Below are 115,343 nucleotides of genomic sequence, written 5' to 3'. Positions count from 1 at the left end.
TGCGCACCGATCCAAGGATCGGCAGGACGCGAACAGGCAGCGACTCACGGGCAATGCGCTGCTCCAGCTCGGAGAGAATGCTGTACAGGTTGAATTCACTGTGCTCGAACAGCAACAACGTTTTCGGGCCGAGCTGCAGGATCTGCCGGCAGAGCTCCGAACCGATCGACCCTCCCGCCCCGGTCACCATGACCGACTGACCAGCAATGCAACGCTCGAGCAGATCATCCTGCGCAGGAACAGCATCGCGCCCCAGCAAGTCTGCGATGTCGACTTCCTGGATATCGTCTACCTTCACTCGCCCACTGGCCAGGTCCATGAAACCCGGAACACTGCGCACGTGCAGGGGGAACCCCTCGAGGAATCCGAGAATTTCGCGCCGACGCGCCCGACTGGCCGAAGGGATGGCCAGCAGGACCTCCTGGGCTCCGGTCATATCGATGATGCGCTGGATGTGACGAGGCTTGTACACCTGCAGCCCGGAGATCACCCGGTCAGCGATGCTGCTGTCGTCGTCGATGAAAGCCACCGGGCGCATCACCTTGCCCAGGCGCAAAGCTGCGACCAATTGATTGCCTGCCGCCCCTGCGCCGTAAATAGCGACTTTGGGCAAACCGTCATCACGACTGGTGAATGGAACATGTTGCGAAGCGGCGTACCAGTCACCCAGAAAGTATTGGCGCATTGCCAGGCGCAGTCCGCCCACCATGATCAGGCTCAACCACCAGAAGTTGAAAATGATCGAACGAGGGACGACATGCTGGTGCCCGCTGTACCAATACACGACAAAACCGAGGATCAAGGAAGCCAGGGTAACCGCCTTGATGATCACGATCAGGGCGTCATTGCCAAAATAGCGCATCACCGCCCGGTACATGCCAAAGCGAATGAACAGAGGAATGCAGATCACCGGAGCACTCATGAACAGCCACAAATGATCCCTGATAGGGTTGGCTACCTCATCGATCCCCAGACGCACGACAAAGGCGAGCCACAATGCCGCCCAAACCAGCACTACGTCGGTCAAGACCTGGACCAGCCGCTTCTTGCCGCGCGGCAATCCCAGCAGTGATGCCCGCACCCTATCCATAAACCTCTCGAACACCTTTACCGCTCCCCTTCTGAACCTGACTTTCTACTTTGAGGTGGCTGCGGCAGACTGCCTGTGCACTGCGCAAGCCCTCGACGGCACCACCCTGGCGCCTGTCGGGAGTGCCTTCGGCAGCATGACTCACCGACTTTCATGAAACAACCATAAACGTGGGGAGGCGACCTTCCGCTCGCTGCGCGCACGGCCGATCCAGCCACGGGCCCTCAGCCCCTGTAACTCTGTGCAACCTGCTTCAAGGCGTCCGCCACCGAGATGGGAGGGGTCCACCCAAGCAATGACCGGGTCTTGCCGATATCCACCTGAAGCGAACCGCACAATCGCTGGGACAACGAGCGCTTGCCGACCGCCGAGGCGGCGAACTGCAACAGCACCGAGGGCACCGGCAGCAACCTTGCCGGCTTGCCAAGCGCTTCAGCCATTTTGCGCAGCAGGCCGGTTGTCGAAAGGTCGTCACCATCACTGACCAGGAATGTCTGGTTGGCCGCTGCCGGGTGATCCATGCAAGTGATGATCAGATCCACCAGGTTCCCGAGCGCCACCAGGCTGCGACGATTGTCAATTGCTCCAAATGGCAGCGGTACGCCTTTGTCCAGCCAGCGCATCATTGCCAGGAAGTTGGCTTTAACGCCCGGACCATAGACGAGGACGGGGCGGATGATCACTACTTCCAGAGAAGATCGCGCTGCCAGCGCACGCAACCCCTGCTCTGCTTCCATCTTGGAAATGCCATAGGGATCGACCGGAGCCGGCACGTCATCAGCATGATACGGTACGCCCTCGACAGTCCCTTCCCCGTTGACCTTTATCGAGCTGATGAAAATGAAGCGCTTGGCGCCTGCAGCCTCTGCCTGTCGGGCCAGATTCAACGTCCCTTCGACGTTGACCCTGCGAAAGGCCGCCAAGGGGTCCGCTTCGGTATCGTTCATCACATGCACCCGGGCAGCGGAATGAATAACCGTCTCAACCCCATGGAGGCAGTCCTGCCACTGGGTGTGCTCATCCAGCGATTCGATCCGCTTGACCATGCCCCCCGGCGCTTCGATCGCCGTTGAACTCCCTCGCAGCGCGGCCACGACGTTATCTCCACGCTCACGGAGCGCGTCAAGAACGGCCTTGCCGACAAAACCGGTTGCCCCGGTCAGTAGAACTGAAGCATTCACTGATTCTTGTCCTTGTACCTGATGGCATCGCAAAACTGTTGCGCTGCGTCAATTACTGCCCAGTTTGAGTTTCCCCGCCCTGGCCATGGCTAGCGCATTAACGCTCCAGCTGACCGGCATTGAACTTGATGGCCAACAGCACCAAGGGTGCATAGGCAAGCACAAGGCCGACGACGCCATCAAGCCCTCCCAGTCCAACCCACAGCGCGATAGGCAGCAACCAGGCCAGGTTGATGGTCAGCAGCGCCAAGGTTACCGGCAGATGCTTGCCGTAGCGACGCGACGCGTACTGGTAGCCATGGCTGCGATGGGCTTCATAGACCTTGTCGCCACGGAGCAGGCGACGCAGCAAGGTCCAGGTGGCATCGACAACGAATACCCCGAGCAGAATCAGCCAGCTCCACAGCCATTGTGCGGAAACTGCGGCAGCCTGCAAGGACAGGATACCCAGCGTTATGCCGAGGAAGCCGCTTCCGGCGTCCCCCATGAAAATGCGCGCAGGCGGGAAGTTCCAGGCCAGAAATCCTGCCACGGCCATGGCCAGCACCAGCGGCAGCATGGCTGACGCCGCATGCCCGTCCAGCCAGTAGAGCAAGCACCCACCGAGGCAAGCCGTGATGGCCTGGACGCTGGCAAATCCGTCGATACCGTCCATGAAATTGTAGAGATTCAACATCCAGACCAGATAAAAAGCGCCCAGGATGTAGCCAATCACTCCCAGCTCGAAGGTGCTGCCAAACAGCTCGACAGGCGGCAACCCACCCAACCAGTACAACGCCCAGGCTGCTGCGAAAAAGTGACCGAGTAGACGCCAACGCGCCGCGATATGGCCATGATCATCGAGAAAACCAATGATGGCGACCGCCAACCCCGCACCGAGCAGAGCGAGGCCTTGAACGACCTCGACAGCCCCATCAAGCATCATCCACAAGAGCGCCGCGAGGAAACCGACAACAATGGCGACTCCGCCCCCTCGTGGCGTCGGCACGGAGTGCGAGCTTCGCGCATTGGGCACATCCATCAGGCTGCGAGCCAATGCATAACGCCTTAGTACCCAAGTCAACGTAAACGCTGCCAACAACACCACAATCGAACACAGAAGCCAACTGATCATCTTTGCGACGCACTCCGATAAATTACTGAACCACGAGACTTCTCATAAACACCTTCCCTCACTGTTCAATCAGCAAAGCGCGATGTGCCTCCTGGCAATGGATCACTCGTTGAATGCAGCAGCTGCATCCCGACTGGGTAAACTTGTGTAAGAAAAATCTGATTTCCGGAACAGGACGCAGCCTGAACGGTGGATCGATCGCCGCCTTTACGGTTGACGACAGCAACCTAGGCGGACGACGAGGTGACTGTACAGTGTACTTCATCACACTGGGCAAGCGCACCTTCAAACCCGCAGGATACCTAGCCAACCTAGAAGAAGAGCGCGCATCCGGACAGCACCCGTCGGGCCAGCCGCAAGCGTAGGCCAGAGGATGCTGCAGCGCCGCTGCCGAAGGCCGATGTATGTCTTCTAGGTTACAGGCACATCCGCTTGGTCTTATAATGCGCGCCTTAAAGGCGCAATGCCGACCTGCGCGATCGCTCAGGCTCACGGCACCGCAGGGCACCAGGCCGCAAAGACACATTCGACATGCACATTGGCAAGATCCAACCAGAGGTCCACCGCATTGCAATGCACGCCGACAACCACCCGCTCGACCTGCCGGGTACTTTGCAAGGTAGCCGATTGAACGTTTAGCCGCCATGCACATTCCATCCGCCACAAAACCGCAGCACTCAGTGCTTGAAGTCTTCCCGTGAAAGACAGCCATTTGATATCACGCCACCCCACGGGTTAGGGACAGGGCAACCTCCACGCCGCTCAGTGACGCGCACATCAAGACAAGGGCAAAGCAGGCCCACCCTTGATTGAAAGTCAACGCTGATTGTTAATTCACCAACCAGATAAATTTAAAGGACCTAAATATGCACATCCCGTTTCTTGACCTCAAGGCTATCAATCAGGATTGCCGCGAACAATTGATTGAAGCAATGACGCAGGTGCTGGATTCGGGTTGGTATATTCAAGGCAAGCAACTCGAACATTTTGAGGAGCGTTTCGCTGGCTACTGCGGCAGCCGGTTCTGCCTGGGTGTTGCCAACGGCCTGGATGCACTGACCCTGACGCTGCGCGCCTGGAAGCTGATGGGGAAATTGCAGGCGGGTGACGAAGTGATCGTTCCAGCCAACACTTATATCGCCAGCATCCTGTCCATTACTGAGAATGGCCTGGTACCTGTGCTGGTCGAACCCGACCCCCAGACTTTCAACCTGTGCCCGAAAAACGTCGAGCAGGCCTTGACCGCGAAAACCCGAGTATTGCTGCCTGTCCACTTGTATGGGCAGCTTGCGGACATGCCCGCGCTCCTGGAGATCGCAGCCAAGCACCAACTCCTGGTCCTTGAAGATTCGGCACAATCGCACGGCGCAACCCTCAATGGCAGGAAAGCCGGGAACTGGGGTGATGCATCCGGCTTCAGTTTCTACCCTGGCAAGAACCTCGGCGCCCTGGGCGATGCCGGCGCTATCACAACCAGCGACCCCGAACTGTTCCAGGTGCTGAAAGCGCTGCGCAATTACGGCTCCCATGAAAAGTACAAGAATATTTATCAAGGCGTTAACAGCCGCCTGGATGAGCTGCAAGCCGCAGTACTCAGTGTCAAGCTTGATTATCTCGACCAGCAAACAACCCAGCGCCGCAATATCGCCAACCTCTACCTGAACAACATCACCTGCAGCGACATCACCCTGCCATCGGTTACCAGCGCCGAACAGCACGTATGGCATCTTTTCGTCATCCGCACCCAGCATCGAGAAGCCCTGCAACAACACCTGGCATCACAAGGCGTGCAGACCCTCATTCATTACCCGATCCCGCCTCACAAGCAACAGGCTTACCCTTCACTACAGCACCTTCAGTTGCCGATCACCGAGCAGATGCACGAACAAGTGCTCAGCCTGCCAATGGGGCCGACCATGACCGAAGAGCAAGCCATGCATGTTGTTCAAGCATGCAACAGCTTCGCACCCGGGGCCTGATCTTTCCCCATGAACCTGATCAAGACAAGCGCGCTCAATGCTATAGCCGTTATCATAAAGATGCTGACCCTGCTGGGCATCAACAAAGTACTGGCCGTCTATGTCGGGCCCGCGGGCTATGCCGCATTGGGTCAGTTCCAGAATGCCGTACAGATGATAACAACCTTCGCCAGCGCTTCGATCAATACCGGTGTGACGAAGTACACCGCCGAGCATCACGATGATGAGCCGAAGCAACACGCAATCTGGCGCACTGCTGGCACCCTTGCGCTTGCAGGCTCGTTATTTTTCGGCTTGCTGGTTGCTCTGTTCAACAAGCCACTGGCTGCATGGTTTCTGAAAGATTCCGCGCTGGGCGGCGTTTTCGTGTGGTTCTCCGTTGGGCTGGTATTTTTCAGCTTCAACACCTTGCTGCTAGCGGTCCTGAACGGCAAAAAGGAGATTCCCCGCTACGTCGCCGCCAACATTGCAGGCAGTCTCTTTGCCCTGATTGCAACCACACTCATGGCCATGCAGTTCGGCCTGTATGGTGCCCTTGTTGCGTTGGCCATCTACCAGTCACTGGCTTTCTTCGTCACCTTGGCAATGTGCTGGAAACTGCACTGGTTCGATGTTCACCATTTCATCGGTCGCATCGACAAGGCCTCGGCGCTGAACCTGTCAAAGTACGCAGCCATGGCACTGACCTCCGCGACCTGCGTACCGGTCAGCCTCATCCTGGTTCGAGACCATCTCGGCATCACCTTTGGCTGGTCGGCAGCAGGCTACTGGGAGGCCATATGGCGACTGAGCGCGGCCTACCTCATGCTGATCACGACCACGCTCAGTGTCTACTACCTGCCGAGGCTATCAGAACTCAAAGACAAGCAGGAAACATGGCGCGAGCTGTCGCACGGCTACAAGGTCATCATGCCAGTCACCATGGCGGGAGGCCTTGTCCTGTACTTCATGCGGGACATTGTGATCGGCCTGCTCTTCACCCGCGAGTTTGCGCCGATGCGCGAGCTTTTCGCATGGCAAATGCTCGGCGACACACTGAAGATTGGCGGCTGGATCCTGGCCTACCTGGTCCTGAGCAAGGCAATGTATAAATTCTACATCGCCGCTGAAATCATTTTTTCCTTCAGTTTCGTCGGGCTTACCTGGTGGTTGACCGGCCTCTTCGGCATGCAGGGCGTTGTCATGGCTTACGCCATCAACTACGCACTTTACTGGCTGATAATGGCCATCTACTGCACGAAATTTCTAAAGAACTAGGACACGGTTATGTTGAAGACCCTATGCGTTTTTGGTACTCGACCGGAAGCAATCAAGATGGCGCCTGTCGCCATTGCCCTGGCTGACGATGTCGAAATCGAAGCGAAAATCTGTGTTACCGGACAGCACCGGGAAATGCTGGACCAGGTGCTTGGGCTTTTCCAGCTGACGCCGGATTTCGATCTGAACATCATGAAGCCTGGCCAGGACCTGACGGATGTCACCGTCAGAATTCTCGAGGGACTGAGGGGGGTGTTCTGCGAATTCAAACCCGACGTGCTGCTCGTTCACGGCGACACCGCCACGACCTTCGCCGCAAGCCTTGCCGCCTATTACCATCGAATCCCAGTAGCCCATGTGGAAGCCGGACTTCGGACCTGGGATATCTATTCTCCCTGGCCAGAGGAAGGCAACAGGAAGTTGACTGGCGCGCTGGCCAACCTGCACTTCGCCCCCACCTCCACCTCCCAGGATAATTTGCTCAAGGAAGGTGTAACACCCAGCACCATCATGATCACTGGCAACACCGTGATCGACGCCCTGATCTCGATCACCGAGCGCCTGAGATCTGACCCAGCGCTACGGGCAGAAGCCGCCCGGCCGTCTTCCTTCATCTCACCTGATCGCCGCATCATCTTGGTGACCGGACACCGCCGGGAAAGCTTTGGCGATGGATTCGAACGCATCTGCGAAGCACTGGCCCACATTGCCAAGACGCACCCGGATGTCGATATCATCTACCCCATGCATCTGAACCCAAATGTTCGGGAACCGGTCAACCGCGTGCTCAAGGGTATCGGCAATATTCACCTGATCGAGCCCTTGGACTATCTGCCGTTCGTTTACCTCATGGAGCAGTCGTACCTGATCCTCACCGACTCCGGCGGTATCCAGGAAGAAGCCCCATCCCTGGGCAAGCCTGTGCTGGTAATGCGCGATACCACGGAGCGGCCTGAGGCGCTGCAGGCAGGCACGGTAAAACTGGTAGGCACCAATGTAGATGTCATGATTGCAGAGGTGGAAGAACTGCTGAACAGCCAAGCCGCTTACGATAAGATGTCCTTCGCACACAACCCCTATGGTGATGGCCAAGCCTCCCATCGGATCACCAAGGCATTGAAGCAGTTCTTCGACAAGTAAACTGACAGGGACGTTTTTTACCTGCAACGAAAACCTAAACCGCATGGTTTAGGTTTTTTCTTTACAAGAAGGTGAGCAGTGGATTCAAAAGCCTTGAACCTGGCCAGCCAGGAAAATACTTGGATACAAAATCTATTTTTACTGGCTATCACGCTAATTTTTTTTCCTATTCTCCCGGGACTTTCCGAGACACAACCGATTCTACTACTGGGCCTGGGCGGGCTGTGCTTGCTATCCGGTCGCCTGAGTCTCAACACTTACACCGTCATTTTTTTTTACTTTTTCGCACTATTCATTACCGCCCTGTTTATTTCGAACTTTAACAATGAATACCTCTCCGAGCTCTCCAAGCTTCTCCTCGTACTACTGTTAGTCGTATTGGCGTACCCCTGGATTGGTTACGGCAGCCGAGGCTTCTACAAGTTTTTCATAGCAATTCACCTGTCGATTGCAATCCTCGCCACGATGGGCTGGACCTCCTGGTTATCCAGCTATTTTGGCCGCTACACCACACTAGAAGGCGGAAGAGGCATCTCCTACCTCGCCAGCGAGCCCTCTTACGCGGCAACCTATATTTTCTATATCGCACTCGTCTATACGCTAGGCTTGAACAAGGGCGTATTCAGTTCACGCCTGACCCAGGCCATCCTGCTGCTGCTGCTGCTCAGCACGTACTCGCTGATGGGGTTTCTCTTCTTCATCCTGGTACTTGCAATAGACATCTCACTGGGCAGAGTCTACAAAAAGATCATGATGGGCATTCTGACCCTCTTGGGTGGCGCGCTCTTCATCATCACTGTCGAGCGGGTCACAACAGAACTCATTCCATTGATGACTGCCCTGATATCGAACGACGAAGATATACTGAAACTCGCCTTAAATTATCCAAGTGCCAGCACCCGTTTCATCTTGAACGGGGTAGCAATGCTCGACGGACTCGAACGGATTTTAAGCTTCCCCGGGCAGCCTTTTCATGTCGCGCTCCCCGAGATCCTTGCAAAATTTGGGCTTAGTCCGATTCTCGAGCGACACGAGGTTATTGGCACCCTATACAAAGCCGGTGTCGAACTAAAACCCCAGGCACTGTTCCCCTATGTGGTTTATATGTTCGGACTCCTGGCATTTCCATTGCTGTTACAACCGACACGCGTCACACTGGGTGTATTGGCAGCTAGGAAGTACCTCTTCTTCATGGCCTGCCTGGCATTGATGTTCATCTTTTTCTTCTATCAATCCCAGTACGTCAACCCTGTACAGTTTTTCACATTCATCATCATTCATAAATTTTTCAGCCACACGGAGGGAACCCGGTGAAGGTCGCCTTTTACAATCCAAGCCGGATAATAGGCGGTGCAGAGCATCTGTTTTTCAGGCTCTATACGCTCTACAGGCAGCAAGGCCACACGTGTAAAGTAGTTGATTACGCAGAGGGTGCACTCTCACAACTGGGTGCAGCTGCAAGTGATATCATACCGATTACATCCGTTCGCCGGACATTCTCGGTTGATTGCGACCTTTTCATACTGCCTCCCAACATGGCCTATGAAGCGCTTTACAACAGTGACCTCAAAGGCAGCACAAAAATTGTCTTCTGGTCGCTCCACCCCTACAACTGTGTACCTATTCTGCCACTGGCTTTTTATAAGAAGCTCAATGCCTCCAGCTTTGTGAAAGCACTGATCGACTACACCTTCCTGGCCCCGCAGATCCGCTACGCTCGCACATTATTCAAAGACGCCTCGACGCGAAACGCCTTGCTGTTCATGGATGGCGAAAATTATAGTTTCGCCCAAAAATTCATCCACTCTCCCTTGAATAGAACATTTCTCCCCATCCCCTCACCGACAATTACCGAAACCAGAACCCCGCGTGATCCCGAGCAGCGATCGGTGAATTTTTTCTGGGTCGGGAGATTGGTGGATTTCAAGATCGGCGCACTGAACAGACTGATTGTCGATCTCGACGCATGGGCAATCACTCAAAAGTTCACCGTTACCCTCCACGTCGTCGGCAGCGGCGAAGCGGAAGGGCAAATGCATTCAGCCACGCATCTGAAAATCGAAAAACATGGACACCTGAATAATCAGCTGCTGCACAAGAAATTGGCTGCCGAAGCAGATGCTGTATTCAGCATGGGAACCTCCGTGCTGGAGAGCGCGGCAATAGGAGTACCATCGTTCATTACAATGCCCACCTACGCCAACCTCGGCGATGAACGCTCCTACCTCCCCTTGCCTGAAACCAAGAGCTTTGACTTGGGAAGCTTCTCCATCAGTGAAGGTCTTCTGAACTTTGATAAACTGGCCAATGGAGCGTTTTTCAACGAGCACTTCGGCGAGACCTGCAAGCAATATGTGCTCGAGCATCACGACCTGACGGAAATCGCTGCACACCTGCTGGAATTCGGCCAGCGTTCAACACTTCTCTTCAGCGATGTTCGAACTGCATATCGGAAACGCTTCGCCTCCCGTTATTTATTCGCAGCCTTGACAGGTAAATGAGTTTCAGCATGCGCATCTTATTTATTGGTACCGAAGTATCCTTGAAAAACAGCCCTGAGGGCATCGTGTCCCGAGCCTTGGTAGAAGGCTTCATCAAGAACGGATGCACGGTAGACCTTGTCTCTCCCGTGCTGCCCGACAGCATCGCCGGTGTCTCTGAATATTTCACATACGACGCCAAGGAAAACTTTTTTGTAAACAAACTACACAAAAAAATTACAGGATTTGAAGGGGGTGGGTTCTATGATTATTGCTGCAATTTAATCGACAGTATCAACCTCGAAAATTACAATCTTGTCTTCATCAGAAGCGACCCGGTCTCCCTGCACAAAATCGCACTTCACGTCAACGAAAAATCCAGCATCCAATGTGTATGCTCCTTCGGCGATGTGGGCTCGGTCAATCCGTACTACAAGGGCGGACTGTTAACTCAGTTGCGCAAGAAGAATCTCGTTGATCTTGAGCAAAAGATTATCGGGCGCGGAAATATCATCACCCAAACCAACCAGCGAAGCATCGACCTTTACCAGGAAGCAGGCTTCGATATATCACGCTTTCAGGTACTGCCAAATCCTATCGTTAGCACCGTAGACAGAAGCCAGCCACTACTGAGCGCAGAGGCGTTAAGCGGGTATTCGCCTGCGATTGCCGAATGCTACAACGAGGTCAGTAACGCATCGCTTAAGCACACTCATAATGTCGCGTTTATCGGCTCCTTCTATGGAGAGCGCAAACCAGATCGCATGCTCGACTACTTCGCTGATCGGGAAGACGTTGCACTACATGTATTTGGTGGCGTGAGGAATATTCTTTTCGAAAAGAAAGGAATGCTCTACCAATGGATGAAAGAGAAAGGACTCAAGGAATTGAGAGATAACGCCAAGAAGCGTGGCGTCAAGAATTTCTATATCTGGCCATTTATGCCAATCGCGTTGATCAACAGCTTGATCACCAATCGATTCGATGGCCTGATCAATGTCGATGCGGACTTCAACCCCAATCCATTCCTGTCATCAAAAGTCGTACAGTACCTTAGCTATGGGAAATCAGTTTTCAACTTCAGCAATGAGGGCGCCACAGTCGATCTGTTGAGAGAATCTGGTATAGACTACTTTATCGACTATTCATCACCGGCAAAAGACAGCCGTTCCTACGAGGCTCTCTCAGCGCTTACCCGCCCGAAGGTTGACTTGGCAGACTACTATTCTCGTGAAGCTGTGACTCGACGCTTCCTTAATCATCTGGCGGTGAAGTAGGCAGATGCAGGGCCGTGGTGCCAATGGATTGAAAATCGATCAACGTCTGATCGAGTGCACTGCGGCTCTTCAATCTAGTGTCCCGCCTCGGAAATGCGTTCCCTTTTGGTGCGTGGCCTGGGTGTCCGGCCAAGGCGGTGCCATAAAGAGAACGTATTTCCGAGACGGGGCACGAGTACTCGACAGATACCATTGATAAACCGCTGCCGACCAATGAGATCATTCACGTGCTGAACGCGAGCCTAACTGCAGACTGAGTAAATTTTTTACTCAGAGCGGATTCGCCAACCTCAAAAACTCATCATAGTTCCGAATATAGTCTTGCTCGTCATAGAAGTCACTTGCCAACACCAAGAGCACACAGTCCTCAGTAAAATCATGCATCTCATGCCACATCATTTTACCGATGAACAGCGCCTTGTCAGGTGAGTCGAGTACAACCTCCTCCACCTGGCTACCATCGTTCATCAACATGCGGCACCCTCCAGACACACACACAGCCACCTGCTCCAACGCCTTATGAGCGTGGAATCCGCGGGAAACACCCATTTGCGTAGCCGTCAGGTAATAAACACGCCGGATGTCAAACGGGATGTTCTTGCATGCCTCCAGGACATTCAGGCGCCCCCGCTCATCACCCAGTACCTGCACATTCATAAAACTGATCAAGCTCATTCTACCCATCCTGTTTCTCTCAGCACCTGATTGCTGAGGATTGTCCGATAAACTGCGAAAACCCGACAAGGAGAATCCGCCAAAACACTAATAGCGAGGTCGAGCCTGGCATTAGCCAATACGAACGGATTCGCCTTGGGAGAGACTCGCTGGCACTTGAACATCGAGGATCTTGCTTCTGAGATAATGGGAACGGGCCTTCATTACCGAGAACTGGTAGCGAATAAAGGCCACCAATATCCCAGCAACCAAACCGAATACCACCCCCAGCATCACGACCAATAGTCTCTTAGGCTTGAGGGGCGAATCAGGTGGAATCGCTCGCTGATCAACGGAAACCAACTGCACGCGACTGTAGTCGGTTCCCAGACTACTTAACCGCGCTTCTTCCGCTCGCAGCCCTTGAACATCACGCAGGAACAGGTCCTCGTTCGAACGCCGACGCAGAATCTCTACTTCCCGGTTTGCCTGAAGCAATTGCAGCTCCTTGGCGATCTCGGCAATTCGACCACCGGTAAAATCGTCATTCACCCGTTTCTGCAATGTGGACAGCTCCGCCTCCAGGGCATCCGTACCCAGGAAATAGAGAGGCGTCTGTTGGCTATTGACCTCGGTTCGGATCACGTTGGCAGCGCCTGACAAACCGCTATCGGCAAGTGCAGATGGGCTTGAGGGCTTCTTTATGCCAAGACTGCGTGCGATAGCAATGGCTTCGTTCAACTGACTGATTCGGTCTCCCCGCAAAATCTTCAACTGCAATCGCAATGCCTTGAGTTCATCCTGAAGTCTTGCACGCTTCAGGTTGTCAGCCTCTTGCAAGGTGGCAACCCTTGTCTCTTTCTCAATTTGATAGGTAGAACGAGCGAAGTCAATTTTTCCTTTGATTTCGGAGATTCGGTTTTTGATAAGCACGTTCAAATCAGCTGCAATATTCTGCCGCTCGACCTCAATGGCATAATCTACGAAACCATTAAGAATACGCACACCATCGACACCCTGGGGATAGTTTACCTTCAACTCTACCGTGCGATTAAAGTCTTCTGCAGTACCCGTATCAATCAGCTCGAAAGCGGGCACCGCCTTATTGAAGGCTTCAAAATTCTCTTCAAGCGGACGACCCGGCTCAATATAGTTCCCGAAAAGCGCCTCATTATCCCGAAAAAAATTAAGACGCATCTCGTAAGAGCTGAGCGAGGCTGCCACTTTTGACAGTGCGGCGCCAGGTGGAAGATTATAGATCTTGGTTCGATTCAACGCATCCAATTCATTCACTGCCGCCGGACGCAGGGTACTGGTTACTTGGTAAACAGGCGTGGCGAAAAGTGCATAACCCAAGGCACAAGCGGTTACGATGGAGGCAACAGCTGCAATAAGCCGCTTTTGCCGAAGAATGCCTTGAAAAGAGGCGTAGATATCAATATCACTGCCAGCAGATTGCACCGGCACATCAAAATAACCGCTCAATGTCGTATCCATCATGGAAAATGTGACTGCCTGGCATGCTTACCTCTGCTCCTGAGCTCATGCGGGCAATCAGGCCAGACATCTACTCAGATTCCACGCCGGCCTCCATGCGCTCAGGGCGTTGCGCACCCCGTACTCTTGGCAGTCTGACATCAATCGTGTTCAGCCACAACTCATGCAACCTAGGGAAACTCATCAGATGAGCGTCCCTTTCCCCAAGGACCAGTATCGAGCAGCATTCGCGAACGGTACGCCCCACTCAGTTCACTACTCGATCGACCGTAACCTGGACGTCTGATCTGTTTCAGTCGCAAATGCCTCACGCCAGATCATCAGCGCGCACACCATCCCCCCCCCAAGGAGCAAGCCACCCAGAAGACCGAAAACAAGTACCAGGGGCTTGTTTGGCTTGATGGGTTGGTCGGGCAGCTCAATTCCACCATCTGGGCGGAATACCTGAATGTCTTCCGCCTTGAAACTCAGGCCACGATAGAATTCGAGGTCTGCCTGCTTTTTTCTCAAGTTCTTTATATAGGGATCGTTGGAGGTGCGTTTTTCAAGATTGTCGATCTCGGAGAGTATCGCCCGACTACCCCGCATGTAGGTCAGCGACCCCGTCATATCGGCAGAAAGCTCGGCAACCAATCCTTTGGAAACCAGGGGTGGCTGCTCAAGACCAATGGACTTGGCAATTTCCAGCGCCTCCTTGAGTTGGGCAATTCTATCCTCACGGCTTTTCTGAGCACTTTCCTGAGCGATAGCAATCTGCTGCTCTATATTTCTCGCAATAGCAAGTGCGTCGCTCCGAACATCATTCAAGATATCTTTTTTGGCCAGGTCACCCGCCATCCCGGCATAGCGCCCAGCCCAATCAACCGCCACAGAAGGGTCGCTAGCCTTGACACTTATGGAGTAAACATCTTGAAAACTCTTGCTTGCCTGCGTCACTTCTATAACTTTCAAGAACTTAGCATATTGCTCATCCCTGGAGTAGGAGCTGCTGTGTTCTTCTGTAATTGCTGGCAAATAGACATCATTAAAGAAAACTCGCCGCAATGATTCTGACTGCAACGCCCGCAAATAAACATCATAAATATCTTTAGACGTAAGTAGCGAAAGCCCAGACTCGCCACCTCTTCCGTAATTCAAGACAGTTATATCATTTTGAGTAGGTGGACGAACAAACGTCTTGACTTCATAAACAGGTTTCGCGATGAGAATATAAACAATGGAAAGCACTAAAAAAAATAGCGTTATAGACACTAAAAAAACACGTCGCTTCCACAACTCCCCAACAACCTTTCTCAACTCAATCTCTTCAACATTCTTCAGGTAACCGCGATCACTACGCATTTAACAATTTTTTCCTTAAGTCCAGGCTTATATATAATTTTATGCCTTAAGGTTTACTAACTCTATCCACCCCGCACGGGTGTGGTTAGCCAAGCTATCACACAAGCTTCAGACGACACCTTGCGCTACCAAGAAAGCGTAGTGGACCGTGCGGAGACGATGCAGAGCAATTATTATACCAAATAGTCATATAAAATCGATTAAACAGGCCAATTCATGACTTAGAGACACCCTGGCGCGCTGAGTTCCGCTCCCCCCCCTCCTCTCGTCGCATTATTCAGACAATGGTGCTCAAACCCACGGATGCTGATCCAGCAGTCTGCGTCAAGACACTATTTTAGGAGTTGTGGATGACATGGATTCGTTGACAGATTGGGAGTCTGCGCTACCCCTCAACTCACTCGATAACCTTTGACAGAAGTCACCCTACTGCCATTTCAGATCACACCCTGAGTATATTGGCTCGCTATGTGACGGCAGGGCGCCAGGAAGCCTGACCGGGTGCTGTGACCGAACACCACTTACCTGAGCAAAAACGAAAACAGCCTAACTGGTGGACAGTGTAGCCTCGCGGGCCTTTGAGGGAATCCTGCGCCTTGCGCGCAACAGCCCGTAAGCCCCCAACAACGGCCCCACCGCCAGGCCGATGACCAACGCGGCCAGTATCCATACCGAGACCGGTATCGCGGGTGCCGACCAGCCAAACAAGACCAGAGGGACTGTCGCCTGGTTCTCCAGTACAAAAAACATCACCACAGTCACCAACAGCAGTACGAACAGCGCCACAAGGACGCGCTTGAGGTTACGCATCAGACTGCTCCTTCACTCACAGGGGCTCATGCTCATCTTCATTGACCCGATCACGCAGCTCCTTGCCGGGCTTGAAGTGCGGCACGTACTTGCCTTCGAGGCTGACCGACTGGCCGGTCTTGGGATTGCGCCCTACCCGCGGTGCACGGTAGTGCAGGGAAAAGCTGCCAAAGCCACGGATCTCGATACGATCCCCTGTCGCCAGGCACTGCGACATCTGCTCAAGCATGGTCTTGATGGCCAGCTCGACGTCCTTGGACGAGAGCAGCCCCTGATGGGTGACAATACGTTCGATCAGCTCCGACTTCGTCATATTTTTCCCTTCGTTATCAAGCAGCTAGATCATTGCTTAATCAGTTTGTAGCACGCTCCGGCGGATTTGAACAGGGTGGTTCTTGACTAAACAAAAAAATTCAAGATAAGGCGCAGCGCGGGCGATCGCCACCCCACATGAGCGCGAGAGCACTGCGGCACGACTTTGCAGGCGAGCGGGAAAGCCTACCGCCCACACACCGCGCACGATCTCAGAAATAGCTACAAACCCTGTAGGAACAAGCTGCATTGACCCAAACAAGCAAATCGCAGGCATAAAAAAGGGCGACCCGAGGGTCGCCCTTTTTACCGATCAAACAGAACTCAGTTCTGCTTGGCCATTGCTTCGCGCAGCAGCGCAGCCATGGTGGTGTCGGCAGCCGCTTCCGGAGCGTTTTTCAGGCTCTGGATGGCTTCGCGCTCTTCAGCGTCGTCCTTCGACTTGATGGACAGGCTGATGACGCGGGACTTGCGGTCGACGCTGATGATCTTGGCTTCGATCTCTTCGCCTTCCTTCAGCACGTTACGGGCGTCTTCAACGCGGTCACGGCTGATTTCGGAAGCTTTCAGAGTAGCTTCGATGTCGTCGGCCAGGGTCACGATAGCGCCCTTGGCGTCAACTTCCTTGACGATACCCTTGACGATAGCGCCCTTGTCGTTGACAGCAACGAAGTTGGAGAACGGATCGTCTTCCAGCTGCTTGATGCCCAGGGAGATGCGCTCGCGCTCTGGGTCAACCGACAGGATGACGGTTTCCAGCTCGTCGCCCTTCTTGAAGCGACGCACGGCTTCTTCGCCGGCTTCGTTCCAGGAGATGTCGGACAGGTGAACCAGACCGTCGATGCCGCCGTCCAGGCCGATGAAGATACCGAAGTCGGTGATCGACTTGATGGTACCGGTGATCTTGTCACCCTTGTTGAACTGGCCGGAGAAGTCTTCCCATGGGTTCGATTTGCACTGCTTGATACCCAGGGAGATACGACGACGCTCTTCGTCGATGTCCAGAACCATGACTTCCACTTCGTCGCCAACCTGAACGACTTTCGACGGGTGGATGTTCTTGTTGGTCCAGTCCATTTCGGAAACGTGCACCAGACCTTCAACGCCTTCTTCCAGCTCAGCGAAGCAGCCGTAGTCGGTCAGGTTGGTGACGCGAGCAGTCACGCGAGTGCTCTCTGGGTAACGGGCTTTGATAGCAACCCATGGGTCTTCGCCCAGTTGCTTCAGGCCCAGCGAAACGCGGTTGCGCTCGCGATCGTACTTCAGGACCTTGACGTCGATCTCGTCACCAACGTTGACGATTTCCGACGGGTGCTTGATACGCTTCCAGGCCATGTCGGTGATGTGCAGCAGACCATCGACACCGCCCAGGTCAACGAACGCACCGTAGTCGGTGAGGTTCTTGACGATACCTTTGACCTGCTGGCCTTCCTGCAGCGATTCCAGCAGAGCTTCGCGCTCGGCGCTGTTTTCGGCTTCCAGGACGCTGCGACGGGAAACGACAACGTTGTTGCGCTTCTGGTCCAGCTTGATGACCTTGAATTCCAGCTCTTTGCCTTCGAGGTGGGTGGTGTCGCGCACTGGGCGGACATCAACCAGGGAGCCCGGCAGGAACGCACGGATGCCGTTAACGTCGACAGTGAAGCCGCCTTTAACCTTACCGTTGATAACGCCCTTGACCACTTCTTCAGCAGCGAAAGCAGCTTCCAGAACAATCCAGCACTCGGCGCGCTTGGCTTTCTCACGGGACAGCTTGGTTTCGCCGAAGCCGTCTTCGACCGCGTCCAGCGCAACGTGAACTTCGTCACCGACCTTGATGGTCAGTTCGCCAGTTTCGTTGTAGAACTGCTCGAGCGGGATGACACCCTCGGACTTCAGGCCAGCGTGTACGGTAACCCAGTCGCCGTCGATGTCGACAACGATACCGGTGATGATTGCACCCGGCTGAAGATTGAGGGTTTTCAGGCTTTCTTCAAAGAGTTCTGCAAAGCTTTCGCTCATTTTAATTCCTGTAGATTCGGGCGAAAAAGACGCCCATAGCCACATTCCAGACAATGTGGGTTTCGTTAAGTTAAGAAGCGCTGGCAGGACGTTGACTGGTGCCCCTGCCCGCTCTCCTCTCCATCAGGCCAGGTCGCGCAGGGCGAGCTCGCTTCTGATGCGTTGCAGCACCTGCTCGATGGACAACTCCGTGGAATCCAGCTGAATGGCATCGGCCGCCGGCTTGAGCGGGGCCACTGCGCGCTGGGTGTCACGCTCATCGCGCGCACGGATCTCATCTAGCAGACTTGACAGACTAACATCTTCACCCTTGCCCTTCAACTGCAGGTAACGGCGACGAGCACGCTCCTCGGCACTGGCGGTGAGGAACACCTTGAGCGGCGCGTCGGGGAACACCACGGTGCCCATGTCACGACCGTCGGCGATCAAACCTGGGGCTTCGCGGAAGGCGCGCTGGCGCTGCAGCAGCGCTTCGCGCACGGCCGGCAACGAGGCGACCATCGAGGCGCCAGCGCCGACGGTCTCGGTACGGATGACGTGGCTGACATCCTCGCCCTCGAGAATGATCTGCTGCAGCTTGCCCGGCTCGGCGGCGATGAACTGCACATCCAGATGGGCGGCCAGGGCCTTGAGCAGCTCTTCGTTGGTCAGGTCGACGCCATGGTTGCTGGCGTTGAACGCCAGCAGGCGGTACAGGGCGCCGGAATCAAGCAGGCGCCAGCCCAGCTCGCGGGCCAGCAGGCCCGCCACGGTACCCTTGCCCGAGCCGCTGGGCCCGTCGATGGTAATGACCGGTGCTTGCGAATTCACGACTTGCCCTCTTCGGCGACGCGGATGCCGACTTCCTTGCACAGCGCCAGGAAGTTGGGGAACGAGGTGGCGACGTTGGCGCAGTCATGGATCACGATCGGCGCGCTGGCACGCAGCGAGGCGATGCTGAAGGCCATGGCGATACGGTGGTCGCCGTGGCCGTGCACTTCGCCGCCGCCGATCTGGCCGCCGTCGATGATGATGCCGTCCGGGGTCGGCTCGCACTTAACGCCCAGGGCGATCAGGCCGTCGGCCATCACCTGGATGCGGTCCGACTCCTTGACCCGCAGTTCTTCGGCACCGCGCAGCACGGTGCGCCCTTCGGCGCAGGCGGCGGCGACGAACAGTACCGGGAACTCGTCGATGGCCAGCGGCACGAGGTGCTCGGGGATATCAATGCCCTTGAGCTTGGCGCCACGCACGCGCAGGTCAGCCACCGGTTCGCCGCCGACTTCACGCTGGTTTTCCAGGGTGATGTCGCCACCCATCAGGCGCAGGATGTCGATCACGCCGGTGCGGGTCGGGTTGATGCCGACGTGCTCCAGGACCAGCTCGGAACCCTCGGCGATGGACGCTGCCACCAGGAAGAACGCCGAGGAGGAAATGTCCGCCGGCACTTCGATGCGGGTAGCGGTGAGCTTGCCACCGGACTGCAGGGAGGCCACCGGACCGTTCGACTCGACCGCGTAGCCGAAGCCGCGCAGCATGCGCTCGGTGTGGTCACGGGTCGGCGCAGGCTCGGTAACGGTGGTGGTGCCTTCGGCGTACAAGCCAGCCAGCAGCAGGCAGGATTTGACCTGGGCGCTGGCCATCGGCAGCGTGTAGTTCAGCGCCTTGAGCTTGTGGCCACCACGGATGGTCAGCGGCGGACGGCCTTCAGGGCCGGTCTCGACCACAGCGCCCATTTCGCGCAGCGGATTGGCCACGCGATTCATCGGGCGCTTGGACAGCGAGGCGTCGCCGGTCATGGTGGTGTCGAACGGCTGCGCCGCCAGCAGGCCGGACAGCAGGCGCATCGAGGTACCGGAGTTACCGACATACAGCGGCCCGGGTGGCGGCTTGAGGCCGTGCAGGCCAACGCCATGGATGGTCACGCGGCCATGGTGCGGGCCTTCGATGACCACGCCCATGTCACGGAAGGCCTGCAAGGTGGCCAGGGCGTCCTCGCCCTCGAGGAAACCTTCCACCTCGGTGGTGCCTTCGGCCAGCGAGCCGAGCATGATCGAGCGGTGGGAAATCGACTTGTCGCCAGGTACGCGGATCCGTCCGGACACGCGGCCACCCGGTTGGGCCAGGAAAATCAGATCGTTGGCGTTCATAGCGTCCACATAGGCCCGGCGGGCCAGGATTTTACTGAAATGCTCGCGGGCAACCCGGGCGCGGGTGAACACACCCAGCAGTTGGTGCCCGTCCCCAGCATCGACCGCGTCGCGCAAGGCATCGAGGTCGCTGCGAAATGTATCGAGAGTGCGCAGGACCGCCTCGCGGTTGGCGAGGAAGATGTCGTGCCACATGATCGGGTCGCTGCCGGCGATTCTCGTGAAATCGCGAAAGCCCCCCGCAGCGTACCGGAAGATCTCCAGGTTTTCATTGCGCTTGGCCAGCGAATCGACCAGGCCGAAGGCCAGCAGGTGCGGCAGGTGGCTGGTGGCGGCCAGGACTTCGTCATGGCGCTCCACCGGCATGTGCTCGACATCGGCGTCCAGCGCGCGCCAGAGGCGGTCGACCAGGAGCAGCGCTTGCGGGTCGGTTTCCGGCAGCGGTGTAAGGATGACCTTGTGGCGACGGAACAGCGCGGCATTGGAGGCTTCCACGCCGCTTTGCTCGGAACCGGCGATCGGGTGCCCGGGCACGAAGCGCGGCAGGCGCTCGGCGAACGCTTCGCGCGCTGCGCGCACGACGTTGCCCTTGGCACTGCCCACGTCGGTGATCACCGCGTCACCCAGGTCGAGCTGGGCCAGCCGGGCCAGGACTTTCTCCATGGCCAGGATCGGCACCGCCAGCTGGATGACATCGGCGCCGACACAGGCGGCGGCGAGATCTGCCTCGCAACGATCGACCACGCCCAACGCCACGGCCTGCTTACGCGACTCGGCATCCAGGTCGACACCGACCACTTCGCGGCACAGGCCGCTTTCACGCAGGCCCTTGGCGAAGGAGCCGCCGATCAGGCCGAGACCGACCACGACCAGGCGACCGACAATCGGTGCGGATTTGTTTGTTACAGCATCAACCACGAGTGCGAACCCTGTTCAGAAATCAAGACAGCCTGTAAGCCCATCGCGGGACAAGCCCGCTCCCACGAGGCCCGCGATGAACCTTGAAACATACGTCAGAGCACCGCCTTCGGATACGAACCCAGCACCTTCAGCGCCACAGCCTCCTGGCTGATCTGCTCCAGCACCGCCTTGATCAGCGGATCGCGGTGATGGCCGACGAAGTCGATGAAGAACACGTAGGTCCACTTGCCGCTGCGCGACGGACGGGTCTCGATGCGCGTCAGGTCGATGCCGTTCTCGTGGAACGGTACCAGCAGTTCATGCAGCGCGCCCGGCTTGTTGCTCATGGAGACGATGATCGAAGTCTTGTCGTCGCCGGTCGGCGGTACTTCCTGGCTGCCGATCATGAGGAAGCGCGTGGAGTTGTCCGGGCGGTCCTCGATCTTCTCGGCCAGGCGGGTCAGCCCGTACAGGTTGGCCGCCATGTCGCCGGCGATCGCCGCCGAATTCCACTCGCCCTTGACCCGCTTGGCCGCCTCGGCGTTGCTGGAGACAGCCACGCGCTCGACGTTCGGGTAATGGGCGTCCAGCCACTTGCGGCACTGGGCCAGCGACTGGGCATGGGAATAGATGCGGGTGATGCTGTCGGTCTTGGTGTTCTCGCCCACCAGCAGGTGGTGGTGGATACGCAGCTCCACCTCGCCGCAGATGACCATGTCGTGCTCGAGGAAGCTGTCCAGCGTGTGGCTGACCGCGCCCTCGGTGGAGTTTTCCACCGGCACCACGCCGAAGTTGACGGCACCGGCCGCCACTTCGCGGAACACCTCGTCGATGGCCGCCATCGGGCGGCTGACCACGGCGTGACCGAAGTGCTTCATGGCCGCCGCCTGGGTGAAGGTGCCTTCCGGACCGAGGTAGGCGACTTTCAGCGGCTCTTCCAGGGCCAGGCACGAGGACATGATCTCGCGGAACAGCCGCGCCATCTCTTCGTTGTCCAGCGGCCCCTTGTTGCGCTCCATGACGCGCTTGAGCACTGCGGCTTCACGCTCGGGGCGATAGAACACCGGCGCCTCGCCTTCGGCCAGCGACGCGGTCTTGACCTTGGCCACTTCCTGGGCGCAACGGGCGCGCTCACTGATCAGCTCGAGGATCTTCTCGTCGAGGCTGTCGATGCGCACGCGCAGGGCCTTGAGTTCCTGGTCGGACATCAGCCGTGCTCCTTCTCGAATTCAGCCATGTACTGCACCAGCGCCTCGACAGCCTCCAGGCCCAGGGCGTTGTAGATCGAGGCGCGCATGCCACCGACCGAACGGTGCCCCTTGAGGTTGAGCAGGCCACGGGCGTCGGCGCCGGCCAGGAAGGCCTTGTCCAGGCGCTCGTCGGCCAGGCGGAACGGCACGTTCATCCACGAACGGGCGTTGTGGCTGATCGGGTTGGTGTAGAACGCGCTGCTGTCGATGAAGCCGTACAGGCGGTCCTTCTTGGCGCGGTTGCGCTGCTCCATGGCCTCGACGCCACCCTGCTCCTTGAGCCATTCGAACACCAGGCCCGAGAGGTACCAGGAATAGGTGGCCGGGGTGTTGTACATCGAGCCGTTGTCGGCCGCGATCTTGTAGTCGAGCATGGTCGGGCAGCTGCTGCGGGCGTGGCCCAGCAGGTCTTCACGAACGATCACCACCACCAGGCCGCTGGGGCCGATGTTCTTCTGCGCGCCGGCGTAGATCATGCCGAACTGCGACACGTCGATCGGACGCGAGAGGATGTCGGAGGACATGTCGACCACCAGCGGCACGTCGCCGGTCTCGGGCACCCAGTCGAACTGCAGGCCACCAATGGTCTCGTTGGACGCATAGTGCACATAGGCTGCGTTCTTGGTCAGCTGCCACTCGTTCTGGCCCGGGATGGCCAGGTAGTCGTAAGGCTTGGCGCTGGCGGCGACATTGACGCTGCCGAAGCGACGCGCTTCCTCGATGGCCTTCTTCGACCAGATGCCGGTCTCGATGTAGTCGGCGGTGCCGTTCTCCGGCAGCAGGTTCAGCGGGATCTCGGCGAACTGCTGGCTGGCGCCGCCCTGCAGGAACAACACCTTGTAGTTGGAGGGGACGGACAGCAGGTCGCGCAGGTCCTGCTCGGCCTTTTCGGCAATGGCCACGTAGTCGTCGCTGCGATGGCTCATTTCCATCACCGACAGGCCCTTGCCGCGCCAGTCCAGCATTTCGGCCTGGGCACGCTGCAGGACAGCATCGGGAAGCGCGGCGGGGCCGGCGCAGAAGTTAAAGGCTCGTTTGCTCACATCCACTCTCGCTCTGCCAAATAGAACAAATCGTAACTCACAGACCCCGCCAACCCGGTGTAGGAGCGGCCTCGTGTCGCGATAGGGCTGCGCAGCAGCCCCCGACATTTTGCAGCGCCGCTGAAACCTCGGGGCAGCTTCGCGCGCCTTTCGCGACACAAGGCCGCCCCTACAGGAAGCGGGCGTTGCCTGTTCCAATCAGTCAAACGGGGCGACCTTGGTCGCCCCGTTCGGGTTGTTGCTTCGGTTATTCCTGAGGTGCCTCTTCGGCGCCTGCGTTGCCCTCGTCCACCGCATCGAGCGGGGTGCCCTCCTCGTCCGTCTCGACCAGGTCGTCGAGTTCTTCCTCGGATGGCTCCTGGACACGCTCCAGGCCTACCAGCGTTTCGTCGGTGGCCAGCTTGATCAGCGTAACACCCTGGGTGTTACGGCTCAGGCTGGACACTTCGCCGACCCGCGTGCGCACCAAGGTGCCCTGGTCGGAAATCAGCATGATCTCCTCGCCTTCCTGCACCTGGATGGCGCCGATCAGCAAGCCGTTGCGCCCCTTGGTACCCATGGCGATCACGCCCTGGCCACCACGGCCGCGACGCGGGAACTTGGACAGCGGGGTGCGCTTGCCGAAGCCACGCTCGGAGGCGGTGAGGATCTGCGCGCCGGACTCGGGAATCAGCATGGAGATGATCTGCTGGCCCTTGCCCAGTTTCATGCCGCGTACGCCACGGGCGGTACGACCCATTTCGCGCACCACGCTCTCGGCGAAGCGAATCACCTTGCCGGCGTCGGAGAACATCATGACTTCCTTGGCGCCGTCGGTGATGGCCGCGGCGATCAGGGTGTCACCCTCCTTGAGCTTCAGGGCGATCAGGCCGTTGGAGCGCGGACGGGCGAACTGCACCAGCGGGGTCTTCTTCACGGTGCCGGAGGCGGTGGCCATGAAGATGTAGGCGCCAGTCGGTTCGGCGACCCACTCAGGGGTGTCGCCGTCTTCCTCGTCGATCTCTTCGACTTCCACCAGCTCGCCTTCGATCACGCTGTCGTCGCTGTCTTCCAGCTCCTCGTCGGGATCTGCGTGCTGTTGCAACGCCTCCAGGTCGACCTGCAGCATGGCGGTGATGCGCTCACCCTCCTCCAGCGGCAGCAGGTTGACCAGCGGACGACCGCGGGCGGCGCGGGAGGCCTCGGGGATTTCGTAGGTTTTCTTCCAGTACACCTTGCCCTTGCTGGAGAACAGCAGAAGGGTGGCGTGGCTGTTGGCGACCAGCAGGTGCTCGATGTAGTCCTCGTCCTTGACGCCGGTAGCCGACTTGCCCTTGCCGCCGCGGCGCTGGGCCTGGTAGGCGGACAATGGCTGGGTCTTGGCGTAACCACCGTGGGAGATGGTCACCACGCGCTCTTCTTCCGGGATCATGTCGCCGTAGTTGAGGTCGTGGCTGGCGTTGAGGATCTCGGTGCGGCGGGCATCGCCGTACTCGGCACGGATCGCTTCGAGTTCTTCGCGGATCACTTCCATCAGGCGCTCGGCGCTGCTGAGGATGCGGATCAGCTCACCGATCTGCTCGAGGATCTCCTGGTACTCGGCCAGCAGCTTCTCGTGCTCCAGGCCGGTCAGGCGGTGCAGGCGCAGCTCGAGGATGGCCTGGGCCTGCTCCGGCGACAAGTAGTACTTGCCTTCACGCAGGCCGTACTGCTCCGGCAGGTCTTCCGGACGGCAGGACTCGGCGCCGGCGCGCTCGACCATGACCTGCACCGCGCTGGACTCCCAGGCGGTGCTGATCAGTGCTTCCTTGGCTTCGGACGGGGTCGGCGAAGCCTTGATCAGGGCGATGACCGGATCGATGTTGGACAGCGCGACCGCCTGGCCTTCAAGGATGTGGCCACGCTCGCGGGCCTTGCGCAGCTCGAACACGGTGCGGCGGGTAACCACTTCGCGACGGTGGCGAACGAACGCCTCGAGCAGGTCCTTGAGGTTCAGCAGGCGCGGGCGACCGTCGATCAGGGCGACGATGTTGATGCCGAACACGCTCTGCAGCTGGGTCTGCTGGTAGAGGTTGTTGAGCACCACCTCCGGCACCTCGCCGCGACGCAGCTCGATGACGATGCGCATGCCGTCCTTGTCGGACTCGTCGCGCAGCTCGGTGATGCCTTCGATCTTCTTCTCTTTGACCAGCTCGGCGATCTTCTCGATCAGACGCGCCTTGTTCAGCTGGTACGGCAGCTCGGTGACGACGATCTGCTGGCGGCCACCGACCTTGTCGATGTCCTCGATCTCGGAACGGGCACGCATATAGATGCGGCCACGGCCGGTGCGATAGGCCTCGATGATGCCCTGGCGACCGTTGATCAGGCCGGCGGTAGGGAAGTCCGGACCCGGGATGAACTGCATCAGTTCATCGACCGTGATGTCGGAGTTGTCGATCAGCGCCAGGCAGCCATCGATCACTTCGCCGAGGTTGTGCGGCGGGATGTTGGTGGCCATGCCCACGGCGATACCGCTGGAACCGTTGACCAGCAGGTTGGGAATCTTGGTCGGCATGACCGCCGGGATCTGCTCGGTGCCGTCGTAGTTGGGCACCCAGTCGACGGTTTCCTTGTGCAGGTCGGCCAGCAGCTCGTGGGCCAGCTTGGCCATGCGCACTTCGGTGTATCGCATGGCCGCGGCGTTGTCGCCGTCCACCGAACCGAAGTTGCCCTGGCCATCGACCAGCAGGTAGCGCAGCGAGAAAGGCTGGGCCATGCGCACGATGGTGTCGTACACGGCTGTGTCGCCGTGCGGGTGGTACTTACCGATCACGTCACCGACCACACGGGCGGATTTCTTGTACGGCTTGTTCCAGTCGTTGCCCAGTTCGCTCATCGCATACAGAACGCGACGATGCACGGGCTTCAAGCCGTCACGCGCATCGGGCAGCGCTCGCCCGACAATAACGCTCATCGCGTAGTCGAGGTAAGACTGTCTCAGTTCGTCTTCGATATTGACCGGGAGGATTTCTTTGGCCAGTTCGCCCATGAGAAGCCTGATTCCTTTTTCTGGTGAAACTTCGCCTGATCCCTCGAAGGACGAACGAAGCTCGCCGCCGCAGCGCATATAGGGTGCGACGACTTACGACAAATCAATGAGTTGTGCCATGGATCTGCGCAATGAAGGCCACCGCAAAGAGCAGCCTTGGAAACTGCCGGATGGTATCACAAACACGGGACGCATGGGAGATGTGGCAGGTTGCCTTGCAGCGCCATCCAAACGGGTGAAAAAACGCCTCAATGGAGGCGTTTTCGGCACATCAACTGGGCGATTTTCGCTGTGTCCGGGCGTTCGACCACGCCCTTCTCGGTGACGATCACGTCGATCAGGTCCGCCGGGGTGACATCGACCACCGGGTTGTAGGCCTCGACGTCGGCCGTCACCTGGATGCCCGCCACTTCCAGCAGCTCTTCTTCGCCACGGGTCTCCAGCGGGATATCCTCGCCGGTGGCCAGGTTCAGGTCGATGCTGGTGCTCGGCGCCACCACCATGAAGCGCAGACCGTGGTGCATGGCAGTCACCGCCATCTGGTAGGTGCCGATCTTCGCCGCCACGTCGCCATTGGCGGCGATGCAGTCGGCGCCGACCACCACCCAGGTGATGCCCTTGGTCTTCATCAGGTGACCCATGGCCGCGTCGGCGACCACGGTCACCGGCACGCCGTCGGCGGCCAGCTCCCAGGCGGTCAGGCGCGAGCCCTGCAGCCAGGGCCGCGACTCGCAGGCGTAGACCTGCTCGACCATGCCTTCCAGGGTGGCGGCGCGGATCACCCCCAGGGCGGTGCCGAAGCCGCCGGTGGCCAGGGCTCCGGCGTTGCCATGAGTGAGCAGGGCCTGCTCGCTGCCCTGGTGGCGGCGGATCTGCTCGACGCCAAACTGGGCCATGGTCAGGTTGGCCTCGCGGTCGCTTTCGTGGATGGCCACCGCCTCGGCCTCCATCACCGCCAGCACGTCCTCACCAGGGCGCAGGCGCTGCAGGCGTTCGCGCATGCGGTTGAGCGCCCAGAACAGGTTGGCCGGGGTCGGGCGCGCCTCGCCCAACAGCATGAAGTCTTCTTCGAGGGATTCCTCCCAGCCGTCGCCCTCAGCCAGCCGCCGGCGCAACGCCAGCACCAGGCCATAGGCGGCGCAGATGCCGATCGCCGGGGCGCCGCGCACGGCCATGTCGCTGATCGCCTCGGCCACCTCGGACGCCTCGGCGCAAGCCAGCCAGCACTGTTCCAGCGGCAGCAGGCGCTGGTCGAGCAGGTACAGCACGCCGTCGCGCCACTCGATGCCCGTCACCGTCTCCGCCGCCATCAGTTGCTCGCGCATCGCCTCTCCCCGTCGCCCTGGCATCAAAAGCCGGCGATTATAGCGACCCTCAGCCGCAGACGCTCGGGTATACTGCGCGTTTAGCCGAACCGACCCAGGTAAATGCCGAGCATGCCCACCGCCACTCCCCTTCTCGACCTGCTGCTTGTACCGGACTGGCTGGTCCCCGTGGAGCCGGCCGGCGTGGTCCTCGAAGGCCATGCGCTGGGTGTGCTGGACGGCCGGATCGCCTGGCTCGGCCCCCGCGAGCGGGCGCCCCGGGCCCGGGAGGTGCGCGAACTGCCCGACTGCGTGCTGACGCCCGGGTTGGTCAACGCCCATGGTCACGCCGCCATGGCCCTGTTCCGCGGCCTGGCCGACGACCTGCCGCTGATGACCTGGCTACAGGAGCACATCTGGCCGGCCGAGGGCCGCTGGGTGGACGAGGCCTTCGTGCGTGACGGCACCGACCTGGCCATCGCCGAGCAGCTCAAGGGCGGCATCACCTGCTTCGCCGACATGTACTTCTTCCCCCGCGAGGCCTGCGACCGGGTGCACCAGAGCGGCATCCGCGCGCAGATCGCCGTGCCCCTGCTGGACTTTCCGATCCCCGGCGCGCGCACCCCGGACGAGGGCCTGCACCTGGCCATCGAGCTGTTCGGCGAGCAGCGCCACCACCCGCGCATCACCGTTGCCCTCGGCCCGCACGCGCCGTACACGGTCAGCGATGCAACCCTGGAGAAGATCCGGGTAATCGCCGACCAGCTCGACGCGCCGCTGCACATGCATATCCACGAGACTGCCGGCGAAGTCGAGCAGGCGCTCAAGGACAACGGCGAGCGCCCGCTGGCCCGCCTCGCCCGCCTGGGCCTGCTGGGACCGAACCTGCAGGCGGTGCACATGACCCAGGTCAGCGACGAGGATCTGGCCCTGCTGGTAGAAAGCAACACCAGCGTGGTCCACTGCCCCGAGTCCAACCTCAAGCTGGCCAGCGGCTTCTGCCCGGTGGAGCGCCTGTGGCAGGCCGGGGTGAACGTGGCGGTAGGCACCGACGGCGCCGCCAGCAACAACGACCTCGACTTGCTCGGCGAAACCCGTACCGCCGCGCTGCTGGCCAAGGCCGTCGCCGGCTCGGCCACCGCCCTGGACGCCCACCGGGCGCTGCGCATGGCCACGCTCAATGGCGCCCGGGCACTGGGGCTGGAGGCGACGACCGGCTCGCTCGAGGTGGGCAAGGCCGCCGACCTGGTCGCCTTCGACCTGTCGGGGCTGGCGCAGCAACCGGTGCACGACCTGGTCTCGCAACTGATCTACGCCACCGGCCGCGATTGCGTGAAGGACGTCTGGGTCGCCGGCCACGCCCTGGTGCTGGACCGCCGCCTGACACGGATGGACGAGCAGGCCCTGGCCGCCAATGCCCGCGCCTGGGGAGCCCGCATCGGCGGGCGCAACGAATAACCGGGCGCCAGCCATGGCTGGCGCCCCGTGACACTTTCATAGAAGCTTCAGAGGACTGTTCAGATGAGCAACGTCGACCACGCCGAAATCGCCAAGTTCGAAGCCCTGGCCCACCGCTGGTGGGACCGCGAGAGCGAATTCAAGCCACTGCACGACATCAACCCGCTGCGGGTCAACTGGATCGACGAGCGCGTCGCCCTTGCCGGCAAGAAGGTGCTGGACGTCGGCTGCGGCGGCGGCATCCTCAGCGAGGCGATGGCCCAGCGCGGCGCCACCGTGACCGGCATCGACATGGGCGAGGCGCCACTGGCGGTGGCCCAGCTGCATCAGCTGGAGTCCGGCGTGGCAGTGGAATACCGGCAGATCACCGCCGAGGCCCTGGCCGAGGAGATGCCCGAACAGTTCGACGTGGTCACCTGCCTGGAGATGCTCGAACACGTGCCCGACCCTTCGTCGGTGATCCGCGCCTGCTACCGCATGGTCAAGCCGGGCGGCCAGGTGTTCTTCTCGACCATCAACCGCAACCCCAAGGCCTACCTGCTGGCGATCATCGGCGCCGAGTACATCCTCAAGATGCTGCCGCGCGGCACCCATGACTTCAAGAAGTTCATTCGCCCCTCCGAGCTGGGCGCCTGGAGCCGCGCCGCGGGTCTCGAGGTCAAGGACATCATCGGCCTGACCTACAACCCGCTGACCAAGCACTACAAGCTGAACAACGACGTCGACGTCAACTACATGATCCAGACCCTGCGCGAGGAATGAGCATGCGCCTGCGAGCAGTACTCTTCGACATGGACGGCACCCTGCTGGACACGGCGCCCGACTTCATCGCCATCTGCCAGGCGATGCTCGCCGACCGCGGCCTGCCGGCCATCGACGACGCGCGCATCCGCGAAGTGATCTCCGGCGGCGCCCGCGCCATGGTCGCCGCGACCTTCGCCATGGACCCCGAGGCCGACGGCTTCGAGGCCCTGCGCCTGGAGTTCCTCGAGCGCTACCAACGCGACTGCGCGGTGCACAGCAAGCTGTTCGACGGCATGCCGGAGCTGCTGGCCGACATCGAGAAAGGCAACCTGCTGTGGGGCGTGGTCACCAACAAGCCGGTGCGTTTCGCCGAGCCGATCATGCAGCGCCTGGGCCTGGCCGAGCGCTCGGCCCTGCTGATCTGCCCGGACCACGTGAAGAACAGCAAGCCCGACCCCGAGCCGTTGATCCTGGCGTGCAAGACCCTGGACCTGGACCCGGCCAGCGTGCTGTTCGTCGGCGACGACCTGCGCGACATCGAGTCCGGCCGCGACGCCGGCACCCGCACCGCGGCGGTGCGCTACGGCTATATTCATCCAGAGGACAACCCCAACAACTGGGGCGCCGACGTGGTGGTGGACCACCCGCTGGAACTGCGCAAGGTGATCGACAGCGCGCTGTGCGGCTGCTGAAGAACCAACAGTCATAGACGCCCGTGGGAGCGGGCTTGCCCCGCGAGGCTGCCCGCCCCAGGCAATGATGGTGTCCGCCCTGACGCCATCGCGGGGCAAGCCCGCTCCCACGGAGCTATGCCATCAACAGGGAACCCGTTATGTTCGACTACACCGCCCGCCCCAACCTCCTTCAGGGCCGGATCATCCTGGTCACCGGCGCCGGCCGCGGCATCGGCGCCGCCGCCGCCAAGGCCTACGCCGCTTTGGGCGCCACCGTGCTGCTGCTGGGCAAGACCGAGGCCAACCTCAACGAGGTCTACGACCAGATCGAGGCCGCCGGCCATCCGCAGCCGGTGGTGATCCCGTTCAACCTGGAAACCGCCCTGCCCCACCAGTACGACGAACTGGCGGTGATGATCGAGGAGCAGTTCGGCCGCCTCGACGGCCTGCTCAACAACGCCTCGATCATCGGCCCGCGCACGCCGCTGGAGCAGCTGTCGGGCGACAACTTCATGCGCGTGATGCACATCAACGTCGACGCCACCTTCATGCTGACCAGCACCCTGCTGCCGCTGCTGAAACTGTCGGAGGACGCCTCGGTGGTGTTCACCTCCAGCAGCGTCGGGCGCAAGGGCCGGGCCTACTGGGGCGCCTATGGCGTGTCGAAGTTCGCCACCGAGGGGCTGATGCAGACCCTGGCCGACGAGCTGGAAGGGGTGGCACCGGTGCGCTCGAACAGCATCAACCCGGGCGCCACGCGCACGGCGATGCGCGCCCAGGCCTACCCGAGCGAAAACCCGCAGAACAACCCGCTGCCCGAGGACATCATGCCGGTGTACCTGTACCTGATGGGGCCGGACAGCAAGGATGTGAACGGGCAGGCGCTGAACGCGCAGTAAGCCTTGCGTCGACTGATCCGGCCTTTTCGCGGGTAAACCCGCTCCCACAGGACCGCATATCCCTCAAGGGCAATGACAATCCTGTGGGAGCGGGTTTACCCGCGAAAGGCCGGCATGGTCAAACAAGCGCCTCAGCCCGCCGCCAACGCCGGGCGCATACGCCCCTGCTGACGCCCTTCGAGCTGCATGCAACGCTCCAGGAACAGGAACATGCAGTCGTAGCTCTTGCAGATCGCCCGACGCAGCTCGGTGCGCAGTCCCAGCGTCGGGCTCTCGCCTGCCAGGGTGCAGATGATCTCAAGCGCCTCCCACGGATGCGCGTCATCGTACTGCGCATGCATCTTCAGCCACTTCATCGCGCGCTTGCGGGTGTCCTCGGGGAAGCCCTGGGCGTAGGTATCCTCGGCGCAGACCACCGCCGACCACTCGCCAGTAGCGCCTTCGATGGCGTAGTTGGTGGCCGCCATGGCGATGGCCAGCGACTCGGTGGCGCACACTCGCCAGCACCAGTCATTGAGGCCGTTGAGCTCCGGCGGCACCTCCTGGGACTGCAGTTCATGCAAGTGGATACCGTGCGCCTGGCACCAGTTCACCCAGTAGTCGGCATGGTTGAGCTCGACCCGGATGTTGCGCATCAGCCAGCGGCGCGCCATGTCTTCGCCGGGGTGTCGGGCGTAGCGGGTCTTGGTGAGGTTGTGGGCCATGTAGAGGGAGAACTGCTCGACCACCGGCCAGCCGCCGATCAGGTACTGGCGGATGGTCGACTGCTTGAGCTGGCCATCGCGCAGTCGCTGGTAGAACTCATGCTCCACTACCCGGCGCTTGCTTTCGCGGCAATCCTCTATCAGTTGTTGGGCCCACTGCGGATAACTGGCCGGATCCATCAATGGTCCGATCCTTACGAACGCGTCGATCACTGTCAGCTCCTTGATTCCCTGTGATTTCCGGGCGTTGTTCAGCGAAAGGTCCCCGGCGCCCGGTGCAGAAGGGGCCTCGCGGCAATCCGTTGGCGCTGCAGGCTGTCGCAGGTGAAGACCTGCGGGCGTTCGATGAGGTATCCCTGGGCGTAGTCCACGCCGATCTCCTGCAAAGCCTGCTCGATCAGCGGCGTCTCGACGAACTCGGCAATGGTCCGCTTGCCCATGACGTGGCCGATGTGATTGATCACTTCGACCATCGCCCGGTTGATCGGGTCATCGAGCATGTCCTTGACGAAACTTCCGTCGATCTTCAGGAAGTCTACAGGCAAATGCTTCAAATAGGCGAATGACGACATTCCGGCGCAGAAGTCGTCGAGGGAGAATTTGCAGCCCAGTCCTTTCAATTCATTGATGAATCGGATCGCGCTGCCCAGATTGGCGATGGCGCTGGTTTCAGTAATTTCAAAACAGATCAGCCGTGGCGGGATGTCGAACTCGCCGAACAGCCGTTGCAGGTACTCGAGGAACTTGTCATCGCCAATGCTCGAGCCCGATAAATTGATGGCACACATCGCCAGGGGGCCCTCGCGACCTTCATCCAGGCACTGGCGGATCACTTGGAACACGCTGCGCACCACCCAGCGGTCGAGCGCGGTCATCAGGCCATAGCGCTCCGCCGCGGGAATGAAGCTGTCGGGCAGGATGGTGCGCCCGCTTTCGTCGTGCAGGCGCAGGAGGATCTCGATATGACCGGGGCCCTCGTGGGGGTGCAGGGGCGCGATCTCCTGGGCGTAGAGGCAGAAGCGGTTCTCTTCCAGCGCCACGTGCAATCGCTGGATCCAGGCCATCTCACCAAAGCGCATGGACAGCTCGCTGTCGTCGGCGTGATACACCTGGACCCGGTTGCGGCCCTTCTCCTTGGCCATGTAGCAGGCCATGTCCGCCGCGCGCAACGATGCCTCCAGGGTGCTGGGCACCTGGGCGATGTGTACCAGGCCGAGGCTGACCGTGGTCACGAAGGGCCGCCCCTTCCACACGAAATGCAGGCTCTGCACGGCCTGGCGCAACTGCTCGGCAATCCGCTCGGCCTGCTCCGGCGGGCAGTTCTCCAGAAGCACGCCGAACTCGTCGCCACCCAGGCGCGCCAGGGTGTCGCCCTCGCGCAGGCCCGACTGCAGCACCGCGCAGATATGCCGCAGCAGCTCGTCGCCTGCGGCATGGCCACAGGTATCGTTGACCAGCTTGAATTGGTCGAGGTCGAGGAACATCAGCGAATGGCGCCCAGCCTGGCGGGCCAGGCCGTTGAGCGCCTGCTCCAGGCGATACTCGAACTCCCGGCGGTTGGCCAGCCCGGTCAGTGCATCGTGGGTCGCCTGCCAGGACAGGTTGGCGATGTACTGGCGCTCCTGGGTCATGTCGTGCAGCACCACGACGATGCCACTGACTTGCCCTTCGGTGAGGATGGGCGAGCCCACCAGGTTGACCGACACCGTGCTGCCGTCCAGGCGCTGGATCAGCCGGGCATGCTCGGCGCCGCCCTTGAGGCTGCCGCTGAGCACCTGCTCGACCAGCGTCAGGCTGTCGCCCTCGGCGTTCTCGTCGACCAGGCTGAACAGCGCCGCCAGCGGCAGGCCCTGGGCCTGCACCGCCTGCCAGTGGGTCAACTGCTCGGCGGCCGGGTTCATGTAGCTGATGCAACCGTCGACATCGGCGGTGATCACCGCGTCACCAATCGACTCAAGGGTGATCTGCGCCCGCTCCTTCTCCTCCTGCAGCGCACTGGCAAACGCCTGGCGCTGGGCCAGCAGCTTGCTCGAACGGCGCCAGGCCATGGCGATCAGGAACAGCGCGGTGGCCAGGTTGGTGAGCATCAGCACCTTGAGCAGCATCCGCGAGCCTTCGCCCAGGGCATCGCTGAACGCCTTGGCGGCGGGGGTCACACCGTCATTGATGGCGACGATGCGCGCCTTCCAGTTGGCTACTTGGTGCGGGTCGATCACGCCGCCGGCGAAACCTTCGCGCATCTGCTGGGCCAGCACGTCGAGCTGGCGCAGGTAATCGTCACCGATGTCCCAGTAATCGATGGCGGTTTCCATATAGCTGATATGACGGAAATTGCGGTAGAACCAGATGATCCGGGCGACGTCCTCGGGGTGGTTGCCACCCTGCAGCACCCCCTGGCGCGCCGCCTCCAGGTCCGGCTCGGGTCGGTCCAGGGCCAGGCGCAGGTTGTGGTCGCCCTGGGGCACCAGGATCGCCCGGCGGTAGCGGGCGTAGGTCAGCGGATCGCGGTCGTCGGCATAGAGATTGAGATAATAGATGGCGTCCTTCTGCGCCTTGGACCACAGGCTCTCGCCCGCCACGTAGGCGCGCACGGCGGACAATGCATAAAGGCTCAGACTGCCCAGCAGTACCTGGAAAACCACAACCGCGACGAAGGGCCAGATGATGCCCAGCAGCCTTGGCGCTTCGAGAGTCCGATTTCCCTTCATGTAATCCCTGTCATGGCGGCAGATAAGGCACGAATCGACCTAGACAAGCACAGCGTAGGCCATTTGCCATGCCTGTGGCGTGGTTTTTGATGACAGGGAATAGGTGGTGAAGCCCTTTCGCGGCACAAGGCCGCTCTCATGGAACAAACACAACTCTTTGATTTGACTGGGGCAGCGTGGGAGCGGGCTTGCCCCGCGATGCGGCGTTTGGCACCGGCTTCGCCGGTGATCGCGGGGCTAGCCCGCTCCCACGCTGAAACTCTGCTCCCTGCGCGACAGCGTAGCCCGAAAGGCTGGGCGATCACCTACACGGACGTAGGTGGCTCAGATCTGCTGCAGATGGCCGTAGAGCTTGGCGTACAGGCCGCCCTCGGCGATCAGCTGCTGGTGGCCGCCGTCCTCGGCCACATGGCCGCCGTCGAATACCAGCACGCGGTCGGCCTGCTTCACCGCCGACAGGCGGTGGGCGATGATCAGCGTGGTGCGGCCGCTGAGGAACCGCGCCAGGGCCTGGTGCAGGTTGTACTCGGTGGCGGCGTCCAGCGCCGAGGTGGCCTCGTCGAGAATGACCACCTTGGGCTCGGCCAGCACCATGCGGGCGATCGCCAGGCGCTGGCGCTGGCCGCCGGACAGGCGCACGCCGGAGCGCCCGACGATGCTGTCCAGGCCCTGGGGGAGCGCGGCGATGGTGGCGTCCAGCTGGGCGATGCGCAGCGCCTGCCAGCAGGCATCGTCGCTGCAATCGCGGCCCATGGTCAGGTTGGCGCGCACGCTGTCGTTGAACAGCGACGGGTGCTGCAGCACCACCGCGACGTTCTCGCGCAGGGTCTCCAGGCCGATCTCCTGCAGGCTGGCACCGCCGAAGCGAATAGTCCCGGCCTGGGCGCTGTACAGCCCCAGCAGCAACTGCACCAGGGTGCTCTTGCCGCCGCCGCTGGCGCCGACGATGGCCACTTTCTCGCCCGGGGCGATGGCCAGGTTCAGCTGGTCGAGCACCGGCTCGTCGGCGTAGGCGAAGCGCAGGTCGCGCACCTCGATGCCGACCGTGTCGCGCCCGGCGAACGGGTCGCTGGCCGCCGGGTACTGCGGCTCGTCGGCCCGTGCCAGCAACTCGTTCAAGCGGCTCAACGCGCCGCCCGCGGCGTAGTAGGCGTATTGCAAGTTCAGCAACTGCTCCACCGGGCCGATCATGAACCACAGGTAGCTGAACACCGCCAGCATCTGGCCGATCGACAGGTCGGAGAACAGCACGGTGAGCATCGCCGCGGCACGGAAGATGTCGATGCCGAACTGGAACAACAGGCCGCTGGCCCGGCCACTGGCGTCGCTCTTCCACTGCGAGGCCACCGCGTAGTCGCGCACCTCGCGGGCACGCAGCCCCAGACGACCGAGAAAGTAGCCCTGGCGGTTGCCGGCACGGATCTCCTGGATCGCATCGAGGGTCTCGGTCAGCGCCTGGGTGAAGCGCGCGGTGCTGTCGTTCTCGAGTTTCTTCAGGTGCTTGACGCGCTTGCCCAACTGCACGGTAAAGAAGATCACCAGCGGGTTGAACAGCAGGATCAGCAGCGCCAGCTGCCAGTGCATCCAGATCAAGATGGCGGCGGTGCCGGTCAGCGTCAGCACCGCCACCAGGAAACGGCTGAGGGTTTCACCGACGAACTTGTCGAGGGTATCCAGGTCGGTGACCAGATGGGTGGTGACCGTACCGCTGCCCAGGCTTTCGTATTCCTTGAGCGAAATACGCTTGAGCCGCTCGATCAGGCGGATGCGCAGGCGGTAGACGATGTCCTTGGCCAGGCCGGCGAACAGCTTGGCCTGGACCACGTTGAACGCCAGCGCCGCCAGGCGCAGGCCCAAGGTGGCGCAGAGCATAAGGCCGATGTAGCCCGCGGCCACCTGCCAGCCCGCAGGCAGGAAGTTGTTCATCCACTTCAGTGCGGCGTCGCCATGGCCCAGCAGCACTTCGTCCACCAGCAGCGGCAGCAGCAAGGGAATGGGCACGCTGCACAGGGCGGCGAGCACGGCCACCAGGTTGGCGGTCCACAAAGCCTTCTTGTGGTGCAGGGCCAGGCGGCGGATTTCCGACCAGCTCAGGCGATCGGGCACAGCGGGGGACTTCCCTGGCACAGGGTCTGGCGACCCTGGCAGGTCAAGCACAGGCGGCCTGCTGCAGCCAGCGGCCGAGCAGCGGCTGCAGGCTGTCCAGCGACTGGTAGCCGTTGGTCAGCAACGCCAGCTGGCCATTGCGCTCGGCCAGCAGCGTGGGAAAACCAGCGATGCCCAGGTCCTGTACCCAGCCGAAGTCGGCGCTGGTGGCGGTGCGGGTATCGGCACTGGTGAATCGCTGCGAGAACGACTCGCGGTCGAAACCGGCCTGTTCGGCCAGCTCCACCAGCTGCGGGGCGCGGGTGACATCCAGCCCCTGCTCGTAGAACGAGCGCTGGATCAGCGTGAGCAGCGTCCAGGCCCGTTCATCGTCCAGCTCGCGCGCCGCGACCAGCGCGCGGCACGCAGGCTCGGTGTCGTAGACGAAGCCGTCGGGCATCGCGCCGTCGAAGCGGAACGGCTGCCCGGTGGCGTCATGCACCGCCTGCCAGTGCTCGAGGATGTACTTGCGGGTCGAGGCATCCAGGGCGCTGCCGCCGCTGCGCAGGCCACCGGGCACCAGGCGGGTGACGACACCCGCCTCACGGGCCTGGGCGATCAGCGCCTCGGCCACCGGGGCGAAGCCCCAGCACCAGGAGCACATCGGGTCCATCACATAGAGCAGGCGTGCGGACATGCATCAAGCCTCGGCTTTGTAGTTGTAGCCGATCGGGTGTGGCTGGTTGCGCGCCTTGGCCAGTTCGATCTGCTTCTGGCGGTCGATGGCGCTGCGCCGGGTCTTCTCGCTCAGGCTGTCCCAGCAATGCGGGCAGCTCACGCCTGGCGAATAATGCTCCGACTCCCGGTCCTTCACATCGATCGGGTGGCGGCAGGCATGGCACTGGTCGTACTCGCCCTCGCTCAGGTCGTGACGCACCGTGACCCGGTTGTCGAAGACGAAGCAGTCGCCGTCCCAGAGGCTTTCTTCCTGGGCTACTTCCTCGAAGTATTTCAGGATGCCGCCCTTAAGATGATAGACGGCTTCGAAGCCCTCACCGAGCATGTAGCTGGAGGCCTTCTCGCAGCGGATGCCTCCGGTGCAGAACATGGCGACCTTCTTGTGCTTGCTCGGGTCGAAGTTGGCCTTGATGTAGTCGGGAAACTCGCGGAAGGTCTCGGTCTTCGGGTCGATGGCGCCCTTGAAGGTGCCGATGGCCACTTCGTAGTCGTTGCGGGTGTCGATCAGCAGCACTTCCGGATCGCTGATCAAGGCGTTCCAGTCTTTCGGATCGACGTAGGTGCCGACCGCCTTGTTCGGGTCCACGCCCGGCACGCCGAGGGTGACGATCTCTTTCTTGAGCTTGACCTTGGTGCGGTAGAACGGCTGCTCGTCGCAGTACGATTCTTTATGGTCGACATCCACCAGGCGTGGGTCGCTGCGCAGCCAGGCCAGCAGCGCGTCGATGCCTTCGCGGGTGGCCGAGACGGTGCCGTTGATGCCTTCGTTGGCCAGCAGCAGGGTGCCTTTGACGCCGTTGTCGGCCATGGCCTTGAGCAGCGGCTCGCGCAGTTCGACGTAGTCTTCCAGGGTGACGAACTTGTACAGCGCCGCCACGACGATCGGTTGGGTCATTGCGTTGAATCTCCAGGTGGTCACCCTCGTAAGGGGCGGACCGGAATGACAAATGCAATCATGGCGACGCCATCGCGGGGCAAGCCCGCTCCCACGCTGCGCTCAGTGGCTGGCGTGGGAGCGGGCTTGCCCCGCGATGGCGTCGACAGGATGTCTGTGAGGCGTGCAGTCTACCAGAATCCCGGAAAGGATTCAGTGCCCGCCGCCGGCGCACACCGGCGAGGCAGGCGCCGCGCCGACCGCCGCCCATTCCTCGGGCGTGTAGGTGTGGATCGCCAGGGCGTGGATCTCGCCCATCAGATCACCCATGGTGGCGTAGACCTTCTGGTGGCGCTTGACGCTGTTCAGCCCGGCGAACTGCTCGCTGACCAGCACCGCCTTGTAGTGCGTCTCCTGGCCACGGCTGTGCATGTGGCTTTCGTTGCGCACTTCGAGGTGGTCGGTGCCCAGCGGCGCCAGCTGCTGTTCGATGCGTTGCTGCATGTTCATCGCGTCAGGCTCACTTCTTCGCCGGAGCGGCTGCCTTGCCGGCGCTCGGGTCGAGTTCCTTGGTCATGTCGTCGAGCAGCTTGTTGACCACCGGCACCGCCGGTTCCAGGCTCTGCTGGGTCAGCTGGGCCGACTGCTGGGTGACCTTGGGCATCTCGCGCAGGACTTTCTTGCCCAGCGGCGACTCGTAGAACTTGACCAGGTCGTTCAGCTCGGCCTCGGTGAAGGTCGCGGTGTACAGGTCGACCATCTTCGGCTTGAGCTTCTTCCAGCCGATGGCGTTGTCCAGGGCAGCGTTGGCCTTGGCCTGGTAGCTGTCGAGCACGGTTTTCTTGGCGGCCGGTGCCTTGGTCTGTTCGAAACGCTGGGCGAACATCTGCTGGACCTGCATGTACACCGGGGTGCCCAGCTTGTCGGCATTGGCCAGGGTCAGGAATTTCTCGGCGGCGGCATTGTGGCTCGCGGTGGCGGCGAGTACCTGACCGCTGGCACAGGCCAGGGCAACGGCGGCAAAGAGGACACGAAGACGGGTCATTGCATTTCCTTCAAGAAAGGGAGGCGAGTACCTCAGGGTAGAGCATTCTGCGCCGTGATGGCGAAGTGCTCAAGTGGCACGACGAGCGACTGAACCGCTGTGTCGAATCAGGGCCTAAACTGCGATTTCGGACTACAAAGGAGTGAGCGCAGCATGAGCCGTATCGAGACAGACAGCCTGGGCCCGGTCGAAGTTCCAGAGGACGCCTACTGGGGTGCGCAGACCCAGCGTTCGCTGATCAACTTCGCCATCGGCAAGGAGCGCATGCCGCTCGCGGTGCTACACGCCCTGGCACTGGTCAAGAAAGCCGCTGCCCGGGTCAACGACCGCAACGGCGACCTGCCCGCCGACATCGCCCGGCTGATCGAGCAGGCCGCCGACGAAGTGCTTGCCGGCGACCACGATGACCAGTTCCCGCTGGTGGTGTGGCAGACCGGCAGCGGCACCCAGAGCAACATGAACGTCAACGAAGTGATCGCCGGGCGCGCCAACGAGCTGGCCGGCAAGGGTCGCGGCGGCAAGCTGCCGGTGCACCCCAACGATCACGTCAACCGCTCGCAGAGCTCCAACGACTGCTTCCCCACCGCCATGCACATCGCCGCGGCCCAGGCCGTGCACGACAAGCTGCTGCCGGCGATCGCCGAGCTGTCGGCGGGGCTGGCCGAGCTGTCGGCGCGCCACACGCACCTGGTCAAGACCGGGCGCACGCACATGATGGACGCCACGCCCATCACCTTCGGCCAGGAGGTCTCGGCCTTCGTCGCCCAGCTCGACTACGCCCAGCGCGCCATCCGCGCGACGCTGCCGGCGGTCTGCGAGCTGGCCCAGGGCGGCACCGCCGTGGGCACCGGCCTCAACGCCCCGCACGGTTTCGCCGAAGCCATCGCCGCGGAGCTGGCGGCGCTGTCCGGCCTGCCGTTCGTCACCGCGCCGAACAAGTTCGCCGCCCTCGCCGGCCACGAGCCGCTGACCAGCCTGGCTGGCGCGCTGAAGACCCTGGCCGTGGCCCTGATGAAGATCGCCAACGACCTGCGCCTGCTGGGCTCCGGCCCGCGCGCGGGGCTTGCCGAGGTACGCCTGCCGGCCAACGAGCCGGGCAGCTCGATCATGCCTGGCAAGGTCAACCCGACCCAGTGCGAGGCGTTGTCGATGCTGGCCTGCCAGGTGCTGGGCAACGACGCGGCGATCGGCTTTGCCGCAAGCCAGGGCCACCTGCAGTTGAACGTGTTCAAGCCGGTGATCATCCACAACCTGCTGCAGTCGATCGAGCTGCTGGCCGATGGCTGTCGCAACTTCCAGCAGCACTGCGTGGCCGGTATCGAGCCGGATGCCGGGCAGATGGCCGCGCACCTGGAGCGCGGGCTGATGCTGGTGACGGCGTTGAACCCGCACATCGGCTATGACAAGGCGGCGGAAATCGCCAAGAAGGCCTACAGCGAGGGCAAGACCCTGCGCGAGGCGGCGCTGGAGCTGAAGTACCTGACCAACGAGCAGTTCGACCAGTGGGTAAGGCCGGAAAACATGCTGGCGCCTGGCGGCAAGGGCTGATCCGGTGGCCTCATCGCGGGGCAAGCCCGCTCCCACGCCAGCCACCAAACGCAGCGTGGGAGCGGGCTTGCCCCGCGATGAAATTATCAATCAACCCGCACCCGACGTATCTTCCACCCAGCGATCAGCGACGGCCCCAACGCCACCAACGCCGACCCCAGCACCACCGTCACCGCCCCGACATAGCCCAGGCCATTGATCTGCTCGGCATGCACGTAATCCGGCCACAGCCAGGCCGCCAGCGCCACCGCGACGAATGTCACCAGCGGCGTCAGCGCCAGGGTCGCGCTGACCCGCGAGGCCTCCCAATGCGCCAGCGCCTCGGCGAACGCGCCATAGGCCACCAACGTGTTCAGGCAGCAGGCCAGCAGCAACCAGCCCTGCAACGGGCTGAGCTGCAACGCCTCAAGCGGATGCACCCAGGGCGTGAGCAGCAGCGCGCAGCACAGGTAGATCACCATCATCACCTGCTGCGAGTTCCACACCGTCAGCAGCTGCTTCTGGCTCAGGGCATAGAATACCCAGATGCTAGTCGCCAGGATGATGGTCAGCACGCCGGTGGTGTAGGTGCCGAGCGAAGTGAGCAGCTCTTCCAGGCGCTGGTTGAAGAACAGCCCGAAGCCCATCAGCAGCACCAGCAGGCCCAGGCCCTGCCCCAGGCTGAAACGCTCCTTGAACACGAACACGCTGGCCACCAGCAACAGCACCGGCCCCAGCTGCACCACCAGTTGCGCGGTGCCAGGGCTGAGCAGGTTGAGGCCGACCAGGTACAGCACATAGTTGCCGACCAGGCCGGCCACCGCGACGGCCACCAGGCCCTTGCCCTTCATCCCGAGACGGCTGAACGAAGGCAGCCGCCGATTGGCCGCCAGCCAGGCGAACAACAGGCCGCCGGAAACGCTCAGGCGGTACCAGGTGACGGTCACCGGATCCATCACCTGCAGCACCTGCTTGAGCTTGATCGGCAGGATGCCCCAGAGAAAGGCAGTCAACAGCGCCAGCAGAAGGCCCTGGACCCAGCGTCCGGAAGAAATGTGCATGGTGTCCTCGAGTCGGGCCTTGGTGGGGGAAGGTGCAGTCTAAAGGCTTGCCGGGGAGGATGTGGCGGGAAAAGATTTCATCAGGTCATTCCCTGGATGCATGCTCAACGCGTGGGCGGGTTCTCGTGGAAGCGGCGGTGCGCCGCTCCCACGAACTCGCTTACTTCTTGTCCTTGGCGAACGCTGCCTCCAGCGCCTGGTTGATGGTGCGCAACACCTTCACCCGCGCCCAGCGCTTGTCGTTGGCCTCCACCAGGGTCCACGGCGCGATCTCGGTGCTGGTGCGGTCGACCATGTCGCCCACCGCCTCGGAATAGACGTCCCACTTGTCACGGTTGCGCCAGTCTTCCTCGGTGATCTTGTAGCGCTTGAACGGGATCTGCTCGCGCTCCTCGAAACGCTCCAGCTGGGTCTGCTGGTCGATGGCCAGCCAGAACTTGACCACCACCACCCCGGCGTTGCTCAGTTGCTCCTCGAAATCATTGATCTCGCCATAGGCGCGCATCCAGTCCGCCGGGCTGCAGAAACCCTCGACCCGCTCCACCAGCACCCGGCCATACCAGGAGCGGTCGAAGATGGTGAACTTGCCCCGCGCCGGAATGTGCCGCCAGAACCGCCACAGGTACGGCTGCGCACGCTCTTCCTCGGTGGGCGCGGCAATCGGCACGATGCGGTACTGGCGCGGGTCCAGCGCCGCCGCCACGCGACGGATCGCCCCGCCCTTGCCGGCTGCGTCGTTGCCTTCGAACACCGCCACCAGGGCATGGCGGCGCATGCGCTTGTCGCGCAGCAGGCCGGCCAGGCGCGCCTGTTCGGTGACCAGCTGTTCCTGGTAGTCGTGCTTGTCCAGGCGCAGGGTCATGTCCAGGGCGCCGAGCAGGCTCTTCTGGTCGATGCTACGCCCCAGTGGCGCGACGTTGCCCTGATGCTTGCCCTTGGGGTTGTTGGCCAGGGCCGCCTGCAGGCTCTCCAGCAGGATGCGCCCCACCGCCAGGCTGCGGTAATGCGGGTCGACGCCCTCGATCACATGCCAGGGCGCGTAGTCGCGGCTGGTGCGGCGCAGCACCCGTTCGCCGAAACGCACGAAGCGGTCGTAGGTTTCCGACTGCTGCCAGTCTAGCGGGCTGATGCGCCAGTTGTGCAGCGGGTCTTCCTTGAGCGCCTTGAGCCGCGCCTTCATCTGTTTCTTGGACAGGTGGAACCAGAACTTGATGATCAGCGCGCCTTCGTCGCAGAGCATCTGCTCCAGGCGCTCGGCGCCGGCGATGGCCTGGTCGAGCACGGCATCCTTGAACTGGCCATGCACGCGGCCTTCGAGCATCTGGCTGTACCAGTTGCCGAAGAACACGCCCATGCGCCCCTTCGGCGGCAGCGCCCGCCAGTAGCGCCAGGCCGGTGGCCGGGCCAGTTCCTCGTCGGTCTGCTGGTCGAAGGTGCGCACTTCGATCAGCCGCGGATCCATCCACTCGTTGAGCAGCTTGACCGTCTCGCCCTTGCCGGCACCCTCGATGCCGTTGATCAGCACGATCACCGGGAAGCGCGCCTGCTGCTTGAGTTCGTACTGGGCTTCGAGCAGCGCCTCGCGCAGGGCGGGGACTTCCGCTTCGTAGGTGTCCTTGTCGATGCTGTGACCGATTTCGGCGGATTCGAACATGGAGGGCTCCTTCAATGGATAAGCAAGATTAGCGGATTTGCGCCATCCGTATCGATCCTGTCGCGCCGTGCGATAAGGCCGACACTTGCCGCGCGGATCGCTTAAAATCCGTGATCCGCTGCAACCGAGCCGACCATGTCCGACACCACCCTCCCCCAGCACGCCCAGATCGACTGGGACGACCAGGGCCGCCCCCACTCCCGGCAATACGACGATGTCTATTTCGCCGTCAACGAAGGCATCGACGAGACCCTGCACGTGTTCATCGAGCAGAACCACCTGCGCCAGCGCTTCGCCGAGCTGGCGCCGCGAGACTGCCTGGTGATCGGGGAAACGGGCTTTGGCACCGGCATGAACTTCTTCTGCGCCTGGCAGCTGTTCGCCGAGCTGGCCCACGCCGAGGCGCGCCTGCACTTCGTCAGCGTGGAAAAGTACCCACTGAGCCGCGACGACCTGGAGCGCGCCATGCAACTGTGGCCGGCGCTGACGGCGTTCACCCGGCCCCTGCTCGATCAGTACGTGGCGATCCATCCGGGTTTCCAGCAACTGAGCCTCGATGATGGCCGCGTCACCCTCACCCTGATGATCGGCGATGCGCTGGAGCAACTGCCGCAACTGGACGCGCGCATCGACGCCTGGTTCCTCGACGGCTTCGCCCCGGCGAAGAACCCCGACATGTGGACGCCGGAGCTGTTCGCCCAGCTGGCGCGGCTGTCGTATCCCGGCACCACCCTCGGCACCTTCACCACCACCGGCTGGGTCCGCAGGTCGCTGATCGAGGCCGGTTTCACCATGAAGAAGGTGCCCGGTATCGGCAAGAAGTGGGAGGTGATGCACGGCGTCTACAGCGGCGCGCCAGCCGCCCCCGCGGCGCCCTGGTACGCACGCCCGGCGCCCTTGCCGGGGCCACGCGAGGCGCTGGTGATCGGTGCCGGCCTGGCGGGCAGCGCCACGGCGCGCAGCCTGGCGGCCCGGGGTTGGCAGGTCAGCGTGCTGGAGCGTCACCACGGGCCGGCCCAGGAGGCCTCGGGCAACCCACAGGGCGTGCTTTACCTCAAGCTGTCCGCCCACGGCACCGCCCTGTCGCAGATGATCCTTTCCGGCTTCGGCTACACCCGTCGCTGGCTTGAGCACCTGCAACGCGGCCAGGACTGGGACGCCTGCGGCGTGCTGCAACTGGCCTTCGACGACAAGGAAGGCGAACGCCAGGCCAAGCTGGCGAGCGCCTTCGACAATAGCCTGCTGCGCCAGCTCGACCGCGTGCAGGCCGAAGCCGTGGCGGGCGTGGCGCTGGCCAGCGGCGGCCTGTTCTACCCCGAGGGTGGCTGGGTGCACCCACCCGCGCTGTGCCAGGCTCAGCTGGACCATCCGCGCATCCGCCTGCTCGGCCATGCCAACGTCATCGCGCTGCGCAAGGCCGACGGCCTGTGGCAGGCCTGGGACGGCGAGCACCTGTTGGCCAGCGCGCCGCTGGTGGTGCTGGCCGGAGCTGCCGAAGTCCGTGATTTCCCGGCCTGCGCCGGGCTGCCGCTCAAGCGCATTCGCGGGCAGATCACCCGCCTGCCGGCCACCGTGGCCAGCCGGGAACTGCGCACGGTGGTGTGCGCCGAAGGCTATGTGGCGCCGCCCCGTGGCGATGAGCACACCTTGGGCGCCAGCTTCGACTTCCACAGCCAGGACACCACACCGACCGTAGCCGAGCACCAGGGCAACCTGGCAATGCTGGACGAGATATCCACGGACCTGGCCGAGCGATTGGCCGTCGGCAAGCTCGATGTCGAGCAACTGGAAGGTCGCGCGGCGTTCCGTTGCACCAGCCCCGACTACCTGCCCATCGTCGGGCCGCTGGCCGATGCCGAGGCGTTCAACCAGGCCTACGCCATGTTGGCCAAGGATGCGCGGCAGGTACCCGAGGTGGCCTGCCCGTGGCTGGATGGGCTGTATGTGAACAGCGGGCATGGCTCGCGGGGGTTGATCACCGCGCCATTGTCGGGCGAACTGATCGCCGCATGGGCCAGCGGCGAACCCTTGCCGCTGCCCAGGGCGGTGGCCGAGGCCTGCCACCCCAACCGTTTCGCGCTGCGCCGGCTGATTCGCGGCAAGTAGCAATATCGCCGGGGGCGCGTTGCGCCCCTTTCGCCGGCAAGCCGGCTCCCACAGGAACATCACGAGCGTCTGTGGGAGCCGGCTTGCCGGCGAAAGGACCGCAACGCGGTCCCGAGGGCCATTCGCCCTATATAACAGATCGATCTAAAACTCTCTCAACCCACCCCGGTCCCTACCTAAGTGCCCACCTTCGCGGCACACCTCCCCAACGGCAAAACCGGTAAGGACTTATGTGCGGATTAGCAGGAGAGTTACGTTTCACCCCCATCAACCAAGCCCCACGCCCGGCGGACCTCGCCGCGGTGGAGCGCATTACCCACCACCTGGCGCCCCGCGGCCCCGACGCCTGGGGCTTCCATAGCCAGGGCCCGATCGCCCTCGGCCACCGGCGTCTGAAGATCATGGACCTGTCCGACGGCTCGGCCCAGCCCATGGTCGACAGCACCCTGGGCCTGGCGCTGGCCTTCAACGGCGCCATCTACAACTTCCCCGAGCTGCGCGAGGAGCTGCAGGCCCTGGGCTACAGCTTCTGGTCCGACGGCGACACCGAGGTACTGCTCAAGGGCTACCACGCCTGGGGCGCGGCGTTGCTGCCCAAGCTCAATGGCATGTTCGCCCTGGCCATCTGGGAGCGCGACAGCCAGCGCCTGTTCCTGGCCCGCGACCGTCTGGGGGTCAAGCCCCTGTACCTGTCGCGCAACGGCGAGCGCCTGCGCTTCGCCTCGACCTTGCCGGCGCTGCTCAACGGCGGTGATATCGACCCGATGATCGACCCGGTGGCACTGAACCACTACCTGAATTTCCACGCTGTGGTACCGGCGCCGCGCACCCTGCTTGCCAATGTGCAGAAGCTCGAGCCTGGCACCTGGATGCGCATCGACCGCCATGGCGAGGTCGAGCGCCAGACCTGGTGGCAACTGCACTACGGCCCGAACCCGGACGAGCGCGAGCTCGACCTGGAAGGCTGGACCAGCCGCGTGCTCGACGCCACCCGCGACGCCGTGGCGATCCGCCAGCGCGCTGCGGTGGATGTCGGCGTGCTGCTCTCCGGCGGCGTCGACTCCAGCCTGCTGGTCGGCCTGCTGCGCGAGGCCGGGGTGGACGACCTGTCGACCTTCTCCATCGGCTTCGAGGACGCTGGCGGCGAGCGCGGTGACGAGTTCCAGTATTCCGACCTGATCGCCAGGCACTACCACACCCGCCACCACAAGCTGCGCATTGCCGAGCACGAGATCATCGAGCAGTTGCCAGCGGCCTTCCGCGCCATGAGCGAGCCGATGGTCAGCCATGACTGCATCGCCTTCTACCTGCTCTCGCGGGAGGTGGCCAAGCACTGCAAGGGTGTGCAGAGCGGCCAGGGCGCCGACGAGCTGTTCGCCGGCTACCACTGGTACCCGCAGGTGAACGGCGCCGAGGATGCCTTCGCTGCCTATCGCGAGGCGTTCTTCGACCGCAGCCACGCCGAATACCGCGACACCGTGCAGACGCCGTGGCGCCTGGACAACGACGCGGCCGGCGACTTCGTCCGCGAGCACTTCGCCCGCCCCGGCGCGCCGGACGCGGTGGACAAGGCCTTGCGCCTGGACAGCACGGTGATGCTGGTGGACGACCCGGTCAAGCGGGTAGACAACATGACCATGGCCTGGGGCCTGGAGGCGCGCACGCCGTTCCTCGACTACCGCCTGGTGGAGCTGTCGGCGCGCATCCCGGCGCGCTTCAAGCTGCCCGACGGCGGCAAGCAGGTGCTCAAGCAGGCGGCGCGCCGGGTCATCCCACACGAGGTGATCGACCGCAAGAAGGGCTACTTCCCGGTGCCCGGCCTCAAGCACCTGCAAGGCGCCACCCTGGACTGGGTGCGCGAGCTGCTGACCGACCCCAGCCAGGATCGCGGGCTGTTCGACCCGGCCATGCTCGACCGCCTGCTGAGCACCCCCCACGGCCAGCTCACCCCGCTGCGCGGCTCCAAGCTGTGGCAGCTGGCAGCCCTGAACCTGTGGCTCAGCGAACAAGGAATCTGACCGATGAAAGCCCACGAGATCGCCTATGGCCAGCGCCTGCTGCGCGGCCAGGCGCCATCCTACGAGCGTCTGCAGGCACGCCTGGCCGGCGACGGCAGCGAGCCCCACGACCAGCCGAGGGCCGTGCATTGTGGCTGGGGACGGCTGCTGATTGGGCATACCTACCCCGATCCGCTCAGCCTGGCCGACGCGCTGCTGCAAGAACAGGCCGGCGAGCGCGACATCGCCCTGTACGTTGCCGCGCCGCAGCAGGTACTGGCCCAGGCGCCGCAGCAACTGTTCCTCGATCCGTCGGACACCCTGCGCCTGTGGTTCACCGACTACCGGCCGGCGCAGCGCGTGTTCCGCGGATTTCGCATTCGCCGGGCGCAAGGTGCGGCGGACTGGCAGGCGATCAATGCGCTGTACCAGGCCCGCGGCATGCTGCCGGTCGATCCCGAGCTGCTCACCCCGCGCCACCTCGGCGGGCCGGTGTACTGGCTGGCCGAGGACGAAGACAGCCACGCGGTGATCGGCAGTGTCATGGGCCTGGACCACGGCAAGGCCTTCGACGACCCCGAGCACGGTTGCAGCCTGTGGTGCCTGGCGGTGGACCCGCACTGCACCCGCCCGGGCGTCGGCGAAGTGCTGGTGCGCCACCTGATCGAACACTTCATGAGCCGTGGCCTGGCCTGCCTCGACCTGTCGGTGCTGCACGACAACCGCCAGGCCAAGCGGCTGTACAAGAAGCTTGGGTTCCGCACCCTGCCGACCTTCGCCATCAAGCGCAAGAACGGCATCAACCAGCCGTTGTTCCTCGGCCCCGGCCCCGAGGCAGGGCTCAATCCCTATGCGCGGATCATCGTCGACGAAGCGCTGCGCCGAGGCATCGAGGTCCAGGTGGATGACGCCGATGCCGGGCTGTTCACCCTGAGCCTGGGCGGACGGCGCATCCGCTGTCGCGAATCGTTGAGCGACCTGACCAGCGCAGTGACCATGACCCTCTGCCAGGACAAGCGCCTGACCCGCCAGGCCCTGCACAACGCTGGCCTGCAGGTACCGGCGCAGCAACTGGCGGGGAGCCTCGATGACAACCAGGCGTTCCTCGACGAGCATGGCGCGGTAGTGGTCAAGCCGGTGGATGGCGAGCAGGGTCAGGGGGTGGCGGTCAACATCACCACCCTCGAAGCGCTGAGCCATGCCGTGGAGCAAGCCCGCGCCTTCGACAGCCGCGTGCTGCTGGAGAGCTTCCATGCAGGCGTCGACCTGCGCATCGTGGTGATCGGCTACGAGGTGGTGGCCGCGGCGATCCGTCATCCAGCTCAGGTGATCGGCGACGGCAGGCACAGCCTGCGCGCACTGATCGAGGCCCAGAGCCGGCGCCGCCAGCTGGCCACGGGCGGCGAGAGCCGTATCCCGCTGGACGAAGAAACCGAGCGCACGCTCAAGGACGCGGGGCTGGGCTACGACGACATACTGCCCGCCGGGCAGCGGCTGGCCGTGCGCCGCACCGCCAACCTGCACACTGGCGGCACCCTGGAGGATGTCACCGCGCGCCTGCACCCGGTGCTGGCCGATGCCGCCGTGCGCGCCGCCCGCGCCCTGGAGATCCCGGTGGTGGGCCTGGATTTGATGGTCCGCGATGCCGAGCACCCGGACTACGTGATCATCGAGGCCAACGAGCGTGCGGGGTTGGCCAATCATGAACCGCAGCCTACGGCCGAGCGCTTCGTCGACCTGCTGTTCCCGCATAGCCGGGCTTTGGCCTGAAATCTATCGCGGGGCAAGCCCGCTCCCACGCAACCACGTGGGAGCGGGCTTGCCCCGCGATGAGGCCCTCGAATCAAAGGAGTAATCCTGATGTCTGCGAAACACCCCGAACCCGATCTCGACTACCTCAAACGTGTACTGCTGGAGATGCTCGCCATCCCCAGCCCCACCGGTTTCACCGACACTATCGTGCGCTATGTCGCCGAGCGCCTGGACGAACTGGGCATCCCCTTCGAGCTGACCCGTCGCGGCACCATCCGCGCCACCCTCAAGGGCCGCCAGAGCTCGCCCGACCGCGCCGTCTCGGCGCACCTGGACACCATCGGCGCTAGCGTGCGCCAGTTGCAGGACAACGGTCGCCTGGCCCTGGCGCCGGTGGGTTGCTGGTCGAGCCGTTTCGCCGAGGGCAGCCGGGTCAGCGTGTTCACCGATACCGGCGTGTACCGCGGCAGCGTGCTGCCGCTGATGGCCAGCGGGCACGCCTTCAACACCGCCATCGACCAGATGCCGATCAGCTGGGAACACGTGGAAGTGCGCCTGGACGCCTACTGCGCCACCCGCGCCGACTGCGAGGCGCTGGGGATCGCCATCGGTGATTGCGTCGCCTTCGACCCGTTGCCGGAGTTCACCGAAAGCGGCCATATCAGCGCCCGCCACCTGGACGACAAGGCCGGCGTGGCGGCCTTGCTGGCGGCGCTCAAGGCCGTGGTGGAAAGCGGCCGCCAGCCACTGATCGACTGCCACCCCTTGTTTACCATCACCGAGGAGACCGGCTCGGGCGCTGCGGCCGCCCTGCCCTGGGACGTGAGTGAGTTCGTCGGCATCGACATCGCCCCGGTGGCGCCGGGGCAGGCATCCAGCGAGCACGCGGTGAGCGTGGCCATGCAGGATTCCTCCGGCCCCTACGACTATCACCTGTCGCGCCACTTGCTGAAGCTGGCTGGCGATGCTGATTTGCCGGTACGCCGCGACCTGTTCCGCTACTACTTCAGCGACGCCCATTCGGCGGTGACCGCCGGGCACGATATCCGCACCGCCCTGGTGGCCTTCGGCTGCGATGCCACCCATGGCTACGAGCGCACCCATATCGACAGCCTGGCGGCGCTCAGCCGGCTGCTCGGCGCCTACCTGCTCAGCCCGCCGGTGTTCGCCAGCGACTCGCAGCCGGCCAATGCCTCACTGGAGCGCTTCAGCCACCAGCTGGAACACGACGCGCAGATGGAAAGCGACACCCGTGTGCCGGCGGTGGACAGCTTGGTGGGCAACAAAGGCTAAGCTCATACGCCTACTCCTGTAGGAGCGGCCTTGTGTCGCGAACGGGTCGCAGAGCGGCCCCAGGATTTCAGCGTTCACGCAAAGATTGCCGGGGCCGCTTTGCGGCCCGTTCGCGACACAAGGCCGCTCCTACAGGGGAGTGGGCGCATCGCACCGCAAATTCACGTAGCATGCCCCCATTCCCACAACCGCCGCCCATACCATGCTGATCCCCTACGACCAACTCGAAGCCGAAACCCTGACCCGCCTGATCGAAGACTTCGTCACCCGCGACGGCACCGACAACGGCGATGACACGCCGCTGGAAACCCGCGTGTTGCGGGTGCGCCAGGCCCTGGCCAAGGGGCAGGCGTTCATCCTGTTCGACATGGACAGCCAGCAGTGCCAGTTGCTGGCCAAGCATGAGGTTCCGCAGGAGTTGTTCGAGTAGCAGGCCTTCAAGCTTGTTGCTTCTCCAGCTCCAGTGCCTTGATGCGCTTGTACACCTCGACCCGGTGCACCTCCACCTCGCGCGGCGCGCAAATACCGAAACGGACCTGGCCGTTCTCCACGGACATCACCTGGATCCTGATGTTTTCGGCAATGACGATAACCTCGCCCACTTCTCGTCCGATTACCAGCATGCTCCGATCCTCCCGCTCAATGGAAAATCGGAGACTGCCCCGCCAGCTTTGGCCTACTCAATCCTTCTTCGGATAAATAGACATAACCTACCGGCGAGGGTAAAAAAACCTACAGAAACTTCCCTCAATGTGCGGTTTTGCGTGCCTTCGCCCGCATTTTCACCGCCATGTCCGCCATCTCGTCGTACAGCCGCTGAGGCGCCTGGCATTTGAGCTGCCAGGCCTGGCGCCCGGCTTCATGGGGCAGGATCAGGAACTCGCCGGCGGCGACCCGTTGATAGATGTGCTCGGCGATATCGGCGGCATTGATCGGAGAGCCTTCCAGCAGTTTGCCTACCTGCGCCTTCATCGCCGGATCCGGCCCGCGGAACGAGTCGAGCAGGTTGGTCTGGAAGAACGACGGGCACACCACGTGCACCGCCACCTCGACCTGACGCAGCTCCACCAGCAGACTCTCGGACAAGGCCAGCACCCCGGCCTTGGCCACGTTGTAGTTGCTCATGCCCGGCCCCTGCATCAGGGCGGCCATGGAGGCAATGTTGATGATCCGCCCGCGGCTGCGCTCGAGCAGCGGCAGGAAGGCCTTGCAGCCCTTGACCACGCCCATCAGGTTGACCGCGATCTGCCAGTCCCAGTCCTCCAGGGACAAATCGGCGAAGAATCCGCCGGAAGCCACCCCGGCATTGTTGACGATCACATCGATGCCGCCGAACTTCTCCTCGCAGGCCTGGGCCAGGGCGGTGAGCTGGCTGTAGTCGCGCACGTCGCAGCGCTGGATGAAGCCTTCACCGCCAGCACCGCGCACCAGCTCCAGGGTCTCGCGCAGGCCCGCTTCATTGACATCGGCCAAGGCCAGGCGCCAGCCATCACGGGCCCAGCGCAGGGCGATCTCGCGGCCGAGGCCGGAGCCTGCGCCAGTGATCATCATTCGGTTGTGCATGGTCAGCTGCCTTGAACAGTGGGATTGGCCTGGAGTCTAGCCAGAACGCGGGCCACAGCGGTGCAGCATCAGAATGCTGAATGAGGATCCATCCACCCGGGGCCGGCACAGCCGATGGAATCTTTGCCCACCGCCCACAGTCGGAACAGTAAGCGCCCAGCATTCCGAGGCCCTTGACCCTCAACCACGCAAGGACTCCACCATGACCACGATCCTCATCATCATCCTGATCCTGCTGCTGATCGGTGGCTTGCCGGTCTTCCCGCACTCGCGCAGCTGGGGCTACGGTCCTTCCGGCATCATCGGCGTGGTGCTGGTAGTGTTGTTGATCCTGTTGCTGCTCGGTCGGATATGAGCCAGCCATTGCAGCTGACTCCCTGTTGAACGAAAACGCCCCGGCAAGCCGGGGCGTCGTTCAGACAGCAACCAGGATCAGTGGGAAACCGCCCCGCTGGCGCCAAGGCCGGTCTGCGAACGGACGAACTGCGGGAAGAACAGCGCGCGCTCGTTCTCGGCAGCCTTGGACTTGTCGGTGACCGAGAAGAACCAGATGCCGGCGAAGGCGATGATCATCGAGAACAGCGCCGGGTACTCGTACGGGTAGATGGCTTTCTCGTGACCGAGGATCTGCACCCAGATGGTCGGGCCGAGGATCATCAGGCCCACCGCGCTGACCAGGCCCATCCAGCCGCCGATCATGGCGCCGCGGGTGGTCAGTTTCTTCCAGTACATCGAGAGCAGCAGCACCGGGAAGTTGCAGCTGGCGGCAATGGAGAAGGCCAGGCCGACCATGAAGGCGATGTTCTGCTTCTCGAACAGAATCCCTAAGCCGATCGCCAGCACGCCCAGGGCGATGGTGGTGATCTTCGACACGCGGATCTCGTCCTTGTCGTTGGCCTTGCCCTTGCGCCAGACGCTGGCATACAGGTCATGGGACACCGCCGAGGCACCGGCCAGGGTCAGGCCGGCGACCACCGCCAGGATGGTGGCGAAGGCCACCGCCGAGATGAAGCCGAGGAACACGCTGCCACCCACGGCATCGGCCAGGTGCACCGCCGCCATGTTGTTGCCGCCGATCAGGGCGCCGGCGGCGTCCTTGAAGTCGGGGTTGGTGCTGACCAGCAGGATCGCGCCGAAGCCGATGATGAAGGTCAGGATGTAGAAGTAACCGATGAAGCCGGTGGCGTACAGCACGCTCTTGCGCGCTTCCTTGGCGTCGCTGACGGTGAAGAAGCGCATCAGGATGTGCGGCAGGCCCGCGGTGCCGAACATCAGTGCCAGACCCAGTGAGAACGCCGAGATCGGGTCCTTGACCAGGCCGCCCGGGCTCATGATCGCCTCGCCCTTGGCGTGCACCTTGATCGCCTCGGAGAACAGGGTGTTGAAGTCGAAGCCCACGTGCTTCATCACCATCAGCGCCATGAAGCTGGCACCGGACAGCAGCAGCACCGCCTTGATGATCTGCACCCAGGTGGTGGCCAGCATGCCGCCGAACAGCACGTACAGGCACATCAGGATGCCCACCAGGATCACCGCCACGTGGTAGTCCAGGCCGAACAGCAGCTCGATGAGCTTGCCGGCACCGACCATCTGCGCGATCAGGTAGAACGCCACTACCACCAGCGAACCCGAGGCCGACAGGGTGCGGATTTCCTTCTGCCCGAGGCGATACGAGGCCACGTCGGCAAAGGTGTACTTGCCCAGGTTGCGCAGGCGCTCGGCGATCAGGAACAGGATGATCGGCCAGCCGACCAGGAAGCCGATGGAGTAGATCAGGCCGTCGTAGCCCGAGGTGAACACCAGCGCGGAAATACCCAGGAACGAGGCCGCCGACATGTAGTCGCCGGCGATCGCCAGGCCGTTCTGGAAGCCGGTGATCTTGCCGCCGGCGGCGTAGTAGTCGGCCGCCGACTTGTTGCGTTTGGAGGCCCAGTAGGTAATGCCCAGGGTGAAGGCGACGAAGGCCACGAACATGGCGATCGCCGAGACGTTCAGCGGCTGTTTCTGCACCTCGCCGGTCAGGGCATCGGCGGCCCACACGGCGGGTGCGAAGGCACCGCAGGCCAGGACGGCCAGGGTTTTGGCGTGACGGATCATTGCTTGGCCTCCTCGAGAATGGCCTTGTTCAGTTCATCGAACTCGCCGTTGGCGCGACGCACGTAGAGCGCGGTGAGCACGAAGGCCGAGACGATCAGGCCGACGCCCAGGGGAATGCCCCAGGTGATCGACGAGTCGGGGCTGAGCTTGGCGCCCAGCACGTGCGGGCCATAGGCGATGAGGAGGATGAAGGCGCAGTAGAGGCCGAGCATGATCGCCGAGAGAATCCAGGCGAAGCGCTCGCGCTTGGTGACCAGTTCCTTGAAGCGCGGACTGTTCTGTATCGATTGGTAAATGCTGTCGTTCATTGTTTTTGTCCTAGCAGCACAGAGTAGGGATAACCCGACTCCAACTTTATGCTGCCGCTGGACGCCAACCAGACGACCTTAGTCTTAGATGCAACGGTGTTTTGCAAGATCGGTAACAAATCCTGGGGACGCTGCGCGCCCTTTTCGCCGGCAAGCCGGCTCCCACAGGGGATCTGCGCCGACACTGTGGGAGCCGGCTTGCCGGCGAAAGGGCTGCACAGCAGCCCCATTTCAAACCATCACTTGCCAGTCCACTCCTTGACCCGCTCCGGATGCTTGGCCACCCAGTCCTTGGCCGCAGCCTCCGGCTTGGCGCCTTCCTGGATCGCCAGCATCACCTCGCCGATCTCGTCCTTGGACTGCCACTGGAACTTCTTCAGGAACTCGGCCACTTCCGGCGCCTTGCTCGCCAGCTCCTTGCTGCCGATGCTGTTGACCGTTTCGGCGGCGCCGTACACGCCCTTGGGATCCTCGAGGAACTTGAGCTTCCACTTGGCGAACATCCAGTGCGGCACCCAGCCGGTCACGGCGATCGATTGATTCTTGGCGTAGGAGCGACCCAGCTCGGCGGTCATCGCCGCGCCGGAGCTGGCGGTCAGTTTGTAGCCGGTCAGGTCGTAGTCCTTGATGGCCTGCTCGGTCTTGAGCATGACCCCGGAGCCGGCATCGATGCCGACGATCTTGTTCTTGAAGCTGGTATCAGTCTTGAGGTCGGTAATGCTGTTGGCCTTGACGTACTCGGGAACGATCAGGCCGATCTTGGCGTCCTTGAAGTTCGGCCCGTAGTCGACGACGTTGTCCTTGTTCTTGGCCCAGTACTCGCCATGGGTCACCGGCAGCCAGGCCGAGAGCATGGCGTCGAGCTTGCCGGTGGCCACGCCCTGCCACATGATCCCGGTGGCCACGGCCTGCAGCTTCACGTCGTAGCCAAGCTTCTGCCTGATCACCTCGGCGGCCACGTTGGTGGTGGCCACGCTGTCCGACCAGCCATCCACGTAACCGATGCTCACTTCCTTGGCCATGGCCTGCGCAGTGCTCATGGTCAATACCAGGGCGGCGCCCACACTCAGGAAACGTCGTACTCTTGTAAAAGTCGCCATCAAAGCATCCCCTCGTCAGGTCTTGGAGAGAGCATCATCGACCTGCCCCCGCGCACGACCTGCTCTGTCAGCGACCTCCAGCGAACGATCAGCGACAGCACTGTGCCATTAACGTCACGCCACCCGAGCGGCCTGCGCGATCCTTGCATGCCAAAGGCTTGGCGCCGGTCATTTGCGGCTATCATCTAGCCCTTTGTGCTTGCCGACGGACCGCCCGATGCCCAGTAACACCCGACTGTTCCTGCCTGCGTACCTGCTCGCCTGCCTGCTCGCCCTCATCGGGCTGTGGGCGCTCTGGTACGGCCTCGGCAAGCCGGTGCAGCTGCCCGATGCGGCGAGCCCGACACACAAGTTGCAGTGCGCGTCCTACACCCCGTTCGACAAGGACCAGTCGCCGCTCGACCAGCCGTTTCGCCTGCGCCCGGCGCGCATGGACGCCGACCTGGCGCTGCTGAGCGAGCGATTCCAGTGCATCCGCACCTATTCGATGACCGGCCTCGAGGCCATCCCGGCGCTGGCCCGCAAACACGGCCTGAAAGTGATGCTCGGCGCCTGGGTCAATGCAAGCCCCGTGGACACCGACAAGGAAATCGAACTGCTTATCGCCGCAGCCAACGCCAACCCCGACGTGGTCAGCGCGGTGATCGTCGGCAACGAGGCGCTGCTGCGCAAGGAAGTCACCGGCGAGCGCCTGGCCGGGCTGATCGAGAAAGTGAAAAGCCAGGTGAAAGTGCCGGTGACCTACGCCGACGTCTGGGAGTTCTGGCTGCAACACCCGCAGATCGCACCGGCGGTGGACTTCCTCACCATCCATCTGTTGCCCTACTGGGAAGACGACCCGCGTGGCATCGATGCGGCGCTGGCGCATGTGGCCGAGGTGCGCCAGGTGTTCGGCAACCGCTTCGCGCCCAAGGACGTCCTGATCGGCGAGACCGGCTGGCCCAGCGAAGGACGCCAGCGCGAGACGGCGGAACCGAGCCGGGTCAACGAGGCGCGTTTCATCCGTGGCTTCGTCGCCCTGGCCGAGGCCAACGGCTGGCGCTACAACCTGATCGAGGCCTTCGACCAGCCCTGGAAGCGCGCCAGTGAAGGCGCCGTGGGCGGCTACTGGGGGCTGTACGATGCCGACCGCCAGGACAAGGGCGTGCTCGAAGGGCCGGTGAGCAACCTGGCGCTGTGGCCGCAGTGGTTGCTGGCCAGCGTGTTGCTGATGCTGGCGACCCTGGCCCTGGCCGGGCGCCCGGCGAGCCGCCGCGCCGCCCTGCTGCTGCCGTTGCTGGCGGCCCTGGGTGCCGGCAGCCTGGCGCTGTGGGGGGAACTGATGCGCACCAATGCCCGCTTTGCCGGGGAATGGTTGTGGGCGGTTGCACTGGCCGGCTTGAACCTGTTGGTGCTGGCCCATGGCGCGCTGGCCCTGGCCCGTCGAGACGGCTGGCGCCAGCGGTTGTTCGCCTGGCTGGAAAAGCATGCCGGCACATGGCTGCTGGCGGCCGGATTCGCAGCGGCGGTGAGCATGCTGGCGATGGTGTTCGACCCGCGCTATCGCAGCTTCCCCTGCGCGGCGTTGCTGCTGCCGGCGGTGGTCTATCTGCTGCGGCCGGTGCCGGCGCGGCGGGCGGAGGTGGCGTTGCTGGCCTTTATCGTGGGGGCCGGGGTGGCGCCGCAGTTGTTCCAGGAAGGGTTGGCGAATCGACAGGCCTGGGGTTGGGCGGTGGTCAGCGTGTTGATGGTTGGCGCGTTGTGGCGCAGCTTGCGCAAAGCCTGATGGCCCTATCGCGGGGCAAGCCCGCTCCCACGTTGAAGCTAACGCCTTGTGTAAGCGTGGGAGCGGGCCCCCACGTCGAGGCCAACGCCTTGTGTGAGCGTGGGAGCGGGCTTGCCCCGCGATACGGCCTCAAGCCGTACGCCGTACCAGCCGCAACCCCGCCAGTACCACGGCAAACACCGCGATGCTGGCGGTATACAGCACCAACGCCGGGATCCCGAACAGCAGCGCCAGCGCCGCCAGCCACCACCCACCTCGGCCAGGCACGAATTGGCAAAGCAACGCCAACCCCAATGCCCCCCATGCAATGATCTGGAAATGTATCCCCAGGCCCAGCAGCGATCGCGCCTGGCATTGCCAAACCTCCCCCGGCACGCTGCACAGCCCGACCCACCGGGCATCTTCCATCAGCCCATAACGCACGCCATAACTGGCCGCGAGCCACAGCGGCAGGAACAGCAACAGGGCAACGACCGGCCACCAACGCGTCATGCGGATCTCCAATAGCGGTAATCGAAACGTTGCATGATCGCCCAGGGGCCGAGACAAGGCAAAATCATGGCCCTGCAGCTATGTTGCACAAGACAAACGTTGTCCGGCGCGGCAACATCTTGTGCGACGAACGACAGGGCAACGGGCAACTTTGTCCGACATGCCGTGGTCCTAGCCTGCGTATTGCACGACCTTGCGTTTTCCCTGGGGGACATAAATGCTTCGATCTTTGCGCCTCGCCGCCCTGCTCGGCGGCCTGCTCCTGGCTGCGGCCGCATCGGCGCGGGATATCGACGCGGCGAGCTACGGCTATCCGTTGACCAACCCGTTCGAGGCGACCATCGCCACCACGCCGCCGGAACAGCGCCCGACGCTGCCCAGCGACGACGACATCGACCAGGCCGACTACAGCCTTACCCTGCGCCCGGAGCGCGAGTTCACCCTGCCCGACAACTTCTGGTCGGTGAAGAAACTGCGCTACCGCCTGGCCAAGCAGGACCACGAAGCGCCGTTGATCTTCCTGATCGCCGGTACCGGCGCGCCCTATTCCAGCAGCATCAACGAGTACCTGAAGAAGCTGTTCTACCAGGCCGGCTACCACGTGGTGCAGCTGTCATCGCCGACCAGCTGGGACTTCATGAGCGCCGCCTCGCGCTTCGCCACCCCCGGGGTGACCAGCGAGGACGCCAAGGACCTGTACCGGGTCATGCAGGCGGTACGCGCCCAGCAGGCACACCTGCCGGTCAGCGAGTACTACCTCACCGGCTACAGTCTAGGTGCGCTGGACGCCGCGTTCGTCAGCAAGCTCGACGAGACCCGAAAGAGCTTCAACTTCAAGCGCGTGCTGCTGCTCAACCCGCCGGTCAACCTGTATACCTCGATCACCAACCTGGACAAGCTGGTGCAGACCCGGGTCAAGGGCATCGACCGCAGCACCACGTTCTACGAGTTGATGCTGGAAAAACTCACCCGTTACTTCCAGGACAAGGGCTACATCGACCTCAACGAAGCACTGCTGTATGACTTCCAGAAGTCGCGCCAGCACCTGTCCAACGAACAGATGGCCATGCTCATCGGTACCTCGTTCCGTTTCTCGGCCGCCGACATTGCCTTCACCTCCGACCTGATCAACCGCCGCGGCCTGATCATTCCGCCGAAATTCCCGATCACCGAGGGCAGCAGCCTGGAGCCCTTCTTCAAACGGGCGCTGCAATGCGACTTCGACTGCTACCTGACCGAGCAGGTGATCCCCATGTGGCGGGCGCGTACCGACGGCAACAGCCTGCTGCAACTGGTCGACCAGGTGAGCCTGTACGCGCTGGAGGACTACCTGCGCGCCAGCCCCAAGATCGCCGTGATGCACAACGCCGACGACGTGATCCTCGGCCCTGGCGACATCGGTTTCCTGCGCCGGGTGTTCGGCGAACGGCTGACGCTCTACCCCCATGGCGGCCATTGCGGCAACCTCAACTACCGCGTCAACAGCGACGCCATGCTGGAGTTCTTCCGTGGTTAACAGACTGCTGCTCGTCACCGCCCTGCTCGCCAGCGGCTGCGCCCTGGCCGAGGAAGTCGCGCCGCGTGCCAGCGTGGTCGAGGCCGACAAGACCGAAACACTCACCGTGGAGGCCGACGGTTTCGTCGATCCGCTGCGCGAACTCAAGTTCAACCCCGGCCTGGACCAGCGCGAGTTCGAACGCTCGACCCTGGCCGCGCTGAACATCTACGACCCGCTGGAATCGCTGAACCGGCGCATCTACCACTTCAACTACCGCTTCGACCAATGGGTGTTCCTGCCGGTGGTCGATGGCTACCGCTACGTCACCCCCGGTTTCGTGCGTACCGGAGTAAGCAACTTCTTCAACAACCTGGGCGACGTGCCCAACCTGTTCAACAGCGTGCTGCAGCTCAAGCCCAAGCGTTCAGCGGAAATCACTGCGCGGCTGATGTTCAACACCATCATCGGTGTCGGCGGCCTGTGGGACCCGGCGACCAAGATGGGCCTGCCCCGGCAGAGCGAGGACTTCGGCCAGACCCTGGGCTTCTACGGGGTGCCGGACGGGCCATACCTGATGCTGCCGATCCTCGGGCCGTCGAACCTGCGCGACACCACCGGGCTGGTGGTCGACTACGTGGGGGAGAAGGAGATCAACTACCTGAACGTGCCCGACACCGCCAGCGACCATCCGGAGCTCACCGTGCTGCGGGCGGTGGACAAGCGCTACACCACCAACTTCCGCTACGGGCAGACCAACTCGCCGTTCGAGTACGAGAAGTTGCGGTACGTGTATACCCAGGCGCGCAAGTTGCAGATTGCCGAGTAAATGCAACCCTGATCCCTGTAGGAGCGGCCTTGTGTCGCGAAAGGGCTGCGAAGCAGCCCCAGCGATATCAGTGGTATGGCATAAATCTTGGGGCTGCCCTGCAGCCCTTTCGCGGCACAAGGCCGCTCTCATGGAACAAAACACAACTCTTTGATTTGACTGGGGCAACGTGGGAGCGGGCTTGCCCCGCGATGCGGCGTTTGGCACCGGCTACGCCGGTGATCGCGGGGCAAGCCCGCTCCCACGCTGGAGCCCGAAGGGCTGGGCGATCTCCTACAGGGTCAGCCAGGCAGTCCCAGGAACTGGCACAGCTCCCGCTTCTTGGCCAGCGCATCCTTGCGCCCCAGTTCGATCAGCTCACTGCAATAGCTCGCCTCGAACAATAGGTAGCTCAACACCCCCGCGCCGCTGGTCTTGGTAGCGCCAGGCCCACGCAAGAACAGCCTCAACGCCGCCGGCAGCTCGCGCCGATGACGGGCGGCGATCTCGTCCAGCGGCTGGCTGGGCGCCACCACCAGCACCTCGATCGGCGCCAGCCCCAGGCGCCGGGCGTCCAGGTGCGCCGGCATCAGGTGGCTGAGGTGGTTGAGCCGCTGCAGCAGTTCGATATCGTCCTCGAGGCTGTCGATGAAGGTGCTGTTGAGCATGTGCCCGCCGATCTGCGCAAGGCTCGGCTGCTGGCCGCTGAACACGCGCTGGGTCGGCAAGGGCGGCGCCGGTCGCTGGGGGTTGCCACTGACGCCGACCACCAGCACGCGGCTGGCGCCCAGGTGCAGCGCCGGGCTGATCGGCGCCGATTGGCGCACCGCGCCATCGCCGAAGAACTCATCGCCCAAGCGCACCGGTGCGAACAGCAGCGGAATTGCCGAGCTGGCCAGCAGGTGGTCGATGGTCAGCGGCGTGGGCATGCCGATGCGCCGGTGACGCAGCCAGGGTTCGATGGTGTCGCGGCCCTGGTAGAAGGTCACCGCCTGGCCGGACTCGTAGCCGAAGGCGGTCACGGCGATGGCGCGCAGCTGATTGGCCGCCAGGGAATGGGCGATGCCGTCCAGGTCCAGGTGTTCATGCAGCAGGCGGCGCAGCGGGCGGCTGTCGAGCAGTGCCACCGGCACCTGGCCGCCGAGCCCCAGCAGGCTGTGGCCAACGAAGCGGCTGGCCTGGCGGATCACCCCGGGCCAGTCGCTGCGCAGCACCAGGTGGCTGCGAAAGTTCTGCCAGAAGGCAGTCAGGTGCTGCACCGATTCGGCGAAGCGGGTGGCGCCGCTGGCCAGCTTGACGGCGTTAATGGCGCCAGCGGAGGTGCCGACGATCACCGGGAAGGGGTTCGCGGCGCCAGGGGGCAGCAGTTCAGCGATGCCGGCCAGCACGCCAACCTGGTAGGCGGCGCGGGCACCGCCGCCGGAGAGGATCAGGCCGGTGGTTGAGGTCATTGCTCCTCCCTGGAATCAGTGCTTGCCAGTGACCGCCCTATCGCGGAGCCAGCCCGCTACCACGCGGCCCCAGCGTCATTTTTTCTTCTTGTCGTACAGCCGTGGCTCGCCTTCGGGCCGCGACTTGAAGCGTCGGTGCGCCCACAGGTACTGCTCCGGGCACTCGCGCAGCACGCCCTCTACCCACTGGTTGATGCGCAGGCAGTCGGCCTCCTCGGTTTCGCCGGGGAAGTCCTCGAGCGGCGGATGCACCACCAGACGATAGCCACTGCCGTCCTCCAGGCGCCGCTGGGTGAACGGAATCACCCGGGCCTTGCCCAGCCGGGCGAACTTGGTGGTGGCGGTAACGGTGGCCGCCGGGATACCGAACAGCGGCACGAAGATGCTTTGCTTGATGCCGTAGTCCTGGTCCGGCGCATACCAGATCGCCCGGCCCTTGCGCAGCAGCTTGAGCATGCCGCGCACGTCATCGCGCTCCACGGCCAGCGAATCGGGGTTGTGGCGCTCGCGGCCGCGGCGCTGGATGAAGTCGAATACCGCGTTGCCGTGCTCGCGGTACATGCCGTCGATGGTATGGGCCTGGCCCAGCAGCGCGGCGCCGATCTCCAGGGTGGTGAAGTGCACGGCCATGAGGATGGCGCCCTCGCCTTCGCGCTGGGCGGCCTGCAGGTGCTCGATACCCTCGATATGGGCCAGGCGCGCCAGCCGGGCCTTTGGCCACCACCAGCTCATGGCCATCTCGAAGAAGGCGATGCCGGTGGAGGCGAAGTTTTCTTTGAGCAGATGTTGCCGTTCGTCGCCGGACAGTTCGGGGAAACACAGTTCGAGGTTGCGCGCGGCGATGCGCCGGCGCTCACCGGCGACCCCGTACATCACCGCGCCCAGGGCGCGGCCCAGGCCCAGCAGGGCGCGGTACGGCAGCTGGGCGACCAGCCACAGCAGCCCCAGGCCCAGCCACAGGCCCCAGAATCGCGGGTGGAGGAAAGAGGATCGAAAACGCGGGCGTTCCATTGAAGCTTCCGGCAAGACATGAGCCCGGCATTCTACATCGGTTGCGGGCAATCGGTCTTATCGCTATAAGTCAGGGCACTTTTTTCGCAACAAGCCGTCTATGCAGACCATGAGCCCCAACCAGACACCCGACAACGCCCCCGTGTTCCAGCTCAAGGGCAGCATGCTTGCCATCACCGTGCTGGAACTGGCGCGCAACGACCTCGAATCCCTCGACCGCCAGCTGGCGGCGAAGGTGGCGCAGGCGCCGAATTTCTTCAGCAACACCCCGCTGGTGCTGGCCCTGGACAAGCTGCCCCATGACTCGGGCGCCATCGACCTGCCCGGGCTGATGCGCATCTGCCGTCATCATGGCCTGCGCACCCTGGCGATCCGCGCCAGCCGCATCGAGGACATCGCCGCGGCGATCGCCATCGACCTGCCGGTGCTGCCGCCGTCCGGCGCCCGCGAACGCCCGCTGGAACCCGAGCCGGAAGTGAAGACGCCCGAGCCTGCACCCGCTCCACCAGCGGCGCCGGCCGAACCCGAGGTGCGCCCGACCCGCATCATCACCTCGCCGGTGCGCGGCGGCCAGCAGATCTACGCCCAGGGCGGCGACCTGGTGGTGACAGGCTCGGTCAGCCCCGGCGCGGAACTTCTCGCCGATGGCAACATCCATGTGTACGGCGCCATGCGCGGCCGCGCCCTGGCCGGTATCAAGGGCAACACCAAGGCGCGCATCTTCTGCCAGCAGATGACCGCGGAAATGGTCTCCATCGCCGGCCAGTACAAGGTCTGCGAGGACCTGCGCCGCGACCCGCTGTGGGGCTCGGGCGTGCAGGTCAGCCTGTCCGGTGACGTGTTGAACATCACCCGTCTTTAACGGATACTTGCCGGCATTTTTAGCGCAACTTTTTTCCCGTTGCCGTTTTTTGTATTTGCAGGGACCCGCGTCCCGTTTATTTAGGGGTGAAACACCTTGGCCAAGATTCTCGTCGTCACTTCCGGCAAGGGGGGTGTGGGCAAGACCACCACCAGCGCCGCCATCGGTACCGGCCTCGCTCTGCGCGGCTACAAGACTGTCATCGTCGACTTCGACGTCGGCCTGCGTAACCTCGACCTGATCATGGGCTGCGAGCGCCGCGTGGTGTACGACTTCGTCAACGTGGTCAACGGCGAGGCCAACCTGCAGCAGGCCCTGATCAAGGACAAGCGCCTGGAGAACCTGTTCGTGCTGGCCGCCAGCCAGACCCGCGACAAGGACGCCCTGACCCAGGAAGGCGTGGAAAAGGTCCTGATGGAGCTGAAGGAAACCTTCGACTACGTCATCTGCGACTCGCCGGCCGGTATCGAGAAAGGCGCGCACCTGGCGATGTACTTCGCCGACGAAGCCATCGTCGTGACCAACCCCGAGGTCTCCTCGGTACGCGACTCCGACCGCATGCTGGGCATCCTGTCGAGCAAGTCGCGCCGCTCCGAGAACGGCGAGGAGCCGATCAAGGAACACCTGCTGATCACCCGTTACCACCCCGAGCGCGTCGAGAAGGGCGAAATGCTCAGCATCGCCGACGTCGAAGAGATCCTGGCGATCAAGCTCAAAGGTGTGATTCCCGAGTCGCAAGCCGTTCTCAAGGCCTCCAACCAGGGCATCCCGGTCATCCTTGACGACCAGAGCGATGCCGGCCAGGCGTACAGTGACACCGTCGACCGTCTGCTGGGCAAAGAGAAGCCCCTGCGGTTCATCGACGTGCAGAAGCAAGGATTCTTCGCGCGTCTGTTTGGAGGCAAGTAAACCATGAACCTTTTTGACTTCTTTCGTGGCAGACAGAAACAGACCAGCGCGTCGGTAGCGAAAGAGCGTCTACAGATCATCGTGGCGCACGAGCGCGGCCAGCGCAGCACCCCGGACTACCTGCCCGCCCTGCAGAAGGAGCTGGTCGAGGTGATCCGCAAGTACGTCAACATCGGCAACGACGATGTGCAGGTGGCGCTGGAGAACCAGGGCAGCTGCTCGATCCTGGAGCTGAACATCACCCTGCCCGAGCGCTGATCTTTCAGTAGCTCAGGGTTACCTTGTGGGAGCGGGCTTGCCCCGCGATGGCCATTGAAGGCCATCGCGGGGCAAGCCCGCTCCCACAATGCTTTGCAGAGAACACCTGAACATGCCGCTGTCGAACATCCAGATCCTTCACGAAGACGCCGCCATCCTGGTGATCAACAAACCGACCCTGCTGCTGTCGGTGCCGGGCCGCGCCGAGGACAACAAGGACTGCCTGATCACCCGCCTGCAGGAAAACGGCTACCCCGACGCCCTGATCGTCCACCGCCTGGACTGGGAAACCTCGGGGATCATCCTGCTCGCCCGCGACGCCGACAGCCACCGCGAACTGTCGCGCCAGTTCCACGACCGCGAGACGGAAAAGGCCTATACCGCGCTGTGCTGGGGCCAACCGACCCTGGACAGCGGCAGCATCGACCTGCCGCTGCGCTACGACCCGCCGACCAAGCCGCGCCATGTGGTCGACCACGAACAGGGCAAGCACGCCCTGACCTTCTGGCGCATCGTCGAACGCTGCGGTGATCATTGCCGGGTCGAGCTGACACCGATCACCGGACGCTCGCACCAGTTGCGCGTGCACATGCTGTCGATCGGCCACCCGCTGCTGGGCGACCGGCTTTACGCCAACCCCGAGGCGCTGGCGGCCCATGAACGGCTGTGCCTGCATGCGTCGATGCTGAGCTTTACCCATCCGGTGTCTGGCGAACGCCTGAAATTCGAGTGCCCGGCACCGTTTTAAGGCCAAAGGGCCATCGCGGGACAAGCCCGCTCCCACGCAGTAATCGATATGGCGTGGGAGCGGGCTTGCCCCGCGATAGCGCCGACACAAATTTTTGAGTATTTACGCTAAACTCGCGCCACTGCTGTCTGGAGTGACTTATGCGCGATGCCCTGAATGCCGGCCTGATCGAATTCCTCAAGGCCTCCCCGACGCCCTTCCATGCCACCGCCAGCCTCGCGCAGCGCCTCGAGGCTGCCGGCTACCAGCGCCTGGACGAACGTGACAGCTGGGCCACCGTGCCCGGTGGTCGCTACTACGTGACCCGCAACGATTCCTCGATCATCGCCATCAAGCTCGGCAAGCTCCCGCCGCTGCTGGGCGGCATCCGCATGGTCGGCGCCCACACCGACAGCCCGTGCCTGCGGGTCAAGCCGCAGCCCGAGCTGCAACGCCAGGGTTTCCTGCAACTGGGCGTGGAAGTGTACGGCGGCGCCCTGCTCGCCCCATGGTTCGACCGCGACCTGTCGCTGGCCGGTCGGGTCACCTTCCGCCGTGATGGCAAGGTGGAGAGCCAGCTGATCGACTTCAAGCTGCCGATCGCGGTGATCCCGAACCTGGCGATCCACCTCAACCGCACCGCCAACGAAGGCTGGCAGATCAACCCGCAGACCGAGCTGCCGCCGATCCTGGCCCAGGTGGCCGGCGACGAGCGCGTCGACTTCCGCGCCCTGCTCACCGAGCAGCTGGCCCGCGAGCACGACCTCAACGCCGACGTGGTGCTGGACTACGAGCTGAGCTTCTACGACACCCAGGACGCCGCGCTGATCGGCCTGAACGGCGACTTCATTGCCGCCGCCCGCCTGGACAACCTGCTGTCGTGCTATGCCGGCCTGCAGGCGCTGCTGGGCGCCGACAGCGACGAGACCTGCGTGCTGGTGTGCAACGACCACGAGGAAGTCGGCTCGTGCTCGGCCTGCGGCGCCGACGGCCCGATGCTGGAGCAGACCCTGCAGCGCCTGCTGCCCGAGGGCGACGACTACGTGCGCACCATCCAGCGCTCGCTGATGGTCTCGGCCGACAACGCCCACGGCGTGCACCCCAACTACGCCGACAAGCACGACGGCAACCACGGGCCCAAGCTCAACGCAGGCCCGGTGATCAAAGTCAACAACAACCAGCGCTACGCCACCAACAGCGAAACCGCCGGGTTCTTCCGCCACCTGTGCATGGCCGAGGAAGTGCCGGTGCAGAGCTTCGTGGTGCGCAGCGACATGGGTTGCGGCTCGACCATCGGCCCGATCACCGCCAGCCACCTGGGCGTGCGCACGGTCGACATCGGCCTGCCGACCTTCGCCATGCACTCGATTCGCGAACTGTGCGGCAGCCATGACCTGGCGCACCTGGTGAAGGTGCTCAGCGCGTTCTACCGCAGTCGCGAACTGCCCTGACGACAAGCCCGCTCCCAAAGGCCGGTGGGAGCGGGCTTGCCCCGCGATTCGGGAGTTGCCTGCCCCCGATCAATCCGCTGCGCTTGCAAAGCGCTATGCTTAAGACATGCCCAACAGCAAAAGGATTGCCGTCCATGTCATCACCCTTCCTCTCCCTGTTCGTGCCGGTGTTCCTGTTCCTGATGCTGCTGACCATCGGTTTCAGCCTGCGCGAGCGCAATGTCGGCGTGCTGATGATGTGGATCGGCACCCTCGGCATCTTCGGCCTCACCTGCTGGAAGATCCTCGAGAAACTGCCGTCGTAAACCACTACACTCGGGCAAACGTTTGACCTGAGGTAGAGTTTCCGGTGCCAGCCTTCCTGCGTTGCATCACGCTGCTGTTCCTGCTGTTCGTCACCCCGGTGCACGCCGCCGGCCTGCCGGGCCTGCTCGGCTCCAGCACACCCACCCAGCCCGAAGCCAGCGAACCGCTGGGCAAGTCGCTGGACGAGGTGATCAAGAACCTGGAGAACGACCAGCAACGGGCCAAGCTGCTGGCCGACCTGAAGAAGCTGCGCGACGCCAGCAAACAATCGCAACCCACCGTCGAACAGGGCGTGCTCGGCCTGATCGGCGGCGCCCTGCACGACTTCGAGCAGCAGTTCAGCGGCGATGCCAGCCCGTTCAAGCGCTGGTCGCTGGAAATCGACCAGGCACAGGACGAGCTGGCCGCGCTGGTGGTGCCGGTGCACCAGTGGCCGGCGATCCTGTTCGGCTTCGCCGGGGTGATCCTGGTCTGGAGCCTGTTGGCCTACGCCTTCAACTGGATCGGCCACCGCGTGCGCCTGCGTTTCGGCCTGACCGAAGAACTGCCCCAGCACCCGCGCACCTGGGACCTGGTGCGCTTCGCCCTGCGCAAGCTGGGGCCGTGGCTGGTGGCACTGGTGTTCACCGTGTACCTGAGCTTCGCCCTGCCCTCCTCGCTGGGCAAGTCGATGGCCATGGTGCTGGCCTACGCGCTGGTGGTCGGCACGCTGTTTTCGGCGATCTGCGTGATCGCCTTCTCGCTGCTCGACGGCCCGCACCGCCACCGCGCCCTGTACATCCTGCGCCACCAGGCGTTCCGCCCGCTGTGGCTGATCGGCAGCTTCGCCGCGTTCGGCGAGGCGATGAGCGACCCGCGCCTGACCACCGCCCTGGGCAGCCACCTGGCCCATGCCCTGGCCACCCTGGCCAATGTCGTCGCCGCACTGTGCACCGGGCTGTTCATCCTGCGCTTTCGCCGCCCGATCGCCCACCTGATCCGCAACCAGCCCCTGTCTCGGCGCCTGACCCGGCGCACCCTGAGCGACACCATCGAGCTGCTCGGCAGCTTCTGGTACGTCCCGGCGCTGATCCTGGTGGCGATCTCGCTGTTCGCCACCTTCGTCTCCGCCGGCGACACCAGCACCGCCCTGCGCCAGTCGCTGATGTGCACGGTGCTGGTGGTGGTGTGCATGGTGCTCAACGGCCTGGTCCGGCGCCACGCCGCCAAGCCCAGGCGCGCCAACAAGCGCCAGGCGGTCTACACCGAGCGCCTGCGCAACTTCGGCTATGTGCTGGTGCACCTGTTCATCTGGCTGGTGTTCATCGAACTGGGCCTGCGCGTCTGGGGCCGCTCGATGATCAGCTTCGCCGAAGGCGACGGCCACGAAGTCAGCCTGCGCCTGCTGGGCCTGGCCGGCACGCTGATCGTCGCCTGGCTGGTGTGGATCCTCGCCGACACCGCCGTGCACCATGCCCTGGTGCGCTCGCGCCGCGGCCTGGCCAACGCCCGGGCGCAGACCATGATGCCCTTGATCCGCAACGTGATGTTCGTGGTGATCTTCATCATCGCGGTGATCGTCGCCCTGGCCAACATGGGCATGAACGTCACCCCGCTGCTGGCCGGTGCCGGCGTCATCGGCCTGGCCATCGGTTTCGGCGCCCAGTCGCTGGTGGCCGACCTGATCACCGGTCTGTTCATCATCATCGAGGACTCGCTGGCGATCGACGACTACGTCGACGTCGGCGGCCACCTGGGCACGGTCGAGGGCCTGACCATCCGCACCGTGCGCCTGCGGGACATCGACGGCATCGTGCACACCATCCCGTTCAGCGAGATCAAGAGCATCAAGAACTACTCGCGGGAGTTCGGCTATGCGATCTTCCGCGTGGCCATCCCGCACAGCATGAACATCGACCAGGCGATCACGCTGATTCGTGAGGTCGGCCAGAAGCTGCGCAACGACCCGCTGATGCGCCGCAACATCTGGTCGCCGCTGGAGTTGCAGGGGGTAGAGAGCTTCGAGTCGGGCTCGGCGATCCTGCGGGCGCGGTTCAAGACCGCACCGATCAAGCAGTGGGAGGTGTCGCGGGCGTTCAACCTGGCGTTGAAGCGGCAGCTGGACGAGGCGGGGCTGGACCTGGCGACGCCGCGGTTGTCGGTGCAGGTGGTGACGGCTGGCGGTGGAGGAGGATCTGATCAGATCGCACAGTAGGGACGTACGCTACCCCCTGTAGGAGCGGCCTTGTGTCGCGAAAGGGCCGCAAAGCGGCCCCAGCATTTTCTGCCCGTAGCTGAGATCCTGGGTCTGCTACGCCGCCCTTTCGCGGCACAAGGCCGCTCCTACAGGGATTGGCGCAGGCTTGAGATTGTCTACCCAGCCTCGGCGCGAATGCGGATCGCATCGTGCCGCCAATATTCCAGGTCACAGTCGATCAGATGCCCATGCTGGTCGCTATTGACCCGGGTGATGTGCAAACCCGGGCTGCCCGCCGAAACCTTCAGCGCCCCCGCTGCCGCCACCGGCAACGCGGTCGGCAGGATCTCGAAGCACACCTGTCCATAGTGAATGGCGTATTCCCGCGCATAGATCTCGGTCAGCGACCGCGCCAGGTCGAGCTCGAGGATCCCCGGGAAGTAGCGCGGGTTGAGATAGTGCTCGGCGTACAGCACCGCACGCCCATCGATGCGACGCAGACGGCAGATCCGCACCACGCTGGACAACGCCGGCAGGCGCAGGCGCGCGCAGATCGCCGCAGAGGCCGGCTGCAGGCGCGCAGACAGCAACTCGGTGCTCGGCACCCGCCCCTGGTCGCGCACCATCGCATGGAAGTGACTGCGCTCGATCAGGTCGTAGGTCAGCCGCTCGGGTGCGACGAACCAGCCACGGCGCTCCTCGCGGTAGATCAGGCCCTGGGCCTCCAGTTGCACCAGCGCCTCGCGCAGGGTGATGCGCGTGGTGTCGAACACTTCGCTGAGCCTGCGCTCGGCCGGCAGCTTGCCGCCGGGAGCCAGCAGGCCGTGTTCGATCTGCTCCTGCAGGGCATGGCAGATGGCTGTTACCGCGCGCGGTGGCGTCGCTTGCATCAAAGGTTACCTATCTGGACTAGTCCAGCCCCATAACAGGGCATGTGGCGATGGCTACAAGCCTAGGCAAGGCTGATGAACATCCTGTGACAAAGCCTCGCCCAGGGACTTGCCAGATCCGGGCCAGGCCACGCGATTCAAGGCTTTCGATGTGGTCTACGCTGTATTCCCAGAGCCATCGGCCTGCCACCCACGCCCTCTCCTTACATCAAACTGTCACGCAACAGGCCTACCTTGGCTCAAGGTTTGCTGACCTAGACCAAGGGTTCGCAAGCACCGCTTCTGTTCATAACAACGAATGCAAGGCACCCACCAAAGGAGCTTCGGATGAAAAAGTTGTTCATGGCGTCACTGCTCGGTTCGGCCATCGCTTTTTGCACCTCGGCCATGGCCCAGGACCTCAAGGCCCTTGAAGACGCCGCCCGCAAGGAAGGCACCGTCAACAGCGTGGGCATGCCCGATGCCTGGGCCAACTGGAAAGGCACCTGGGAAGACCTGGCCAAGAAGTACGGCCTCAAGCACAGCGACACCGACATGAGCTCGGCCCAGGAGATCGCCAAGTTCGACGCCGAGAAGGACAACGCCAGCGCCGACATCGGCGACGTCGGCGCCGCCTTCGGCCCGATCGCGGTCGCCAAGGGCGTCACCCAGGCCTACAAGCCGAGCACCTGGGACCAGGTGCCGGCGTGGGCCAAGGACCAGGACGGCCACTGGGCGCTGGCCTACACCGGCACCATCGCCTTCATCATCAACAAGGATCTGGTCAAGGAAGGCGAACGCCCGACCACCTGGCACGACCTGGAAAAGGGCAAGTACAAGGTCGCCATCGGTGACGTCGGCACCGCCGCCCAGGCCGCCAATGGCGTGCTCGCCGCCGCCATCGCCTACAAGGGCGACGAGAGCAACATCGAGCCGGGTCTGCAGCTGTTCACCAAGCTGGCCCAGCAAAAGCGCCTGTCGCTGGCCAACCCGACCATCCAGACCCTCGAGAAGGGCGAGGTGGAAGTCGGCGTGGTGTGGGACTTCAACGGCCTGAGCTACCGCGACCAGATCGACCCGAAACGCTTCGAGGTGCTGATCCCATCGGACGGCTCGATCACCTCCGGCTACACCACCATCATCAACAAGTACGCCAAGCACCCGAACGCGGCGAAGCTTGCGCGTGAGTACATCTTCAGCGATGCCGGACAGACCAACCTGGCCATCGGCCACGCCCGGCCGATCCGCGCCGAGCACCTGAAACTGCCGGCGGATGTGCAGGCCAAGCTGCTGCCCAATGAGCAGTACAAGGCCGCCCAGCCGATAAAGAACGCCGAAGCCTGGGAAGCGACCTCCAAGGCCCTGCCGCAGAAGTGGCAGGAGCAGGTGATCATCGAGATGGAGTAAGCGCCATCATCCTCGTGGGAGCGGGCTTGCCCCGCGATCGCCATCGCGGGGCAAGCCCGCTCCCACGAAGCCTCGTTTCCCTGGAGCCAACATGCAACACAACGTCATCCTGGTCCTGCTCGACGGCCTCAACCACCAGGTCGCGCACCACGCCATGGGCCACCTGCACGCCTACGTCGAGGCCGACCGCGCCGCGCTGTACCGGCTTGAATGCGAGCTGCCGTCGCTGTCGCGACCGCTGTACGAATGCATCCTCACCGGCGTGCCGCCGATCGACAGCGGCATCGTGCATAACAACGTCAATCGCCTGTCCAACCAGCGCAGCGTGTTCCACTACGCCCGCGAGGCCGGCCTGGGCACTGCCGCCGCGGCCTATCACTGGATGAGCGAGCTGTACAACCGCTCACCCTTCGACCCGCTGCGCGACCGCCACACCCACGCGCCGAAGCTGCCGATCCAGCACGGCCTGTTCTACTACGCCGACCACTACCCCGACTCGCACCTGCTGGCCGACGCCGAATACCTGCGCCGCCGCCATGCGCCGAATTTCCTGCTGGTGCACCCGATGAACATCGACGACGCCGGCCACCGCCACGGCCTGGACAGCAGCCAGTACCGCAACGCCGCGCGCAGCGCCGACATACTGCTGGCCGACTACCTGCCGCGCTGGCTCGAAGAGGGCTACCAGGTGCTGGTCACCGCCGACCACGGCATGAACAACGACCGCTCGCACAACGGCTTGCTGGCCGAGGAACGCGAAGTGCCGCTGTTCGTGTTCGGCGAGGCGTTCAGCCTCGATCCCGCGGCCAAGCCGTTGCAGACCGAGCTGTGCGGCACGATCTGCGAGCTGCTCGGCGCCGCCCACGACAAACCGGTCTGCCGGGAGCTGCTCAAGTGAATGCAAGCCATCGCGGCCGCTACCTGGCCCTGCTCTGCCTGCTGCCGTTCGCCGTGTTCTTCATCATCTTCCAGGTCGCGCCGCTGGCCTGGGTCGCCCTCAACAGCCTGCAGAGCGAGAGCGGCTGGGGCCTGGCCAACTTCAGCAAGATCTTCGCCTCGAAGTTCTACCTGCAGGCGCTGCAACGCAGCCTGGAGATCAGCTTCTGGTCGAGCCTGTTCGGCATCGTCATCGCCACCCTGGGCGCCTATTCGCTGCGCCGGGTCGACTCGAAGCTGCGCGACTTCGTCAGCGCCTTCGCCAACATGACCAGCAACTTCGCCGGCGTGCCCCTGGCGTTCGCCTTCATCATCCTGCTCGGCTTCAACGGTGCACTGACGCTGCTGCTCAAGCAGATGGGCCTGCTCGGCGACTTCAGCATCTACTCCAAGACCGGCCTGATCCTGGTGTACACCTACTTCCAGATCCCCCTGGGCGTGCTGCTGCTCTACCCGGCCTTCGACGCCCTGCGCGAGGACTGGCGCGAATCGGCGGCCTTGCTCGGCGCCAGCCACTGGCAGTTCTGGCGGCATATCGGCCTGCCGGTGCTCACCCCGGCGCTGCTCGGCACCTTCGTCATCCTGCTGGCCAACGCCCTGGGCGCCTACGCCACCGTCTACGCCCTGACCACCGGCAACTTCAACGTGCTGCCGATCCGCATCGCGGGCCTGGTGGCCGGCGACATCAGCCTCGACCCGAACCTGGCCAGCGCCCTGGCGATGGTGCTGGTGGGGCTGATGACCGTGGTCACGGTGGTCCATCAATGGCTGCTCAAGAGGAGCTACCATGCGCGCTGAAAACAACGCCGGCGGGCTCTACCACCGCGCGGTGGTGTACCTGCTGTTCCTGATCCTGCTGCTGCCGCTGGCCGGCACCCTGCTCTACTCGCTGGCTACCAGCTGGTCAGCGACCCTGCTGCCCAGCGGGCTGACCTTCAAGTGGTACCTGGCACTGTGGAGCGAGCCGCGCTTTCTCGCCGCCTTCGGCCAGTCACTGCTGGTGTGCGTCGGCGCGCTGCTGCTGTCGGTGCTGCTGATCCTGCCGTTGCTGTTCGTGGTCCACTACCACTTCCCCAAGCTCGACGCGCTGATGAACATCCTCATCCTGCTGCCGTTCGCCGTGCCGCCGGTGGTGTCGTCGGTGGGCTTGCTGCAGCTGTACGGCAGTGGGCCGATGGCCATGGTCGGCACGCCGTGGATCCTGATCGGCTGCTACTTCACCATCGCCCTGCCGTTCATGTACCGGGCCATCACCAACAACCTGCAGGCCATCAACCTGCGCGACCTGATGGACGCCGCCCAGCTGCTCGGCGCCAGCACCTGGCAGGCGGCGTTCCTGGTGGTGCTGCCCAACCTGCGCAAGGGCCTGATGGTGGCGCTGCTGCTGTCGTTCTCGTTCCTGTTCGGCGAGTTCGTGTTCGCCAACCTGCTGGTGGGCACCCGCTACGAAACCCTGCAGGTGTACCTGAACAACATGCGCAACAGCAGCGGCCACTTCAACAGCGCGCTGGTCATCTCCTACTTCGCCTTCGTGCTGGTACTGACCTGGGTCGCCAACCGCCTGAACAAGGACAAGACCTGACATGAGCTTCGTCAGCGTACAGAAACTGCAAAAGAGCTACGCCGGCAGCCCGGTGTTCGAGAACATCGACTGCCAGATCGAGCGCGGCGAGTTCGTCACCCTGCTCGGCCCCTCCGGCTGCGGCAAGTCCACGCTGCTGCGCTGCATCGCCGGGCTGACCCCGGTGGACAGCGGGCGGATCCTGCTCGACGGCCAGGACATCGTGCCCGTGAGCCCGCAGAAGCGCGGCATCGGCATGGTGTTCCAGAGCTACGCGCTGTTCCCCAACATGACCGTGGAACAGAACGTCGCCTTCGGCCTGCGCATGCAGAAGGTCAAGGCCGACGAAAGCCAGGTGCGGGTGCGCGAAGTACTCGACCTGGTCGAACTCGGCAGCTTCGCCGGGCGCTACCCGCACCAGCTGTCCGGCGGCCAGTGCCAGCGCGTGGCCCTGGCCCGCTCGCTGGTCACCCGCCCGCGCCTGCTGCTGCTCGACGAGCCGCTGTCGGCACTGGATGCGCGCATCCGCAAGCACCTGCGCGAGCAGATCCGCGCCATCCAGCGCGAGCTGGGGCTGACCACCATCTTCGTCACCCACGACCAGGAAGAGGCGCTGACCATGTCGGACCGCATCGTCCTGATGAACCAGGGCCGCATCGTCCAGAGCGGCGATGCCGAGACCCTCTACACCGCGCCCGTGGACCTGTTCGCCGCGGGCTTCATCGGCAACTACAACCTGCTTGACGCCGACAGCGCCAGCCGCCTGCTGCAACGCCCGGTCAACGGTCGCCTGGCGATCCGTCCGGAGTCCATCACCCTGGGCCTGAACGGCGAACTGGACGGCGAGATCCGCAGCCACAGCCTGCTGGGCAACGTCATTCGCTACCGGGTGCGGGTGCGCGACGTCGAGTTGGTGGTGGATGTGCTCAACCGCTGCGCGGCCGACCTGCATGCGGACGGGCAACGGGTATCCTTGTCGATCGACCCCACGGCGCTACGGGAAGTGGCCTAAGGAGAAGCAACGCATGGCACTGGCAATCTTCGATCTGGACGAAACCCTCATACACGGTGACTGCGCGTCGCTGTGGAGCGAGCAGATGGCCCGGCTGGGCTGGGTGGACGGCAAATCCTTCCTCAAGCGCGACCATGAGCTGATGGAAGCCTACGGCAAGGGCCACCTGGCCATGGAGGACTACATGGCCTTCAGCCTGGAGCCCATCGCCGGGCGTACCCTGGAAGAGGTCGAGCACCTGGTCGAGCCCTGGGTGGAGGATGTGATCGAGCCGATCATCTACGGCGACGCCTGCCGTTGCATCGCCGAGCACCGCAAGCGCGGTGACCGGATCCTGATCATTTCGGCCAGCGGCACCCACCTGGTCGGGCCGATCGCGGCACGCCTGGGTGTCGACGAGTACCTGGCCATCGAGCTGGAGGCGGTCAACGGCGTGTTCACCGGCAAGACCCACGGCGTGCTCACCTACCGCGAGGGCAAGATCACCCGTTTGCTGGAGTGGCTGGACCAGGAGCAGGAGAACCTGGAGGGCGCGAGTTTCTACTCGGATTCGCGCAACGACCTGCCGCTGCTGCTGAAGGTCGATCACCCGCACGTGGTGAACCCGGACCCGGTGCTGCGCGAGCATGCGCAGACCAATGGCTGGCCGATTCTGAGCTGGTCTTGACGCAGGTGTGCGGATGTACCGGCCAGCCATTGAGTGTGGCCGGTACAAGCACCACTGATCCGTCACGCTTGCCTCACCCGCCACAAATGTGCAGTATAGTGCGCACTGTGAGGACGGCCTCACGACGCTGTGCGTGAACATACCGGGGACGGCCCCATCATTAAATCGATGGAGACTCACCATGTCCTGGATCATCCTGTTCTTCGCCGGCCTGTTCGAAGTCGGCTGGGCTGTCGGCCTCAAATACACCGACGGCTTCACCCGCCCCCTGCCCACCATTCTTACGGTCGGCGCCATGGTCATCAGCCTCGGTCTGCTGGGCCTGGCCATGAAGGAGCTGCCGCTGGGCACCGCCTACGCCATCTGGACCGGCGTCGGTGCGGTCGGCACGGTGATCGCCGGGATCATCCTGTTCGGCGAATCCATGGCGCTGATCCGCCTGGCCAGTGTCGCCCTGATCATCACCGGCCTGGTCGGCCTGAAGGTCAGCGCCAGCTGACCTTCCTCCGCTTCCCTTAGCGAACGTCGCCGCGCAGCAGGCTCACCTGCTCGCGCAGCGCCTCGGGCTGCGCCGCCTCCACCGGGATGGCGGCGCCGGCCACCAGGGTCACCCGCGACCACAGGCGCTTGAAGAAGCCCTTGTTCGGGTCGCGACTGAAGAAACTGCCCCACAGCCCCTGCAACGCCAGCGGAATCACCGGCACCGGCGTCTCCTGCAGGATGCGGTTCACCCCGCCCTTGAACACATCGATCTCACCGTCCGCGCTCAGCTTGCCTTCGGGGAAGATGCACACCAGCTCGCCGTCTGCCAGGTACCGGGCAATGCGGGCGAAGGCACGCTCGTAGGTGGCCTCGTCCTCGCCGCGCCCGGCGATGGGAATGGCGCCGGCGGTGCGGAACACGAAGTTGAGCACCGGCAGGTTGTAGATCTTGTAGTACATGACGAAACGGATCGGCCGGCGGATCGCCCCACCGATCAGCAGCGCATCGACGAACGACACATGGTTGCACACCAGCAGCGCCGCGCCTTCATCGGGAATACGCTGCAGCTCGCGGTGCTCGACCCGGTACATCGAGTGGCTGAGCAGCCAGATCAGGAAACGCATGGTGAATTCCGGCACGATGCTGAAGATGTAGGCGTTGACCGCGATATTGAGCAGCGACACCACCAGGAACAGCTGCGGGATGCTCAGCTTGGCCAGGCTCAGCAGGACGATGGTGATGATCGCCGACACCACCATGAACAGCGCGTTGAGGATGTTGTTGGCGGCGATCACCCGGGCCCGCTGGTCTTCCGGGGTGCGCGCCTGGATCAGCGCGTACAGCGGCACGATGTAGAAGCCGCCGAAGATGCCCAGGCCGATGATCGACAGCATGATCCACCAAGCCTGGCTCATGCCCAGCAACGCCAGCCAGTCATGGGGCACGACGCCAACCGGCACATCCCCCGAATGCCACCACCAGAGCAGGCCGAACAGGGTCAGGCCGAACGAGCCGAACGGCACCAGGCCGATCTCCACCTTGCGCCCGCTCAGGCGCTCGCACAGCAGCGAGCCTACGGCGATACCCACCGAGAACAAGGTCAGCACCAGGGTCACCACGGTCTCGTCGCCGTGCAACCAGTCCTTGGCGTATGCCGGAATCTGCGTGAGGTAGATGGCGCCGACGAACCAGAACCACGAGTTGCCGACGATCGAGCGCGACACCGCCGGGGTCTGGCCCAGGCCCAGGCGCAGGGTCAGCCAGGACTGCTTGAAGATGTTCCAGTCCAGCTTCATCTGCGGCGCGGCAGCGGCGGCGCGGGGGATCCAGCGGCTGGCCAGGTAGCCCAGCACGGCGGTGGCCACCACCCCGGCGGCAGCCAGCACCGCGTACTGGCTGGAGGACATCAGCATCCCGGCGCCGATGGTCCCGGCCAGGATCGCCAGGAAGGTACCCATCTCCACCAGGCCGTTGCCGCCCACCAGCTCTTCCTCACGCAGGGCCTGGGGCAGGATCGAGTACTTCACAGGACCGAACAGCGCCGAGTGGGTGCCCATGGCGAACAGCGCCACCAGCATCAGTTCCAGGTGATGGGTGACGAAACCGGTCGCGCCGATGGCCATGATGACGATCTCGGCCAGCTTGATCGCGCGGATCAGCCGGTCCTTGGCGAACTTCTCGCCGAACTGCCCGGCCAGCGCCGAGAACAGGAAGAATGGCAGGATGAACAGCAAGGCGCAGAGGTTGACCCAGATCGAGCGGTCGCCTTCCAGGCTCAGCTTGTAGAGGATCGCCAGGATCAGCGACTGCTTGAACAGGTTGTCGTTGAAGGCGCCCAGCGACTGGGTGATGAAGAACGGCAGGAAGCGCCGCTTGCCGAGCAGGGTGAATTGCGAGGGGTGACTCATCGTCCTTGTACCTGGTTGGGCTTTGTCATTGGAGGCACGTACAGCGTGATAAGCCACAAATCTGCACGGGAATGTCCGCAGGCACAAGGAACTTGTGGGAGATCGCCCAGCCCTTCTGGCTACGCTGTCACGCAGGGAACTGTCCTCCTGTGGGAGCGGCCTTGCGTCGCGAAAGGGCTGCACAGCAGCCCCAGCAATTTTGATGGTGGCTCGAAATCTGGGGCCGCTGCGCGCCCCTTTCGCGACGCAAGGCCGCTCCCACAGGGCCTGGATAAATCATAGATTACGGTTGGTTCCATAAGAGCGGGTAAGCCATCCCGACAGGATCACCGTCAAGACTGCGCGATACACGGCGATACGAACAGCTCGCCGCGCCAGGCACCCTGCAAGGTACGGCTGGCCACCACCGCCCAGAGCAAGGCCAGCGCCACCACCAGTACCAGGCCAAACACGCTGAAGAAACCGAGTCCCAACCAGGTCGCCAGCTTCAGGGTGGCCAGGCAATACACGCCCAGCGGGAAGGTGAACCCCCACCAACCCAGGTTGAACGGCATGCCCTGGCGCATGTAGCGCAAGGTGATCAGCACCGCCGTCAGCAGCCACCACAAGCCGGCGCCCCAAAGCACGATGCCGGCCACCAGGCCAAGGCCACGGGCCACCTCACCGAGGCCGCCCAGGCCATTGGCGGCGAACACCGCCGGAGCATCGCCGCCGAGCACCAGCATGCCCAGCGCACCGGTACCGATCGGGCCCAGCGCCAGCCAGCTGGAGGCGGCCATGTTCGCCGGCGGCAGTTTGTGCAAAGCCATGCGCAGCATGAGGATGGTGAGGATGCTGAAGGCCACCGGCAACGACACCGCCCACATCACATAGCTGGTGATGACCACCAGGAACTGTGCGTGAGCGTCCGCCAGGTGCGGCGCCAGCAGCCCGCCGCTGGCGGCGGCGACTTCGGCAGCCACCACCGGCAGCAGCCACACCGCGGTCATCTGGTCGATGCTGTGCTCCTGGCGGGTGAACATCAGGTAGGGAATGGCCACGCCGCACAGCAGCGCCAGGCCCACGTCCAGCCACCAGAGCATTTCCACCCACGGCACCACCGCCTCGCCCCAGCGCGCCAGGCCGAACACCAGGGCGCCGTTGAGGATGGTGGCCAGGCCCATGGGAATGGTGCCGAAGAACATCGACACGGTGGAATGGGCGAAAATCCGCCGCGCCTCATCGAAGAACATCACCCAGCGGACGCCATACAAGACGCAGAACAGGGTGAACAGGCCAATGGTCAGCCACCACAGGCCCTCGGCAAGCGTGTCCAGCACTGGCATCTGCACCTGGTGCAAGGCCAGGGCCAGCACACCGGTGCCCATGGTCGCGGCGAACCAGTTGGGGGTGAACTGGCGAATCACTTCACGGGGATGGGCCAGATGGCTCAACGGGCGCCACGAGGGGGCGCGGGTCTGGGTGCATGGCATGAGATGTCTCCTGGCCTTGTGTAAGGTGGATTTATCTTATGCCCTCGAAGAATATCTATATAACGGGTAATTTCTCTATCTGTTATCTGTTTTGCAGATATAGCTAAAGGCATAGGCTCTGGAATATGCTTGGCGCGGTTTTCCTGATGACAATAATGACAAGGACCTGTCGATGCTCACCGCCCTCAAGCGCTACCCCAATCCGGTACGCCTGCTCCTGCTCACCACCTTCACCCTGACCATGGCCCGGGCGATCACCCTGCCCTACCTGGTGGTCTACCTGGCCGACAACTTCCAGCTCTCGGTCGGCCGTATCGGCCTGGTGATCGGCGGCGCGCTGATCGTCGCCTCGCTGCTGAGCCTGTACGGCGGACACCTGGTCGACACCGTGCGCAACCACACCCTGGTGATCGCCAGCCTGCTGGTGTTCGCCCTGGCCTTCGTCGGCGCCATCGCCAGTCGCTCGGCCGCCCTGTTCTTCCTCTGCCTGGTGGTGATCAACCTGGCCCTGGCGCTGGTCGACATCGCCGCCAAGGCCGCCTTCTGCGCCCTGTTGCCGGTGGAGCAGCGTGCCGAGGTGTTCGCCATCAAGTACACCCTGAGCAACATCGCCTACGCCGTGGGGCCGATGCTCGGCGTGGCCCTGATCGAGGTGGACGGCCACCTGCCCTTCGTGGTCTCGGCGCTGATCGGCCTCGCCATGTGCCTGGCCTACCAGCGCCTGGGCGTTCGCGACCTGCAGCCCCAGGACCGGCCACAGCCCGGTGCCGGCTTCGGCCAGGTGGCGCTGGGCCTGCTGCGCGACCGGCGGCTGGTGTGCTTCACCCTGGGCGGTGTGCTCAGCGCAGTGGTGTTCGGCCAGTTCACCGCCTACCTGTCGCAGTACCTGGTGGTGACCCGCAACCCCGCCGAGGCGGCGCGACTGGTCGGCTACCTGGTCACCACCAATGCGGTGACGGTGATCGCCTTGCAGTACCTGATCGGCAAGCGCATCGACCGGCGCCGGCTGATGCCCTGGCTGATGGCCGGCATGGGCCTGTTCGTCGCCGGGCTGCTGGGTTTTTCCCTGGCCGGTACGGCGCTGGCCTGGTGCCTGGCGATGCTGGTGTTCACCCTGGGCGAGATCATCGTGATTCCGGCCGAGTACATGTTCATCGACCTGATCGCCCCGGAGCACCTGCGGGGTATCTATTACGGCGCGCAGAACCTGGGCAACCTGGGCGCGGCACTGGGGCCGGTGCTGGTGGGCGCCGCGCTGGGGCACCTGGTGCCGGTGGCGGTGTTCTATCTGCTGATCGGGTCGGTGATACTGGCAGGTGTGTTCTACTGGCTGGGGACGCGCCGACCTGAGTGATGCCATCGCGCGGCCCTGCGACGTCCTGCCACTGCGACCATGGTCGGCGCTGACGAACCGCGCCCTGCGTGCCAGACTGATTGATCGGGACCGCGTTTCTATTTTTGCTCCGGAGTTTGCATGTCGTTGTCCAGCGGGCTGATCGCCGTGGTCGCCCTGGCCTACATGGCCATCATGTTCGCCATCGCCTTCTATGGCGACCGCCGCAGCACGCCGTTGCCGCCGCGCCTGCGCGCCTGGGTGTACAGCCTGTCGCTGGCGGTGTACTGCACCAGCTGGACCTTCTTCGGTGCGGTCGGCCAGGCCGCCGAGCAGCTCTGGGCCTTCCTGCCCATCTACCTGGGGCCGGTGCTGCTGCTGATCTTCGCGCCCTGGGTGCTGCAGAAGATGGTGCTGATCAGCAAGCAGCAGAACATCACCTCGATCGCCGACTTCATCGCCGCCCGCTACGGCAAGTCGCAGACCCTGGCGGTGGTGGTGGCGCTGATCTGCCTGGTCGGCGTGCTGCCGTACATCGCCCTGCAGCTCAAGGGCATCGTGCTGGGGGTGAACCTGCTGATCGGCGCCAACGCCGATGCCACCGGCAGCCGGGTGCAGGACACCGCGCTGGTGGTGTCGCTGGTGCTGGCGCTGTTCGCCATCGTCTTCGGCACGCGCAGCCTGGACGTCACCGAGCACCACCGCGGCATGGTCCTGGCGATCGCCTTCGAGTCGCTGGTCAAGTTGCTGGCCTTCCTCGCCGTGGGCGCCTTCGTGGTGTTCAACCTGTATGACGGCTTCGATGACCTGTTCACCCAGGCCCAGCAGTCGGTGCACCTGAGCGACTACTGGGAAGAGACCATCAACTGGCCGTCGATGGTGGTGCAGACCGCCGTGGCGATGATGGCGATCATCTGCCTGCCGCGGCAGTTCCACGTCACCGTGGTGGAGAACATCGAGCCGCAGGACATGCGCCTGGCGCGCTGGGTGTTCCCGCTGTACCTGGCCCTGGCCGCGCTGTTCGTGGTGCCCATCGCCCTGGCCGGGCAGATGCTGCTGCCGGGCACGGTGATCTCCGACTCGTTCGTGATCAGCCTGCCGCTGGCCGAGGCTCACCCGAGCCTGGCCCTGCTGGCGTTCATCGGCGGCGCCTCGGCGGCCACCGGCATGGTCATCGTCGAGGCCGTGGCGCTGTCGACCATGGTCTCCAACGACATGCTGCTGCCCTGGCTGCTGCGGCGCAACAACGCCGAGCGACCATTTGAGGTGTTCCGCCACTGGATGCTCTCGGTGCGCCGGGTGACCATCGTCGTCATCCTCCTGCTGGCCTACGTCAGCTACCGCCTGCTCGGCTCCACCGCGAGCCTGGCGACCATCGGCCAGATCGCCTTCGCCGCAGTGACCCAGCTGACCCCGGCGATGCTCGGCGCGCTGTACTGGAAGCAGGCCAACCGCCGTGGCGTGTTCGCCGGCCTGGCCGCCGGCATCTTCCTGTGGTTCTACACCCTGGTGCTGCCGATCGCCGCCCACAGCCTGGGCTGGTCGCTGCAACTGTTCCCGGGCCTGGCCTGGCTGCACGGCAACCCGCTCAACCTGCCGATCACCCCGCTCACCCAGGGCGTGGTGCTTTCGCTGGCGGGCAACTTCACCCTGTTCGCCTGGGTCTCGATCCTGTCCCGTACACGGGTTTCCGAGCACTGGCAGGCCGGGCGCTTCATCGGCCAGCAGACCAGCGCCCGCCCTTCCAGCAAACCCCTGCTGGCGGTGCAGATCGACGACCTGCTCAAGCTGGCCGCGCGCTTCGTCGGCGAGGAACGCGCCCGGCAAAGCTTCATCCGCTTCGCCTACCGCCAGGGCAAAGGCTTCAACCCCAACCAGAACGCCGACGGCGACTGGATCGAGCACACCGAACGGCTGCTGGCCGGCGTGCTCGGCACCTCCTCGACCCGCGCCGTGGTCAAGGCCGCCATCGAAGGCCGCGACATGCAGCTCGAGGACGTGGTGCGCATCGCCGACGAAGCCAGCGAGGTGCTGCAGTTCAACCGCGCGCTGCTGCAGGGCGCCATCGAGAACATCAACCAGGGTATCAGCGTGGTCGACCAGAACCTGCGCCTGGTGGCCTGGAACCGCCGCTACCTGGAGCTGTTCAACTACCCCGACGGCCTGATCAGCGTCGGCCGGCCAATTGCCGACATCATCCGCTACAACGCCGAGCGCGGCCTGTGCGGGCCGGGCGAGGCCCAGGTGCATGTGGCGCGGCGCCTGCACTGGATGCGCCAGGGCCGCGCCCACTCCTCCGAACGGCTGTTCCCCAATGGCCGGGTGATCGAGCTGATCGGCAACCCGATGCCCGGCGGCGGCTTCGTCATGAGCTTCACCGACATCACCCCGTTCCGCGAGGCCGAGCAGGCCCTGCGCGACTCCAATGAGGGCCTGGAGCAACGCGTCGCCGAGCGCACCCACGAACTGTCGCAGCTCAACCAGGCGCTGACCGAGGCCAAGAGCCGCGCCGAGGCGGTCAGCCAGTCCAAGACCCGCTTCCTCGCCGCCGTCAGCCACGACCTGATGCAGCCGCTCAACGCCGCACGGCTATTCTCCGCCGCCCTGTCGCAGCAGGCCGAGGCCATGAACGACGAGGCCCGGCAACTGGTGCAACACATGGACAGCTCGCTGCGCTCGGCCGAGGAGCTGATCAGCGACCTGCTCGACATCTCGCGCCTGGAGAACGGCAAGGTCACCCCCGACATCAAGCCCTTCGCCCTCAACGAGCTGTTCGACACCCTCGGCGCCGAGTTCAAGGTACTGGCCGCCGAGAAGGGCCTGGAGTTCCGCCTGCGCGGCAGCCGCCTACGGGTGGACAGCGACATGAAGCTGCTGCGCCGGGTGCTGCAGAACTTCCTCACCAACGCCCTGCGCTACGGCAAGAGCCCGCTGCTGCTGGGGGCACGGCGTCAAAGTGGACGCCTGTGGCTGGAGGTGTGGGACCGTGGCCCGGGCATCGCCGACGACAAGCTGCAGGTGATCTTCCAGGAGTTCAAGCGCCTGGACAGCCACCAGACCCGCGCCGAGAAGGGCCTGGGCCTGGGCCTGGCGATCGCCGACGGCCTGTGCCGGGTGCTCGGGCATCCGCTGGAGGTGCGCTCCTGGCCGGGCAAGGGCAGCGTGTTCCGCGTCAGCGTGCCCATCGCCCACAGCCCTGCGCCCGCGACGCCCGCCCCTGTCGAGCAGGCCGGGCAGCCACTGGCCGGCCTGCAGGTGCTGTGCGTGGACAACGAGGACAGCATCCTGATCGGCATGAACAGCCTGCTCAGCCGCTGGGGCTGCCAGGTGTGGACCGCGCGCAACCAGGCCGAATGCGAGGCCCTGCTCGGCAAGGGCCTGCGCCCGCACCTGGCGCTGGTGGACTACCACCTGGATGACGGCGAGACCGGCACCGGGCTGATGGGCTGGCTACGAACGCGCCTGGGCGAGCCGGTGCCCGGCGTGGTGATCAGCGCCGACGGACGCAACGAGACCATCGCCCTGGTGCATGCTGCGGGCCTCGACTACCTGGCCAAGCCGGTCAAGCCGGCGGCCCTGCGCGCCCTGCTCAATCGGCATCTGAGCCTGGTTCAGTAAGCGCCTCGTCGCTCAGGGCGCGCTCGATCAAATCGGCCGGCAGGCTCTTGCTGGCCCGGGCACCGAGCAGCTTGAGCTGCTCGCTGCGGCTGACCAGGTTGCCACGCCCCTCGCACAGCTTGTTGCGCGCCGCGGCGTAGGCCTTGTCCACCTGGGCCAGGCGCGCGCCGAGCTCGTCCAGGTCCTGGATGAACAGCACGAACTTGTCGTACAGCCAGCCGGCGCGCTCGGCGATCTCGCGGGCGTTCTGCCCCTGGCGCTCCTGCTTCCACAGGCTGTCGATCACCCGCAGGGTGGCGAGCAAGGTGGTCGGGCTGACGATCACGATCTGCCGATCGAAGGCCTCCTGGAACAGGTTGGGCTCGGCTTGCAGCGCCGCCGAGAAGGCCGCCTCGATGGGCACGAACAGCAGCACGAAATCGAGGCTGTGCAGGCCTTCCAGGCGGTTGTAGTCCTTGCTCGACAAGCCCTTGACGTGGTTGCGCAGCGACTGCACGTGCTGCTTGAGCGCGGCTTCGTCGTTGTTGCCAACGAACTGCTGGTAGGCCGTCAGGCTGACCTTGGCGTCCACCACCACCTGCTTGTCGCCCGGCAGCATGATCAGCACGTCAGGCTGGAAGCGCTCGCCGTCGGCGCTGCGCAGGCTGACCTGGGTCTGGTACTCGCGGCCCTTCTCCAGGCCCGCGTGCTCCAGCACCCGCTCCAGGATCAGCTCGCCCCAGTTGCCCTGGGTCTTCTGGCCCTTGAGCGCCTGGGTGAGGTTGGTGGCCTCGTCGGACAGGCGCAGGTTGAGCTGCTGCAGGCGCTCGAGTTCCTTGCCCAGGGAGAAGCGCTCGCGGGCCTCCTGCTGGTAGCTTTCCTCGACGCGCTTCTCGAACGCCTGGATACGCTCCTTGAGCGGGTCGAGCAATTGGCCCAGGTGCTGCTGACTGGTCTGGGCGAAGCGTTGCTCGCGCTCGTCGAAGATCTTGGTGGCCATGTCGGCGAACTGCGCACGCAGGGTGTCGCGGGCTTCCTGCAAGTCCTCGAGGCGTTGCTGGTGGCTCTCCTGCTGCTCGCGCAGCTCGGCCTCCAGGCGTGCGGTCTGGGCCTCGAGGCGGCGCAGCTCGGCCTCGCGGTTGGCGCGCTCGAGGTGCCAGGCATGGGCGGCGTCACGGGCGTTGTCGCGGTCGATCTGCAGCAGTTCCAGTTCACGGCCCTGGGCGGCCAGCTGGGTCTGTTTGACGGTGTTGGCCTCGCTGAGGTCGCTGATCTCGTCGCGGCCGGCCTCCAGCTGGGCCTGCAGGCCGGCCTGGGTCAACTGGGCTGCATTCAGGCGCTCTTCGAGCAAGGCCTGCTCGGCCTTGCGCGCGCCCTGGCCGCGCTGCACCTGCATGACCCAGCCCAGGCAGGGCACGGCGCCCGCCACCAAGCCCAGCAGAATGCTGGTCAGATCCACTGTCATGCTTACCCCGATCGAACGTTGACGAATGCTGCGCAGCTTATCAGCCTGGTGGCGGGGCTGCCTGAGAGAGCACCTTAAGCTATGCGCAATCCCTGTAGGAGCGGCCTTGTGTCGCGAAAGGGCCGCAAAGCGGCCCCAGCGATCTCTGCTTTGACGCTGAGATCCTGGGGCTGCTGTGCAGCCCTTTCGCGACACAAGGCCGCTCCTACAGGGGAACGCGTAATCCTGAGCAAGCTGCTCCGGCTAACCACCAAACCACTGGCGCAACAACCGCCGCGCCTCTTGCGAGCCCTGCCCCGCCGCCAGCTCCAGCCAATAGCGAGCCTGCTCCGGCTCCTGGGCCTGGCACAACCGCCCATATTCCAACTGGGCCCGGCGATCACCGGCGCGGGCCGCCTGGCGCAGCAGCTCATGGCCGATGCGCCGGTCGCGGGCATTGCCGCAGTCGCGGCAGAGCATCTGCCCCAGGCGGCTCTGGGCCACCACCACGCCCTGGCGCGCAGGCTGCTTGAGCATGCGTCCGGCCAGGTGCTTGACGCTGGGTTTATCGCCCAGGCGCGGGCTGTCGAGCAGCCACAGGGCCACTTTCAGGGAAAAACGCTTGGGGGAAGGCAGCGATGACGAGGCATCAGGACTGGCGAGGTGTTTACCGCGAAGCTTCATGACCAACAGCAAGGGTGATTCGAGAGGCGCGCCACTCTACTCCATTTTTTGTGGACTGGCCCGGGCGACTTTCGGCTGATCGACATTTTTTTCCATGATTTTTTCTTGACGTTTTCCCAGGGAAAATGCCCATGCCACCACCAGCCTCCGATTGTCGGACAATCGATGAAACAGCTGGCACGCCCGTACTAGAGCAAGCGCCCGGGACAATCCACAGAACCTGTGGATAACTCGGTGGACAACCCCTTGAGGCAGCCCGCAAACCCCTGTGAAATGGGGCTTTCAGTCAAACTGTCGATTTTTTCACCAGCAAAAATTAGTGTTTTTTTTCATTGACTTAAGCCCCCAGTCAAGTCATTGGCGAGCCGTCCACAGGATGTTGCAGGAGGGTTACAACTGTTCAGCCGAGTGTGTACAACTGCACCAACAAACGGCATCGCAGTGCACGAAAACGGTACAAGCGGGCAATTGGGCCGGCATTTCCCCCTCTTCACAGCAGGCGCGATTGACGACATAATGATCGGCTTCCCGCCAGAAAAACCAAACGCTTGCCAACCCCGAAAAGTTCGTGTAGGGTTGCGCCCCGTTAGTACCCAGCTGAAGTCATTCTGGCCACTCAGTCCTTGCAGCACTGTGCTCGACACCGAGCAGACGCTGCCCCATCGGGACCGGCCCATTCGATGATTCACTCGGCAGACCTTGCCCAGCACGAATCACGTTTCAGATTGATCAGGATCTTCCCCGATGCCCAGAACCCTGGTGTCGGTGTGCTGCCTGCCTTCTGTCGTACCTACCAGTCAGCCCAGCGCCCACCTATTGCATGCGCCCCTCTGGCTGCCCTGTTCCAGTCAGGTTCTGCGTCTCCTTAATAAAGACGTCACTGGAACGTTTCTATTGTGCACGGATCAAACACCGTGTCTTACGCAGGAACATCCAACAATATGAGTAACCATCAACAGATCCAGGCTGCCTTTGGCACCCTTTCCCAGGCCTTCGCCCCACTGAAGTGCCTTATCGTTGCCCCACGCAAGGGCAGCTTCAGCTTCACCCTGGTCGACGAGCATGGCATCGCCTGCCACAGCGAGCGCCTCTACCCGGAACAATACAACCGGGCCGAACCGCTGCAGGCGGTGATCGAGCGCACCCGCCAGTCGCTGACCGCATGAACGAATGGCGGTTGATTCACGCCATGAATACGCCATGCAACACCCAGCCTGAAGGTAATTGGCCTAATCGCCAGCGGGCATATGCCCCGCGCCTTCGGGCTGCAATCGATTTAAAAACAGCCCTTTACACCACAGTTATCACACTACACTTCAACTCGAGCGGCTCCTGCCGCTTCCGGCGGGCCTGACCACTCACCAGCTGCCAAGCTCCAGCGCCCGTCGGCCCTTTTCAGCAGAGGGCATCATGGGCATCGCTGCGAACGAGTTGAGTCGATATGTGATCCGGCCGACCCTGATCTACCTGGGTCGCCACTGCGACAGCGCCGAAGCTTTGTTACTGGGCGTTGCCGCGAGCCAGTCCGCACTGGGCGCCGCCCTGCATGACCGACGTGGCCATGGACTCTACAGGATCGGTGGGAATCGTCACCGTTGCTTGTGGGACGAATACCTGGCCCGTGACCCCGAACTGGCCAGCCTGGTACGTGGCCTGGCCAGCCAGCACGCCTTCCTCGGCGGCCCGCACCTCGAGCTGACCGTCAACCTGCGCTACGCCACCGCCATCGCCTGGATGCTGATCGAAGAGCAGGCCATGCCCTTGCCGGCGGCCGACGATCTATTGGGCCTGGCGCGGATCTGGCGGCAGACCTTCCAGCCCCAGGGGCGCCTGCGGGATTTCACCCAGGCTTGGCACCACTGTATCGAGCCGATGCTCACCCCTGCCTCCTGAGCAACTGCGTCCTACAACCGGAATAAACGGAATTTTGGTCGGATTGTCCTACAAAACCGCTCTATCTCCTGTGTTTCAGCCTATGGCGCAGCGCGGCATTTGTTGGTAGCTTTTCGCCCCGGAGATCCCAAGGAGTTTTCTAATAATGAAAAAAGTTATGCTCAAAACCTCTCTCGGCATTGCCGTTGCCCTCGCTTCCAGCCAATTGCTCGCCAGCGGCTTTGCCCTGAACGAACAGAGCGTCAGCGGCATGGGGACAGGTTTCGCGGGTCGTTCTTCTTCTGCCGAAGATGCCAGCACCGTGTATGGCAACCCGGCGGGCATGGCCCGCCTGAAGCGCGACCAGATGACCGTCGGTGGTGCCGCAGTCATCGCCAAGTCCGATATTTCCGGACGCGGCAGTAACAAAGGGGGGGAAATGGACGGTGACATGGTGCCCGTGGTCGGCGTGCCGATGGGTTACTACGTCAAGTCCATCGATGACCACTGGAGCGTCGGTTTCGGCGTCTACGTGCCGTTCGGCCTGGTCACCGACTACGGTAGCGACGATGCCGCACGCTACTGGGGCAAGAAGAGCCATGTCGAGGTCGTGACCTTCCAGCCGACCGTGAGCTATGCGTTCAACGACAAGGTCTCGATCGGTTTCGGCCCGACCATCAACCGCATCAAGGGCGAGCTGGGTTCGAACCTGGCCAGTATCTCGCCGCTGCGTCCGGCTGATGGCGAGGTGAAGATCAAGGGCGACGACACCGCCGTCGGCTACAACATCGGTATCCTGGTGCAGGCCACTGATCGCACCCGCGTCGGCCTGACCTACCACTCGATGGTCGACTACAAGCTCGAAGGCAAGACCAAGGTCAGCTACCCGCTGCTCGGCCTGGACGGCAACAAGTTCGATGCCACCCTGAAGATCAAGACCCCCGAGTCGGTGGACTTCTCGGTCACCCACGAACTGGACGACCAGTGGACCCTGTACGCAGGCAGCACCTGGACCCGCTGGAGCCGCCTGGAGAACATCACGGTCAACAACGAAGTGCCGGCAGGGCCTGCCGGGCAGTTCGCGACCATCACCGAGGAACAGAACTGGCACGACACCTGGGCTCACGCCATCGGCGCCTCCTACAAGGTGAACAAGGAGTGGGTCCTGCGTACCGGCTTCTCGGTTGACCAGTCGCCGACCAACAACACTAACCGCTCCCCGCGCATCCCCACTGGCGATCGCAAGATCTTCAGCATCGGCGCCGGCTGGAGCCCGACCGACGACATGACCATCGACGTGGCCTACTCCTACCTGTGGGAAGAGGACACCAAGGTCAACAACCAGCCGCACAGCGCGACCGAAGCTGGCCTCAAGGGCAGCTACCAGGCCAAGTACGAAAACAGCGCCCATGGCGTTGGTGCTTCGCTGACCTACCGCTTCTAAGTGGCACCCGCTGCATGAAAAAACCGCCCTCGTGGCGGTTTTTTCATGTCTGAACCCGCAACTGCTCGCCCAGGCATTGCTGCAGGTAATCCATGAACACCCGCACCTTGTTCGTCAGGGCAAAGCGGTCGACCAGGCACAGGCAGACGTCCATCAGTTCGGTCTGGGCATAGGCCTGGCGTTGTCTTTACACAGGAGCGGATACCTCTTCAGACCAAAGCAACATTGTCGCGCGATACCAGCCATACCGAGATGCGACCTCACCAATCAACAATCAAAAGCCGTCAACACCAATTAATTGAACCGTTAACCTCGAACTTAATTATTCGTGTTAGCTGACTCTATGTCCGCATCACGAAGAAACGTCTTCAACTCTTTAGGCTGATCTGTTTCCCCTGATCGATCCGAAACGCCAAAACCTGGGTAGTATTCCTTGTTATTTTTGAATGCAACAATCCTCGCAGGAAGCGCTAGTGCATTCATCATGATCACACCTCGTGCAGTCATACCTTTCTGCGCTTTTTCACGATTTGTTCCGGGATAGGCCGATTTAGGCGCCACGCCGGAAAGTACAGCAATCGAAACTACATCAGTGGTTGCAGTATAAGCAGTCACCCCGAACTGAAGAGCTATCTGTGCAACACTTGGCGCATTATCTTCCCCCTTTACTCGCGCTCTCGTCATATTGATAGCCGCCGCCCCCTCTGCCAACGTCAGCGGACTCAGCACGCCACCAACCGTCGCAGCAACTTTGGCCATAAAGATTAGCCCGTCATCACGACCATTACGATCCTCGCGATTGATCGGATCCCCACTGCAATATGCATATGCGTTGATCCCTCCATCTCCAAACGGACTCAGCCGATCAGGAGAGTGGAATCGTTTCAATAATGGATCATAAGTCCGGTGCCATTCCCCGGAGAATAGTTACCCGTCAGCACCTCACAAGGCATCCCACAGTAGACCAATCGGGGGCCGGCAACCTGCGGCAACGCGCCATAGGGTGTATAGGGCCTGCCCGCCTGGCCATCGCCAAGCACCGATTGCTGCCAGTCACACATTGCAAGATAGGTAGTCGACATGTCAGACCCAACCGAGCGATAGATGCCGACAACCTAACATCTGCTCGACCAGGGAATAACTGGCAAAAATGCCAGGTAACCCCTCAAGGCTGCGAAGCAATCGCCTTGTCGATCGCCGCCCTGAACGCCGGATCATCCGGCTTGGTCAGGCTGGAGAAGTTGCCGATCACCTTGCCCTTGCGATCCACCACGTACTTGTAGAAATTCCACTTCGGCGCGCTGCTCTGCCGGGCCAGCTCGACGAACAGCGGGATCGCGTCCTTGCCGCGCACCGGTTGGGCCTTGGTCATGGTGAAGGTCACGCCGTAGTTGGCGTAGCAGACCTTGGCGGTCTTGTCGCTGTCGGCGTCTTCCTGCTTGAAGTCATTGGACGGCACGCCGAGCATTTCCAGGCCCTGTTCGTGGTAGTCCTTGTAGGTCGCCTCGAGGCCTTCGAACTGCGGGGCGAAGCCGCAATAGCTGGCGGTGTTGATCACCACCAGCGGCTTGCCGGCGAAGCGCTGGCACAGGTCGATCTGCTCCTTGCCACGCAGCTCCGGCAGGCTGCCCTGGAGCAGCGCCGGGCAATCGGCCGCCCAGCTCGAAGTGGCGGCGGCCAGGGCCAGCAGGGGGAGGGTCAGCCAGCGGGCATGCATGATAGCGGTCTCCTGCACATGATTCCTTGACTGTGCAGGGTAGCGCTTAACACAGGCTCATGCCCAACTGCATCAACGCCAGCCCGCCCTTGTGCCAGCCCCACCACACCAGCGCCAGCACCAGCACCGCGGCGACCAGCAGCAGGCCACGCCCGAGCAGGCGGTTCATGCGGCCTGGGCCTGCAGGCGGGCGACCGGGCGCTCGCGCACCGGCCAGTTCAGCGCCGCGGCCAACAGGCTGAGCAGGATCGAGATCTGCCACACCAGGTCGTAGCTGCCGGTCTGGTCATAGACCACCCCGCCCAGCCAGCCACCGAGGAACGCGCCCAACTGGTGGAACAGGAACACGATGCCGCCGAGCATCGACAGGTTGCGCACACCAAACAGTGTGGCCACGGTGCCATTGGTCAATGGCACCGTGGACAGCCACAGCAGGCCCATGGCGATACCGAACAGGTAGGCACTGAACTGGGTCACCGGCGCCCAGAGGAACAGCACGATGACCACGGCGCGCAATAGGTACAGGCCGGTCAGCAGGCGCGGCTTGGACATGCGCCCGCCAAGCCAGCCCGCCGTATAGGTGCCAACGATATTGAACAGGCCGACCAGCGCCAGCACGGTGGTGCCGGTGATCGCCGGCAGGTGCTGGTCGACCAGGTAGGCCGGCAGGTGCACGCCGATGAACACCACCTGGAAACCGCAGACGAAAAAGCCCAGCGCCAGCAGCCAGAAGCCGGAGTGCGAGCAGGCCTCGCGCAGCGCCTGGCCAAGGCTCTGCTCGGCGCCATGGCTGGGTAGCGGGCGGTCGCGCAGCATACCTACGAACGGCACGATCAACGCCACCATCAGGCCCAGCACCAGCAACGCCGCCGACCAGCCCAGCCACTGGATCAGGCCGAGGGTACCGGGGAGCATGGCGAACTGGCCGAAGGAACCGGCGGCGCTGGCGATGCCCATGGCCATGCTGCGTTTTTCCGGCGGCACCGCACGCCCGACCACGCCGAGGATCACCGAGAACGAGGTGCCGGACAGGCCGATGCCGATCAGCAGGCCGGCGCTCAGCGACAGCGACCAGGCCGAGTCGGCCATGCCCATCATCACCAGGCCGGCAGTGTAGAGGATGCCGCCAATCACCACCACCTTGGCCGCGCCCAAGCGGTCGGCCAGGGCGCCGGTGAACGGCTGGGCCAGGCCCCAGATCAGGTTCTGCAGGGCGATGGCGAAGGCGAACACCTCGCGGCCCCAGCCGAATTCGGCACTCATCGGCGCCAGGAACAGGCCGAAACCATGTCGCACCCCCAGCGACAACGCCAGGATCAGCGCCGCCCCCACAAGTACCCAACCGCTGCTCCGCCAAAGGGAAGTCATTGTCGTTGTCTCCAGCCCATCGCAAGGTTGATGCGGGTATATACCCGCTTTCTATCGTAGTCGTTCAGGCAAGCTGCTCCAGCAAGTGCACCAACTCGTCACGCTGGCTTTCACCCAAGCGTTCCACCAACTGCGCCTGGGCCTGCTGCCAGGCCGGGTAGGCGGCGTCCAGGCGCGCCCTGCCCGCTTCGCTCAGCAGCACCACGCGGTTGCGCTGGTCGTCGCCGTCGGCAAGACGCACCAGGCCATCGGCCTCGAGCACCTTGAGGTTGCGGCCCAGGGTGCTACGCTCCAGGCCCATGGCCTCGGCCAGGCAGGTGATGCTGGGACGGTCGAGGCGCTGTACATGGCGCAGCAGGGAAAACTGGGCGACATTGATGCCGAAGCCGGCAAGGGCCTCGTCGTAATGCCGGCTCACCCCGCGGGCGGCACGACGCAGATGGGTACAGATGCATTCACTGGTCAGCATGGTTACGTGTATATACCCGCATTATGGATGTTGCAAGAGATTTCAAGGTGTCGGTTCAGACTGCAGGCGCTGGCGAATCGGCTCGAACTCGGCCGTGGCCTTGCGCGGCAAAGGGTCCGGCGCGGCGTTTTCGATGGCTTGCCAATAGCGCCACGGCACCTTGGCCGAACCCAGTTCGTAGTCCATGCCATCCCAACTGTCCTCGCGGAAGCTGTAGAAGGCCCAATGCAGTTGCTGGCGGTCCAGCACCGTGAGCACATCCTCCAGGTACTGCCGGCACCCGGGCAGCCGGCGCATGCAGCCGAACTCTCCCACCACCAGCCGCGAACGCGGCAACTTGATCGAATCGGCCCAATCCACCGGCTGTTGCAGATAGCGGGCGACCTGCTCGGCATCCCACTGCCGGGTCTGCCCGGCAAACGGCACTGGCCCCGGATAGGCGAAAGGTTGCTCGCGAGAAAGATTAGGCGCACTGGTGGCGGCATAGGGTTCGTACATGTGCACGCTGTACAGCACACGCTCATCCGCCAGCGCCTTGGGCCAGTAGCCGAAGGTATCGGCGGCGGCGTACCAGCCGGCATCGACCATGACCGGCGTCTTGCCGTCGACCTCACGGATTGCCGCCAGCAACTGCCGATAGAGCGCCGGCAGGTCACGCGCACCGCCCTGCTCGCGAGCGTACCACTGCTTCATCCGATTGAGGTCGGCATGCTCGGCCAAGCCGCCGTGCTTCTCGGGCGCGGGCTCGTTGATGAGGTTGTAGGCGGCAACGGCCGGGTGGTCCTTGAGGGCCTGGGCAACGTCTCGCCAGAAACGGGCGGACTGGGTCCAGTAGCGCTTGTCCTGCCATAGCCGGTCGTCGAAGCGATTCTGGTTGTTCTGCGCCCAGCGCATGCCGGGGAGCGACAGCGGCGTGATCACCACCTTGAGACCGGCGGTGTGGGCACGGTCGAGGACCTCGATGAGCTGCTTCAGGTCGGCGCTGGCCAGGCCCTGGTAATCGTCGGCGTTGCCCAGCAGGAAGTCGCGTTCGGCCGGGTGCCATTTATCGTAAGAGAGACGCACCCAGCTGGCGCCGTAGCCTCTCAGGGCATCGAAGTAGGCTTGGTTCGGGGGCAGGCGGTTGAAACTGTTGCCGCCGTGGCGTGGGGTGTTCCAGAAATCGATCAGGTCGGCGGCGGTGGCGGGTAGGGAAGCAAGGGCCAGCAGGCTGGCGAGTATCCAGTGGTGCATGGCGGGGGTTCCTGATGCTTAAAGGAGCGGACGAGGATAGCCGCAATGCTCAGGAATGTTTTCCGAGATCCATGCAGGACACGTCCGCTCCTACACAGGGGAACGTGTCAGCCTGAAGCTATGCGCGTAGCGCCAGGGTAACCACCACCGTCAGCTCCAGCAGTTCCAGCAACGCCCCGGCCGTATCCCCAGTGGTTCCACCCAAGCGACGGCACATCAGCCTACGCAGCCACGCGAACACCACCAACGCCGCCAGCAGTGGCCACAGCACCGCCCAGCCTCCCAGCGCCAGTCCGGCCAGCGCAGAAACCAACAATACCCAGATCGCGCCGCGCCGGGGTAGGTGTTCGGCCAGGGCCGTCCCCAGCCCGCCCGCACGCACGTAGGGCGTGCCGAGGAACAACCCGAGCATCGCCGCCCGCCCCACCACCGGCGCCAGCACCAGCAGGCCGCCAGCGCCCCGCTCGACCAGCACCCACAGCGCACAGAACTTCAGCAGCAATACCAGCACCAGCGTGACCACGGCAATCGGCCCGCTGCGTGGGTCCTTCATGATCTGCAAGGTGCGTTCGCGATCACCGAAGCCCCCCAGCCACGCGTCGGCGCTGTCGGCCAGGCCGTCCAGGTGCAGTGCCCCGCTCAGCAGCACCCAAAGCGCCAGCAACAAGGCCGCGTGCAAGGGCGCCGCAGTGCCTTGCAGCAGATAGCTGGCCAGCCACAGCAACAGGCCGAACAGCAGCCCCACCAGCGGATAGCACAGCAGCGAACGCCCCATCTCACGGGGCGCCGGCATGCCCGGCAAACGCACCGGCAGACTGCTGAGGAACTGCAGGGCGATCCAGAACGGCAGCATCTCAACGCACCTCGCGCATCTGGCCGTCGTGGTCCAACGCCAGCCCCACCAGCGCGCCATGCCCGACCTCGACCTGCAGCAATTGCTCACGCGGCAAGCCACGTGCCCGCGCCAGGAGAAGACGCATCACCCCGCCATGGGTCACCAGCAGCACGCGATTGCCCGCGTATGCATTGCGCAGGCCCTCGACCGCCGCCAGCACCCGCTCGGCAAAGGCCAGCACTGGCTCGCCGCCCGGCGGAGTGAACGCATACGGGTCATTCCAGAACTGCCCAAGGGCATCGGCGTCGACCTGCATGATCTGCGCGGCGCTCTGCCCTTCCCACTCGCCGAAGTGCAACTCGCGCACACCGGCCTCGCGCAGCACCGGCAGGTTCAGGCGCGCACCCAGCTCATCGGCGAACGCCGCGCAGCGCTGCAACGGCGAACTGACCAGCACGTCCCAGGGGCCGGCGTCGGTGACGGCCTGGCGCATCTGCGCCCAGCCAGTTTCGGTCAGGGCGTCGTCGAGGCTACCGCGCAGGCCGCCACCCAGTTCGGTCTCGCCGTGACGCAGCAGTTCGAGGATCATGCCGGGCGATCCGCCACCGCCGCCTCGGCAAAGGTCGCCATCTGCCCGTGCAGCGCGCAGGCCAGGCGGATCAGCGGCACCGCCAGCGCCGCGCCGCTGCCCTCGCCCAGGCGCAGCCCCAGGGCCAGCAGCGGCTCGGCCTCCAGGGTCGCCAGCAAGGCCTTGTGACCCGGCTCGGCGCCCTGGTGGGCGAACAGCAGCCACGGCCGGCTCTGTGGATTGAGGCGTACCGCCACCAGGGCGGCGACACTGCAGATGAAGCCATCGACCAGCACCGCCACGCCGTGCTGGGCGCACGCCAGGTAGGCACCGGTCAGGGCGGCGATCTCGAAGCCGCCGACACAGGCCAGCGCCTGCAACGGCTGGTCGGCGCGCAGGCCGTGCAGCACCAGGGCGCGCTCGATCACTTCGGCCTTGTGCCGCACGCCGGCGCTGTCCAGGCCGGTGCCCGGGCCGCTCAGCTCGCGTGCCGGGCAGCCCAGCAAGGTGCTGGCCACAGCCGCCGCCGCAGTGGTGTTGCCGATGCCCATTTCGCCGCCGATAAACAGCTGGGCGCCGCTGTCGAGGGCGCGCAAGGCGCTGTCGCGACCGGCCTGCAGCGCCGCAGCCAGTTGCGCGTCGGTCATCGCCGGCTGACGGGCGAAGTTGGCGGTGCCGGGCCCAAGGTTCAGGTGATGGACACCAGGGAGTTGCAGCGTCGGGTCGATCGTACCGAGATCAACCACCTCAAGGTCAGCCTCCAACTGGCGCGCCAACACGCTGATCGCCGCGCCACCACCGACGAAGTTGCGCAGCATCTGCCCGGTCACCGCCTGCGGGTAGGCGGAGATGCCCTCCTCCACCACGCCATGGTCGCCGGCGAAGATCGTGATGGCGACCCGCTCCAGGCTGGGACGCTCGCGCCCTTGCAGGCCGGCCAGACGGATCGCCAGGCCTTCGAGCTGGCCGAGGGAGCCGGCGGGTTTGGTCAGCTGCTGCTGACGGGCGCGGGCCTGGTCCATGGCGGCGGTGTCGAGGGGTTGGCAGGCGTCACGCCACCACATCTGGGTCATAGGGCAGGTCCTTTGAGCATGAGAGGGAGGCCGGCCACGGTCAGCACCACGCGCTGGCAGCGTTCGGCCACGGCCTGGTGCAGCGTGCCCGCTAGGTCGACGTAACGACGGGTCAGTTCGCCCATGGGCACCACGCCCAGGCCGGTTTCGTTGCTGACCAGGACAAGGGTGCCCGGCAGCTGTTCCAGGCAATCGAGCAGCGCATCGCGCTCCAGCGCCAGGCGCAGGTCATCCTCGAGCATCAACAGGTTGGTCAGCCACAGGGTCAGGCAGTCCACCAGCAGGCAGCGCCCTTCGGCGGCTTCGGCGCGCAGCACATCAGCCAGCGCCACGGGCTCCTCCACCAGCCCCCAATGGGCCGGACGGCGCTCGCGGTGCAGGCGCACGCGTTCATTCATCTCACCGTCCAGCGGCTGGCTGGTGGCGATATAGGTCACCGGCAAGCCGCTGGCCTCGGCCAGTTGCTCGGCCAGGCGGCTCTTGCCCGAACGGGCGCCGCCAAGAATCAGGTTGCGCATGTCAGGCGACTCCACACAGTTGGCGCAGGCGCGCGGTGTCCAGGTGCTGCTCGACCAGGTCGGCCAGGCGCTCGATATCGCGTTCGCGCAGGGCCTCGTAGTCGATGGCCTGCACCTCGGCCAGACCCGCCCAGCGCAGCAGCGCGGCGCACGACTGGCTGCCCTCGAACAGGCCATGCAGGTAGGTGGCAAGAATCTGCCCGTCGGCGCTGATGGCCCCGTCGGCACGGCCATCGGCCAGTTGCACCGCCGGGCACTCCAGCGCCGGGCCGTGGGTAACCCCGGCATGGATCTCGTAACCCGACACCGGTGCCTGCTCGAGACCGAGTGTGCCGGCCACGTTGCGCAACTGCTTCTCGGCCTCCAGCACAGTGCTGTAGGCCAGCAGGCCGAGGCCCGCGCTGGAGCCGGCGGGCCCTTCCAGGCCCAATGGGTCATGCACCTGCTCGCCGAGCATCTGCAGGCCACCGCAGATACCGATGAGCTTGCCGCCGTAGCGCAAGTGCCGGGCAATGGCGGTGTCCCAGCCACGCTCGCGCAGTTGCGCCAGGTCGCCGCGCACGCTCTTGGAGCCTGGCAGGATGATCAGGTCGGCGGGCGGGATCGGCTGGCCCGGGCCGATGAACTGCAGGTCCACCTGCGGATGCAGGCGCAGCGGGTCGAAGTCGGTGTGGTTGCTGATCCGCGGCAGCACCGGGACGATCACCTTGAGCACGCGCTCGCCCTTCGCCCCCTGGCGGGTATCGATCCCGTCCTCGGCCTCCAGGTGCAGGTCGGTGACATAGGGCAGCACGCCCAGCACCGGCTTGCCGGTGCGCTGCTCGAGCCAGTCCAGGCCCGGCTGCAGCAAGGCGATGTCGCCACGGAAACGGTTGATGACAAAGCCCTTGACCCGCGCCTGTTCGCTCGCCGACAGCAGCTCCAGGGTGCCGACCAGGTGGGCGAACACGCCGCCGCGGTTGATGTCGGCCACCAGGATCACCGGGCAGTCGACCGCCTCGGCGAAGCCCATGTTGGCGATGTCGCCGGCACGCAGGTTGATCTCCGCCGGGGAACCGGCGCCTTCGACCATCACCACCGGGTAGGCTTCGCTCAGGCGCTCGTGGGACGCCAGCACCGCCTGCATCGCGACGACCTTGTAGTCGTGATAGGCGACGGCGTTCATGCTGGTCACCGCGCGGCCATGGACGATTACCTGGGCGCCGGTGTCGCTGTTGGGCTTGAGCAGCACCGGGTTCATGTCGGTGTGCGGCGCCAGCCGGCAAGCCTGGGCCTGGACCGCCTGGGCGCGGCCGATCTCGCCGCCGTCGGCGGTCACGGCGCTGTTGAGCGCCATGTTCTGCGGCTTGAACGGCACCACGGCGATGCCCTGGCGCAGCAGCCAGCGGCACAGGGCGGTAACCAGGGTGCTCTTGCCGGCATCGGAGGTGGTGCCTTGCACCATGAGGGTGGTCATGCCGATTCCTTCTGGTAGTCCGCCAGGGCCTGGGCCAGGCGTTGTTCGTCGGCGGCCGTGGCGGGCAGGCCGAAACGCAGCGCGGGCGGCTGCTCGAACAGGCGCACCAGGATACCGCGGCGGGCGAGAAAATCATGCAGGTGCGCGGCGCGCTCATCACGCACGTACTGGAACAGGTCGCAGCCGCCGCTGGGTGGCAGGCCTGCGTCGTCGAGCAACGAAGCCAGGCGCTGGCTGGCCTGGGCGCAACGGGCAATCTGCGCCTGGTGCAACGCGTCGTCGGCGAAACAGGCCTGCCCCAGCACACGGGTCGGGCCGCTGACGGTCCAGGGCCCGAGTGTCTCGGCCAGGCGCCGCAGTACATCCATCTGGGCGACGACAAAGCCCAACCGCACACCGGCCAGGCCAAAGAACTTGCCGAACGAGCGCAACACGATCAAGCCCGGTTGCCCGGCCTGCCCGACCACGCTGTGTTCGGGGGTGTTGTCCATGAAGGCTTCGTCCACCAGCAGCCAGCCACCACGCTCGGCCAGGCGCGCATGCCAGGCCAACAGGCGCTCGCGGGTTACCCGGTGGCCAGTGGGGTTGTTGGGGTTGACCAGCACCAGGACGTCGAGGCTGTCGAGCACGTCCTCGACCTTGCTCTCGTCCAGCTCGACCAGCGTGTGCCCTGCACGTGCCCAGGCATGCGGGTGCTCGGCATAGCAAGGCGAGAGGACCCCGACCCGCCCGCTCGGGCGCAGGTACGGCAAGGCCTGGATCGCCGCCTGGGAACCGGCCACCGCCAGCAATGGCTGCGCGCCGTAGTACTGCCGCGCCGCCGCCTCCAGGCCGTCTTCGGTCTCCGGCAGACGGGCCCAGGCCTCCAGCGGAATCGGCGGTATCGAGTAAGGCCATGGCGCGATACCGCTGGACAGGTCGAGCCATTGCTCCCGTGGGATGGCGTACTGTTTCACCGCCCGCAGCAGGCGGCCACCGTGTTCAAGCATTCAGATAGGCTCCCACGCAGATCAACAGCACCCACAGCCACACGCCGCGCTGCACCAGGCTCCAACCGCGCTCGATGGCATCGGCGTCGGCCATCGGCCCTTCACCCAGGCGCGGTCGTTCGTGCAGCTCACCGTGATACACCGCCGGGCCGCCCAGCTCCACGCCCAGGGCGCCGGCCCCCGCCGCCATCACCGGGCCGGCGTTGGGGCTGTCCCACAGCGGCGCCTGGTTGCGCCAGCAGGCCAGGGCCAGTCGGGTCTTGCCCAGCAACGCATAGGTCAGCGCCACCAGCCTGGCGGGAATATAGTTCAGCCCATCGTCGATGCGCGCCGCACACCAGCCGAAGCGCTCGAAGCGTTCGTTGCGATAGCCCCACATGGCATCCAGGGTATTGCTCAGGCGATACAGCACTACCCCCGGCGCACCGGCCACGACGAACCAGAACAGCGCGGCGAACACCGCGTCGCTGCCATTTTCCAGCACCGACTCGGTGGCCGCCCGGGCCACGGCAGGCTCGTCCAACTCGCGGGTCTCGCGACTGACCAGGTAACCGACGCGCCGCCGCGCCTCGGCCAGGTTCCCCTGGCGCAATGCCTGGGCCACCGGCAGCACATGCTCGCCCAGGCTGCGCAGGCCCAGGGCGCAGTAAAGCGCCAGCACGTCCACCAACCAACCGATGTACGGCAGCCAGGACAGGATCAGTGCCAGCAGGGTCAGCGGCACCACCGCCAGGAACCACGCGGTAACGCCATGGCTGCGCCAACCGCGCCCGCCGGCGTTGAAACGTTGTTCCAGGCGCGAGGCGAAGTTGCCGAAGCCCACCAGTGGATGACGCCGGCGCGGCTCGCCCAGCAACGCATCCAGGGCCACGCCCGCCACGGTCAGCAAGGCCACGCTCATGGACGTTCTCCCCAATGGTTCTCGTACAGCATCTCGCTCAAGGGCCTTTGCTCGGCCCACTCCTCCAGCACCAGCATCGGTGCCGGATAGAATTCGGTCACCGGCCCCAGGCACAGCACCGCCATGGGCTTGGCGCCCGCGGGCATGCCCAGCAGCTCGGCCAGGGCCTGGGGATCGAACAGCGAAACCCAGCCCATGCCCAGCCCTTCGGCGCGTGCCGCCAGCCACAGGTTCTGGATGGCACAGGCCAACGAGGCCAAGTCCATTTCGGGCAGGGTGCGACGGCCGAAGACGTGCGCCTCGCGCTTGTCCATCAACGCGGCCACCAGCACTTCGGCGCAGTCGTTGATGCCTTCGACCTTGAGCTTCATGAATTCGTCTGAGCGCTCGCCCAGGGCCTCGGCGGTACGCACCCGCTCCTGCTCCACCAGCGCCTGGATCCGCTCGCGCAAGGCTCGCTGGCTGATTCGGATGAACCGCCATGGCTGCATCAGGCCCACGCTGGGCGCCTGGTGGGCGGCGGCGAGCAGGCGCCCGAGCAACTCGGGGGCCACCTCGCCCCCGGCGAAATGGCGCATGTCGCGGCGCTCGCCAATGGCCCGGTAGATGGCCTGGCGCTCGGTGTCGCTGTAGGCGTGTCGGCTCATGGTCGCAGCAGCGCCGCCGCCGCGTCGGGGTTGGAGGGGAAATAGAAGTGCACGTAGGAGGCGGTCAGGCGCCCCAGGCGATAGACCGCCTCGTTGCCCCGCCCACCGTTGGGGCTCAGGCCGCGGGCGATCGGCGCCAGCTCGGTGCTGGTCAGCGAATGGTGGTAGGTGTGGCCGCGCAGGGTGCCTTCGGGCAGCTCGACCGCCTGCAGGGCCAGGGCCGCCAGGCGCTTCTGCATGGTCGCCTCGCCCGGCAGCAGGCCCAGCAGCGCGGCGCGCTCGCCTGCCACGTCGGTCAGTGCGTCGAGCAGGTAGAGCATGCCGCCGCACTCGGCCAGCAATGGCTTGCCGGCGGCATGATGGGCGCGAATCGCTTCCAACATCGGTACGTTGGCGGCCAGCGCCTGGTGATGCAGCTCGGGGTAGCCACCGGGCAGGTAGAGGCTGTCCACCACGGGCAGCTCGCTATCATGCAACGGCGAGAAGAATTCCAGCTGCGCGCCAAGGCCGCGCAGCAGGTCGAGGTTGGCGCCATAGGTGAAGGCGAAGGCCTCATCACGGGCCACACCGATGCGCACCCCGGTCAGCGACGCAGTTACATTCACAGGCTCAGGCCCGGCAAAACGGACCGGTGGCGGCAACGTGGCATCGCAACTGGCGCCCAGCGCTTCGGCGGCGGCATCCAGGCGTGCATCCAGGTCATTCAATTCGCTGGCCTGGACCAGACCCAGGTGACGGCTGGGCAGCTCGATGCCGCGCTCACGGGACAACCCGCCGTACCAGCGCAGGCCTTCGGTCAGGCTGCCTTCGAGCAGTTGCGCATGGCGCAGGCTGCCGACCCGGTTGGCCAGCACCCCGGCGAACGGCAGGTCGGCCTGGTAGCGTGCCAGGCCCAGGGCCAGGGCGCCGAAGGTCTGGGCCATGGCCGTGCCATCGATCACCGCCAGCACCGGGACGCCGAAATGGCGCGCCAGGTCGGCGCTCGACGGCGTGCCGTCGAACAGGCCCATCACGCCCTCGATCAGGATCAGGTCGGCCTCGCCCGCCGCTTCCCACAACAGGCGGCGGCTCTCGTCGGCGCCGATCATCCACAGGTCGAGCTGGTAGACCGGCGCGCCGCTGGCACGCTCGAGGATCATCGGATCGAGAAAGTCAGGCCCGCACTTGAACACCCGCACCTTGCGCCCGAGGTTGCGGTGCAAACGGGCCAGGGCGGCGGTGACTGTTGTCTTGCCCTGGCCCGAGGCCGGGGCCGCGATGAGCACGGCGGGACACTGGCGCGACTCACTCACAGTTCGACGCCCTTCTGCGCGCGGATACCGGCCTGGAAGGCGTGCTTGAGCATGCCCATCTCGGTGACGGTGTCGGCCAGCTCGATCATTTCCGGCTTGGCGGCGCGACCGGTGACAATCACATGCTGCATCGGCGGCCGCGCCTGGATATCGGAAAGCACCTGATCCAGGTCCAGGTAACCGTGCTTGAGGGCGATGTTCAGCTCATCGAGCACGACGAACTGGATCGACGGGTCCTGCAGCAACTGGCGCGACACGGCCCAGGCAGCCTCGGCGGCGGCGATGTCGCGCTGGCGGTCCTGGGTTTCCCAGGTGAAGCCCTCGCCCATCACGTGATAGCGCACCTGCTCGGGGAATCGACGGAAGAACAGCTCCTCGCCGGTGCTGTTGCGGCCCTTGATGAACTGCACCACGCCGCACTGCATGCCATGGCCCAGGGCGCGAGCGAGCATGCCGAAGGCCGAGCTGCTCTTGCCCTTGCCATTGCCGGTCAGCACCAGCAGCAGGCCGCATTCGTTGGGGGAATTGGCGATGCGCTCGTCGATGATCGCCTTCTTGCGCTGCATGCGCGCCAGGTGACGTTCGTCGCGTTCGATGGATTCGCTCATCAGGGGTCTCCGCAGGCTGTCGCGGCGGCGACAGATAAAAGGCAGGCAGACGAGGAGCGCGCAGGGGCATGGCAACAGCCACATCGCACCGCGCATCACCCTCCGTGATGCCGTTTGGCAGTGACAGGCCGGTCTCCGGGCTCATGAGCGGGCGCAGGCCCTGGCCACGCGCCTTCCCGGACTTGGAAATCCAGTGGCCTTGCGTAACCTTCGACTCATCTACCGTTGCGGGGGCAGCGCCGGACTCGCGCCTGCTGGCGCCCACCGGCTTCCCAGTTTCACCCTGCCGAACCGCGGCTCGCAGGGCACCTGAAACACGCCGCGAAGGTTAGAGGGTTGAATCGGGAGCGTCAATCGAACGAGGGCCGATCTGGCCTGGATCAATGGCCGATCCGCCAGCTTGTGCCACACTGAAAGCAGTGATATCACATAGCCACCATTTTTCGGCTGACCTCGATCACAATGACAAGGAGAGCGCAGCATGCAAGGCCTGATCATCAACAACCCGCGCCTGGAGTTCCTGCGCCCGGCCCTCGAACGCTGGGTCGACTGTATCGACCGCTTCAACCAGCTGCAGGGCGACAACGAGGCGCCCTACTGGCACGGCACCGCCGCCAACGTCGGCCTGCTCGCAGCCGCCGCCTGGCAGGGTGAGCTGGTGGCGCTGGAACGGCACATGAGCAAGAAGCAGCGCGACGAGGGCGAGCGCGACGGGCGCTGCGACCTGTCGATCAGCAGCGCCGAGGAGTCGCTGCACCTGCACGCCGGCCAGCGCTGGCCGCGTATCGCCCGCCTCGACCTGACTGCGGCCCTGCAGGAAACCGCCACCCTGGCCAAGCCGATCGCCTATGGCAGCCAGCTCAAGGCCGGGGCGCTGTTCGTCACGCCGTGGAAGGCGGGCCAGCACGCCAGCCCCGAGGAGTTGCAGGACCTGGTGGACGACCTGCAGAAACATACGGCCTGCGCGATTGCCTGGTACTTCCCGTATGCCTACCGCAAGCTGCACAACGAACTGGGGCAGTACTATCCCGGGGTGGCATTGCTGCTCAAGCAGGCGTGATCCCCGTCGCCTCAGTTGGCGGTTGCAGCCGGCGGGTCGACGGGAAAGAAACGCTCTGCCAGTCCAGGTGTCCTGAAGCGCGCCTTGTAGGCCTGTTCGTCGAACAACAGGCCGGTGCGCAGGTCGTAGACAGGCCCGGCAGCAGGCTTGGGCACCTGGTGGAGCGTGACATGGACGAAACGATAGTGCTCACCGTAGACCTGCTCCAGATTGTCGATCCGGAAGTAGTGGCCAGGTAGGAACAGGGTCTCCCCTTCGTCCCAGTAAAGCGAGAATGCGCTGATCGGCGTACCTTCCTGGTAGCGGCCGAGGGGCAGTTCGAACACCACCGACGTATCGTCGAACACGCCCCGCAGGTGCCCCGGTGCACTCATCGAAGGCTGTGAGGCGAACTCGGCGACCTTGTAAGGGTTCTCGGTAAACGAGGTCAGGTCGGTATTGACCAGCACATCCCCTACCCGCAACTGGCCATTGCGATAATGCTGGCCACTCGTACCCCGGGAACCATGCCCGCCACGATACAGGTTCACCTCGTTACTCTCGGGCAGCTCGTCCAGGGTATCGGCCAATGCTTGAATGTAATCATCCTCATCGTCGTACCGGTAGGTCCCTGAGCGGAACACATCGTTCACCTTGGACTCGTCGCTGGTGTAGTACTCGATCAGGGAATTGTAGTATTCGCGATCATAGCGATAGGAGTACTGCAGGCGACCGTCGACCAGCACGCAATCCAGGCCATTGGCGTCCACACCAGGCACCTGGTCTTGCTCCAGCACGGGAATCGGATGGGCCTGCAGCAGCGTTTTCTGACGGCGCAGTGCATTGGCGGAGAACACCTTACTGCGTACATCATCCACCACCAGATGCAGGTCCCAGAACCTCGACCTGGTGCTGTACATGCCCACCACCGCAGGCGGCATACCCCCGACCAACCGCGGCGGCACCAGCAACTCCCACTCATTCGCCTCGTTCAGCCGTACCGGGTAAAGAGGGCCGAAAGCAAACGGGTTATGGGCCGGCACAACCAGCCAGGTATGCAGCTCATGGTCATACCGCACGCGGTACGACAAACCATTGAGCACGATCCAGCAACTGCCATCGCTGCCCAGCCTGATGCCACGCAAACGCCCGGAGGTCACCTGCTCACCACTGAGCAGCTCGTTGCTCTCCCGCCCTTCGACCAGCAAGGTGGCGGACTGCGACACCTGCCACTGGTCCAGGTTGCCATCCAACCCATCGAACGGCACGTCATGGGCCAAGGCGGCAAAACTCGACTGAAACCCCAGATCGACCATGTTCAAGGCCGCGAACAGGCTGTCGAGCATGGCATCGCGCAATGCACTCTTGCGGCTCTGCTCGTCGGCGGCATGCAAGGCGGCATCGATATCCAACCCCACCTTGCCCAGGCTGGCCCCCAGCAGCATCAACGTCATCGGCCAACCGAGCGGCGCAAAACCACCGAATACCTTGATGAACGCCGAGAGATAACCACTCCACATCGCCTTGCGCAGTTGGGCGTTGTCCAGCATCGCCGTGGCGTTGTCGTTCATCTCGGTGGTGGCCTGATTGGCCAGATAGGTAAAGAGGTCGATGCTGATCGGCCGCTTCAGATAACCGAGCAACACCAGCGCCGCCTCATCGTTCGCACTGTTGGCGATACTTTGCAGATGCGTCCTGACCGAGTGGGCACGCGAAGGGTCACGGGCATCGGTGTGGGCAGCTGCCACATAGCTGGCCAGGGTGGCGGGATCCTGCAATTGCCCGCGTAGCCACCCAGCCAGATCCTGCTCCGATGCGAAACTCTTGAACGCCTCGCTTGCCCAGGGGCGATAGAGGAGCGTACGACCGCTGCCCACCACAAAGCTGTAGAGGCAACCGCGATCGCCTTGATCCAGCACGTAGCGCAAGACCGAAAAGGGCGTTGTCGAACTGCCCTGTTTGAGCGCGTCCAGCGTCGGCAGCACGCCGGCAGCCAACCCGTCGGCAATCATTGCCCGCAACGAAGCCCAGTCACTCTCGCTGATTCGCCCTGCGCGAAAGGCGATACTCCCCTGCCCCAACAGGTTGACCTTGGCCAGGACACGAAAATGTTGTGAATAGGTGTTCCAGAATCGCGTGATGTCGGCGCGATAGGCTATCGCGAAGTCCAACGCCCACAGGTCTTCCTGGACCTTGCTGCCAAGCATCGCCACTTCGTTGCGTTCATCGAAGTGATTGGCCTGCCGCCCCTGCAGATAGAAGCCACCGTACAGATCAAGCTCGTCCGGTGCCTCCTGGAAGTGGGCATCGAAGCGCTTGATCACAAGCTCGGTCAAGGTCATCGACTTCAACGGCGGCCCGCTGTGCTGCCACCCCGTGAAACTGCGGCTGCTGGTGCTGGCAGTGCCGAACTGATGCCACCAGATGAACCGTGGATCGATTGGCTTGCCGGTGTGCTTTAGCACGATGCGCTGCGCGTGCTGGGTTGCCAGCACATAGGGATCGGGGAATTCGCGGACGATTTCGTCCACCAGGCGTACCAGCGGCCGCCCTGCCTCCAATGCGTCGAGACTGCGCTCTACGCGCTCCTTGATCGTGGTCATGACCCGCTCCTGGGATGTCGTTATGGGACGGGCATCCTGGCGCAACGGGCGGGAGGAGGAGCGGTAGAAAATTGTAGGGAGAGCACAGCACTTCCCTTCACCAAACCCAGTGACACAGGCTTGGCGAAAGGTCATCAGCTATCAGGGATTCTGCGCCAGATGCCCCGGCGGCAGCACCCGCTTGGCCTGCAGGTAGGCCTTGGACCAATAGGTGTTGGAGAGGTAGTCCAGGCGCACGGTGCCGCCCGTCGACGGCGCGTGCACGAAGCGTCCTTCGCCGACGTAGATGCCGGCATGGCTGACCTGCGACCCACCGCTGGTGGCAAAGAACACCAGGTCGCCCGACTGCAGCGCATTGATATCTACGTTCGGCGCACGCATGACAATCATCTCGCGGGTCGAACGCGGCAGGCTGATGCCCGCCGCGTCACGGTAGACATAGCCGATCAGGCCGCTGCAATCGAATCCGGAATCCGGCGTGTTGCCACCCCAGCGGTACGGCGTACCCACCAGGCCGATGGCGCGGAACAGCACATCGTCAGCGGCAGGCGAGGAAGGCGCTTGATTGAACACCATCGGCTGTTTGGGCATGGGCGCCGGCGCAGGTGCACGGCTGGAGCAGGCCGCAAGCAGGGCCACCAGGGAAAGGAATGCGAAGCGCGCCAACATCGCCATGATGCGAACGTCCTGTCGAGAACCCGACGGCCACGGCCGAAGGTAAAAAGAATTGAGAATTTAGATTAGACGCTTTCTGTAAATGCGCACGGCGGCGAGCTTTTCAGCTACGCCGCCGTGCGAGGTTACAGCATTTTGATATCAAATCAATTGCGCGAGATCGTGGTCGGCGCCATGGCGAGCGCGCGCTTGGCCTCAATGAAGGTCTTGCTCCAGTAGCGATCGCCCAGGCTGTCGATGCGCACGCCACCGCTGCGGCGGCTGCTGGAGTGGATGAACTGGTTGTCACCCAGGTAGATGCCGGCATGGCTGACGCGGCCACGGCCGTTGGTGCTGAAGAACAGCAGGTCGCCGGGCTTGAGCTTGTTGCGGGCGACCTTTGGCGCGTCGACGTTGATCATCTCGCGGGTCGAGCGTGGCAGGTTCATGCCCGCTTCTTCGCGGAACAGGTAGCCGATGAAACCGCTGCAGTCGAAGCCGGACTTCTCGGAGGTACCGCCGAAACGGTAGCGGGTGCCGATCAGGGCCATGCCGCGTTCGAGAATGCTGTCGGCCAGCACGGGCAGCTGATAAGGCTTGCCGTTGCTGGAGAAGGCGTCGAGGTCGTCTTCGCTGGCCAGCTCTTCCTCGGTGAATACGGAAGAGGCGGAAGCCTTGGCCTTGACCGATTGCTCGGTGGCCACGCGGTGGTCCTGCGAAGGCTCGACCGGGCCAGTGGAGGCGCAGCCGTAAAGTAGGGTGACAAGTGCAAGTGGCACGAGGGGTGCGAAGCGCTTCAGCATGGGCACGACCGTGTCTGTAGTCCTTTAGAAGGGGGAAACTATGCCTTCTATCGGACCCATTTGCAAATTTTATCGAAAAAGATGTGACTTTTCCGTTTTGACGCTCTGGCACCGTGTTCTCAGGGTTACCAGCCGAGGGTTTCCTTGAGGAACGGGATGGTCAGCTTGCGCTGGGCCTGCAGGGACGCCTGGTCGAGGCGCTCGAGCAGGTCGAACAGCGCGCTCATGCTGCGCGTGCCGCGGGTGAGGATGAAGTGGCCGACCTCGTCGGTGAGGTGCAGGCCACGGCGCGAGGCGCGCAGTTGCAAGGCACGCAGCTTGTCCTCGTCGGACATCCCGCGCATCTGGAAGATCAGTGCCAGGGTCAGCCGCGATTTCAGGTCGGCCAGCTTGATCGGCAGTTCCCGTGGCGAGCTGGACGCCGCCAGCAGCAGGCGCCGGCCGCTGTCGCGCAGGCGGTTGAACAGGTGGAACATCGCCTCTTCCCAGTCCGCCTTGCCGGCAATCACATGCAGGTCGTCGATGCACACCAGCTCGTACTGTTCGAGGTGATCGAGCAGTTCGACGCCACGATCGAGCAGTTGCGCCAGGGGCAGATAGACAGCGGGTTGACCCAACTGCTGGAAACGCTGGGTGGCGGCCTGCAACAGGTGGGTGCGGCCCACGCCCTGCTTGCCCCACAGGTAGATGAGGCTTTCGGTCCAGCCGGCATCGGCTTCGCACAGCCGCTCGACATAGCCCAGTGCCGCAGCATTGGCGCCGGGGTAGTAGTTGATGAAGGTGGCGTCGTCGCGCAGACGCACACCCAGGGGCAACTGGATCGGTTTCATGCTCGCGGGCGGTCGCGGGGACCACAGGGGGCCTTTGATGAACAGTGTGCAAAGTCTATACCCGCAGCGCTGACGGCACAATCGGCGAGGGGAATAGCGCAAGTAAAATCAATCAGTTGCACCACTTTACAAGCATCGCGGGGCAAGCCCGCTCCCACGAAAGCCAGGCGGACATGGGAGCGATCGGTCATAGCTCCGGGTCGATCTCCCCGGCATACATGTCCGATTCCTTGTACAGGTCATGCACATGCCGCAACAGCACCATGATCACCGCCGCCACCGGCAACGCCAGCAACACCCCGGTAAAGCCGAACAGCTCGCCGCCGGCCAGGATCGCGAAAATCACCGCCACCGGGTGCAGGCCGATGCGGTCGCCCACCAGCAGCGGTGTCAGCACCATGCCTTCGAGGGCCTGCCCGATCATGAATACCGCGACGATGCCCAACATCGGGTAGAGCTCACCGCCGAACTGGAACAACCCGGCGACCAGTGCCGCGCCGATGCCGATGATGAAGCCCATGTACGGCACGATCGCCGCCAGCCCCGCGAGCATGCCGATCAGCAGGCCCAGCTCCAGGCCCACCAGCATCAAGCCGGTGGAATAGATGACGCCCAGCGCCAGCATCACCAGCAATTGCCCGCGCACGAAGGCCCCCAGCACCTCGTGGCACTCGCCGGCCAGCCCCACCACCTGCGGCTCGCGCTGGCGCGGCAGCAGGCTGCGCAGCTTGGCCATCATCAGGTCCCAGTCGCGCAGCAGGTAGAAGCCCACCACCGGGATCAGCACCAGGTTGGCCAGCCAGCCGATCAGCGCCAGGCTCGAAGCGGTGGCCTGGGACAGCAGCACGCCGACGATGTCGGTGGTCTGGCCCATGTGCTCGCCGATGGCAGCCTTGATCTTGTCGAACTTCCAGAAGCCATCGGCCAGGCCCAGGCGGCTCTGCACCCAGGGCAGTGCCACATGCTGCAGCCAGTCGAGCATCTGCGGCGCCAGCTCGTACAGGCGCAGCAGCTGCTTGGCCAGCATCGGCACCAGCACCAGCAGCAGAGCCAGGAAGATCAGGGTGAACAGGCTGAACACCACCACCACGCCCCAGGTGCGCGACAGGCCGAGCCGCTCCAGGCGATCCACCAGCGGGTCTGCCAGGTAGGCCAACAGGATGCCCACCAGGAACGGCGAGAGGATGTTGTGCAGGAAGTACAGCAGCACGGCGATCACAAAAGCCGCGCCCAACCAGATCCAGCGACGCATATCAATCATTCAAGTATTCCTTACCAGCGAAAACGCAGGCCGTCGAACGGCTTGGCGGCGGTGGCCGGCGGCGTCGCGCCGGCCGGGTCCTGCGTGCTCGGCACAGGCGTGGTGGGCACAGGCTCGGCGGGCAGTTCCTGGAGCTTGGCCAGGCTCAACTGCGCGCGCAGCTGCTCGCGATTGCCGCTGACGCGGTAGGTCAGGGTGCCGCCATCAGCCATCTGCAGGCGCGCGCCATAAGGCTCGAGCACCCGGCTCAGCTCGGCGTAGCGCGCCAGGTTCATGCCCTGGACCTGCACCTGCAGGTCGCTGCTGGCGCCGGGACGGGTGACGTAACGCGGCGCCAGGCGGTTGCTCACCGCCAGCAGCACGGCATCGGCCAGGGCCGCCTGGTCGGCGCCTTCGGCGCTGCCCTGCTCGCGCTGGTCGCCCAGCCACAGCTGCCATTTACCCTGCCATTTGCCGTCGGCCTCGTGGGCGTGCACCGCCAGCAGTGCATCGGCGCCATAGCGCTCGGAGGCCTCGTGCAGCGGCGCCGGGTCATTGCCTTCGAGCAACTTGGCATTGGCTACCAGTTGCTCCTGCAAGTCGGCCAACGGCAGGCGCAGAGGCAGGCCGCGGTGCTGGGCGGCCCGGCGCAGGGGCTCGGCGACGGCCTGGCCATCGCCGACCAGGCTGCTGCCCTCGACGCTGTCGTTCAACCACCAGCCGAGGATCGACGGCCGATTGCTGCCCCACAGCGCCAGGCCGGCCTGGCGCAGGGCGCGCTCGGTGCTGCCGGGGTCGAATTCGACCAGCACCGACTCCGGCGGCCCGGCCTCGGTACCGACCTGGTTGATGATCTGCTGCGGGTCCTTGCGCAGGGCGGCCAATGCCGGGTTCTGCGCCGCCTTGGGATCGCCGGTCAGGCGCAGCATCAAGGTATCCAGGGCCTTGCCGGTGGCCTGGGCGCGGGCTTCGCCGCCCTGCCCTTCGACCGGTTCGCGCACCTGATACAAGCCAGAGACGGTTTCGGCCTGGGCGACGGTGCCGGCCACAGCCAGGCAGGCACACGCGAGGAAATTGAGAAGACGCATTGAGGATTCCTGTCCAGATGACCTTGGGGCGACACGCCCTTGCCTGTCGGCTGTGACCGCGCAACCACGAAAAATGCTCCGCGTTGCCGGCCCGTTGCGTGGGTCGCCATGCCTATACCTTATACAGGCACCGGCGCGGCAACCAGTCGCAGGGGGTGAAACACGGTTTTTTGCCCAGATTTCCCGCCTGCCCGTCGGCCTGAGGATGGCCGCCTTGGGGCAACCCTGATAAAATCGCGCGCCTTCGCAGACCAGTGACGTACAGGCAGCCGCCGTTTCTGAAACCGGCCTTGGCCGTCCCGGTCGTTTTTCTGAATCCCTCCCTCCTAAAGGCCTGGATCAATGAGCAAGCAACCCTCCCTGAGCTACAAAGACGCCGGTGTAGACATCGACGCCGGCGAAGCACTGGTCGAACGCATCAAGGGCGTCGCCAAGCGCACCGCACGTCCTGAAGTCATGGGTGGCCTGGGCGGCTTCGGCGCCCTCTGCGAGATCCCGGCCGGCTACAAGCAGCCGGTGCTGGTCTCCGGCACCGACGGCGTCGGCACCAAGCTGCGCCTGGCGCTGAACCTGAACAAGCACGACAGCATCGGCCAGGACCTGGTCGCCATGTGCGTCAATGACCTGGTGGTGTGCGGCGCCGAGCCGCTGTTCTTCCTCGACTACTACGCCACCGGCAAGCTCAACGTCGACGTGGCCGCCACCGTGGTTACCGGCATCGGCGCCGGTTGCGAACTGGCCGGTTGCTCGCTGGTCGGTGGTGAAACCGCCGAGATGCCAGGCATGTATGAAGGCGAAGACTACGACCTGGCCGGTTTCTGCGTTGGCGTGGTGGAAAAGGCCGAGATCATCGACGGCTCGAAAGTGGTCACCGGCGACGCCCTGATCGCCCTGCCGTCCTCCGGTCCGCACTCCAACGGCTACTCGCTGATCCGCAAGATCCTCGAGGTGTCCGGCACCGACATCGACAACACTCAGCTCGACGGCAAGCCGCTGGCCGACCTGCTGATGGCGCCGACCCGCATCTACGTCAAGCCACTGCTGCAACTGATCAAGCAGACCGGCGCGGTCAAGGCCATGGCCCACATCACCGGCGGCGGCCTGCTGGACAACATCCCGCGCGTACTGCCAAAAGGCGCCCAGGCCGTGGTCGACGTGGCCAGCTGGCAGCGTCCGGCGGTATTCGACTTCCTGCAGGAAAAAGGCAACGTCGACGAGCATGAAATGCACCGCGTGCTGAACTGCGGCGTGGGCATGGTCATCTGCGTGGCCCAGGACCAGGTCGACAACGCTCTGAACGTGCTGCGCGCCGAAGGCGAGCAACCGTGGGTGATCGGCCGTATCGACGTGGCCGCCGAAGGCGCCGCCCAGGTCGAGCTGCAGAACCTCAAGGCACACTGATGCCCTGCAATGTAGTCGTGTTGCTGTCGGGCTCCGGCAGCAACCTGCAGGCACTGATCAACAGCAACAGCGCCAGCGACAGCCCGGCACGCATCCGCGCGGTCATCTCGAACCGTGCCGATGCCTACGGCCTCGAGCGCGCCAAGGCCGCCGGCATCGAGACCGCCGTGTTGTCGCACACCGGGTTCGACGGGCGCGAAGCCTTCGACGCCGCGCTGATGGCGCTGATCGACGGCTTCCAGCCCGACCTGGTGGTGCTGGCCGGCTTCATGCGCATCCTCAGTGGCGATTTCGTGCGCCACTACCAGGGCCGCCTGCTGAACATCCATCCGTCACTGTTGCCGAAGTACAAAGGCCTGCACACCCACCAGCGCGCGCTGGAAGCGGGCGACGCCGAGCATGGCTGCAGCGTGCACTTCGTCACCGAGGAACTCGATGGCGGGCCTCTGGTCGTACAGGCTGTGCTGCCCGTGGCAACGGACGACACCGCGCAGACGCTCGCCCAGCGCGTGCACCTGCAGGAACACCAGATCTACCCGCTGGCGGTGCGCTGGTTCGCCGAAGGACGCTTGCGTCTGGGCGAACAGGGTGCATTACTGGATGGCCAGCCGCTGGCGGCCAGCGGTCACTTGATTCGATCCTAGGAGAATTTATGCGTCGCGCCCTGCTCTTGGCTCTCGCCGTGCTCGCCCTGCCCCTCCAGGCAGCTGATCTGAAGCCTTTCGCGGCCAGCTACACCGCCGACTGGAAACAGCTGCCGATGAGCGGCACCGCCGCACGCAGCCTGGAAAAGAACGCCAACGGCACCTGGAGCCTGAACTTCAAGGCTTCGATGATGATCGCCAGCCTGACCGAGCAAAGCACCCTCAAGTTCGAGAACGACACCCTGCTGCCGCAGCAGTATCACTTCGAACGCGGCGGCCTGGGCAAGGCGAAGAAGGTCGACCTGAACTTCGACTGGGCCGGCAAGAAGATCACCGGCAGCGACCGTGGCGACGCCATCAACCTGCCGCTCAACCGCGGCGTGCTGGACAAGTCGTCCTACCAGCTGGCCCTGCAGCATGACGTGGCCGCCGGCAAGAAGAGCATGACCTACCAGGTGGTCGACGGTGACGAGATCGACACCTACGACTTCCGCGTGCTGGGCACCGAAAAAGTGACCACCAAGACCGGCCAGGTCGACGCGATCAAGGTCGAGCGCGTGCGCGACCCGAGCCAGAGCAAGCGCATCACCGAGCTGTGGTTCGCCAAGGACTGGGACTACCTGCTGGTGCAACTGCGCCAGGTCGAGACCGATGGCAAGGAGTACGTGATCGTGCTGCAGGATGGCACGGTCGATGGCAAGGCGGTCAAGGGTAACTGATACCGCTGCCTGCAACGCCCGAAGCCCCCCTTGTGCGGGGCTTCTTTTTTGGTCAATACCTGTATCGCCAAATCGCGGGGCAAGCCCGCTCCC

General features: G+C 63.8%; 103 protein-coding genes, 1 pseudogene and 1 riboswitch (1 of these 105 only partly in view). Of the genes and pseudogenes, 44 read left to right on the top strand and 60 right to left on the bottom strand.

What is annotated here, in order from left to right; genetic code table 11:
• The 3 genes from HU735_RS06145 to HU735_RS06135 form a co-directional block, all read right to left on the bottom strand.
• On the bottom strand, nt 1-1,090 hold the 5' portion of the coding sequence (locus HU735_RS06145; RefSeq protein WP_186712861.1) for a nucleoside-diphosphate sugar epimerase/dehydratase. 905 nt of this gene lie to the left of the window's left edge; only the first 1,090 of its 1,995 coding nucleotides appear in the window; its start codon is at nt 1,088-1,090; its stop codon lies beyond the left edge, outside the window.
• A gap of 224 nt (nt 1,091-1,314) precedes the next feature.
• The gene (locus HU735_RS06140; protein ID WP_186712810.1) at nt 1,315-2,271 is read right to left on the bottom strand and encodes an NAD-dependent epimerase/dehydratase family protein; all 957 of its coding nucleotides are present in this window, start codon (nt 2,269-2,271) and stop codon (nt 1,315-1,317) included.
• 97 nt (nt 2,272-2,368) lie between these two features.
• The gene (locus HU735_RS06135) at nt 2,369-3,385 is read right to left on the bottom strand and encodes a glycosyltransferase family 4 protein (protein ID WP_186712809.1); all 1,017 of its coding nucleotides are present in this window, start codon (nt 3,383-3,385) and stop codon (nt 2,369-2,371) included.
• A gap of 113 nt (nt 3,386-3,498) precedes the next feature.
• On the opposite strand from HU735_RS06135, the gene HU735_RS06130 reads away from it, so the two are divergent.
• From HU735_RS06130 to HU735_RS06100, 7 genes are all read left to right on the top strand, one after another.
• A complete protein-coding gene (locus tag HU735_RS06130) occupies nt 3,499-3,750 on the top strand; it encodes a hypothetical protein (RefSeq protein WP_186712808.1) in 252 nt (83 codons plus the stop codon).
• A 501-nt stretch (nt 3,751-4,251) separates the two neighbouring features.
• On the top strand, nt 4,252-5,364 hold the full coding sequence (locus HU735_RS06125; RefSeq protein WP_186712807.1) for a DegT/DnrJ/EryC1/StrS family aminotransferase: 1,113 nt from the start codon (nt 4,252-4,254) through the stop codon (nt 5,362-5,364).
• A gap of 9 nt (nt 5,365-5,373) precedes the next feature.
• On the top strand, nt 5,374-6,621 hold the full coding sequence (locus tag HU735_RS06120; protein WP_186712806.1) for an O-antigen translocase: 1,248 nt from the start codon (nt 5,374-5,376) through the stop codon (nt 6,619-6,621).
• Between the two features lie 9 nt (nt 6,622-6,630).
• Nucleotides 6,631-7,761 (top strand): UDP-N-acetylglucosamine 2-epimerase (non-hydrolyzing), encoded by a 1,131-nt coding sequence (gene wecB, locus HU735_RS06115; RefSeq protein WP_186712805.1) that lies wholly within the window; start codon nt 6,631-6,633, stop codon nt 7,759-7,761.
• A gap of 78 nt (nt 7,762-7,839) precedes the next feature.
• Entirely contained in the window at nt 7,840-9,075 is a 1,236-nt protein-coding gene (locus tag HU735_RS06110) for a hypothetical protein (RefSeq protein ID WP_186712804.1), read from the top strand.
• On the top strand, nt 9,072-10,262 hold the full coding sequence (locus HU735_RS06105; protein ID WP_186712803.1) for a glycosyltransferase: 1,191 nt from the start codon (nt 9,072-9,074) through the stop codon (nt 10,260-10,262). Before HU735_RS06110 ends, HU735_RS06105 begins: the two co-directional genes overlap by 4 nt.
• Before the next feature lie 8 nt (nt 10,263-10,270).
• Nucleotides 10,271-11,518, top strand: coding sequence for a hypothetical protein (locus tag HU735_RS06100; protein WP_186712802.1), 1,248 nt, complete (start codon nt 10,271-10,273; stop codon nt 11,516-11,518).
• Between the two features lie 270 nt (nt 11,519-11,788).
• Here HU735_RS06100 and HU735_RS06095 read toward each other — a convergent pair whose 3' ends face one another.
• The 12 genes from HU735_RS06095 to mtnA form a co-directional block, all read right to left on the bottom strand.
• Entirely contained in the window at nt 11,789-12,193 is a 405-nt protein-coding gene (locus tag HU735_RS06095) for an FdtA/QdtA family cupin domain-containing protein (protein WP_186712801.1), read from the bottom strand.
• Between the two features lie 111 nt (nt 12,194-12,304).
• Nucleotides 12,305-13,672 (bottom strand): Wzz/FepE/Etk N-terminal domain-containing protein, encoded by a 1,368-nt coding sequence (locus HU735_RS06090; protein WP_238349756.1) that lies wholly within the window; start codon nt 13,670-13,672, stop codon nt 12,305-12,307.
• A 252-nt stretch (nt 13,673-13,924) separates the two neighbouring features.
• Nucleotides 13,925-15,010, bottom strand: coding sequence for a Wzz/FepE/Etk N-terminal domain-containing protein (locus HU735_RS06085; protein ID WP_186712800.1), 1,086 nt, complete (start codon nt 15,008-15,010; stop codon nt 13,925-13,927).
• 546 nt (nt 15,011-15,556) lie between these two features.
• Nucleotides 15,557-15,820: a LapA family protein gene (locus tag HU735_RS06080; RefSeq protein WP_186712799.1), complete on the bottom strand. Its 264-nt coding sequence runs from the start codon at nt 15,818-15,820 to the stop codon at nt 15,557-15,559.
• A 16-nt stretch (nt 15,821-15,836) separates the two neighbouring features.
• A complete protein-coding gene (gene ihfB / locus HU735_RS06075; RefSeq protein ID WP_186712798.1) occupies nt 15,837-16,133 on the bottom strand; it encodes an integration host factor subunit beta in 297 nt (98 codons plus the stop codon).
• A 323-nt stretch (nt 16,134-16,456) separates the two neighbouring features.
• The gene (rpsA, locus tag HU735_RS06070; protein WP_046856619.1) at nt 16,457-18,133 is read right to left on the bottom strand and encodes a 30S ribosomal protein S1; all 1,677 of its coding nucleotides are present in this window, start codon (nt 18,131-18,133) and stop codon (nt 16,457-16,459) included.
• A gap of 123 nt (nt 18,134-18,256) precedes the next feature.
• Nucleotides 18,257-18,943 carry a (d)CMP kinase gene (gene cmk, locus HU735_RS06065; protein ID WP_028690823.1) on the bottom strand — a complete coding sequence of 229 codons (687 nt, stop codon included), beginning with the start codon at nt 18,941-18,943 and terminating at the stop codon, nt 18,257-18,259.
• Nucleotides 18,940-21,147, bottom strand: a complete 2,208-nt coding sequence (locus tag HU735_RS06060; protein ID WP_346655352.1) for a bifunctional prephenate dehydrogenase/3-phosphoshikimate 1-carboxyvinyltransferase — start codon at nt 21,145-21,147, stop codon at nt 18,940-18,942. Before HU735_RS06060 ends, cmk begins: the two co-directional genes overlap by 4 nt.
• Nucleotides 21,148-21,275: 128 nt before the next feature.
• On the bottom strand, nt 21,276-22,370 hold the full coding sequence (gene pheA / locus HU735_RS06055) for a prephenate dehydratase (protein WP_028690825.1): 1,095 nt from the start codon (nt 22,368-22,370) through the stop codon (nt 21,276-21,278).
• Nucleotides 22,370-23,455, bottom strand: coding sequence for a 3-phosphoserine/phosphohydroxythreonine transaminase (serC, locus tag HU735_RS06050; protein ID WP_050704611.1), 1,086 nt, complete (start codon nt 23,453-23,455; stop codon nt 22,370-22,372). The genes pheA and serC overlap by 1 nt, the downstream gene beginning before the upstream one ends.
• A 247-nt stretch (nt 23,456-23,702) precedes the next feature.
• Nucleotides 23,703-26,465, bottom strand: coding sequence for a DNA gyrase subunit A (gyrA, locus tag HU735_RS06045; RefSeq protein WP_186712796.1), 2,763 nt, complete (start codon nt 26,463-26,465; stop codon nt 23,703-23,705).
• A 248-nt stretch (nt 26,466-26,713) separates the two neighbouring features.
• Nucleotides 26,714-27,790 (bottom strand): S-methyl-5-thioribose-1-phosphate isomerase, encoded by a 1,077-nt coding sequence (mtnA, locus tag HU735_RS06040; RefSeq protein ID WP_186712795.1) that lies wholly within the window; start codon nt 27,788-27,790, stop codon nt 26,714-26,716.
• Between the two features lie 111 nt (nt 27,791-27,901).
• On the opposite strand from mtnA, the gene HU735_RS06035 reads away from it, so the two are divergent.
• The 4 genes from HU735_RS06035 (at nt 27,902) to HU735_RS06020 (ending at nt 31,544) form a co-directional block, all read left to right on the top strand.
• A complete protein-coding gene (locus HU735_RS06035) occupies nt 27,902-29,227 on the top strand; it encodes a TRZ/ATZ family hydrolase (RefSeq protein ID WP_186712794.1) in 1,326 nt (441 codons plus the stop codon).
• A gap of 63 nt (nt 29,228-29,290) precedes the next feature.
• On the top strand, nt 29,291-29,989 hold the full coding sequence (ubiG, locus tag HU735_RS06030; protein ID WP_050704607.1) for a bifunctional 2-polyprenyl-6-hydroxyphenol methylase/3-demethylubiquinol 3-O-methyltransferase UbiG: 699 nt from the start codon (nt 29,291-29,293) through the stop codon (nt 29,987-29,989).
• A 2-nt stretch (nt 29,990-29,991) separates the two neighbouring features.
• Complete coding sequence (gene mupP / locus HU735_RS06025; protein WP_102684341.1) at nt 29,992-30,663, top strand: N-acetylmuramic acid 6-phosphate phosphatase MupP; 672 nt, start codon at nt 29,992-29,994, stop codon at nt 30,661-30,663.
• A 140-nt stretch (nt 30,664-30,803) separates the two neighbouring features.
• Entirely contained in the window at nt 30,804-31,544 is a 741-nt protein-coding gene (locus HU735_RS06020; RefSeq protein ID WP_186712793.1) for a YciK family oxidoreductase, read from the top strand.
• A 131-nt stretch (nt 31,545-31,675) separates the two neighbouring features.
• Here the strand turns inward: HU735_RS06020 and HU735_RS06015 are convergent, their stop codons facing one another.
• The 7 genes from HU735_RS06015 to HU735_RS05985 form a co-directional block, all read right to left on the bottom strand.
• Complete coding sequence (locus tag HU735_RS06015) at nt 31,676-32,461, bottom strand: iron-containing redox enzyme family protein (RefSeq protein ID WP_186712792.1); 786 nt, start codon at nt 32,459-32,461, stop codon at nt 31,676-31,678.
• Nucleotides 32,462-32,499: 38 nt separating this feature from the next.
• Entirely contained in the window at nt 32,500-34,956 is a 2,457-nt protein-coding gene (locus tag HU735_RS06010; protein ID WP_186712791.1) for an EAL domain-containing protein, read from the bottom strand.
• Nucleotides 34,957-35,280: 324 nt separating this feature from the next.
• On the bottom strand, nt 35,281-37,113 hold the full coding sequence (locus HU735_RS06005; protein ID WP_186712790.1) for an ATP-binding cassette domain-containing protein: 1,833 nt from the start codon (nt 37,111-37,113) through the stop codon (nt 35,281-35,283).
• Nucleotides 37,106-37,738, bottom strand: coding sequence for a DsbA family protein (locus HU735_RS06000; protein ID WP_186712789.1), 633 nt, complete (start codon nt 37,736-37,738; stop codon nt 37,106-37,108). The genes HU735_RS06005 and HU735_RS06000 overlap by 8 nt, the downstream gene beginning before the upstream one ends.
• Nucleotides 37,739-37,741: 3 nt before the next feature.
• The gene (locus HU735_RS05995) at nt 37,742-38,674 is read right to left on the bottom strand and encodes a rhodanese-related sulfurtransferase (protein WP_186712788.1); all 933 of its coding nucleotides are present in this window, start codon (nt 38,672-38,674) and stop codon (nt 37,742-37,744) included.
• A gap of 192 nt (nt 38,675-38,866) precedes the next feature.
• Complete coding sequence (locus HU735_RS05990; protein ID WP_186712787.1) at nt 38,867-39,163, bottom strand: BolA family protein; 297 nt, start codon at nt 39,161-39,163, stop codon at nt 38,867-38,869.
• A gap of 10 nt (nt 39,164-39,173) precedes the next feature.
• Nucleotides 39,174-39,698, bottom strand: a complete 525-nt coding sequence (locus HU735_RS05985) for a DUF2059 domain-containing protein (protein WP_050704598.1) — start codon at nt 39,696-39,698, stop codon at nt 39,174-39,176.
• A gap of 153 nt (nt 39,699-39,851) precedes the next feature.
• On the opposite strand from HU735_RS05985, the gene HU735_RS05980 reads away from it, so the two are divergent.
• Nucleotides 39,852-41,246 (top strand): class II fumarate hydratase, encoded by a 1,395-nt coding sequence (locus HU735_RS05980; protein WP_050704597.1) that lies wholly within the window; start codon nt 39,852-39,854, stop codon nt 41,244-41,246.
• 86 nt (nt 41,247-41,332) lie between these two features.
• Here HU735_RS05980 and HU735_RS05975 read toward each other — a convergent pair whose 3' ends face one another.
• Nucleotides 41,333-42,286 (bottom strand): DMT family transporter, encoded by a 954-nt coding sequence (locus HU735_RS05975; protein ID WP_186712786.1) that lies wholly within the window; start codon nt 42,284-42,286, stop codon nt 41,333-41,335.
• A gap of 160 nt (nt 42,287-42,446) precedes the next feature.
• Nucleotides 42,447-43,940 carry a polyphosphate:AMP phosphotransferase gene (gene pap, locus HU735_RS05970; RefSeq protein WP_186712785.1) on the bottom strand — a complete coding sequence of 498 codons (1,494 nt, stop codon included), beginning with the start codon at nt 43,938-43,940 and terminating at the stop codon, nt 42,447-42,449.
• Between the two features lie 135 nt (nt 43,941-44,075).
• On the opposite strand from pap, the gene mnmC reads away from it, so the two are divergent.
• The 5 genes from mnmC (at nt 44,076) to HU735_RS05945 (ending at nt 51,518) form a co-directional block, all read left to right on the top strand.
• Entirely contained in the window at nt 44,076-46,046 is a 1,971-nt protein-coding gene (mnmC, locus tag HU735_RS05965; RefSeq protein WP_186712784.1) for a bifunctional tRNA (5-methylaminomethyl-2-thiouridine)(34)-methyltransferase MnmD/FAD-dependent 5-carboxymethylaminomethyl-2-thiouridine(34) oxidoreductase MnmC, read from the top strand.
• A gap of 230 nt (nt 46,047-46,276) precedes the next feature.
• Complete coding sequence (locus tag HU735_RS05960) at nt 46,277-48,064, top strand: N-acetylglutaminylglutamine amidotransferase (RefSeq protein ID WP_186712783.1); 1,788 nt, start codon at nt 46,277-46,279, stop codon at nt 48,062-48,064.
• Between the two features lie 3 nt (nt 48,065-48,067).
• Nucleotides 48,068-49,813, top strand: coding sequence for an N-acetylglutaminylglutamine synthetase (ngg, locus tag HU735_RS05955; protein ID WP_186712782.1), 1,746 nt, complete (start codon nt 48,068-48,070; stop codon nt 49,811-49,813).
• A gap of 90 nt (nt 49,814-49,903) precedes the next feature.
• Nucleotides 49,904-51,088: an osmoprotectant NAGGN system M42 family peptidase gene (locus HU735_RS05950; RefSeq protein ID WP_186712781.1), complete on the top strand. Its 1,185-nt coding sequence runs from the start codon at nt 49,904-49,906 to the stop codon at nt 51,086-51,088.
• Between the two features lie 202 nt (nt 51,089-51,290).
• Nucleotides 51,291-51,518, top strand: a complete 228-nt coding sequence (locus HU735_RS05945) for a YheU family protein (RefSeq protein ID WP_050704590.1) — start codon at nt 51,291-51,293, stop codon at nt 51,516-51,518.
• A 7-nt stretch (nt 51,519-51,525) separates the two neighbouring features.
• Here HU735_RS05945 and HU735_RS05940 read toward each other — a convergent pair whose 3' ends face one another.
• The gene (locus tag HU735_RS05940) at nt 51,526-51,711 is read right to left on the bottom strand and encodes a carbon storage regulator (RefSeq protein WP_050704589.1); all 186 of its coding nucleotides are present in this window, start codon (nt 51,709-51,711) and stop codon (nt 51,526-51,528) included.
• A gap of 124 nt (nt 51,712-51,835) precedes the next feature.
• Nucleotides 51,836-52,651: an SDR family oxidoreductase gene (locus tag HU735_RS05935; protein WP_186712780.1), complete on the bottom strand. Its 816-nt coding sequence runs from the start codon at nt 52,649-52,651 to the stop codon at nt 51,836-51,838.
• 202 nt (nt 52,652-52,853) lie between these two features.
• On the opposite strand from HU735_RS05935, the gene HU735_RS05930 reads away from it, so the two are divergent.
• Entirely contained in the window at nt 52,854-53,006 is a 153-nt protein-coding gene (locus tag HU735_RS05930; RefSeq protein ID WP_046854586.1) for a DUF3309 family protein, read from the top strand.
• 77 nt (nt 53,007-53,083) lie between these two features.
• Here the strand turns inward: HU735_RS05930 and HU735_RS05925 are convergent, their stop codons facing one another.
• From HU735_RS05925 to HU735_RS05915, 3 genes are all read right to left on the bottom strand, one after another.
• A complete protein-coding gene (locus tag HU735_RS05925; RefSeq protein WP_050704587.1) occupies nt 53,084-54,748 on the bottom strand; it encodes a cation acetate symporter in 1,665 nt (554 codons plus the stop codon).
• Complete coding sequence (locus HU735_RS05920) at nt 54,745-55,056, bottom strand: DUF485 domain-containing protein (RefSeq protein WP_028690856.1); 312 nt, start codon at nt 55,054-55,056, stop codon at nt 54,745-54,747. Before HU735_RS05920 ends, HU735_RS05925 begins: the two co-directional genes overlap by 4 nt.
• Before the next feature lie 239 nt (nt 55,057-55,295).
• Nucleotides 55,296-56,156: a glycine betaine ABC transporter substrate-binding protein gene (locus HU735_RS05915; protein WP_186712779.1), complete on the bottom strand. Its 861-nt coding sequence runs from the start codon at nt 56,154-56,156 to the stop codon at nt 55,296-55,298.
• 217 nt (nt 56,157-56,373) lie between these two features.
• Here HU735_RS05915 and HU735_RS05910 point away from each other — a divergent pair, with 217 nt between their 5' ends.
• Nucleotides 56,374-57,921, top strand: a complete 1,548-nt coding sequence (locus tag HU735_RS05910; RefSeq protein ID WP_186712778.1) for a beta (1-6) glucans synthase — start codon at nt 56,374-56,376, stop codon at nt 57,919-57,921.
• A 129-nt stretch (nt 57,922-58,050) separates the two neighbouring features.
• Here HU735_RS05910 and HU735_RS05905 read toward each other — a convergent pair whose 3' ends face one another.
• Nucleotides 58,051-58,413, bottom strand: coding sequence for a hypothetical protein (locus HU735_RS05905; protein ID WP_186712777.1), 363 nt, complete (start codon nt 58,411-58,413; stop codon nt 58,051-58,053).
• Between the two features lie 217 nt (nt 58,414-58,630).
• On the opposite strand from HU735_RS05905, the gene HU735_RS05900 reads away from it, so the two are divergent.
• Together HU735_RS05900 and HU735_RS05895 are read left to right on the top strand one after the other, a co-directional pair.
• A complete protein-coding gene (locus HU735_RS05900) occupies nt 58,631-59,929 on the top strand; it encodes a serine/threonine protein kinase (protein WP_186712776.1) in 1,299 nt (432 codons plus the stop codon).
• Nucleotides 59,930-60,002: 73 nt separating this feature from the next.
• The gene (locus HU735_RS05895; RefSeq protein ID WP_232532265.1) at nt 60,003-60,737 is read left to right on the top strand and encodes a VacJ family lipoprotein; all 735 of its coding nucleotides are present in this window, start codon (nt 60,003-60,005) and stop codon (nt 60,735-60,737) included.
• Between the two features lie 281 nt (nt 60,738-61,018).
• Here HU735_RS05895 and HU735_RS05890 read toward each other — a convergent pair whose 3' ends face one another.
• Nucleotides 61,019-62,167: a patatin-like phospholipase family protein gene (locus HU735_RS05890; protein ID WP_028690863.1), complete on the bottom strand. Its 1,149-nt coding sequence runs from the start codon at nt 62,165-62,167 to the stop codon at nt 61,019-61,021.
• 75 nt (nt 62,168-62,242) lie between these two features.
• The gene (locus HU735_RS05885) at nt 62,243-63,178 is read right to left on the bottom strand and encodes a lipid A biosynthesis lauroyl acyltransferase (RefSeq protein ID WP_186712775.1); all 936 of its coding nucleotides are present in this window, start codon (nt 63,176-63,178) and stop codon (nt 62,243-62,245) included.
• Nucleotides 63,179-63,278: 100 nt separating this feature from the next.
• Here HU735_RS05885 and minC point away from each other — a divergent pair, with 100 nt between their 5' ends.
• From minC to HU735_RS05850, 7 genes are all read left to right on the top strand, one after another.
• Nucleotides 63,279-64,040: a septum site-determining protein MinC gene (gene minC, locus HU735_RS05880; protein ID WP_050704579.1), complete on the top strand. Its 762-nt coding sequence runs from the start codon at nt 63,279-63,281 to the stop codon at nt 64,038-64,040.
• 96 nt (nt 64,041-64,136) lie between these two features.
• A complete protein-coding gene (gene minD, locus HU735_RS05875) occupies nt 64,137-64,949 on the top strand; it encodes a septum site-determining protein MinD (RefSeq protein ID WP_028690866.1) in 813 nt (270 codons plus the stop codon).
• 3 nt (nt 64,950-64,952) lie between these two features.
• Nucleotides 64,953-65,207 carry a cell division topological specificity factor MinE gene (minE, locus tag HU735_RS05870; protein WP_011532731.1) on the top strand — a complete coding sequence of 85 codons (255 nt, stop codon included), beginning with the start codon at nt 64,953-64,955 and terminating at the stop codon, nt 65,205-65,207.
• Nucleotides 65,208-65,319: 112 nt separating this feature from the next.
• Nucleotides 65,320-65,955, top strand: a complete 636-nt coding sequence (locus HU735_RS05865; RefSeq protein WP_084941741.1) for an RluA family pseudouridine synthase — start codon at nt 65,320-65,322, stop codon at nt 65,953-65,955.
• Nucleotides 65,956-66,095: 140 nt separating this feature from the next.
• Nucleotides 66,096-67,385 carry a M18 family aminopeptidase gene (locus HU735_RS05860; protein ID WP_186712774.1) on the top strand — a complete coding sequence of 430 codons (1,290 nt, stop codon included), beginning with the start codon at nt 66,096-66,098 and terminating at the stop codon, nt 67,383-67,385.
• 134 nt (nt 67,386-67,519) lie between these two features.
• Nucleotides 67,520-67,690: a hypothetical protein gene (locus HU735_RS05855; RefSeq protein ID WP_167388396.1), complete on the top strand. Its 171-nt coding sequence runs from the start codon at nt 67,520-67,522 to the stop codon at nt 67,688-67,690.
• Nucleotides 67,691-67,734: 44 nt separating this feature from the next.
• Complete coding sequence (locus HU735_RS05850) at nt 67,735-69,885, top strand: mechanosensitive ion channel domain-containing protein (RefSeq protein WP_186712773.1); 2,151 nt, start codon at nt 67,735-67,737, stop codon at nt 69,883-69,885.
• A 158-nt stretch (nt 69,886-70,043) separates the two neighbouring features.
• Here the strand turns inward: HU735_RS05850 and HU735_RS05845 are convergent, their stop codons facing one another.
• Nucleotides 70,044-70,757 carry a UTRA domain-containing protein gene (locus tag HU735_RS05845; RefSeq protein WP_186712772.1) on the bottom strand — a complete coding sequence of 238 codons (714 nt, stop codon included), beginning with the start codon at nt 70,755-70,757 and terminating at the stop codon, nt 70,044-70,046.
• Between the two features lie 327 nt (nt 70,758-71,084).
• On the opposite strand from HU735_RS05845, the gene HU735_RS05840 reads away from it, so the two are divergent.
• The 7 genes from HU735_RS05840 to sugE all read left to right on the top strand — a co-directional run bounded on the left by HU735_RS05840 (nt 71,085) and on the right by sugE (nt 76,818).
• Entirely contained in the window at nt 71,085-72,143 is a 1,059-nt protein-coding gene (locus HU735_RS05840; protein ID WP_050704574.1) for an ABC transporter substrate-binding protein, read from the top strand.
• 91 nt (nt 72,144-72,234) lie between these two features.
• Complete coding sequence (locus HU735_RS05835) at nt 72,235-73,041, top strand: alkaline phosphatase family protein (RefSeq protein WP_186712771.1); 807 nt, start codon at nt 72,235-72,237, stop codon at nt 73,039-73,041.
• Nucleotides 73,038-73,877 (top strand): ABC transporter permease subunit, encoded by an 840-nt coding sequence (locus tag HU735_RS05830; protein WP_011532723.1) that lies wholly within the window; start codon nt 73,038-73,040, stop codon nt 73,875-73,877. Before HU735_RS05835 ends, HU735_RS05830 begins: the two co-directional genes overlap by 4 nt.
• Nucleotides 73,867-74,661 carry an ABC transporter permease gene (locus HU735_RS05825; RefSeq protein ID WP_186712770.1) on the top strand — a complete coding sequence of 265 codons (795 nt, stop codon included), beginning with the start codon at nt 73,867-73,869 and terminating at the stop codon, nt 74,659-74,661. The genes HU735_RS05830 and HU735_RS05825 overlap by 11 nt, the downstream gene beginning before the upstream one ends.
• A 1-nt stretch (nt 74,662) precedes the next feature.
• Nucleotides 74,663-75,652 carry an ABC transporter ATP-binding protein gene (locus tag HU735_RS05820; protein WP_186712769.1) on the top strand — a complete coding sequence of 330 codons (990 nt, stop codon included), beginning with the start codon at nt 74,663-74,665 and terminating at the stop codon, nt 75,650-75,652.
• Between the two features lie 13 nt (nt 75,653-75,665).
• Nucleotides 75,666-76,319, top strand: a complete 654-nt coding sequence (locus HU735_RS05815) for an HAD family hydrolase (protein WP_186712768.1) — start codon at nt 75,666-75,668, stop codon at nt 76,317-76,319.
• A 181-nt stretch (nt 76,320-76,500) separates the two neighbouring features.
• The gene (gene sugE / locus HU735_RS05810; protein ID WP_028690878.1) at nt 76,501-76,818 is read left to right on the top strand and encodes a quaternary ammonium compound efflux SMR transporter SugE; all 318 of its coding nucleotides are present in this window, start codon (nt 76,501-76,503) and stop codon (nt 76,816-76,818) included.
• A gap of 16 nt (nt 76,819-76,834) precedes the next feature.
• Here the strand turns inward: sugE and HU735_RS05805 are convergent, their stop codons facing one another.
• Together HU735_RS05805 and HU735_RS05800 are read right to left on the bottom strand one after the other, a co-directional pair.
• The gene (locus tag HU735_RS05805) at nt 76,835-78,709 is read right to left on the bottom strand and encodes an MFS transporter (RefSeq protein WP_186712767.1); all 1,875 of its coding nucleotides are present in this window, start codon (nt 78,707-78,709) and stop codon (nt 76,835-76,837) included.
• A 332-nt stretch (nt 78,710-79,041) separates the two neighbouring features.
• The gene (locus HU735_RS05800) at nt 79,042-80,181 is read right to left on the bottom strand and encodes a TDT family transporter (RefSeq protein WP_186712766.1); all 1,140 of its coding nucleotides are present in this window, start codon (nt 80,179-80,181) and stop codon (nt 79,042-79,044) included.
• 172 nt (nt 80,182-80,353) lie between these two features.
• Here HU735_RS05800 and HU735_RS05795 point away from each other — a divergent pair, with 172 nt between their 5' ends.
• Nucleotides 80,354-81,535 carry an MFS transporter gene (locus HU735_RS05795; protein ID WP_050704566.1) on the top strand — a complete coding sequence of 394 codons (1,182 nt, stop codon included), beginning with the start codon at nt 80,354-80,356 and terminating at the stop codon, nt 81,533-81,535.
• Nucleotides 81,536-81,655: 120 nt separating this feature from the next.
• The gene (locus HU735_RS05790) at nt 81,656-85,132 is read left to right on the top strand and encodes a PAS domain-containing hybrid sensor histidine kinase/response regulator (protein ID WP_186712765.1); all 3,477 of its coding nucleotides are present in this window, start codon (nt 81,656-81,658) and stop codon (nt 85,130-85,132) included.
• On the opposite strand, the gene rmuC is transcribed toward HU735_RS05790, so the two are convergent.
• A complete protein-coding gene (rmuC, locus tag HU735_RS05785) occupies nt 85,104-86,462 on the bottom strand; it encodes a DNA recombination protein RmuC (protein WP_186712859.1) in 1,359 nt (452 codons plus the stop codon). The two genes, HU735_RS05790 and rmuC, sit on opposite strands and share 29 nt — an antisense overlap.
• 357 nt (nt 86,463-86,819) lie before the next feature.
• Nucleotides 86,820-87,239: an SEL1-like repeat protein gene (locus tag HU735_RS05780; protein WP_186712764.1), complete on the bottom strand. Its 420-nt coding sequence runs from the start codon at nt 87,237-87,239 to the stop codon at nt 86,820-86,822.
• Nucleotides 87,240-88,180: 941 nt separating this feature from the next.
• On the opposite strand from HU735_RS05780, the gene HU735_RS05775 reads away from it, so the two are divergent.
• The 3 genes from HU735_RS05775 (at nt 88,181) to HU735_RS05765 (ending at nt 90,555) form a co-directional block, all read left to right on the top strand.
• Complete coding sequence (locus tag HU735_RS05775; RefSeq protein ID WP_050704563.1) at nt 88,181-88,405, top strand: hypothetical protein; 225 nt, start codon at nt 88,181-88,183, stop codon at nt 88,403-88,405.
• A gap of 244 nt (nt 88,406-88,649) precedes the next feature.
• The gene (locus tag HU735_RS05770; protein ID WP_186712763.1) at nt 88,650-89,132 is read left to right on the top strand and encodes a hypothetical protein; all 483 of its coding nucleotides are present in this window, start codon (nt 88,650-88,652) and stop codon (nt 89,130-89,132) included.
• A 145-nt stretch (nt 89,133-89,277) separates the two neighbouring features.
• A complete protein-coding gene (locus tag HU735_RS05765) occupies nt 89,278-90,555 on the top strand; it encodes an outer membrane protein transport protein (protein WP_050704560.1) in 1,278 nt (425 codons plus the stop codon).
• 43 nt (nt 90,556-90,598) lie between these two features.
• Here HU735_RS05765 and HU735_RS27375 read toward each other — a convergent pair.
• From HU735_RS27375 to cobO, 17 genes and pseudogenes are all read right to left on the bottom strand, one after another.
• A pseudogene (locus HU735_RS27375) lies at nt 90,599-90,733 on the bottom strand (LysR family transcriptional regulator); the annotation flags it as partial.
• Between the two features lie 140 nt (nt 90,734-90,873).
• Entirely contained in the window at nt 90,874-91,443 is a 570-nt protein-coding gene (locus tag HU735_RS05755) for a hypothetical protein (RefSeq protein ID WP_238349755.1), read from the bottom strand.
• 277 nt (nt 91,444-91,720) lie between these two features.
• Complete coding sequence (locus HU735_RS05750) at nt 91,721-92,272, bottom strand: glutathione peroxidase (RefSeq protein ID WP_186712762.1); 552 nt, start codon at nt 92,270-92,272, stop codon at nt 91,721-91,723.
• A gap of 46 nt (nt 92,273-92,318) precedes the next feature.
• The gene (locus HU735_RS27250; RefSeq protein ID WP_256205968.1) at nt 92,319-92,441 is read right to left on the bottom strand and encodes a hypothetical protein; all 123 of its coding nucleotides are present in this window, start codon (nt 92,439-92,441) and stop codon (nt 92,319-92,321) included.
• The gene (locus HU735_RS05745) at nt 92,438-93,640 is read right to left on the bottom strand and encodes an MFS transporter (protein ID WP_186712761.1); all 1,203 of its coding nucleotides are present in this window, start codon (nt 93,638-93,640) and stop codon (nt 92,438-92,440) included. Before HU735_RS05745 ends, HU735_RS27250 begins: the two co-directional genes overlap by 4 nt.
• A 64-nt stretch (nt 93,641-93,704) precedes the next feature.
• A complete protein-coding gene (locus tag HU735_RS05740; RefSeq protein ID WP_186712760.1) occupies nt 93,705-94,109 on the bottom strand; it encodes a MarR family winged helix-turn-helix transcriptional regulator in 405 nt (134 codons plus the stop codon).
• A 42-nt stretch (nt 94,110-94,151) separates the two neighbouring features.
• Nucleotides 94,152-95,342 carry a cellulase family glycosylhydrolase gene (locus tag HU735_RS05735; RefSeq protein ID WP_186712759.1) on the bottom strand — a complete coding sequence of 397 codons (1,191 nt, stop codon included), beginning with the start codon at nt 95,340-95,342 and terminating at the stop codon, nt 94,152-94,154.
• 118 nt (nt 95,343-95,460) lie between these two features.
• Entirely contained in the window at nt 95,461-96,195 is a 735-nt protein-coding gene (locus HU735_RS05730; RefSeq protein WP_186712758.1) for an adenosylcobinamide-GDP ribazoletransferase, read from the bottom strand.
• Between the two features lies 1 nt (nt 96,196).
• Nucleotides 96,197-96,766 (bottom strand): alpha-ribazole phosphatase family protein, encoded by a 570-nt coding sequence (gene cobC, locus HU735_RS05725; RefSeq protein WP_186712757.1) that lies wholly within the window; start codon nt 96,764-96,766, stop codon nt 96,197-96,199.
• Nucleotides 96,763-97,818 carry a nicotinate-nucleotide--dimethylbenzimidazole phosphoribosyltransferase gene (gene cobT, locus HU735_RS05720; RefSeq protein WP_186712756.1) on the bottom strand — a complete coding sequence of 352 codons (1,056 nt, stop codon included), beginning with the start codon at nt 97,816-97,818 and terminating at the stop codon, nt 96,763-96,765. Before cobT ends, cobC begins: the two co-directional genes overlap by 4 nt.
• Nucleotides 97,815-98,336, bottom strand: a complete 522-nt coding sequence (gene cobU / locus HU735_RS05715) for a bifunctional adenosylcobinamide kinase/adenosylcobinamide-phosphate guanylyltransferase (RefSeq protein ID WP_186712755.1) — start codon at nt 98,334-98,336, stop codon at nt 97,815-97,817. Before cobU ends, cobT begins: the two co-directional genes overlap by 4 nt.
• 1 nt (nt 98,337) lies before the next feature.
• Nucleotides 98,338-99,792 (bottom strand): cobyric acid synthase, encoded by a 1,455-nt coding sequence (locus HU735_RS05710; RefSeq protein WP_186712754.1) that lies wholly within the window; start codon nt 99,790-99,792, stop codon nt 98,338-98,340.
• Nucleotides 99,789-100,781: a threonine-phosphate decarboxylase CobD gene (cobD, locus tag HU735_RS05705; RefSeq protein WP_186712753.1), complete on the bottom strand. Its 993-nt coding sequence runs from the start codon at nt 100,779-100,781 to the stop codon at nt 99,789-99,791. The genes HU735_RS05710 and cobD overlap by 4 nt, the downstream gene beginning before the upstream one ends.
• Nucleotides 100,774-101,682: an adenosylcobinamide-phosphate synthase CbiB gene (cbiB, locus tag HU735_RS05700; protein ID WP_186712752.1), complete on the bottom strand. Its 909-nt coding sequence runs from the start codon at nt 101,680-101,682 to the stop codon at nt 100,774-100,776. Before cbiB ends, cobD begins: the two co-directional genes overlap by 8 nt.
• Complete coding sequence (bluB, locus tag HU735_RS05695) at nt 101,679-102,329, bottom strand: 5,6-dimethylbenzimidazole synthase (RefSeq protein WP_186712751.1); 651 nt, start codon at nt 102,327-102,329, stop codon at nt 101,679-101,681. Before bluB ends, cbiB begins: the two co-directional genes overlap by 4 nt.
• On the bottom strand, nt 102,326-103,621 hold the full coding sequence (locus tag HU735_RS05690) for a cobyrinate a,c-diamide synthase (RefSeq protein ID WP_186712750.1): 1,296 nt from the start codon (nt 103,619-103,621) through the stop codon (nt 102,326-102,328). The genes bluB and HU735_RS05690 overlap by 4 nt, the downstream gene beginning before the upstream one ends.
• Nucleotides 103,618-104,229, bottom strand: a complete 612-nt coding sequence (gene cobO, locus HU735_RS05685; protein WP_028690903.1) for a cob(I)yrinic acid a,c-diamide adenosyltransferase — start codon at nt 104,227-104,229, stop codon at nt 103,618-103,620. The genes HU735_RS05690 and cobO overlap by 4 nt, the downstream gene beginning before the upstream one ends.
• A gap of 108 nt (nt 104,230-104,337) precedes the next feature.
• Nucleotides 104,338-104,557: riboswitch (cobalamin riboswitch) on the bottom strand.
• 153 nt (nt 104,558-104,710) lie between these two features.
• Between cobO and HU735_RS05680 the strand changes: the two genes are divergently transcribed.
• Nucleotides 104,711-105,289 (top strand): hypothetical protein, encoded by a 579-nt coding sequence (locus HU735_RS05680; RefSeq protein ID WP_186712749.1) that lies wholly within the window; start codon nt 104,711-104,713, stop codon nt 105,287-105,289.
• 11 nt (nt 105,290-105,300) lie between these two features.
• Here HU735_RS05680 and HU735_RS05675 read toward each other — a convergent pair whose 3' ends face one another.
• From HU735_RS05675 to HU735_RS05650, 6 genes are all read right to left on the bottom strand, one after another.
• Entirely contained in the window at nt 105,301-107,871 is a 2,571-nt protein-coding gene (locus tag HU735_RS05675) for a DUF6543 domain-containing protein (RefSeq protein WP_186712748.1), read from the bottom strand.
• Nucleotides 107,872-108,012: 141 nt separating this feature from the next.
• Nucleotides 108,013-108,546: a C40 family peptidase gene (locus HU735_RS05670; protein WP_186712747.1), complete on the bottom strand. Its 534-nt coding sequence runs from the start codon at nt 108,544-108,546 to the stop codon at nt 108,013-108,015.
• 146 nt (nt 108,547-108,692) lie between these two features.
• The gene (locus HU735_RS05665) at nt 108,693-109,328 is read right to left on the bottom strand and encodes an NlpC/P60 family protein (RefSeq protein WP_050704544.1); all 636 of its coding nucleotides are present in this window, start codon (nt 109,326-109,328) and stop codon (nt 108,693-108,695) included.
• Nucleotides 109,329-109,453: 125 nt separating this feature from the next.
• Entirely contained in the window at nt 109,454-110,158 is a 705-nt protein-coding gene (hda, locus tag HU735_RS05660) for a DnaA regulatory inactivator Hda (protein ID WP_050704543.1), read from the bottom strand.
• 187 nt (nt 110,159-110,345) lie between these two features.
• A complete protein-coding gene (locus HU735_RS05655) occupies nt 110,346-111,419 on the bottom strand; it encodes an AI-2E family transporter (protein ID WP_186712746.1) in 1,074 nt (357 codons plus the stop codon).
• An 11-nt stretch (nt 111,420-111,430) separates the two neighbouring features.
• Nucleotides 111,431-112,486 (bottom strand): DUF2066 domain-containing protein, encoded by a 1,056-nt coding sequence (locus HU735_RS05650; protein ID WP_186712745.1) that lies wholly within the window; start codon nt 112,484-112,486, stop codon nt 111,431-111,433.
• A 342-nt stretch (nt 112,487-112,828) separates the two neighbouring features.
• On the opposite strand from HU735_RS05650, the gene purM reads away from it, so the two are divergent.
• From purM to HU735_RS05635, 3 genes are read left to right on the top strand one after another with little or no spacing between them, the layout of a single operon-like run.
• Nucleotides 112,829-113,887 (top strand): phosphoribosylformylglycinamidine cyclo-ligase, encoded by a 1,059-nt coding sequence (gene purM, locus HU735_RS05645; RefSeq protein WP_050704540.1) that lies wholly within the window; start codon nt 112,829-112,831, stop codon nt 113,885-113,887.
• On the top strand, nt 113,887-114,531 hold the full coding sequence (purN, locus tag HU735_RS05640) for a phosphoribosylglycinamide formyltransferase (RefSeq protein ID WP_186712744.1): 645 nt from the start codon (nt 113,887-113,889) through the stop codon (nt 114,529-114,531). Before purM ends, purN begins: the two co-directional genes overlap by 1 nt.
• A gap of 8 nt (nt 114,532-114,539) precedes the next feature.
• Entirely contained in the window at nt 114,540-115,250 is a 711-nt protein-coding gene (locus HU735_RS05635) for a DUF3108 domain-containing protein (protein ID WP_050704538.1), read from the top strand.
• Nucleotides 115,251-115,343: the final 93 nt, after the last annotated feature.

Origin of the sequence: Pseudomonas sp. BW16M2, from assembly GCF_014268865.1 — a bacterium.
Lineage (GTDB): Bacteria > Pseudomonadota > Gammaproteobacteria > Pseudomonadales > Pseudomonadaceae > Aquipseudomonas > Aquipseudomonas peradeniyensis.
The sequence above is the reverse complement of the archived record's forward strand: the minus strand, read 5'-3'. Positions and strand labels throughout refer to the sequence as shown.

Bases quoted from the DNA above. Each gene is read 5' to 3' on its own strand.
- HU735_RS05675 (WP_186712748.1), bottom strand. From the start codon at position 107,871: ATGACCACGATCAAGGAGCGCGTAGAGCGCAGTCTCGACGCATTGGAG.
- HU735_RS06080 (WP_186712799.1), bottom strand. From the start codon at position 15,820: ATGCGTAACCTCAAGCGCGTCCTTGTGGCGCTGTTCGTACTGCTGTTG.
- HU735_RS06010 (WP_186712791.1), bottom strand. From the start codon at position 34,956: ATGAAGGGAAATCGGACTCTCGAAGCGCCAAGGCTGCTGGGCATCATC.
- HU735_RS05975 (WP_186712786.1), bottom strand. From the start codon at position 42,286: ATGCACATTTCTTCCGGACGCTGGGTCCAGGGCCTTCTGCTGGCGCTG.
- HU735_RS05940 (WP_050704589.1), bottom strand. From the start codon at position 51,711: ATGCTGGTAATCGGACGAGAAGTGGGCGAGGTTATCGTCATTGCCGAA.
- HU735_RS06125 (WP_186712807.1), top strand. From the start codon at position 4,252: ATGCACATCCCGTTTCTTGACCTCAAGGCTATCAATCAGGATTGCCGC.
- wecB (WP_186712805.1), top strand. From the start codon at position 6,631: ATGTTGAAGACCCTATGCGTTTTTGGTACTCGACCGGAAGCAATCAAG.
- HU735_RS05950 (WP_186712781.1), top strand. From the start codon at position 49,904: ATGTCTGCGAAACACCCCGAACCCGATCTCGACTACCTCAAACGTGTA.
- HU735_RS05885 (WP_186712775.1), bottom strand. From the start codon at position 63,178: ATGGAACGCCCGCGTTTTCGATCCTCTTTCCTCCACCCGCGATTCTGG.
- HU735_RS06120 (WP_186712806.1), top strand. From the start codon at position 5,374: ATGAACCTGATCAAGACAAGCGCGCTCAATGCTATAGCCGTTATCATA.
- HU735_RS05635 (WP_050704538.1), top strand. From the start codon at position 114,540: ATGCGTCGCGCCCTGCTCTTGGCTCTCGCCGTGCTCGCCCTGCCCCTC.
- HU735_RS05900 (WP_186712776.1), top strand. From the start codon at position 58,631: ATGCTTCGATCTTTGCGCCTCGCCGCCCTGCTCGGCGGCCTGCTCCTG.
- mtnA (WP_186712795.1), bottom strand. From the start codon at position 27,790: ATGCGCGAGCAACTGATGGCGGCGGAGACGGTGACGGGCATCGAGTGG.
- HU735_RS05860 (WP_186712774.1), top strand. From the start codon at position 66,096: ATGCGCGATGCCCTGAATGCCGGCCTGATCGAATTCCTCAAGGCCTCC.
- cobT (WP_186712756.1), bottom strand. From the start codon at position 97,818: ATGACCCAGATGTGGTGGCGTGACGCCTGCCAACCCCTCGACACCGCC.
- HU735_RS06090 (WP_238349756.1), bottom strand. From the start codon at position 13,672: ATGATGGATACGACATTGAGCGGTTATTTTGATGTGCCGGTGCAATCT.
- HU735_RS06020 (WP_186712793.1), top strand. From the start codon at position 30,804: ATGTTCGACTACACCGCCCGCCCCAACCTCCTTCAGGGCCGGATCATC.
- cobU (WP_186712755.1), bottom strand. From the start codon at position 98,336: ATGCGCAACCTGATTCTTGGCGGCGCCCGTTCGGGCAAGAGCCGCCTG.
- HU735_RS05845 (WP_186712772.1), bottom strand. From the start codon at position 70,757: ATGCAAGCGACGCCACCGCGCGCGGTAACAGCCATCTGCCATGCCCTG.
- HU735_RS05670 (WP_186712747.1), bottom strand. From the start codon at position 108,546: ATGGCGATGTTGGCGCGCTTCGCATTCCTTTCCCTGGTGGCCCTGCTT.
- minE (WP_011532731.1), top strand. From the start codon at position 64,953: ATGAACCTTTTTGACTTCTTTCGTGGCAGACAGAAACAGACCAGCGCG.
- cobC (WP_186712757.1), bottom strand. From the start codon at position 96,766: ATGATCCTCGAACTGCTGCGTCACGGCGAGACCGAACTGGGTGGCGGC.
- HU735_RS05735 (WP_186712759.1), bottom strand. From the start codon at position 95,342: ATGCACCACTGGATACTCGCCAGCCTGCTGGCCCTTGCTTCCCTACCC.
- HU735_RS06085 (WP_186712800.1), bottom strand. From the start codon at position 15,010: ATGCGTAGTGATCGCGGTTACCTGAAGAATGTTGAAGAGATTGAGTTG.
- HU735_RS05655 (WP_186712746.1), bottom strand. From the start codon at position 111,419: ATGATTGATATGCGTCGCTGGATCTGGTTGGGCGCGGCTTTTGTGATC.
- HU735_RS05765 (WP_050704560.1), top strand. From the start codon at position 89,278: ATGAAAAAAGTTATGCTCAAAACCTCTCTCGGCATTGCCGTTGCCCTC.
- HU735_RS05680 (WP_186712749.1), top strand. From the start codon at position 104,711: ATGCAAGGCCTGATCATCAACAACCCGCGCCTGGAGTTCCTGCGCCCG.
- pap (WP_186712785.1), bottom strand. From the start codon at position 43,940: ATGTTCGAATCCGCCGAAATCGGTCACAGCATCGACAAGGACACCTAC.
- HU735_RS05825 (WP_186712770.1), top strand. From the start codon at position 73,867: ATGCGCGCTGAAAACAACGCCGGCGGGCTCTACCACCGCGCGGTGGTG.
- HU735_RS05750 (WP_186712762.1), bottom strand. From the start codon at position 92,272: ATGCATGCCCGCTGGCTGACCCTCCCCCTGCTGGCCCTGGCCGCCGCC.
- mnmC (WP_186712784.1), top strand. From the start codon at position 44,076: ATGTCCGACACCACCCTCCCCCAGCACGCCCAGATCGACTGGGACGAC.
- HU735_RS05985 (WP_050704598.1), bottom strand. From the start codon at position 39,698: ATGACCCGTCTTCGTGTCCTCTTTGCCGCCGTTGCCCTGGCCTGTGCC.
- HU735_RS05730 (WP_186712758.1), bottom strand. From the start codon at position 96,195: ATGCTGCCGTTCTGGATCGCCCTGCAGTTCCTCAGCAGTCTGCCGGTG.
- HU735_RS05890 (WP_028690863.1), bottom strand. From the start codon at position 62,167: ATGACCTCAACCACCGGCCTGATCCTCTCCGGCGGCGGTGCCCGCGCC.
- HU735_RS05665 (WP_050704544.1), bottom strand. From the start codon at position 109,328: ATGCTGAAGCGCTTCGCACCCCTCGTGCCACTTGCACTTGTCACCCTA.
- HU735_RS05935 (WP_186712780.1), bottom strand. From the start codon at position 52,651: ATGCACAACCGAATGATGATCACTGGCGCAGGCTCCGGCCTCGGCCGC.
- HU735_RS05790 (WP_186712765.1), top strand. From the start codon at position 81,656: ATGTCGTTGTCCAGCGGGCTGATCGCCGTGGTCGCCCTGGCCTACATG.
- ngg (WP_186712782.1), top strand. From the start codon at position 48,068: ATGAAAGCCCACGAGATCGCCTATGGCCAGCGCCTGCTGCGCGGCCAG.
- HU735_RS06100 (WP_186712802.1), top strand. From the start codon at position 10,271: ATGCGCATCTTATTTATTGGTACCGAAGTATCCTTGAAAAACAGCCCT.
- HU735_RS05710 (WP_186712754.1), bottom strand. From the start codon at position 99,792: ATGACCACCCTCATGGTGCAAGGCACCACCTCCGATGCCGGCAAGAGC.
- sugE (WP_028690878.1), top strand. From the start codon at position 76,501: ATGTCCTGGATCATCCTGTTCTTCGCCGGCCTGTTCGAAGTCGGCTGG.
- HU735_RS05840 (WP_050704574.1), top strand. From the start codon at position 71,085: ATGAAAAAGTTGTTCATGGCGTCACTGCTCGGTTCGGCCATCGCTTTT.
- purN (WP_186712744.1), top strand. From the start codon at position 113,887: ATGCCCTGCAATGTAGTCGTGTTGCTGTCGGGCTCCGGCAGCAACCTG.
- HU735_RS05990 (WP_186712787.1), bottom strand. From the start codon at position 39,163: ATGAACATGCAGCAACGCATCGAACAGCAGCTGGCGCCGCTGGGCACC.
- hda (WP_050704543.1), bottom strand. From the start codon at position 110,158: ATGAAACCGATCCAGTTGCCCCTGGGTGTGCGTCTGCGCGACGACGCC.
- gyrA (WP_186712796.1), bottom strand. From the start codon at position 26,465: ATGGGCGAACTGGCCAAAGAAATCCTCCCGGTCAATATCGAAGACGAA.
- minC (WP_050704579.1), top strand. From the start codon at position 63,279: ATGCAGACCATGAGCCCCAACCAGACACCCGACAACGCCCCCGTGTTC.
- bluB (WP_186712751.1), bottom strand. From the start codon at position 102,329: ATGAGCCGACACGCCTACAGCGACACCGAGCGCCAGGCCATCTACCGG.
- HU735_RS06000 (WP_186712789.1), bottom strand. From the start codon at position 37,738: ATGTCCGCACGCCTGCTCTATGTGATGGACCCGATGTGCTCCTGGTGC.
- HU735_RS27250 (WP_256205968.1), bottom strand. From the start codon at position 92,441: ATGAACCGCCTGCTCGGGCGTGGCCTGCTGCTGGTCGCCGCGGTGCTG.
- HU735_RS05805 (WP_186712767.1), bottom strand. From the start codon at position 78,709: ATGAGTCACCCCTCGCAATTCACCCTGCTCGGCAAGCGGCGCTTCCTG.
- HU735_RS06095 (WP_186712801.1), bottom strand. From the start codon at position 12,193: ATGAGCTTGATCAGTTTTATGAATGTGCAGGTACTGGGTGATGAGCGG.
- HU735_RS05835 (WP_186712771.1), top strand. From the start codon at position 72,235: ATGCAACACAACGTCATCCTGGTCCTGCTCGACGGCCTCAACCACCAG.
- cobO (WP_028690903.1), bottom strand. From the start codon at position 104,229: ATGAGCGAATCCATCGAACGCGACGAACGTCACCTGGCGCGCATGCAG.
- HU735_RS05960 (WP_186712783.1), top strand. From the start codon at position 46,277: ATGTGCGGATTAGCAGGAGAGTTACGTTTCACCCCCATCAACCAAGCC.
- pheA (WP_028690825.1), bottom strand. From the start codon at position 22,370: ATGTCCGACCAGGAACTCAAGGCCCTGCGCGTGCGCATCGACAGCCTC.
- HU735_RS06130 (WP_186712808.1), top strand. From the start codon at position 3,499: ATGCAGCAGCTGCATCCCGACTGGGTAAACTTGTGTAAGAAAAATCTG.
- HU735_RS05770 (WP_186712763.1), top strand. From the start codon at position 88,650: ATGGGCATCGCTGCGAACGAGTTGAGTCGATATGTGATCCGGCCGACC.
- HU735_RS05855 (WP_167388396.1), top strand. From the start codon at position 67,520: ATGTCATCACCCTTCCTCTCCCTGTTCGTGCCGGTGTTCCTGTTCCTG.
- HU735_RS05980 (WP_050704597.1), top strand. From the start codon at position 39,852: ATGAGCCGTATCGAGACAGACAGCCTGGGCCCGGTCGAAGTTCCAGAG.
- ihfB (WP_186712798.1), bottom strand. From the start codon at position 16,133: ATGACGAAGTCGGAGCTGATCGAACGTATTGTCACCCATCAGGGGCTG.
- purM (WP_050704540.1), top strand. From the start codon at position 112,829: ATGAGCAAGCAACCCTCCCTGAGCTACAAAGACGCCGGTGTAGACATC.
- HU735_RS05745 (WP_186712761.1), bottom strand. From the start codon at position 93,640: ATGACTTCCCTTTGGCGGAGCAGCGGTTGGGTACTTGTGGGGGCGGCG.
- HU735_RS05920 (WP_028690856.1), bottom strand. From the start codon at position 55,056: ATGAACGACAGCATTTACCAATCGATACAGAACAGTCCGCGCTTCAAG.
- HU735_RS05740 (WP_186712760.1), bottom strand. From the start codon at position 94,109: ATGCTGACCAGTGAATGCATCTGTACCCATCTGCGTCGTGCCGCCCGC.
- HU735_RS05650 (WP_186712745.1), bottom strand. From the start codon at position 112,486: ATGCGTCTTCTCAATTTCCTCGCGTGTGCCTGCCTGGCTGTGGCCGGC.
- HU735_RS05865 (WP_084941741.1), top strand. From the start codon at position 65,320: ATGCCGCTGTCGAACATCCAGATCCTTCACGAAGACGCCGCCATCCTG.
- HU735_RS05910 (WP_186712778.1), top strand. From the start codon at position 56,374: ATGCCCAGTAACACCCGACTGTTCCTGCCTGCGTACCTGCTCGCCTGC.
- HU735_RS05775 (WP_050704563.1), top strand. From the start codon at position 88,181: ATGAGTAACCATCAACAGATCCAGGCTGCCTTTGGCACCCTTTCCCAG.
- HU735_RS06035 (WP_186712794.1), top strand. From the start codon at position 27,902: ATGCCCACCGCCACTCCCCTTCTCGACCTGCTGCTTGTACCGGACTGG.
- cbiB (WP_186712752.1), bottom strand. From the start codon at position 101,682: ATGAGCGTGGCCTTGCTGACCGTGGCGGGCGTGGCCCTGGATGCGTTG.
- cobD (WP_186712753.1), bottom strand. From the start codon at position 100,781: ATGCTTGAACACGGTGGCCGCCTGCTGCGGGCGGTGAAACAGTACGCC.
- HU735_RS05795 (WP_050704566.1), top strand. From the start codon at position 80,354: ATGCTCACCGCCCTCAAGCGCTACCCCAATCCGGTACGCCTGCTCCTG.
- HU735_RS05780 (WP_186712764.1), bottom strand. From the start codon at position 87,239: ATGAAGCTTCGCGGTAAACACCTCGCCAGTCCTGATGCCTCGTCATCG.
- HU735_RS05815 (WP_186712768.1), top strand. From the start codon at position 75,666: ATGGCACTGGCAATCTTCGATCTGGACGAAACCCTCATACACGGTGAC.
- ubiG (WP_050704607.1), top strand. From the start codon at position 29,291: ATGAGCAACGTCGACCACGCCGAAATCGCCAAGTTCGAAGCCCTGGCC.
- rpsA (WP_046856619.1), bottom strand. From the start codon at position 18,133: ATGAGCGAAAGCTTTGCAGAACTCTTTGAAGAAAGCCTGAAAACCCTC.
- HU735_RS06135 (WP_186712809.1), bottom strand. From the start codon at position 3,385: ATGATCAGTTGGCTTCTGTGTTCGATTGTGGTGTTGTTGGCAGCGTTT.
- HU735_RS05945 (WP_050704590.1), top strand. From the start codon at position 51,291: ATGCTGATCCCCTACGACCAACTCGAAGCCGAAACCCTGACCCGCCTG.
- HU735_RS05820 (WP_186712769.1), top strand. From the start codon at position 74,663: ATGAGCTTCGTCAGCGTACAGAAACTGCAAAAGAGCTACGCCGGCAGC.
- HU735_RS05905 (WP_186712777.1), bottom strand. From the start codon at position 58,413: ATGACGCGTTGGTGGCCGGTCGTTGCCCTGTTGCTGTTCCTGCCGCTG.
- HU735_RS05915 (WP_186712779.1), bottom strand. From the start codon at position 56,156: ATGGCGACTTTTACAAGAGTACGACGTTTCCTGAGTGTGGGCGCCGCC.
- HU735_RS05925 (WP_050704587.1), bottom strand. From the start codon at position 54,748: ATGATCCGTCACGCCAAAACCCTGGCCGTCCTGGCCTGCGGTGCCTTC.
- mupP (WP_102684341.1), top strand. From the start codon at position 29,992: ATGCGCCTGCGAGCAGTACTCTTCGACATGGACGGCACCCTGCTGGAC.
- HU735_RS05930 (WP_046854586.1), top strand. From the start codon at position 52,854: ATGACCACGATCCTCATCATCATCCTGATCCTGCTGCTGATCGGTGGC.
- HU735_RS05800 (WP_186712766.1), bottom strand. From the start codon at position 80,181: ATGCCATGCACCCAGACCCGCGCCCCCTCGTGGCGCCCGTTGAGCCAT.
- HU735_RS05995 (WP_186712788.1), bottom strand. From the start codon at position 38,674: ATGACCCAACCGATCGTCGTGGCGGCGCTGTACAAGTTCGTCACCCTG.